106 protein-coding genes (2 of these 106 cut by a window edge) are annotated in these 114470 nt (G+C 70.8%); 40 read left to right on the plus strand and 66 right to left on the minus strand.

The window, feature by feature from the left end; all coding sequences use genetic code 11:
- The 8 genes from IF22_RS0109775 to IF22_RS0109810 all read right to left on the minus strand — a co-directional run.
- Positions 1-912 carry the 5' end (the start) of an ABC transporter ATP-binding protein gene (locus IF22_RS0109775; protein ID WP_051708287.1) on the minus strand. It extends 915 nt beyond the left edge of the window, so 912 of the gene's 1827 nt are visible here — the first part of the coding sequence; the start codon lies at positions 910-912; its stop codon lies beyond the left edge, outside the window.
- Positions 909-2615 carry an ABC transporter ATP-binding protein gene (locus tag IF22_RS0109780; protein WP_030330495.1) on the minus strand — a complete coding sequence of 569 codons (1707 nt, stop codon included), beginning with the start codon at positions 2613-2615 and terminating at the stop codon, positions 909-911. Before IF22_RS0109780 ends, IF22_RS0109775 begins: the two co-directional genes overlap by 4 nt.
- A 97-nt stretch (positions 2616-2712) precedes the next feature.
- On the minus strand, positions 2713-3261 hold the full coding sequence (locus IF22_RS0109785; RefSeq protein WP_051708288.1) for a gluconokinase: 549 nt from the start codon (positions 3259-3261) through the stop codon (positions 2713-2715).
- Entirely contained in the window at positions 3251-4480 is a 1230-nt protein-coding gene (manD, locus tag IF22_RS0109790) for a D-mannonate dehydratase ManD (RefSeq protein ID WP_030330497.1), read from the minus strand. Before manD ends, IF22_RS0109785 begins: the two co-directional genes overlap by 11 nt.
- 32 nt (positions 4481-4512) lie before the next feature.
- A complete protein-coding gene (dgoD, locus tag IF22_RS0109795) occupies positions 4513-5661 on the minus strand; it encodes a galactonate dehydratase (protein ID WP_030330498.1) in 1149 nt (382 codons plus the stop codon).
- A gap of 7 nt (positions 5662-5668) precedes the next feature.
- Positions 5669-6484, minus strand: a complete 816-nt coding sequence (locus IF22_RS0109800; RefSeq protein WP_030330500.1) for a carbohydrate ABC transporter permease — start codon at positions 6482-6484, stop codon at positions 5669-5671.
- The gene (locus tag IF22_RS0109805) at positions 6481-7431 is read right to left on the minus strand and encodes a carbohydrate ABC transporter permease (RefSeq protein ID WP_209444522.1); all 951 of its coding nucleotides are present in this window, start codon (positions 7429-7431) and stop codon (positions 6481-6483) included. The genes IF22_RS0109800 and IF22_RS0109805 overlap by 4 nt, the downstream gene beginning before the upstream one ends.
- A 75-nt stretch (positions 7432-7506) precedes the next feature.
- Positions 7507-8793, minus strand: a complete 1287-nt coding sequence (locus tag IF22_RS0109810; protein WP_030330502.1) for an ABC transporter substrate-binding protein — start codon at positions 8791-8793, stop codon at positions 7507-7509.
- 134 nt (positions 8794-8927) lie between these two features.
- Between IF22_RS0109810 and IF22_RS0109815 the strand changes: the two genes are divergently transcribed.
- A complete protein-coding gene (locus IF22_RS0109815; protein WP_030330504.1) occupies positions 8928-9695 on the plus strand; it encodes a FadR/GntR family transcriptional regulator in 768 nt (255 codons plus the stop codon).
- A gap of 15 nt (positions 9696-9710) precedes the next feature.
- Here the strand turns inward: IF22_RS0109815 and IF22_RS35855 are convergent, their stop codons facing one another.
- The 12 genes from IF22_RS35855 to IF22_RS0109875 all read right to left on the minus strand — a co-directional run bounded on the left by IF22_RS35855 (position 9711) and on the right by IF22_RS0109875 (position 22486).
- Complete coding sequence (locus tag IF22_RS35855; protein ID WP_030330506.1) at positions 9711-10448, minus strand: DUF6069 family protein; 738 nt, start codon at positions 10446-10448, stop codon at positions 9711-9713.
- Between the two features lie 5 nt (positions 10449-10453).
- Entirely contained in the window at positions 10454-11452 is a 999-nt protein-coding gene (locus IF22_RS0109825; RefSeq protein WP_030330508.1) for an RNA polymerase subunit sigma-70, read from the minus strand.
- Positions 11453-11841: 389 nt separating this feature from the next.
- Complete coding sequence (locus IF22_RS0109830; protein WP_156057422.1) at positions 11842-12624, minus strand: hypothetical protein; 783 nt, start codon at positions 12622-12624, stop codon at positions 11842-11844.
- 138 nt (positions 12625-12762) lie between these two features.
- Positions 12763-13551, minus strand: a complete 789-nt coding sequence (locus IF22_RS0109835; RefSeq protein WP_030330511.1) for an SDR family NAD(P)-dependent oxidoreductase — start codon at positions 13549-13551, stop codon at positions 12763-12765.
- Positions 13552-13620: 69 nt separating this feature from the next.
- A complete protein-coding gene (locus tag IF22_RS0109840) occupies positions 13621-14925 on the minus strand; it encodes an enolase C-terminal domain-like protein (protein ID WP_030330513.1) in 1305 nt (434 codons plus the stop codon).
- Positions 14925-15764, minus strand: a complete 840-nt coding sequence (locus IF22_RS0109845; protein WP_030330514.1) for a fumarylacetoacetate hydrolase family protein — start codon at positions 15762-15764, stop codon at positions 14925-14927. Before IF22_RS0109845 ends, IF22_RS0109840 begins: the two co-directional genes overlap by 1 nt.
- 64 nt (positions 15765-15828) lie before the next feature.
- A complete protein-coding gene (locus IF22_RS0109850) occupies positions 15829-16806 on the minus strand; it encodes an aldo/keto reductase (RefSeq protein WP_030330515.1) in 978 nt (325 codons plus the stop codon).
- Positions 16803-18335, minus strand: a complete 1533-nt coding sequence (locus IF22_RS0109855; RefSeq protein WP_030330517.1) for a sugar ABC transporter ATP-binding protein — start codon at positions 18333-18335, stop codon at positions 16803-16805. The genes IF22_RS0109850 and IF22_RS0109855 overlap by 4 nt, the downstream gene beginning before the upstream one ends.
- A complete protein-coding gene (locus tag IF22_RS0109860; RefSeq protein ID WP_036411135.1) occupies positions 18332-19282 on the minus strand; it encodes an ABC transporter permease in 951 nt (316 codons plus the stop codon). The genes IF22_RS0109855 and IF22_RS0109860 overlap by 4 nt, the downstream gene beginning before the upstream one ends.
- A complete protein-coding gene (locus IF22_RS0109865) occupies positions 19279-20352 on the minus strand; it encodes an ABC transporter permease (RefSeq protein ID WP_030330521.1) in 1074 nt (357 codons plus the stop codon). The genes IF22_RS0109860 and IF22_RS0109865 overlap by 4 nt, the downstream gene beginning before the upstream one ends.
- On the minus strand, positions 20349-21437 hold the full coding sequence (locus IF22_RS0109870) for a mandelate racemase/muconate lactonizing enzyme family protein (RefSeq protein WP_030330523.1): 1089 nt from the start codon (positions 21435-21437) through the stop codon (positions 20349-20351). The genes IF22_RS0109865 and IF22_RS0109870 overlap by 4 nt, the downstream gene beginning before the upstream one ends.
- On the minus strand, positions 21437-22486 hold the full coding sequence (locus IF22_RS0109875) for a sugar ABC transporter substrate-binding protein (protein ID WP_030330524.1): 1050 nt from the start codon (positions 22484-22486) through the stop codon (positions 21437-21439). Before IF22_RS0109875 ends, IF22_RS0109870 begins: the two co-directional genes overlap by 1 nt.
- A 122-nt stretch (positions 22487-22608) precedes the next feature.
- On the opposite strand from IF22_RS0109875, the gene IF22_RS0109880 reads away from it, so the two are divergent.
- The 4 genes from IF22_RS0109880 to IF22_RS0109895 are packed head-to-tail and all read left to right on the plus strand — an operon-like array spanning position 22609 to position 26102.
- A complete protein-coding gene (locus IF22_RS0109880; RefSeq protein WP_051708289.1) occupies positions 22609-23328 on the plus strand; it encodes a GntR family transcriptional regulator in 720 nt (239 codons plus the stop codon).
- 28 nt (positions 23329-23356) lie between these two features.
- On the plus strand, positions 23357-24061 hold the full coding sequence (locus IF22_RS0109885) for a (Fe-S)-binding protein (protein ID WP_030330527.1): 705 nt from the start codon (positions 23357-23359) through the stop codon (positions 24059-24061).
- Positions 24058-25503, plus strand: a complete 1446-nt coding sequence (locus tag IF22_RS0109890; RefSeq protein ID WP_030330529.1) for a LutB/LldF family L-lactate oxidation iron-sulfur protein — start codon at positions 24058-24060, stop codon at positions 25501-25503. The genes IF22_RS0109885 and IF22_RS0109890 overlap by 4 nt, the downstream gene beginning before the upstream one ends.
- A complete protein-coding gene (locus tag IF22_RS0109895) occupies positions 25500-26102 on the plus strand; it encodes a LutC/YkgG family protein (protein ID WP_245233581.1) in 603 nt (200 codons plus the stop codon). Before IF22_RS0109890 ends, IF22_RS0109895 begins: the two co-directional genes overlap by 4 nt.
- Here IF22_RS0109895 and IF22_RS0109900 read toward each other — a convergent pair.
- Complete coding sequence (locus IF22_RS0109900) at positions 26091-26591, minus strand: signal peptidase II (RefSeq protein ID WP_030330531.1); 501 nt, start codon at positions 26589-26591, stop codon at positions 26091-26093. The genes IF22_RS0109895 and IF22_RS0109900 overlap by 12 nt on opposite strands.
- Positions 26592-26799: 208 nt before the next feature.
- Between IF22_RS0109900 and IF22_RS35860 the strand changes: the two genes are divergently transcribed.
- From IF22_RS35860 to IF22_RS0109925, 5 genes are read left to right on the plus strand one after another with little or no spacing between them, the layout of a single operon-like run.
- The gene (locus IF22_RS35860; protein ID WP_030330533.1) at positions 26800-28389 is read left to right on the plus strand and encodes an ABC transporter substrate-binding protein; all 1590 of its coding nucleotides are present in this window, start codon (positions 26800-26802) and stop codon (positions 28387-28389) included.
- Positions 28359-29378, plus strand: coding sequence for an ABC transporter permease (locus IF22_RS0109910; protein WP_245233582.1), 1020 nt, complete (start codon positions 28359-28361; stop codon positions 29376-29378). The genes IF22_RS35860 and IF22_RS0109910 overlap by 31 nt, the downstream gene beginning before the upstream one ends.
- A complete protein-coding gene (locus tag IF22_RS0109915; protein ID WP_030330536.1) occupies positions 29371-30255 on the plus strand; it encodes an ABC transporter permease in 885 nt (294 codons plus the stop codon). Before IF22_RS0109910 ends, IF22_RS0109915 begins: the two co-directional genes overlap by 8 nt.
- Entirely contained in the window at positions 30252-31256 is a 1005-nt protein-coding gene (locus IF22_RS0109920) for an ABC transporter ATP-binding protein (protein WP_051708290.1), read from the plus strand. The genes IF22_RS0109915 and IF22_RS0109920 overlap by 4 nt, the downstream gene beginning before the upstream one ends.
- The gene (locus IF22_RS0109925) at positions 31253-31933 is read left to right on the plus strand and encodes an ABC transporter ATP-binding protein (RefSeq protein ID WP_051708291.1); all 681 of its coding nucleotides are present in this window, start codon (positions 31253-31255) and stop codon (positions 31931-31933) included. The genes IF22_RS0109920 and IF22_RS0109925 overlap by 4 nt, the downstream gene beginning before the upstream one ends.
- A gap of 23 nt (positions 31934-31956) precedes the next feature.
- Here the strand turns inward: IF22_RS0109925 and IF22_RS0109930 are convergent, their stop codons facing one another.
- On the minus strand, positions 31957-32943 hold the full coding sequence (locus IF22_RS0109930; protein ID WP_030330540.1) for a zinc-dependent alcohol dehydrogenase family protein: 987 nt from the start codon (positions 32941-32943) through the stop codon (positions 31957-31959).
- A 221-nt stretch (positions 32944-33164) separates the two neighbouring features.
- Here IF22_RS0109930 and IF22_RS0109935 point away from each other — a divergent pair, with 221 nt between their 5' ends.
- The 5 genes from IF22_RS0109935 (at position 33165) to IF22_RS0109955 (ending at position 39257) form a co-directional block, all read left to right on the plus strand.
- Positions 33165-35117: a copper resistance CopC family protein gene (locus IF22_RS0109935; protein ID WP_030330542.1), complete on the plus strand. Its 1953-nt coding sequence runs from the start codon at positions 33165-33167 to the stop codon at positions 35115-35117.
- A gap of 65 nt (positions 35118-35182) precedes the next feature.
- Positions 35183-35785: a copper chaperone PCu(A)C gene (locus IF22_RS0109940; RefSeq protein WP_030330544.1), complete on the plus strand. Its 603-nt coding sequence runs from the start codon at positions 35183-35185 to the stop codon at positions 35783-35785.
- 14 nt (positions 35786-35799) lie between these two features.
- A complete protein-coding gene (locus IF22_RS0109945) occupies positions 35800-37017 on the plus strand; it encodes a Dyp-type peroxidase (RefSeq protein ID WP_425339844.1) in 1218 nt (405 codons plus the stop codon).
- The gene (locus IF22_RS0109950; protein ID WP_030330547.1) at positions 37014-37577 is read left to right on the plus strand and encodes a copper resistance CopC family protein; all 564 of its coding nucleotides are present in this window, start codon (positions 37014-37016) and stop codon (positions 37575-37577) included. The genes IF22_RS0109945 and IF22_RS0109950 overlap by 4 nt, the downstream gene beginning before the upstream one ends.
- Positions 37578-37784: 207 nt before the next feature.
- A complete protein-coding gene (locus tag IF22_RS0109955; protein ID WP_030330549.1) occupies positions 37785-39257 on the plus strand; it encodes a PepSY-associated TM helix domain-containing protein in 1473 nt (490 codons plus the stop codon).
- A 51-nt stretch (positions 39258-39308) separates the two neighbouring features.
- Here the strand turns inward: IF22_RS0109955 and IF22_RS0109960 are convergent, their stop codons facing one another.
- Positions 39309-40442, minus strand: a complete 1134-nt coding sequence (locus IF22_RS0109960) for an oxalate decarboxylase family bicupin (protein ID WP_030330550.1) — start codon at positions 40440-40442, stop codon at positions 39309-39311.
- 13 nt (positions 40443-40455) lie between these two features.
- Entirely contained in the window at positions 40456-40716 is a 261-nt protein-coding gene (locus IF22_RS0109965) for a hypothetical protein (RefSeq protein ID WP_156057424.1), read from the minus strand.
- 198 nt (positions 40717-40914) lie between these two features.
- On the opposite strand from IF22_RS0109965, the gene IF22_RS0109970 reads away from it, so the two are divergent.
- Together IF22_RS0109970 and IF22_RS0109975 are read left to right on the plus strand one after the other, a co-directional pair.
- A complete protein-coding gene (locus IF22_RS0109970) occupies positions 40915-42489 on the plus strand; it encodes a helix-turn-helix transcriptional regulator (protein WP_051708292.1) in 1575 nt (524 codons plus the stop codon).
- A gap of 7 nt (positions 42490-42496) precedes the next feature.
- On the plus strand, positions 42497-43318 hold the full coding sequence (locus tag IF22_RS0109975) for a GNAT family N-acetyltransferase (RefSeq protein WP_156057426.1): 822 nt from the start codon (positions 42497-42499) through the stop codon (positions 43316-43318).
- Positions 43319-43385: 67 nt separating this feature from the next.
- Here the strand turns inward: IF22_RS0109975 and IF22_RS0109980 are convergent, their stop codons facing one another.
- From IF22_RS0109980 to IF22_RS0109990, 3 genes are all read right to left on the minus strand, one after another.
- Positions 43386-44015: a VOC family protein gene (locus IF22_RS0109980; RefSeq protein WP_030330557.1), complete on the minus strand. Its 630-nt coding sequence runs from the start codon at positions 44013-44015 to the stop codon at positions 43386-43388.
- A 64-nt stretch (positions 44016-44079) separates the two neighbouring features.
- Entirely contained in the window at positions 44080-45270 is a 1191-nt protein-coding gene (locus IF22_RS0109985; RefSeq protein WP_030330559.1) for an MFS transporter, read from the minus strand.
- Positions 45271-45446: 176 nt separating this feature from the next.
- On the minus strand, positions 45447-45926 hold the full coding sequence (locus IF22_RS0109990; protein WP_245233583.1) for a MarR family winged helix-turn-helix transcriptional regulator: 480 nt from the start codon (positions 45924-45926) through the stop codon (positions 45447-45449).
- An 86-nt stretch (positions 45927-46012) separates the two neighbouring features.
- On the opposite strand from IF22_RS0109990, the gene IF22_RS0109995 reads away from it, so the two are divergent.
- Positions 46013-46858: an NAD(P)H-binding protein gene (locus IF22_RS0109995; RefSeq protein ID WP_209444524.1), complete on the plus strand. Its 846-nt coding sequence runs from the start codon at positions 46013-46015 to the stop codon at positions 46856-46858.
- Between the two features lie 86 nt (positions 46859-46944).
- Here IF22_RS0109995 and IF22_RS0110000 read toward each other — a convergent pair whose 3' ends face one another.
- Positions 46945-48000, minus strand: coding sequence for a GlxA family transcriptional regulator (locus IF22_RS0110000; protein WP_081883773.1), 1056 nt, complete (start codon positions 47998-48000; stop codon positions 46945-46947).
- Positions 48001-48087: 87 nt separating this feature from the next.
- Between IF22_RS0110000 and IF22_RS0110005 the strand changes: the two genes are divergently transcribed.
- On the plus strand, positions 48088-48729 hold the full coding sequence (locus tag IF22_RS0110005) for an HD domain-containing protein (protein WP_030330566.1): 642 nt from the start codon (positions 48088-48090) through the stop codon (positions 48727-48729).
- Positions 48730-48732: 3 nt separating this feature from the next.
- On the opposite strand, the gene IF22_RS0110010 is transcribed toward IF22_RS0110005, so the two are convergent.
- Positions 48733-49617, minus strand: a complete 885-nt coding sequence (locus IF22_RS0110010) for a pyridoxal-phosphate dependent enzyme (protein WP_030330567.1) — start codon at positions 49615-49617, stop codon at positions 48733-48735.
- 69 nt (positions 49618-49686) lie between these two features.
- Positions 49687-50214, minus strand: a complete 528-nt coding sequence (locus IF22_RS0110015) for a hypothetical protein (protein ID WP_030330569.1) — start codon at positions 50212-50214, stop codon at positions 49687-49689.
- Between the two features lie 119 nt (positions 50215-50333).
- Between IF22_RS0110015 and IF22_RS33670 the strand changes: the two genes are divergently transcribed.
- The 3 genes from IF22_RS33670 to IF22_RS0110030 are packed head-to-tail and all read left to right on the plus strand — an operon-like array spanning position 50334 to position 52727.
- Complete coding sequence (locus IF22_RS33670; protein WP_081883774.1) at positions 50334-50903, plus strand: STAS domain-containing protein; 570 nt, start codon at positions 50334-50336, stop codon at positions 50901-50903.
- A gap of 35 nt (positions 50904-50938) precedes the next feature.
- Positions 50939-52153: a hypothetical protein gene (locus IF22_RS0110025; protein WP_030330572.1), complete on the plus strand. Its 1215-nt coding sequence runs from the start codon at positions 50939-50941 to the stop codon at positions 52151-52153.
- Positions 52146-52727 (plus strand): hemerythrin domain-containing protein, encoded by a 582-nt coding sequence (locus IF22_RS0110030; RefSeq protein ID WP_030330573.1) that lies wholly within the window; start codon positions 52146-52148, stop codon positions 52725-52727. Before IF22_RS0110025 ends, IF22_RS0110030 begins: the two co-directional genes overlap by 8 nt.
- Positions 52728-52788: 61 nt before the next feature.
- Here the strand turns inward: IF22_RS0110030 and IF22_RS0110035 are convergent, their stop codons facing one another.
- The gene (locus IF22_RS0110035) at positions 52789-53502 is read right to left on the minus strand and encodes a GAF and ANTAR domain-containing protein (protein WP_030330574.1); all 714 of its coding nucleotides are present in this window, start codon (positions 53500-53502) and stop codon (positions 52789-52791) included.
- 233 nt (positions 53503-53735) lie between these two features.
- Positions 53736-54863 carry a glycoside hydrolase family 183 protein gene (locus IF22_RS0110040; protein ID WP_030330575.1) on the minus strand — a complete coding sequence of 376 codons (1128 nt, stop codon included), beginning with the start codon at positions 54861-54863 and terminating at the stop codon, positions 53736-53738.
- A 245-nt stretch (positions 54864-55108) separates the two neighbouring features.
- Between IF22_RS0110040 and IF22_RS0110045 the strand changes: the two genes are divergently transcribed.
- Entirely contained in the window at positions 55109-56086 is a 978-nt protein-coding gene (locus IF22_RS0110045; RefSeq protein ID WP_030330577.1) for an FG-GAP repeat domain-containing protein, read from the plus strand.
- A 114-nt stretch (positions 56087-56200) separates the two neighbouring features.
- Here the strand turns inward: IF22_RS0110045 and IF22_RS0110050 are convergent, their stop codons facing one another.
- The gene (locus IF22_RS0110050) at positions 56201-56404 is read right to left on the minus strand and encodes a hypothetical protein (protein WP_030330579.1); all 204 of its coding nucleotides are present in this window, start codon (positions 56402-56404) and stop codon (positions 56201-56203) included.
- Between the two features lie 264 nt (positions 56405-56668).
- Between IF22_RS0110050 and IF22_RS0110055 the strand changes: the two genes are divergently transcribed.
- Positions 56669-57379: a DNA alkylation repair protein gene (locus IF22_RS0110055; RefSeq protein WP_030330581.1), complete on the plus strand. Its 711-nt coding sequence runs from the start codon at positions 56669-56671 to the stop codon at positions 57377-57379.
- 6 nt (positions 57380-57385) lie between these two features.
- Here the strand turns inward: IF22_RS0110055 and IF22_RS0110060 are convergent, their stop codons facing one another.
- Positions 57386-58213, minus strand: coding sequence for an SAM-dependent methyltransferase (locus IF22_RS0110060; protein ID WP_030330583.1), 828 nt, complete (start codon positions 58211-58213; stop codon positions 57386-57388).
- A gap of 270 nt (positions 58214-58483) precedes the next feature.
- On the opposite strand from IF22_RS0110060, the gene IF22_RS0110065 reads away from it, so the two are divergent.
- Both IF22_RS0110065 and IF22_RS0110070 read left to right on the plus strand, forming a co-directional pair.
- Complete coding sequence (locus IF22_RS0110065) at positions 58484-59419, plus strand: hypothetical protein (protein WP_156057428.1); 936 nt, start codon at positions 58484-58486, stop codon at positions 59417-59419.
- A gap of 174 nt (positions 59420-59593) precedes the next feature.
- A complete protein-coding gene (locus tag IF22_RS0110070; protein ID WP_030330586.1) occupies positions 59594-61297 on the plus strand; it encodes a cellulose binding domain-containing protein in 1704 nt (567 codons plus the stop codon).
- Between the two features lie 75 nt (positions 61298-61372).
- Here the strand turns inward: IF22_RS0110070 and IF22_RS0110075 are convergent, their stop codons facing one another.
- From IF22_RS0110075 to IF22_RS0110110, 8 genes are all read right to left on the minus strand, one after another.
- The gene (locus tag IF22_RS0110075; RefSeq protein WP_030330588.1) at positions 61373-62365 is read right to left on the minus strand and encodes a LacI family DNA-binding transcriptional regulator; all 993 of its coding nucleotides are present in this window, start codon (positions 62363-62365) and stop codon (positions 61373-61375) included.
- 112 nt (positions 62366-62477) lie between these two features.
- Entirely contained in the window at positions 62478-64205 is a 1728-nt protein-coding gene (locus IF22_RS0110080) for an IlvD/Edd family dehydratase (RefSeq protein WP_030330589.1), read from the minus strand.
- 81 nt (positions 64206-64286) lie between these two features.
- Complete coding sequence (locus tag IF22_RS0110085) at positions 64287-65171, minus strand: carbohydrate ABC transporter permease (RefSeq protein WP_030330592.1); 885 nt, start codon at positions 65169-65171, stop codon at positions 64287-64289.
- Positions 65171-66025: a carbohydrate ABC transporter permease gene (locus IF22_RS0110090; protein WP_245233584.1), complete on the minus strand. Its 855-nt coding sequence runs from the start codon at positions 66023-66025 to the stop codon at positions 65171-65173. The genes IF22_RS0110085 and IF22_RS0110090 overlap by 1 nt, the downstream gene beginning before the upstream one ends.
- 163 nt (positions 66026-66188) lie before the next feature.
- Positions 66189-67529: an ABC transporter substrate-binding protein gene (locus IF22_RS0110095; RefSeq protein WP_030330595.1), complete on the minus strand. Its 1341-nt coding sequence runs from the start codon at positions 67527-67529 to the stop codon at positions 66189-66191.
- 102 nt (positions 67530-67631) lie between these two features.
- Entirely contained in the window at positions 67632-69773 is a 2142-nt protein-coding gene (locus IF22_RS0110100; protein WP_245233585.1) for an alpha/beta hydrolase, read from the minus strand.
- A 213-nt stretch (positions 69774-69986) separates the two neighbouring features.
- A complete protein-coding gene (locus tag IF22_RS0110105) occupies positions 69987-70982 on the minus strand; it encodes a LacI family DNA-binding transcriptional regulator (protein ID WP_245233586.1) in 996 nt (331 codons plus the stop codon).
- A 234-nt stretch (positions 70983-71216) separates the two neighbouring features.
- Positions 71217-73589: a glycoside hydrolase family 3 N-terminal domain-containing protein gene (locus IF22_RS0110110; RefSeq protein WP_209444525.1), complete on the minus strand. Its 2373-nt coding sequence runs from the start codon at positions 73587-73589 to the stop codon at positions 71217-71219.
- Positions 73590-73968: 379 nt separating this feature from the next.
- On the opposite strand from IF22_RS0110110, the gene arfA reads away from it, so the two are divergent.
- Positions 73969-75492: an arabinosylfuranosidase ArfA gene (arfA, locus tag IF22_RS0110115; protein WP_030330602.1), complete on the plus strand. Its 1524-nt coding sequence runs from the start codon at positions 73969-73971 to the stop codon at positions 75490-75492.
- 98 nt (positions 75493-75590) lie between these two features.
- On the opposite strand, the gene IF22_RS0110120 is transcribed toward arfA, so the two are convergent.
- From IF22_RS0110120 to IF22_RS0110150, 7 genes are all read right to left on the minus strand, one after another.
- Positions 75591-77174 (minus strand): alpha/beta hydrolase-fold protein, encoded by a 1584-nt coding sequence (locus IF22_RS0110120; RefSeq protein WP_081883775.1) that lies wholly within the window; start codon positions 77172-77174, stop codon positions 75591-75593.
- 331 nt (positions 77175-77505) lie between these two features.
- Positions 77506-79023, minus strand: coding sequence for an aldehyde dehydrogenase (NADP(+)) (locus tag IF22_RS0110125; protein WP_030330605.1), 1518 nt, complete (start codon positions 79021-79023; stop codon positions 77506-77508).
- Positions 79020-80228 carry a fumarylacetoacetate hydrolase family protein gene (locus tag IF22_RS0110130; protein WP_156057430.1) on the minus strand — a complete coding sequence of 403 codons (1209 nt, stop codon included), beginning with the start codon at positions 80226-80228 and terminating at the stop codon, positions 79020-79022. Before IF22_RS0110130 ends, IF22_RS0110125 begins: the two co-directional genes overlap by 4 nt.
- Positions 80225-81406, minus strand: coding sequence for a mandelate racemase/muconate lactonizing enzyme family protein (locus IF22_RS0110135; protein ID WP_030330608.1), 1182 nt, complete (start codon positions 81404-81406; stop codon positions 80225-80227). The genes IF22_RS0110130 and IF22_RS0110135 overlap by 4 nt, the downstream gene beginning before the upstream one ends.
- Before the next feature lie 8 nt (positions 81407-81414).
- Positions 81415-82245 carry a carbohydrate ABC transporter permease gene (locus IF22_RS0110140; protein WP_030330610.1) on the minus strand — a complete coding sequence of 277 codons (831 nt, stop codon included), beginning with the start codon at positions 82243-82245 and terminating at the stop codon, positions 81415-81417.
- Complete coding sequence (locus tag IF22_RS0110145) at positions 82242-83195, minus strand: carbohydrate ABC transporter permease (RefSeq protein ID WP_030330611.1); 954 nt, start codon at positions 83193-83195, stop codon at positions 82242-82244. Before IF22_RS0110145 ends, IF22_RS0110140 begins: the two co-directional genes overlap by 4 nt.
- Positions 83196-83270: 75 nt before the next feature.
- A complete protein-coding gene (locus IF22_RS0110150; protein WP_167337288.1) occupies positions 83271-84464 on the minus strand; it encodes an ABC transporter substrate-binding protein in 1194 nt (397 codons plus the stop codon).
- 123 nt (positions 84465-84587) lie between these two features.
- Here IF22_RS0110150 and IF22_RS35350 point away from each other — a divergent pair, with 123 nt between their 5' ends.
- Positions 84588-85472 (plus strand): IclR family transcriptional regulator, encoded by an 885-nt coding sequence (locus tag IF22_RS35350; RefSeq protein WP_167337289.1) that lies wholly within the window; start codon positions 84588-84590, stop codon positions 85470-85472.
- Between the two features lie 19 nt (positions 85473-85491).
- On the opposite strand, the gene IF22_RS0110160 is transcribed toward IF22_RS35350, so the two are convergent.
- Positions 85492-85806, minus strand: coding sequence for a chorismate mutase (locus IF22_RS0110160; RefSeq protein ID WP_030330617.1), 315 nt, complete (start codon positions 85804-85806; stop codon positions 85492-85494).
- A 237-nt stretch (positions 85807-86043) separates the two neighbouring features.
- Here IF22_RS0110160 and IF22_RS32960 point away from each other — a divergent pair, with 237 nt between their 5' ends.
- On the plus strand, positions 86044-86604 hold the full coding sequence (locus IF22_RS32960) for a CDP-diacylglycerol diphosphatase (RefSeq protein ID WP_425339845.1): 561 nt from the start codon (positions 86044-86046) through the stop codon (positions 86602-86604).
- A gap of 15 nt (positions 86605-86619) precedes the next feature.
- Here IF22_RS32960 and IF22_RS0110170 read toward each other — a convergent pair whose 3' ends face one another.
- From IF22_RS0110170 to IF22_RS0110180, 3 genes are all read right to left on the minus strand, one after another.
- Entirely contained in the window at positions 86620-87201 is a 582-nt protein-coding gene (locus tag IF22_RS0110170; protein ID WP_030330618.1) for a TetR/AcrR family transcriptional regulator, read from the minus strand.
- Positions 87194-88030: an alpha/beta fold hydrolase gene (locus IF22_RS0110175; protein WP_030330620.1), complete on the minus strand. Its 837-nt coding sequence runs from the start codon at positions 88028-88030 to the stop codon at positions 87194-87196. The genes IF22_RS0110170 and IF22_RS0110175 overlap by 8 nt, the downstream gene beginning before the upstream one ends.
- A 76-nt stretch (positions 88031-88106) precedes the next feature.
- A complete protein-coding gene (locus IF22_RS0110180) occupies positions 88107-88895 on the minus strand; it encodes a hypothetical protein (protein ID WP_030330622.1) in 789 nt (262 codons plus the stop codon).
- 53 nt (positions 88896-88948) lie between these two features.
- On the opposite strand from IF22_RS0110180, the gene IF22_RS0110185 reads away from it, so the two are divergent.
- The gene (locus tag IF22_RS0110185; RefSeq protein WP_030330623.1) at positions 88949-89551 is read left to right on the plus strand and encodes a class I SAM-dependent DNA methyltransferase; all 603 of its coding nucleotides are present in this window, start codon (positions 88949-88951) and stop codon (positions 89549-89551) included.
- A gap of 93 nt (positions 89552-89644) precedes the next feature.
- On the opposite strand, the gene wrbA is transcribed toward IF22_RS0110185, so the two are convergent.
- Complete coding sequence (wrbA, locus tag IF22_RS0110190) at positions 89645-90253, minus strand: NAD(P)H:quinone oxidoreductase (RefSeq protein ID WP_030330625.1); 609 nt, start codon at positions 90251-90253, stop codon at positions 89645-89647.
- A gap of 141 nt (positions 90254-90394) precedes the next feature.
- Complete coding sequence (locus IF22_RS0110195) at positions 90395-90787, minus strand: YybH family protein (protein WP_030330627.1); 393 nt, start codon at positions 90785-90787, stop codon at positions 90395-90397.
- A 237-nt stretch (positions 90788-91024) separates the two neighbouring features.
- On the opposite strand from IF22_RS0110195, the gene IF22_RS34940 reads away from it, so the two are divergent.
- Positions 91025-92908 (plus strand): alpha/beta hydrolase-fold protein, encoded by a 1884-nt coding sequence (locus IF22_RS34940; RefSeq protein WP_030330628.1) that lies wholly within the window; start codon positions 91025-91027, stop codon positions 92906-92908.
- Between the two features lie 70 nt (positions 92909-92978).
- Here IF22_RS34940 and IF22_RS0110205 read toward each other — a convergent pair whose 3' ends face one another.
- Entirely contained in the window at positions 92979-93692 is a 714-nt protein-coding gene (locus tag IF22_RS0110205; protein WP_030330630.1) for an alpha/beta fold hydrolase, read from the minus strand.
- A gap of 216 nt (positions 93693-93908) precedes the next feature.
- Here IF22_RS0110205 and IF22_RS0110210 point away from each other — a divergent pair, with 216 nt between their 5' ends.
- The 4 genes from IF22_RS0110210 (at position 93909) to IF22_RS0110225 (ending at position 97134) form a co-directional block, all read left to right on the plus strand.
- Positions 93909-94547, plus strand: a complete 639-nt coding sequence (locus IF22_RS0110210; protein WP_051708369.1) for a DNA alkylation repair protein — start codon at positions 93909-93911, stop codon at positions 94545-94547.
- Between the two features lie 75 nt (positions 94548-94622).
- Positions 94623-95861 carry an MFS transporter gene (locus tag IF22_RS0110215; RefSeq protein ID WP_036411144.1) on the plus strand — a complete coding sequence of 413 codons (1239 nt, stop codon included), beginning with the start codon at positions 94623-94625 and terminating at the stop codon, positions 95859-95861.
- A gap of 219 nt (positions 95862-96080) precedes the next feature.
- Complete coding sequence (locus tag IF22_RS0110220) at positions 96081-96803, plus strand: hypothetical protein (protein WP_030330636.1); 723 nt, start codon at positions 96081-96083, stop codon at positions 96801-96803.
- 46 nt (positions 96804-96849) lie between these two features.
- On the plus strand, positions 96850-97134 hold the full coding sequence (locus IF22_RS0110225; protein ID WP_030330638.1) for a hypothetical protein: 285 nt from the start codon (positions 96850-96852) through the stop codon (positions 97132-97134).
- Positions 97135-97237: 103 nt separating this feature from the next.
- Here the strand turns inward: IF22_RS0110225 and murQ are convergent, their stop codons facing one another.
- Positions 97238-98131 carry an N-acetylmuramic acid 6-phosphate etherase gene (murQ, locus tag IF22_RS0110230; RefSeq protein ID WP_030330640.1) on the minus strand — a complete coding sequence of 298 codons (894 nt, stop codon included), beginning with the start codon at positions 98129-98131 and terminating at the stop codon, positions 97238-97240.
- A 261-nt stretch (positions 98132-98392) separates the two neighbouring features.
- Here murQ and IF22_RS0110235 point away from each other — a divergent pair, with 261 nt between their 5' ends.
- Genes IF22_RS0110235 through IF22_RS0110245 form a run of 3 tightly spaced genes read left to right on the plus strand, consistent with a single transcriptional unit; the run spans position 98393 to position 104031 of the window.
- On the plus strand, positions 98393-99952 hold the full coding sequence (locus IF22_RS0110235; protein ID WP_030330642.1) for a sodium:solute symporter: 1560 nt from the start codon (positions 98393-98395) through the stop codon (positions 99950-99952).
- An 11-nt stretch (positions 99953-99963) separates the two neighbouring features.
- A complete protein-coding gene (locus IF22_RS0110240; protein WP_030330644.1) occupies positions 99964-101136 on the plus strand; it encodes an anhydro-N-acetylmuramic acid kinase in 1173 nt (390 codons plus the stop codon).
- 27 nt (positions 101137-101163) lie between these two features.
- Complete coding sequence (locus IF22_RS0110245; protein WP_030330646.1) at positions 101164-104031, plus strand: FAD-binding and (Fe-S)-binding domain-containing protein; 2868 nt, start codon at positions 101164-101166, stop codon at positions 104029-104031.
- 59 nt (positions 104032-104090) lie between these two features.
- Here the strand turns inward: IF22_RS0110245 and IF22_RS34285 are convergent, their stop codons facing one another.
- The 4 genes from IF22_RS34285 to IF22_RS33675 form a co-directional block, all read right to left on the minus strand.
- On the minus strand, positions 104091-105014 hold the full coding sequence (locus IF22_RS34285) for a peptidase inhibitor family I36 protein (RefSeq protein WP_156057432.1): 924 nt from the start codon (positions 105012-105014) through the stop codon (positions 104091-104093).
- A 6-nt stretch (positions 105015-105020) separates the two neighbouring features.
- Positions 105021-105905, minus strand: coding sequence for a peptidase inhibitor family I36 protein (locus IF22_RS0110255; protein WP_030330650.1), 885 nt, complete (start codon positions 105903-105905; stop codon positions 105021-105023).
- Positions 105906-105937: 32 nt separating this feature from the next.
- On the minus strand, positions 105938-106801 hold the full coding sequence (locus IF22_RS0110260; RefSeq protein WP_030330652.1) for a peptidoglycan-binding domain-containing protein: 864 nt from the start codon (positions 106799-106801) through the stop codon (positions 105938-105940).
- A 198-nt stretch (positions 106802-106999) separates the two neighbouring features.
- A complete protein-coding gene (locus IF22_RS33675; RefSeq protein WP_051708297.1) occupies positions 107000-108025 on the minus strand; it encodes an NBR1-Ig-like domain-containing protein in 1026 nt (341 codons plus the stop codon).
- Between the two features lie 138 nt (positions 108026-108163).
- Between IF22_RS33675 and IF22_RS33680 the strand changes: the two genes are divergently transcribed.
- Positions 108164-108580 carry a hypothetical protein gene (locus tag IF22_RS33680; protein WP_051708298.1) on the plus strand — a complete coding sequence of 139 codons (417 nt, stop codon included), beginning with the start codon at positions 108164-108166 and terminating at the stop codon, positions 108578-108580.
- A 70-nt stretch (positions 108581-108650) separates the two neighbouring features.
- Here the strand turns inward: IF22_RS33680 and IF22_RS0110275 are convergent, their stop codons facing one another.
- Positions 108651-110684, minus strand: a complete 2034-nt coding sequence (locus IF22_RS0110275; RefSeq protein ID WP_036411147.1) for a hypothetical protein — start codon at positions 110682-110684, stop codon at positions 108651-108653.
- A gap of 80 nt (positions 110685-110764) precedes the next feature.
- The gene (locus tag IF22_RS34945; RefSeq protein WP_156057434.1) at positions 110765-112006 is read right to left on the minus strand and encodes an MFS transporter; all 1242 of its coding nucleotides are present in this window, start codon (positions 112004-112006) and stop codon (positions 110765-110767) included.
- 45 nt (positions 112007-112051) lie between these two features.
- Between IF22_RS34945 and IF22_RS0110285 the strand changes: the two genes are divergently transcribed.
- The gene (locus IF22_RS0110285) at positions 112052-112597 is read left to right on the plus strand and encodes a CGNR zinc finger domain-containing protein (RefSeq protein WP_030330660.1); all 546 of its coding nucleotides are present in this window, start codon (positions 112052-112054) and stop codon (positions 112595-112597) included.
- A gap of 86 nt (positions 112598-112683) precedes the next feature.
- Here the strand turns inward: IF22_RS0110285 and IF22_RS35355 are convergent, their stop codons facing one another.
- From IF22_RS35355 to IF22_RS0110300, 3 genes are all read right to left on the minus strand, one after another.
- Positions 112684-112830: a hypothetical protein gene (locus IF22_RS35355; RefSeq protein ID WP_167337290.1), complete on the minus strand. Its 147-nt coding sequence runs from the start codon at positions 112828-112830 to the stop codon at positions 112684-112686.
- A gap of 131 nt (positions 112831-112961) precedes the next feature.
- Positions 112962-113603 carry a GNAT family protein gene (locus IF22_RS0110295; protein ID WP_030330662.1) on the minus strand — a complete coding sequence of 214 codons (642 nt, stop codon included), beginning with the start codon at positions 113601-113603 and terminating at the stop codon, positions 112962-112964.
- 139 nt (positions 113604-113742) lie between these two features.
- Positions 113743-114470: the 3' portion of a cellulose-binding domain-containing protein gene (locus IF22_RS0110300; protein WP_030330663.1), read on the minus strand. The gene runs 487 nt beyond the window's last position; only the last 728 of its 1215 coding nucleotides appear in the window; its start codon lies off the right edge, out of view; the stop codon is at positions 113743-113745.

The following is a 114470-nucleotide window of genomic DNA, read 5'->3' on the forward strand; positions in this document are numbered from 1 at the left end:
GGGGTTGAAGAGGCGGTGGAAGTAGAGCGCGGCGGTGGTGGCGGCACCGACGGTGGCCAGGTCGCCGCGGACCAGCAGGAAGCCGGCGAGCAGCACGGCGGCGAGCCCCACGAACTCCGAGCGGTTGATGCGCAACCCGAAGCGGGTGTAGAGGCCGAAGATCTCCAGGGACAGGTCGCGGGCGACGCCGGAGCGATCCGCGATCCGGGCGACGTGGGCGTCCTCCATCCGGTAGGCGCGCACTGTCGCCGCGCCCCGCAGCGCCTCGGCGGTCGCCTGCGCCCGCTCGCCCGTCGCCACCCGCTCCCGGGCGTAGTACGGCACGGATCGCCGGAGGTACCAGCGCAGCGCCAGCGCGTACGCCGGGGCCGCGACCAATCCGGCGATGCCGAGCCGCCAGTCGAGGGCGAAGAGCCCGGCCGCGGTCAGCACCACGGACAGCAGCGCGCCGAGGAAGGCGGGGCCGCTGGTGGCGATCACGTTCGTCACCACTGCCACGTCGTCGCCGGCGCGGGCCACCAGGTCCCCGGTGCCGGCCCGCTCCAGGGTGGCCGACGGCAGGTGCAGGGCGCGGTCGAGGACCCGTTCCCGGAGTCGGGCCAGCACGGTCTCGCCGAGGCGCGCGGCGACCGCGGCGCCGGCCGCGGTGAGGAGCCCCGCGAGCACGGCGGCGCCCGCGATCACACCGGCCCAGCCCAGCACCGTCGGTGTGTCGGTGCCGGCGATGACGTCGTCGACGAGGCGGCCGAGCACCCAGGGAGCGACCAGCCCGGTCGCGGCCGCGGCGACCAGCAACGTGCCGGCGACGGCGCTGAGCCCCGGCAGGAGGGCCAGCTCGGTGCGCAGGGCGGCCCAGGTCTCCCGGCCGGTGGCCGTCGGCAGCAGGTGCCGGCTGATCGGCTCGGCCGTCATCGCAGGGTCTCCTCGCGGTAGCGGGCGTCGCTGGCGAGCAACAGCTCGTGCGGGCCCTCGGCGACGACCCGTCCCCGGTCGATCACCGCGACCCGGTCGGTGATCCGCAACAGCGCCGGACTGGTGGTGATCAGCACCGTGCCCCGGGTTCCCGTCCCCCGAGCCGTGGCCAATCGCGCGGCGAGCAGCCCTTCGGTCACCGAGTCGACCGCCGTGGTGGGGTTGTGCAGCACCAGCACCGGCGGGTCGGCGACGAGCGCCCGGGCCAGCCCGATCCGCTGCCGCTGCCCGCCGGAGAGGTTCGCGCCGCGTTCGGTGAGCAGGCGGTCCAGTCCGTGCGGGTGCGCGGCGAGCACGTCCTCGGCGGCGGCGGCGCGGACGGCGGCACGCAGGACCTCGTCGTCGACGGAGGTCCCGGCGCACAGATTGTTGCGCAGCGTCCCCTCGAACAGCGCCACGTCGTGCTGCTCGACGAGGATCGTGGCGCGCGCGGCATCGATGTGCAGCTCGTCGGCGGGTACGCCGTCGACGCGGAGCGTCCCCCGGTGCTCCGCGCGGGGCACCCGGCCGGCCAGCAACGCGACCAGCGCCTCGGCGTCGCTCGGGTCGTAGGCGAGAAGGCCCAGGATCTCACCGGCCCCGACGCGCAGGTTGACGTCGTCGAGGCCCGCGTAGCTGACCCCGTCGAGGGCGAGCCGTGACGGGCCCGGGGCGGGCGGCCCGGCGTCACCCGGCTGGACGACCGGCGCGGCACCGAGGACCCGGGCGACCCGCCCCGCGGAGGCGCGGGCCATGGCGAACAGCTGGACGCAGTACCCGAGCGTCTGGACCGGCTCGGCGATGAACTGGGCCAGCCCGACCACCGCCACCAGCTCGCCGATGGTGAGTCGGCCCTGCAACGCGAGCCAACCGGCGAATCCGGCGACCGTCGCGAGGAAGAGGCCGTTGACGGTGGTGGTGAGCCCGAGGTGCAGGCCCTTGGTGGTGGCGGCGCGCAGGGTGACGTCGAGCGCGTGGCGGCTGGCCCCCGCGTACCGACGGGCGGCGTGGTCCTGTGCGCCGATGCCGCGCAGCACGCGCAGGCCGGTGACGAGGTCGACGGCGAGGGCGGTGGTGGCGGCGAGCGCCTCCTGCTGCGACGTGCTGCGCCGGGTGAGCAGCGGCGCCATCCGCTGCAGGGCGACGACAAGCAGGGGTACGCCGATGAGCACCCCGAGCCCGAGGGGAATGTCGACGACGAGCAGGGCGACGGCGGCGACCACGATGGCGGTGAGCGCGGCGGCGGTGAGTCCGGCGACGCGCACGACGAGCGCGGAGAGCTCGGCGTCGGAGGCCGTCACGGACAGCAGTTCGCCGTCGCGCAGGCCCGAGCGGCGTCCCCGCGGGTCGAGGGCGCTGCGGACGATCTCGACCCGGGTGGTGTGCGCCTCGTGTTCCACGGCGGCGAACGCCAGTCGCGCGCCGGCCCGGTAGGCGAAGGCGAGCACCGTGAACAGGGCGGCCAGCCCGGCCAGCGAGAGCAGCAGGGCGCGGACGTCCCCGGTGGCCACCGCGCGGTCGATGACCACGCCGACGGCCACCGGGACGAGAGCTTCGGTGGCCTGGTGGGTGCAGAGCAGCGCGATGCCGGCGGCCACCCGGGCGCGCTGTCGACGCAGCGCGCGACGCAGCACCGCACCGCCGGTGGTCTCGGCGACTGTCATGTGCGAATCGATGAGGACACGGCAGCGGACTCCACTGATGATTAGGGAAGGCTAACCTAACATCTCAGTGGTGGGGTCGGAGGTGCGGGCCCGGTGCTCACCCACCCGACACCGAACAGGGCAGGCCGAGACCCTTGACGGCCGCCGCGACCAGGACCTCCGGGGCCGACGAGAGATCGAGGACGAGCACCGACTCGTCCGGCCCGGCCGGCTCCAACGTGGCCAGCTGCGACTCCAGCAGACTGGCCGGCATGTAGTGCCCCTCGCGCTTTGCCAGTCGCGCCCGGATGACCTCCGCCGGCCCGTCCAGGTGCACGAAGTCCACAGGGAGCGGGCCCCGACGGAGCACGTCGCGGTACGACCGCTTCAACGCCGAGCAGGCGAGCACCGTCGAACGGCCCTCCGCGCCACGGTCGGCGATCCACGCGGCGATGTCCCGCAGCCAGGGCGCCCGGGTGGCATCGTCCAGCGGTACGCCGGACCGCATCCGCGCCACGTTCTCCGGGGAGTGGAACTCGTCCGCCTCGGCGAACGTCAACCCGGTCGCCGCGCTGATCCCGCGTGCCACGGTGGTCTTGCCGGCCCCGGAGACGCCCATCACCACGACGTGCCGGGTGGGCCGGGCGCCGCGCCGCTCACCAGTCATGGACCGTGCCGTCCTTGAGCCGGTTGAACGGCAGGTACGCCGGCTCGTACGGGAACCGGGCCGCCGCCTCCTCGTCGAGCTCCACCCCGAGCCCCGGTTGGTCGCCCGGGTGCAGGTAGCCGTCGGTGAAGGTGAACGACTGCCGGAACACCTCGTTGGCCAGCGGGGTGTGCTTCATGTACTCCTGGATCCCGAAGTTGTGGATGGCCAGGTCCAGGTGCAGCGCCGCCGCCATACCCACCGGGGAGATGTCGGTGGGGCCATGGATGCCGGACTTGATCTGGTACTGGGCGGCGAAGTCGAGCAGCTTGCGCATGGCGGTGATGCCACCGGTGTGGGTGACGGCGGACCGGACGTAGTCGATCAACTGCTCACGGATCAGGGTCTGGTAGTCCCACACGGTGTTGAAGACCTCGCCGATGGCCAGCGGGGTGGTGGTGTGCTGGCGGACCAACCGCAGCGCCTCCTGGTTCTCGGCCGGGGTGCAGTCCTCCAGCCAGAACAGGTCGTACGGTTCGAGGGCCTTGCCGAGCTTGGCGGCCTGGATCGGCGTCATCCGGTGGTGCCCGTCGTGCAGCAGCGGCAGCTCCGGGCCGAACTCGTTGCGTACCGCCTCGAAGACCGACGGCAGGTGGCGCAGGTACGCGCGGGTGTCCCAGTCCTCCTCGGCGGGCAGCGGGGTGCGCTGGGCGGGTTCGTAGTCGTAGCGCTGGCCGGTGGCGCTGGGCTGCGCGGCCACGCCGTAGACCGCGTTGATGCCCGGCACCGAGGTCTGCACCCGAATCGACCGGAAGCCCTCGTCGAGGTGGCGGCGGATCGAGTCGAACAGCTCGGGAAGGTCGCGACCCGAGGCGTGCCCGTACGCCATGATGCCGGTGCGGGACGCGCCGCCCAGCAGTTGGTACAGCGGCATGCCGGCAGCCTTGGCCTTGACGTCCCAGAGTGCGACGTCCACCGCGGCGATGGCCGCCATGGTGACCGGGCCTCGCCGCCAGTACGCCGACCGGTACAGGAACTGCCAGGTGTCCTCGATCCGGTGCGCGTCGCGCCCCATCAGCAGCGGGGCGACGTGGTCGCGCAGGTACGAGGCGACGGAGAGTTCACGGCCGTTGAGCGTGGCGTCGCCCAGACCGGTGATCCCCTCGTCGGTGGTGATCTTCAGGGTGACGAAGTTCCGGTCGGGGCTGGACACGATGACGTCTGCTGCGACGATCTTCACTGGGGGCCTTTCCGTTAGTGCCGGTCGGGGTCTCACCACTCCGCATAGGAGCCGTCGGGGTGCCGCCAGGTGGGGCTGCGCCAGGCGTGCCCGCGCTTGTCAGCGGTCCGCACCGCGTGTTCGTCGATCTCGATGCCGAGGCCGGGGGCGGTCAGCCGGGCCACGTACCCGTCGACGAAGGTCAGCGGGGTCTGGTCGAGGCAGTAGTCGAGCACCTCGGCGCCCTGGTTGTAGTGGATGCCGATGCTCTGTTCCTGGATGAGGAAGTTGGGGGTGGCGAAGCCGACCTGCAGGCAGGCGGCGAGGGCGATCGGCCCGAGCGGACAGTGCGGGGCGAGCTGCACGTCGTACACCTCGGCCAACGTGGCGATCTTGCGAACCTCGGTGATGCCGCCGGCGTGCGCGAGGTCCGGCTGGGCCACGGCGATGCCGGCCTGCAGCACGGGCAGGAACTCCTGCCGGCTGTAGAGCCGCTCCCCGGTGGAGATGGGGGTGGTGGTGCAGCGGACGACCTCACCGATCAGGTGCGAGTTCTCCGGAACCACCGGTTCTTCCAGGAAGAACGGCCGGTACGGCTCCAGCAGCGGGGCGACCCGCCGGACGTTGGCGAGAGTGAACCGGCCGTGGAAGTCGACGGCGACGTCGCGGTCGTCGCCGAGGACCTCGCGGGCGACGGCCACCCGCCGCACCACCGCGTCGAGGTCGGCGACCGAGGCGAGCGCGCCCATCGGCCCGGACGCGTTCATCTTCACCGCGGTCAGGCCCGCCTCGACCCGGGCGCTGATCTGGTCGCGGATCTCGGCGGGCTCGTCACCACCGATCCAGCCGTAGACCCGGATCCGGTCCCGGACCGGCCCACCGAGGAGCTGGTGCACGGGGGCGCCGTAGTGCTTACCGGCGATGTCCCAGAGCGCCTGGTCCAGACCGGACACCGCGCTGGCCAGGATCGGGCCGCCCCGGTAGAAGGACCCCTTGGTCAACACCTGCCAGTGGTCCTCGATACGCAGCGCGTCGCGACCCGTGAGCAGTTCGCTGAGCTGGTCGACGGCCGTGCGTACGGTCTCGGACCGGCCCTCGCAGGTCGCCTCACCCCAGCCGACGATGCCGGACTCCGTCTCGATCCGGACGAACAGCCAGCGCGGCGCGACCAGGAAGGTCTCCACCTTCGCGATCCTCGTCATGACCCGGTCAGCCCTTCGTGGCACCGGCGGTCAGGCCGGAGACGACGTACTTCTGCACGAACAGGGCGATCAGCATGATCGGCAGGGTGACCACCGTCGCGGCGGCCATCAGGCCGCCCCAGTCGATGCTGGCGTAGCCGACGAAGTCGAAGATCGCGACGGGGAGCGTCTTCGTGTCGGAGCCGGAGAGCACCAGGGCGAACATGAAGTTGTTCCAGGAGAAGATGAACGAGAGGATGCCGGCGGTCGCGACGCCCGGCACCGACAGCGGCAGGGTGATCCGCCGGAACGCGCCGATGTGGGTCAGCCCGTCGACCAGCGCCGCCTCTTCCAACTCGGTCGGCAGGCCGTCGAAGTAGCCCATCATGATGTAGACGATCAGCGGGAGCGACACGAACATGTGGCTCAGGATCAGCACGCTGAACCCGCCGACCAGCTTCAGGTTCGAGAAGACGTAGTACCAGGGCACCAGCAGCGAGACGCCGGGGATCACCCGGGCCATCAGCACGACGAGCGCGGACTTCTTCATGCTGAACCGGCTCATCGAGTACGCGGCGGGCACGCCGAGCAGGAGCGAGAGCGCGGTGGCCGCGAACGCCACCCAGAGACTGTTGCCGATGAACTGGAGATAGTTGGCCTGCTGGAGAACTGTCTCGTAGTTCTTCAGGCTGGGCGAGAAGACGAACGCCTTGGCGGTGTCGTAGATGTCCACGTTGGTCTTGAACGACGCGGCGATCATCCAGAGCAGCGGCGCCATCAGCGCGAAGACCACGACCACCAGCGCCGAGGTGCGGAAGACGCGGTACGGCTTGCTCGGCTTCATCGGCCCAGCCCCTTCTTGCGATAGGTGAGGGCCCACATCACCCCGATGATGATCAGGAAGAAGATGATGAGGACTGTCGACGAGACGCCGTAGTCGTTGTAGTCGAAGCTGAGGCCGTAGGCGTACACGTTGAGGGTCTCGACCTCGTGGAACGACCCGCCGCCGCGACCCTTGGTGGCGTAGAGGATGTCGAACGTCTTGAGCGCGTCGATGCCGCGCAGCAGGATGGCGACGATCACCGTGGGCATCAACAGCGGGAGGGTGACGTGCCGGAACCGCTGCCAGCTGCTGGCGCCGTCGATCCGCGCCGCTTCCTGCGGCTCGTCGGAGAGCGAGGTGAGCCCGGCGAGCAGGATCAGCACGACCATCGGGGTCCACTGCCAGATGTCGATGAACATCGTGGTCGGCAGGGCCGAGTGCTGCCCGGCCAGCCAGGGCTGCGGGCCGATCCCGATCCAGCCGAGCAGTTGGTTCGCCATCCCGATGTTGGGATCGAAGATCAGCCGCCACATCATGCCGACCGCCACCGGGGTGGCCACCAGTGGCAGGAGGATCGCGACGCGGACCCACTTCTCACCGCGGAAGGGTCGCCACAGCAGCAGGGCGATCGCCATGCCGAGGATGACCTCGAAGAACAACACGACGCCGGTGAACAGGACGGTACGCCAGACCGCCGGCCAGAACCGATCGGTGTCGGTGAGCACGTCGAGGTAGTTCTGGATTCCGATGAACTCCGACTCGGCGCGCACCGAGCCCTCGGCGTCGGTCAGGCTCAGATAGCCGGTCCACGCCACCGGAAAGATGATCAGCACGGCGACGAAGAGCATGGCGGGTGCCGCGAAGAGCCACTTGCGGTGCTCGTTCGTCCACCGTGACCAGGCGGAGTCTTCCTGGACCGCCGCAGGGGCCTCGGGCGTGTCGGTGCGGGGGGTGATGACGGCTGACATGAGGGGTCTCCGGGTTCGGGGGTCAGGTCCCGGCGGGGCGGCGGAGCCGGTCGGCTCCGCCGCCCGGCGGTCGGGCTACTTCGCCTCGTCGTCGAGGAACTTCTGGAACGCCGCGTTGGCCGTCTCCGCCGAGGCGGCGGCGTCCTTGCCGGTGATCGCGTCCACGATCGGCTGGCCGACGATCTCCCGCGCCTCGGCCACCTTGACCACCAGCGGACGGTCGTGGCCGACACCGTTGGCGGTGCTTACCGTGTTCGCCTCGGCCAGGTCCTTCGGGTAGGAGGCGGTACCCGCCGGGTTCGCCCAGACCGAGGTGCGGGCACCGGGTACGCCGGCCGTCTGCTGCGCCAGCGCCTGTTCCTTGCCGGCCGCCCACTGGATGAACTTCCAGGCGTTGTCCTTGTTCTCCGAGCTGTCGTTCACCCCGAGCGCCCAGGACGGGATGTTGTACGGCTTCGAGCCGGCCGGGCCGGCTGGGAAGGCCGCGAAGCCGACCGTGTCGACGACCTTGGACTTGGTCGGGTCGGTGGCGTTCTTGTAGAGCGAGTTGGCCTCGGTGTAGAAGGCGGCCTTGCCCTGCGTGAAGATCGCCATCGCCTCGGACCAGCTCATGTCGGTGCTGATGTTCTCCGGGCCGTGGTCGCGCAGCAGCCCGCCGTAGTAGGCGTACGCCTGCTTGGCCTGCTCGGTGTTGACAGTCGCCTTCCCGCTGGAGTCCACGAAGTCGCCGCCGAAGCTGAAGAGGAAGCTGGAGAACTGGGTGACGGCGGCGGCCTTGCCGGTACGCGCGACGAAGCCGGCGACGCCCGGGTTGTCCGCCTCGATCTTCGCGGCCTGCGCCTTGAGCTCGTCGAGCGTCTTCGGTGGCGCGGTGAAGCCGGACTTCGTCAGCAGGTCCTTGCGGTAGTAGAGGACCTCCTGCTCGGTGATGATCGGCAGCCCGACCACCTTGTCCTCATAGGTCGTCGCCTGCATCGGGCCAGCCTGGAAGTCGCCGATCTCGAAGGCGCTGTCGGACTTGGCCCTCTCGCTCAGGTCGGCGAGGTACTTGTTCTTGGCGAACAGCTTTCCCTCCTGCAGCGGCCGGTACATCATCACGTCGATGTCGTCGGAGCCGGCGTTCAGCTTGACGTTGTACTGGTCGGAGAGCTGGTCCTCACCGAGCTGGGTGACGTCGACGGTGAGGCCGGACTGCTTCTCGAACTCCGGCAGGGCCTTTCTGATGTTCTCCGTCCACACATGGTTGACGAGTGTCACGCGAACGGTCTTGGAGTCTTCGCCGCCGCCGTCGCCACCGCAGGCGGTCAGGCTCATGGCGGCGACCACGGCCAGAGATGTGCCGATTACCAGTCGACGTCGCACGCTGTCTCTCTTTCTGTCGTGGCCGCCGCCCCCGAGAGAGCCGCTACCTCGGCGTTACATCCGCTTAACATCGGGATGCTAGGCCGAAAAAGCTGATTACCTCAAGAGGTAGATGCAAATGATATGATCTTTGAGTGGAACCGTCCTCACCAGAGGTTGCAGCCGCTTCGCCCCTCCCCGCCGAGTCCGGGCTGCACGCGCGCGTCCTCGACCACCTCGGCACCGCCATCTGCGGCGGTGAGCTGCCCCCCGGGTCGGTCCTCAACATCGACGAGCTGGTCGAGCGGTACGCCGTGTCCCGCTCGGTCGTCCGCGAGGTGCTGCGGGTGCTGGCCTCGATCGGCTTCATCGAGGCGCGTCGACGGGTGGGCGTGCTGATCCGGCCGGCGAGCGCGTGGAACGTCTTCGACCCGCAGGTGATCCGCTGGCGTCTCGCCTCGGCGGGTCGGATGGCCCAGCTCCGGTCGATCACCGAACTGCGCACCGCGGTCGAGCCGCACGCGGCCTTCCTGGCCGCCAGCCGGATCGGCCGTGACGAGGCCAGCGACCTGGTCGGGTTGGCGGCGAAGATGTGGGCGGCCGGCGAGGCCGGCGACGAGGAACGCTTCCTGCACCTCGACATCGAGTTTCACCGGCGGGTCCTGCTCGCCTCCGGCAACGAGATGTTCGTCCGGCTCCAGGAGCTGGTCGCGGAGGTGCTCACCGGCCGGCACAAGCACCACCTCATGCCGCACCACCCGCACGAGCAGGCCCTCCAGATGCACGCCGATGTCGCCCAGGCGATCCAGCGGCGCGACGGTGAGCGCGCCCGGCAGGCGATGGTGCAGCTGATGGAGCAGGCCTTCGACGAGATGAAGTCGCTGTGGGAGCAGACCGGCGGGCCCGAGCACGGCACCGGGTAGCGACCAGCGCGTGCGTCAGTCGGTACGGAGGCTGCGCGTCAGGACCGGGATCATCACCGTCGCGGCGACGAGGTGCAGCCCCAGCAGCGCGGCGATGGTGGCCGCGTTCGCCCCCGAGACGAACGGTGGGATCAGCGAGAGCGCGGTCAGCGCCACCGCCGTCCACACGAACCGGTGGGCGGGGCGCGCACTCCACCACAGGAGAGCGCCGGCGATGACGACGCCCACCACCGAGAAGAAGCCCGTCACCACGGCGAACCCGGACAACGGGATCGTCTCGCCGCCGCCGTCGGGGATCGCGAAATCGACGCCGACGGCCCGAGCCAGCGCGGCGGCGAGGGTGGTGGCCACCATCGCCGCGAGCGTGGCGACCAGGCCGGTGCCGGCAAGCCTCCGCAGCCGGTGACCCCGGCGGGGCTGGCCCGGTGTCGGGCCGGCGGCGATCTGGGTGTCCTCAGTGCTGGTCATGGCGTCTCCATCGACGGTGAGCTGGCGTACCGGACTGGTTGACTGGCGTGGGACGTCCCGTGGCGTACAGACGCGCACCGTCGCCGTGCGGCGGCCGGGGTTGCGCAGAGCGCGGACGCCGGTGCCGCGCAGCCAGAACCCGGCGTCGCGTCCGAGGACCGGCCCTGGTTCGCCGTCGCGCAGCTCCAGCTGGATCCGTCCGCTGGTGACGACGGCGAACGCGTCGGACCACTGCGCCCCGACCACCGCCGCGCGGGCGCCCCCGGGCAGGGTCAGCGTCCGCATCGGGACTACTCCCTGCCGTCGGCCGGCAGCCGCGGCGGCAGACCGAGCCGCGGGAACTGGTCGGCGTGGAAGATGAAGACCTCGGTGATCGCGCCGCCGGTGACGCGCAGGACGTCGATCGTCAGCGGCAGGTACGCGCCCTCCTGCTCGCGCCAGTGGTAGAAGGCGACAGCGGGTTGCCGGTTCACCGAGGTGGGCACCGCGCGCAGGCCCGTCATGGCGTCGAAGCCGTCCTCGACCCAGTTGCTCAGCACCGCGTCGCGGCCGACGGACAGGCCCGGCGTGGGCGGCATCGAGGAGCGGACGTCGTCGCGCAGCATGGTGGCGAGCGCGTCGACGTCGGTGGCCACGCTGGCGTCGGTGAAGCGGCGCACCAGCTCGCGCGTCCCGGCGTCCTCGTCGCCGCCGACCCAGTCCTGCCGCTCGGCGGGCAGGTGCTCCCGCATGCCGGCGCGAGCCCGCTGCAGTGCGCTGTTCACCGAGTTGACCGAATCCCCGAGCAGCTCCGCGACGTCCTTCGCCGGCCAGCCGAGCACGTCGCGCAGTATCAGCACGGCCCGTGGACGCGGCGCCAGGTGCTGGACCGCGACCAGGTACGCCAGCTCGATCGTCTCCCGCGCGACGGCAACGCTCTCCGGCTCGTCCCCGTCGCCCGCGGGCAGCTCGTCGAGCAATCGGTCCGGGTAGGGCTGCAACCACAGCACCTCACCGCCGGTCGCCGGCTCCGGGCGGCGCTTGGCGAGCAGGTCCAGGCAGGCGTTGGTGGCGATCCGGTACAGCCATGCCCGGAACGTCGACCGCCCCTCGAACGTCTCCCGCCGCCGCCAGGCCCGCAGGAACGTCTCCTGCACCGTGTCCTCGGCGTCCTCGAACGAGCCGAGCATCCGGTAGCAGTGCACGTGCAGCTCCCGCCGGTGCCGCTGTGCCAGCCCCGAGAACGCCGGCTCGTCGACCTCGCCGAGACCGCTCACAACCATCTCCTGCAGCCGTGTGTCCGCACTCATCACGTCATCCTTCCGCCTCGTCATGTCCTGTCGGAGGTATGACGGGCGCGGACGCGACAACTCATCACTCGGGATGGGCGCTCGTCGGCGGCGGGCGATGGCGGGGTGGTGCTGGGATCATGTCCAGATGAGCGAGGAGCAGGCGCGGGTGCTGTCGCATCGAGGTATCCGGCGGCCGTACTGATCCGACAGCGACCGACGGCAGCTGGTCGCACCAACCCGCACGGTCGTCGTGGGGCAGACGCCCCGACCAGCCTGATGACTCACAGGCATCATGATGCCTGTGAGTCATCACGCTCGCGGGCGCATCCGCCGCTCGGCGGAGCACCCGGGTCCCCGATGGCTCCGATCAGCACCCGCCCGCACGGCCTGGGGGACGCGGCGCGGTGCTACCGGGCGGTGCCGCCGCCCGATCGGCCCGCACCGGCGGAGGGCCGGTGCGCGATGCGAGGTGCCCGCACGGCGGAGGCGTTGCCGGCTCCGGGGCGGTGGTCGCGCGCCGCGCTGGCCACCATCTCGTCGGGGTCACGGGTGAGGGCCTGCCGGATGTGCGGCGGAACGACGTCGGACGTGGCCATCGCCAGTCGGACCTGCACCGCGCGGTCGTCGACCAGCCGGGCCAGATCCGCGTCGCTCAGCTCGACGGCCCGCACCAGCGCGGCACGGACGTCGACCACCGGGTCCGCGGCGAGCGCGCTGCGCTGCTCGGCGGTGGTCCGTGGATTGCGGGCGACCCCCTTGCGTACGCGTGCGGTGCGGTCGGCCAACAGGGCGGTGATCACGTCGGGGTCGTGGGTGTGCGTGGCGAGTCGTTCCCGTACCTCGGGTGACACGTCGTCGATCAGCTTGGCGGCCAGCTCCGGCTCCAGCTCCCGACTCTCCGCGAGCAGGCCGCGAAGCTCCTTGTCCGAGGTCTGCGCCATGACCTGGCGGATCGACTCGTCGCACGCCGGGTTGCCGGCGACCGCCCAGCGGACCCACCGGTCGGCGTCCTTGACCAGGCGCATGAGGTTGGCGATCGAGGTGGAGGGGTTCCTCGCCACCGCCTCCCGGACCTGACGATCATGGTCGCGGGTGAGCGGTCGCAGGGCTTGCGCGGGTGCGTCGGCCCGAGCGGCGACCGCCTTGCGGACCAGTACCGACGGGTCGGAAGCCAGGTCGATAAGGGTCATTTGTGGCGTTGTGGGGTCCTGGGCGAGCGCGAGTCGAGCGTCAGCGCTCCCACCGATCGGACGGTGGGCGGTGGTGCCGGACCCGCTGTGACGGTCGGGCTCGCCGACGTCCTGCTGTTTCCCCATCGCGCAATCATGTCACGCGCCCGATTCGGCAGGATCGGCCGCGGGCCGCGCCGGGGCAGGTAGGCGCAGGCCGGACATGCCTCCGTCGACAGGCAGCGACGAACCGGTCACCGACCCGGTCGCGGGCGACGCGAGGTAGACGACGGCGGCGGCCACCTCGTCGGCGGTCACCAGGCGGCCGATCGGCTGCCGCGAGGCCAGGTGCCGCTTCTCCGCCGTCGGGTCGGCGGCGCCGGCGAGCAGGCGGGCCACCCAGGGCGTGTCGACGGTGCCGGGGGCGACGCAGTTGACCCGGACGCCATCCGTCACCAGGTCGGCGGCCATGGCGAGGGTGAGGGCGTGCACGGCACCCTTCGACGCCGAGTACAGGGCGCGTTTGGGCAGACCCGTGGTCGCCGCGATCGAGGAGATGTTGACGATCGCCGCGGACGACGACCGGCGCAGGTACGGCAGGGCGACGGCGCTGGTGCGGGCCACACCGGAGACATTGACGTCGAGTACCCGGCTCCACTGCTCGTCGTCGTTCTCCTCCACCGTGCCCACGGCCGAGATCCCGGCGTTGTTAACCAGGATGTCGATGCCGCCGAACGCCTCGGCGACCGCTGCGACGGCCGTGCTCAGCGAGGCGCGGTCGGCCACGTCCGCCCGGACGCCGAGGACGCCGTGATCCTCCGGCAGACCCGACAGCTCCAGGTCCAGGACACCCACCCGGGCGCCGGTGGCGGCGAACGCCCGCACACACGCGAGCCCGATCCCCGATCCGCCTCCGGTCACCACTGCCACCAGACCGTCACACCGCATGCTGCTCTCTCCTTCCGAGTAGTTGACGCACCGCCGTCAGGTTGGCCGCGCGGTGAAGCGCGCCCCGAGTCAGACCCAGGCCGGCCCGTCGGGGTACGCGTACGTGGCGAGGCTCGCCGGACGCATCGCGGCGGAGAACCCCGGCGCGCTGGGCGCCACGTAGTGCCCGTCCTTGATCACCACCGGGTCGAGGAAGTGCTCGTGCAGGTGGTCGACGTACTCGACGACCCGGTCACGCATCGAGCCGGACACCGCCACGAAGTCGAACATCGACAGGTGCTGCACCAGCTCGCACAGGCCCACTCCCCCGGCGTGCGGGCAGACCGGCACCTCGTACTTCATGGCGAGCAGCAGGATGGCGACGTTCTCGTTCACGCCGCCCACCCGGCAGGCGTCGATCTGAACGACGTCGACGGCACCGGCCTGGAGCAGCTGTTTGAACACCACCCGGTTCGCCACGTGCTCGCCGGTGGCGACCCGGATCGGCCCGCCGTCGGGTGCGCTGGTGGCGAGGGCGGACCGGATCGCCGCGTGGGCGAGCACATCGTCGGGGCTGGTCGGTTCCTCGATCCACCACGGGTCGTACGGCGCCAACTCGCGCATCCGGTCGACCGCCTCGGCGACGTCCCAGCGCTGGTTGGCGTCGAGCGCGATCCGGATCCGCGGGCCGACCGCCTCGCGGGCGATCTTCAGGCGGCGTACGTCGTCGGCGGCGTCCGCGCCCACCTTCAGCTTGATCTGGGTGAACCCGTCGGCCACGGCCTGCCGGGCCAGCCCGACCACCTTGTCGTCGGAGTAGCCGAGCCAGCCGGGCGACGTGGTGTACGCGGGGTAGCCCCGCTCGGTCAGCCGGGCGATCCGGTCGGCCCGACCCGGCTCGGCGGCACGCAGGATCTCCAGTGCCTCGTCGGGGGTGAGGGCGTCGGTGAGGTAGCGCCAGTCGACCAGGTCGACGATCTGCTCGGGGCTGAGGTCGGCCAGGTAGCGCCAGACCGGCTTGCCCGCCCGCTTGGCGACCAGGTCCCACATCGCGTTGATCACCGCTGCGGCGGCGAGGTGCATCACGCCCTTCTCCGGGCCGAGCCAGCGCAGCTGCGAGTCCTGGGTGAGCGAGCGGGCGAACGCACCGAGGTCCACGGTGTCCGGGTCCAGGCCGACCACGTACGGCACCAGCGCGTCGATCGCCGCCCGGCAGACGTCGTTGCCCCGCCCGATGGTGAAGGTGAAGCCGTGCCCGTCCGGGCCGTCGTCGGTGCTCAGCACCAGGTACGCGGCCGAGTAGTCGGGGTCGGGGTTCATCGCGTCGGAACCGTCGAGGTCCCGCGAGGTGGGGAACCGGACGTCGTACGTGTCGACGGAGGTGATCACCGCCATCAGGCGTCCCGGAGCGTGTTGCGCTGCCGACCGAGGCCGTCGATCTCGACCTCCATCACGTCGCCGGCGGTCAGGTACGGGAAGCGGCCGGAGAGCGCCACTCCCTGCGGAGTGCCGGTGTTGATGACGTCGCCCGGCTCCAGCACTGTGTACTGGGACAGGTGCCAGACCAGGTACGCCACGTCGAAGATCATGTCTTTGGTGCTGGAGTCCTGTCGGGGCTCGCCGTTGACCCAGGAGCGCAGCCGCAGCGCCTGCGGGTCGCCGACCTCGTCGGCGGTGACCAGCCACGGGCCGAGCGGTTGGAACGTCTCGCAGGACTTGCCCTTCGACCACTGACCGCCGGAGACGGCGAGTTGGAAGTCCCGCTCGGAGACGTCGTTGGAGAGGACGTACCCGGCGATGTGCCCGAGGGCGTCGGCGGGCGAGGCGAGGTAGCGGGCCGGTCGGCCGATCACCACCGCCAACTCCACCTCCCAGTCCGTCTTCGTCGAGCCACGCGGGATCAGGACCTCGTCGTGCGGGCCGACGACGGTGTTGGGCGCCTTGTAGAAGATGATCGGGTCGGTCGGTGGCGCGGCGCCCGATTCGGCGGCGTGCGCGGCGTAGTTCTGCCCCACGCAGAGCACCACCCCGGGCCGGGCGACCGGTGCGCCGACCCGCTGACCGGTGACGTCGATCTCGGGCAGGTCGGTGGCCTCGCGGACCCTCCGCACGCCGTCGCCGGCGAGGAACTCGCCGTCGATGTCGGCGGTGAGCGACGAGAGGTCGAAGTGCCTTCCGTCGGCGAACAGCACGGGGCGTTCCCGCCCCACGGGCCCGACGCGCATGAACTTCACGAACCAACCTCCAGTGCATAGGTACGAGTCGCGACACAAGCCGGACGGCTGCTCGCGTCGATGATCACGGCGTCGGCACCTGGCTCGGCAGCAGACCCTCGGCCTTGAGATCGGCCCACAGCGCATCGGGCACGTCCCACTCGAACATCGCCACGTTGTCGGCGATCTGCTCCGGGTCCCGGGCGCCGACCACCACGCTGGTGACCGCCGGGTGCCCGAGCGGAAACTGGATCGCCGCGGCCCGCAGCGGTACGCCGTGCCGCTCGCACACCGACCGGATCGCGGTGGCCCGGTCGAGCAGCCTGCGGCCGGCCGGGGCGTAGTCGTAGGGGGCGCCCGGGCTCGGGTCGGCCAGCAGGCCCGAGTTGTAGACCCCGGCGGCGATGATCGCGATCCCCTTCGCCTGGCACAGCGGCAACAGCTCGTCGAGGCCGGACTGGTCGAGCAGCGTGTACCGGCCAGCGAGCATGAAGCAGTCGAAGTCGCCGGCGTGGGCCAGCTCGACCAGCGCCGGGGCCTGGTTCATGCCGGCGCTGACCGCGCCGATCTCGCCGGCCGCCCGCAGCTGCGCCAACGCCGGGTACGCCCCGGCGACCGCCTCGGCGAGGTGGTCGTCCGGGTCGTGGATGTGCGCGATGTCGATCCGGTCCAGCCCCATTCGGGCCAGGCTCTCCGCGTGGGAGCGGCGTACTCCGGCGGCGGAGAAGTCGAACCGGGGCACGAGGTCGGTCGGCTCGGCCCAGAACTCCTGCCGGTCACCACCGTCGGGGACGAGCAGCCGACCCACCTTGGTGGAGACGGTGAACGCGTCGCGCGGCTTGCCGGCGAGGACCGCCCCGGCGCGTCGCTCGGAGAGGCCGCAACCGTAGAGCGGGGCGGTGTCGAAGTAGCGCAGCCCGAGATCCCAGGCCGCCGCGACGGTGGCGTGCGCGACCTCGTCACCGACGGCGTCGAACATCCCGCCGATCGGGGCGAGCCCGAGCCCGAGCCGGGTCACCACCACGTCGGTACGCCCCACTGTCACTCGTTCGACGGCCTTCACGCGACAACCCCCTGCCCGTCGTGGATGAACCGGATCACCGACTGACTCATCCGCTCGTAGTCGTGGTCGTTGTCCAGTTCACCAACGATGGCGAACTCGCGCATCACCGCGATCCGGTCGGCGAGGGTGACCATCTCCGGCAGGTCCGACGAGATCAGCAGGATGGCCATTCCGCGCGCGGCCAGGCCGGCGATCAATTCGTGGAAGGCCCCCTTGGTGCGCACGTCGATGCCGACGGTGGGCTCGTCGATGATGAGCACGTCGCAGTCGGCCGCCAGCCACTTGGCCAGGCTGACCTTCTGCTGGTTGCCGCCGGAGAGCTGACCGGCGTGCTGGTCGGGCGAGGCGAGTCGGATGCCCAGCCGGTCGGCGTACTCGTCGACGAGCGTCCGCTCGGAGCGGTCGCGGACGAGTCCCAGCCGGGCCAGCCGGCGCCACACGGTCACCGCTGTGTTGCGGGCCACGGTCTGGTCGAGGAAGAGGCCCTCCTCCTTGCGGTTCTCGGTGACGTAGCCGATCCGGTACCGGTGCAGGGCGTCACCCACGTCCCGGATCCGGGCCGGCCGCCCGTGCACCCGCACCTCACCGGTGGTGATCCGGTCGAGGCCGAGCAACGCCTTGGCCAGTTCGCTGCGGCCCGCACCGACGAGCCCGTACAGGCCGACGATCTCGCCGGGGCGAACGGTGAGGCTGACGTCGTGGTGGCCGGCGGCGGTGGCGACGTGGTCGAGCGCCAGCGCCGGTTCGACGTCCGCCGCGACGGCCCGGGCGGCGAGGTGCACCTGCTGGTACGCCCGGCCGACCATCAGGTCGACGATCTCCTCGCGGCTGTGCTCGGCGAGGGGTTCCGCCTCGGCGACGCTGCGCCCGTCGCGCAGCACCGTCACCGTGTCGGCGATCGCGAAGACCTCCTCCAGTTTGTGGCTGACCAGCACTGTGGCGTGACCCCGCTCGGACAGTCGACGCACGATGCCGTAGAGCCGGTCGGCCTCGTCGTTGGTCAGTGACGCGGTCGGTTCGTCGAGCAGCAGCACTGTCGAGTCGGCCGACAACGCCTTGGCGATCTCCACCAGCTGGAGTTGGGCCACCGACAGCCGCGACACCGGCAGGTCGGGGTCCAGGTCGAGGTCGAGCAGTTCGAGGCAACGGCGAGCCTCGGTCCGTAACGCCGCCCGGTCGACCAGGCCGGCGCGGCGGGGCAGATGTTGCAGGCAGATGTTCTCGGCGACGCTGAACGCCGGGATCAGGTTCCGCTCCTGGTGCACCACGCCGATGCCGGCCCGCTGGGCGTCCTGCGGGTTGCCGAGCTGCACCGTACGCGGTTGCCCGTCCGGTCCGGGCAGCCGCAGCTGCCCACCGTCCGGCCGGTACACCCCGGTCAGGATCTTGATCAGGGTGCTCTTGCCGGCGCCGTTCTCGCCGAGCAGCGCGTGCACGCTGCCGGCGGTCACTGTCAGCGTCGCCTCGTCCAGGGCGCGCACCCCGGGGAACGTCTTGACCAGTTTCTCCGCGGCCAGCACGACGCTCATCGGGTACCTCCGGAGAGCTTGTCGCGGAACTGCCCGAGCAGCACCGCGCCGAGGACCACCGCGCCGATGATGAGGTCCACCCACCGCCGGTTGATGTCGAACTGCGACTGGCTCACGTCGACGAGCCGTACCAGGAAGGCCGCGAGCACCGTGCCGGTCACGCTGATCATGCCGCCGGCCAGGGCCACACCGCCGATGATCGGTGCGGCGAAGCTGGGCAGCAGCAGGTCGTCGCCGATCGAGGCGTTCACCGAGCCGAAGGCGGCCACCACGATCACCGCGGCGAAGCCGGCCAGCAGCCCCGACAGGGTGTGGGCCAGCACCAGCGCCCGGTCGTTCGAGATGCCCGACAGTCGGGCGGCGAACGGGTTGCCGCCGGAGGCGAGCAGGTGCCGGCCGGGCACCGTACGCCGGAAGAAGAGGGCGACAGCGACGGCGCTCGCCACCGCCAGCAGGAAGACCACTGGCACGCCGGCCAGCGACGCCTGCCCGAACTCCCGCAGGCCGGGCGAGTAGCCCTGGTAGGTGCCGGTGCCGTTCACCCCGTACCGCAGTCCTTCGAGGATCGTCATGGTGGCCAGGGTGACGATGAACCCGTTGATCCGGGTGAAGATCACCAGCAGGCCGTTGACCAGTCCGACGACGGCGCCGAGGGCCAGCGCGGCGAGCACCGCGACCGGGGCGGGCAGCCCGGCGTCGATCATGAGCCAACCCGAGGCCATCGCGCAGAACCCGGTGAGCACGCCCACCGAGAGGTTCATCTGACCGACGGCGAGCACCACCATCTGGGCCAGGCCGATGACGATCGGCAGGGCGAGGAAACGCAGGAAGGCGTCCAGGGTGCCGGCGGTGAGCAGGTTGAAGTCGGTGGCGACCGCGAGCGCCGCGAACCCGAGCGCCGCGATCACCGCGAGGGTGAACTCGTTGGTCCGGATCAGGCTCCTCATGACGGTGACACCGCCCTTCGCTCGGCGAGCACGGCCCGCAGCCGGTCCAGCGACAGCGCCGCGAGCAGCACCAGTCCGATGTAGAGCTTCAGTTCCTCCAGGGAGAACTGGAGCAGGTTGAGTCCCTTGTAGATGACCTGGGTGAGGGTCGCCCCGAGCGCGGTGCCGAGGACGCTGACCGCACCACCGGCGAGCAGCGTCCCACCGAGCACCGGGGCCAGGAACGACGGCAGCAGGAACGACTCCCCGATGGTGGCGGAGAAGGCACCGTTGTTGGCGGCGAGCAGGAACCCGGCCAGCGCGGCGAGCAGCCCGCTCAGCGCGTGCGCGGCGACCACCCGCCGGTGCGTGGGAATACCGGACAGCTCGGCGGCGACCGGGTTGGAGCCGGTCATCAGGATCTCCCGGCCCAGCCGGGCACGCCGGAACAGCAGCCCGACACCGAGCGCCGCGGCCACCGCGATCGGCACGACCAGCGGGATCCGGGGCCCGCAGACCTCGCCCATGCAGTAGTCGGCGAAGGTGTCGAAGCGCAGCGCGGAGAGCCCACTCGGCTGCACCGCGAACGACACCCCGCCGGTCGCCCAGGTGTAGAGGATGGTGACCAGGCCGAGCAGCCCGAAGTCGAGCGCGAGGGTCACCACGAACGAGTTCACTCCGGTCTTGGCGATGAGCAGGCCGGCGAGCGCGCCGATGCCCGCCCCGACGGCGAGTCCCACGAGCAGCCCGACCAGCAGCGGTACGCCGAGCCGGTCGTAGGCCAGGCCCATCGCGAAGGTGGAGAGCGCGGCCATCCGGCCCACGGCCATGTTCATGTGCCCGAGCGACAGCACGGCGAGTTGGGCGAGACCGACCACGGCGTACACGCTGATGTCGGCCTGCAGCGGTGCCAGGGTGAGGCGGGGGTCGAGGAACGCGGGGGTGAGCGACGAGAAGAGCGCGACCAGCACGGCGATGACGATGAGCAGGCCGAGCCGGGGGTTCGCCCAGACCGGCAGGGCCCTGGTCGGCGGCCGGGGCTCCGCGGCCGGGGGTGCCGCCGACGCCTCCGGCGCTGTTTCCGTCTTCACGCCACCCTCCTGTCCTCGATCGCGTCGCGGTCCCAGTCGATGCCGAGGCCCGGCTCGTCGGGGGCGAGCGCGTGGCCGTCGACGATCGCGATCTCGGTCCGGGTGATCGCGCGCAGTTGTGGGATGTGCTCGACGTAGCGGCTGTTCGGCACGGCCGCGCAGAGGCTCACGTGCAGTTCCATCAGGAAGTGCGGGCAGACCACCACGTTGCAGGCCTCGGCCAGGTGCGCCACCTTGAGCCACGGGGTGATGCCGCCGATGCGCGCCACGTCGACCTGGACGACGCCGGCGGCCTGCCGACGCAGGTACTCGGCGAACTGGCCGATCGAGTACATCGACTCCCCCACCGCGACCGGGATGCTGGTCGCGCGGGCCAGCAGTTCGTGTCCCGCGATGTCGTCGGCCGGCAGCGGCTCCTCGAACCAGGCGAGCTGGTGCGGTTCGAGCAGCCGGGCCCGGCGGATCGCCTCGGCGGCGGTCAGCGACTGGTTGGCGTCGACCATCACGTCGACGTGGTCGCCGAGGGCAGCCCGGACCGCGCCGATCCGGGCGGCGTCCTCGGCCGGGTTCGGCTTGCCGACCTTCAGCTTGACGCCGGGCCAGCCGGCCGCCTGGGACGCCTTCGCGCCGGCGACCAGCTCGTCCTCGGTGAGGTGCAGCCAGCCGCCCTCCGTGTCGTACAGCGGGACGCGGTCCTTGGCGCCACCGGCGAGCACCCACAGCGGCAGACCGGCGGCGCGGGCGCGCAGATCCCACAGCGCGGTGTCGATCGCGGCGAGCGCCAGCGAGGTGATGGCCCCGACGGCGGTGGCGCGGGTGGCGGCGTGCAGGTCACGCCAGATCGCCTCCACCCGCGCGGCGTCGCGGCCGACCAGGTGCGGCAGCAGGTAGTCGCGCAGCAGCGCGAGCACCGCGGTGCCGCCGGTCCCGATCGTGTACGCGTACCCCGTGCCGTGCCCGTCGTCGGCCGTGCGCACCTCGACGAAGATCGTCTCCTGCTTGAGGAACGCCTGTACCGCGTCGGTGCGGACGGTCTCCACGGGAATGTCGACGAGGTACGCCTCGGCCGTGGTGATGCTCGACATCAGCTGCACTTGAGCAGGTCGCCGTCGAACTTCTTCCGCAGTGCCTCGGTGGTGGCGGTGCGGTCGGCCTCGTAGCCGTCCAGGTTGTCCTTCGTCACCACGAACGAGCCCGAGTCGATGGTTACCCCGGGTTCGGCCATGGTGCAGCCGCCGCTGAGCTTCATCAGGGCGTACGAGCCGACCTGGGCCTGACCGACGGGGTTCTGCAGGACGGTGGCGGCCACCGAGCCGCCGCGCAGCCCGTCGAGGACCGTCGGGTCGTCGTCGATGGCGATGACCTTGATGGGCAGCTTCGACTGGCGGACACCCTCGGCCGAGGCGACCGCCGGGTTGTAGGCGGTGTTCACGATCCCCTGGATCTGCCGGCCCTTCGCGGCGAGGAGGTCGGCCACGGCCTTCTGCGCGCTCTGCAGGTCCTTGTCGATGTCGGTGACGCTCTGGATCAGGGTCACCTTGCCGCCGGTCTCGGCGACCGCCTTCTCCACGCCCGCGATCCGGCGTTGGGTGTTGGAGTCGACCTTGTTTCCGGTCAGGTGGACCAGGTTGCCCTGACCGCCCATCGCGTCGATGGCGGCCTTGGCGCCCTTGTACGCGGCGACCTCCACGTCGGTGGAGAGGCAGAAGTCGGCCTTGTTGGCGCCGGCTGGGCAGGAGGCCAGCGAGCCGACGGGGAAGCCCTGCCGCTTGAGGTCCTCGAAGGTGGAGTTGATGTTGTCGGGTGAGACGCCGAAGACCCCGAAGGCGTTGTAGCCCTGCGCGGCGAGGGACTTGAGCACGTCGTTCTGCTTGGTCTGGTCCCAGCCCGCGGTCTCGTTGAAGGTGACGTCGCCGAGCGCGAGCTCCGACTTGGCGGTTGCCCCGGCGTCCTTCCAGGGCTGGAAGTACGGGTGCGAGCCGCCGGGGACGAGTGCGACCTTGACCTGCCCTGGCTCCCGACCCCCGGCTTCGGCGTCGGTGGTGTCGCTCTTCTTCGTGCAGGCCGCGGTGGTGCTGGCGAGGGCCAAGACGGCGAGGCCGGAGCCGATCCGGGACAACATTCTGCGCGACATGTTCGTCTCCTCAGGGTGGTGGGGTGAGACGGCGGCGGGCGAGCCTATTTCCTATAGGATGTTGCTTTGCTAGTGTGTACTCGCTCACACCGGCACAGTCAAGGGGTTGTTGAGGAGACGAGATGGCCCAGCAGGAAGCTCGCGAGGGCCGACTCCGTCCCGCCCGTCGACTCACCCTCGCCGACGACGTCTACGAGTCGATAAAGACCCTGGTCATGGACCACATCCTGCCGCCGGGCGAGCGGGTCAACATCGACGCTCTCTCCCGAGAGCTGGACGTCTCCCCCACCCCTGTGCGCGAGGCGCTCGCCCGGTTGGAAGCCGACGGCCTGGTCCGTAAACGCCCGCTGTCCGGCTACACCACCACGCCGCTGCTGACCCGTGCCGAGTTCGACGACCTGTTCGAGGTCCGGCTGCTGTTGGAGGGTGCCACCGCCGGCCGGGCCGCCGCCCACGCCTCCACCGAGGAGCGGCAGCGGATCAGCACCGAGGCGGCGGCGACGATCGATGTGGAGGCCGGCGACGGCTACCGCCGACATGCCGCGTTCACCGCGCTGGACGCCACCTTCCACGACCTGATCGCCGAGGTGGCCGGCAGCCCACTGCTGCGGGACAGCATCACCCGGCTGCACTCCCACCTGCACCTGCACCGGCTGTACTTCCCGGTCACCGGCGCTCCGGACACCAACACCGAGCACCAACGCATCGCCGCCGCCATCGCCGCCGGTGACTCCGACGCCGACGCCGAGGCGATGCGGGCGCACCTGACCGCCGCCCGGGAGCGCCACCTGCCCGCCTTCGACCAGCTTCCCGCGCCCGGAGCACCGCGCGACCCGGCGTGACCACCCCCGACCCGTCCGAGGAGCAGCCGTGCGCATAGCCCTCTTCATCACCTGCGTGAACGACCTCGCGTACCCGGGCACCGGCATCGCTGTCACCCGCATCCTGCGGCGGCTCGGCCACACCGTCGAGTTCCCCGACCGGCAGACCTGTTGCGGGCAGATGCACGCCAACACCGGTTACCGGGCCGAGGCGATGCCGATGGTGCGCAACTACGTCGACGTGTTCGACGGCTACGACGCCGTCGTCGCACCGTCCGGGTCGTGCACCGCGATGATCCGCGACCAGTACCCGCGCCTGCACCCGCCCGCCACCTCGGTGGCCGCGCGCACCTACGAGCTGTCCGAGCTGCTCGTCGACGTTCTCGGCGTCACCGACGTCGGCGCCGAGTTCCCGGAGACGGTCACCTACCACCCCACCTGTCACGGCCTGCGGATGCTGCGCCTCGGCGACCGGCCGCTGACCCTGCTGCGCCAGGTGCGCGGGATCACACTGGTCGAGCTGGGCGACGCCGAGGAGTGCTGTGGTTTCGGCGGCACCTTCGCCCTGAAGAACCCGGACGTCTCCACAGCGATGCTCACCGACAAGTGCGCCCGGGTTCGTGACACCGGCGCACGGGTGCTGGCCGCCGCCGACAACTCCTGCCTGGCGCACATCGGCGGCGGCCTCGACCGCCACCGCTCGGGCGTACGGGCCATGCACTACGCCGAGATTCTCGCCGGGGCCAGCTCATGAGCCAGCCGGTCGCACCCGCCACCGGGAGCGGACGGATCCGCACGCCGCTGCCCTTTCCCACCGCCGCCAAACCGGCAGTCGCCGACCCGCAGCTGCGGGCCAACCTGCACCGGGCCACCCGCACCATCCGCGCCAAGCGCGCCCGGGTCGTCGACGAGGTACCCGACTGGGAGGCGCTGCGCGACGCCGGCTCGGCGATCAAGGCGGACGTCCAACGTCGGTTGCCGGAGCTGCTGGAGCAGTTCGAGGCATCCGTCACCGCCGCCGGCGCCACAGTGCACTGGGCCCGCGACGCGGCCGAGGCGTGCCGGATCGTGGTCGCGTTGACCCGGGCCGCCGGGGCCGACGAGGTCGTGAAGGTCAAGTCGATGGCGACCCAGGAGATCGAGCTCAACGAGGCGTTGGAGGCCGCCGGGATCGCCGCGTACGAGACCGACCTCGCCGAGTTGATCGTGCAGCTCGGCGAGGACACCCCCTCGCACATCCTGGTGCCGGCGATCCACTACAACCGGGCGCAGATCCGGGAGATCTTCCAGCGTCGCATGCCCGACGTGCCGGCCGACCTGAGCGACGAACCGGCCGCGCTGGCCGAGGCGGCCCGCGCCCACCTGCGACGACGGTTCCTCTCGGCCCGGGTCGCCGTCTCCGGCGCCAACTTCGCCGTGGCGGACACCGGCACCCTCGTGGTGGTGGAGTCCGAGGGCAACGGGCGGATGTGCCTCACCCTCCCCGAGACGTTGATCAGCGTCGTCGGCGTCGAGAAGCTGCTGCCGACCTTCACCGACCTGGAGGTCTTCCTGCAACTGCTGCCCCGGTCCTCGACCGGCGAGCGGATGAACCCGTACACCTCGATGTGGACCGGTGTCACCCCCGGCGACGGTCCGCAGGACGTGCACGTCGTCCTTGTCGACAATGGCCGCTCCGCCGTGCTCGCCGACCCGGTGGGGCGGCCGGCGCTGTCCTGCATCCGTTGCTCCGCCTGCCTCAACGTCTGCCCGGTGTACGAGCGGGCCGGCGGGCACGCGTACGGCTCGGTGTATCCGGGGCCGATCGGGGCGATCCTGTCGCCGCAGCTGACCGGGGTGGCCGACAACGCCTCGCTGCCGTACGCGTCGACCCTCTGCGGCGCCTGCTACGACGTCTGCCCGGTGAAGATCAACATTCCGGAGATCCTGGTCCACCTCCGCCAGCAGGCGCCGCATCCGCCGGCCGAACGGGCCGCCATGGGTGTCCTGTCCTGGGTGATGCGCAGCCCTCGGCGCTGGGCCGCCGCCCTGCGCCTGGCCCGGGCGGGTGCGGGGCCGCTCGGGGCGTACCGGATGCGCCGCACCGGCGCGCGTACGCTGCGCCGACTGCCCTGGCCCGGGTCGGCGTGGACCCGGTCGCGCGACCTGCCGCTGCCCGGGCCGCAGACCTTCCGGGAATGGTGGGGGAAGCAGTGAGCGCACGTGACGAGATCCTGGCGCGGCTGCGGACGGCCCTGGCCGACAGCCCGCCGCCGGTGCAGGTGCCCCGCCGCTACCGCCGGGTCGACGACCGCCCCGACCTGATCGCCACCCTGGTCGACCGCCTGGAGGACTACCGGGCGGTGGTCCACCATGGCATCGACGCCCTACCCCGGCTGCTCAGCGAGGTCGACCGGCTCGCCGTCCCCGCCGACCTGCCGGCCGACTGGCTGACCGGTTACGCCGGGCAGGTGCACCGCGACGCGCCCGCGCTGTCACCGGCCGTACTCGACGACCTGGACGCGGTGCTGACCGGCTGCGCGGTCGCGATCGCCGACACGGGCACCATCATCCTCGACGCCGGCCCGACGCAGGGGCGGCGGGCGCTCACCCTGGTGCCCGACCGGCACATCTGCGTCGTTCGCGCCGACCAGGTGGTCGGTCTGCTGCCCGAGGCGCTCACCCGACTGAACCCGCGCGCGCCGCAGACCTGGATCTCCGGCCCGTCCGCCACCAGCGACATCGAGCTGAACCGGGTCGAGGGAGTGCACGGCCCGCGCCGGCTGGAGGTCGTCCTGGTCGGCTCAGGAGCCTGACGACACCTGCTCGCGGGCCTCGCTCGCCGGCGCCCGCAGCGGAATGCCGCGCACGTTGAGCAGCATGACGATGCCCACGCCGACCACCAGGGCGATGTCGGCGACGTTGCCGACGAAGAACCCGGCGTAGTCGATGAAGTCCACGACGTGCCCGCGAGCGAACCCCGGCTCGCGCAAGAGGCGGTCCAGCAGGTGCGTCGTCGCGCCGCCGAGCACCAGGCCCAGCGCCACCGCCCAGGCCCGCGAGGTGACCCGCAGCGCCACGACCGTCACCGCGACCACCGCCGCCGCCGCGAACACCGCGAAGATCCAGGTGTACGCGGAGCCGATCGAGAAGGCGGCACCCGGGTTGTAGACGAGTCGCAGCTGCAGCAGGTCACCGAGAACGGTGATGGTCTGCCCGCCGGACAGCGCGGACTCGGCCCAGTACTTGGTGAGTTGATCCGCGGCGAGCACCACGGCAGCGATCAACACGACGACGCGGAACACCCCGGAACCCTAGCCGGTCGGTGGCAACAGTCACCACCGGCGGTGAACGCGAGCCCGCACGCCGGCGGCCCCGTTGATCAACAGCATGACGCACAAGCTTGGTAATTGCCAAAGACTGGCAACTGTGCCACCGTGATGATCAACGGTTGCGGCGTTGCGCCCACCCGACCAACGACTCCCCACACCACAGGAGCCCTCCGTGACCCGGATGCGTCCGACCGTCCGACGCTTCGCGGCGTCGACCGCGGCGGCGGGAATGCTCGTCCTCGCCGGCTGTTCGGCCCCGGCCACGCCCGACGGCTCAGCGGGCGGGACCACGCTGGTCGTGGCCACCTCCGACGAACCGGACGCGTTGAACCCGGTGCTCAACTACGGCGTCGACGGCGCCTCGCTGATCTTCGACGGCCTCGTCAGCCGGGACGCTGACAACCGCCTCGTGGCCTCTCTGGCCACGGCGTTGCCGGAGCTGTCGCCCGACGGGCGCACCGTGACCGCGAAGCTCCGCGACGGCGTGCAATTCCACGACGGCACCACGCTGACCGCCCCGGACGTCGTCTTCACGTACCAGGCGGTGCTGGACCCGAGGGTGGACTCCACGCTCCGCTCCGACCTGGACATGGTGGAGTCGGTGACCGCGCCCGACGCGGCCACCGTCGTGTTCCGGCTGCGCTACCCGTACGCGCCGTTCCTGCAACGGCTCACTCTCGGCATCGTGCCGGCCAGGCTGCTCAGCGGGCAGGACATCAACACCGCCGGGTTCAATCGCAAACCGGTCGGGACCGGGCCGTACAAGGTTGAGTCGTGGACGCCGGGCGACCGCCTGGTGCTCACCGCGAACGAGAGCTACTTCGCGGGCCGACCGAAGAACAACCGGGTGGTGGTGGCGTTCGTCGCCGACGACAACGTCCGCGCCCAGCGGATGCGCGCCGGCGAGTTCGACGCCGCCGAGCTGCCACCCAAGCTGGCCTCCGGCTTCGACGCCGACGCGGCGTACCGGGTGCAGCGGGTGCCGACCGCCGACTACCGGGGTGTGATGCTGCCGACGGGCAACCCGGTCCTCGCCGACCCGGCGGTCCGCCGGGCGCTCAACCTGGCCGTCGACCGGGCCGCGATGGTCTCCGGAATCCTCGGTGGCGCCGGCGAACCGGCGTTCGGCCCGATCCCGCCGACCTCCGAGTTCACCGACGCCTCGATCATCGGCAAGCCGACCGCCGACCCGACGGCGGCGGGCGCGCTGCTCGACGCGGCCGGCTGGACCCCCGGCCCCGGCGGGATCCGCGTCAAGGACGGCCGGCCGGCCCGGTTCACGCTGATGTACCCGGCCAGCGACACGCTGCGCAAGGACCTGGCGCTCGCCGTCACCGCCGACGCGAAGAAGATCGGCATCGGGGTCACCCCGGCCGGGCTCACCTGGGACGCCATCGACCCACGGATGAGATCCGACGCGCTGCTGATGGGCTACGGCACGCCGTACGACCCGGATTTCGTCTCGTACAAGCTGTTCAGCTCCCAGTTCGCCGGGCAGGGCTACTTCAACCCGGGCTCGTACCGCTCCGAGGTGACCGACCGGGCCCTCCAGCAGGGCCGCGACCAGATCGACCCGAATCTTCGCAGGGCCGCGTACGCGCGGTTCCAGAAGCAGTTGGCCGCCGACGTGCCGTGGCTGTTCCTCACCTACCTGCGGCACACCTACGTGCTGAAGTCCTCGGTGCGCGGTGTCGCTCCCCGCGTCGAGGCGCACGAGCACGGGGTGGCGAACAGCCTGTGGTGGAACATCGACACCTGGACCCGGTCGTGACCCGCTCCGGTCGACTGGCCGGGGCGAGGGCGGTGCTCCGGCGTCGGCTGCTCGTCGCCGTGCCGGTGCTCGCCGCGACCAGCGTCGGGATGTTCGCCCTCGGCGCCGCCTCGCCGGTCGACCCCGCGAAGCAGTACGCGGGCGCGGCGGCCTTCACCGCCAGCGAGGAGAACCTGGCCCAGCTGCGCGCGAACTGGGGCGTCGACGACCCGGTGCCGGTGCAGTACCTGCGCTGGATCGGCAACCTCGTGCGGGGCGACCTGGGCTGGTCGACCAGCCGGCACGAGCCGGTCGCCTCGGTGCTCGCCGCCCGGGCCGGCTGGACGCTGCTGCTGATCGGCGTGGCCCTGGCCCTGGCCCTGGTCGGGAGCCTGCTGCTGGGCTCGTTGGCCGCGTACCGCCGGGGTGGGCTGTTCGACCGCGCGCTGCGCGCCGGTGCGTACGCGGTGCAGTCGATGCCGGTCTTCTGGCTGGGCCTGGCCGCGATCGCCGTGTTCGCGCTGGCCCTGGGCTGGTTGCCGGCCGGCGGGCTCACCGATGTCACAGCGACCGGCACGTCCTGGGGCGACGTGGCGCACCACCTGATCCTGCCGGTCGGGGTGTTGGCCGTGTCCCAGGCGCCGTGGTTCGTGCTGTTCGTCCGGGACGCGGTCGCGGAGAGCATGCGCGACGACCACGTGCTCGCGGCGCGGGCGCGCGGGTTGCCCGGCCGGACGGTGCTGTTCGGGCACGCGCTGCGAACCGCGCTGCTGCCGTTCCTCACCCTGGTCGGCACCCACCTGCCCGAACTGGTCGGCGGGGCGGTGCTGGTCGAGACGGTCTTCTCCCTGCCGGGCCTCGGCGCGGTCACCGTCGCCGCCGCGCTGGGCAGCGACTTCCCGCTGCTGGCGGCGATCACGCTGGCCACCACCGCGGTGGTGCTGGCCGCGAACCTCGCGACCGACCTGGCCTACGCCGCCGCCGACCCGAGGGTACGACTCGATGGCTGACCTTGCTACCCGACCGCCACTGCTCCACGTGGCCCGGTCCCGGCTGCGGCTGCGCCCCGGCCAGACCGGTGTCGTCATCGCCGGTCTGGTCCTGCTGACGACCGTCGCCGGCTCGCTGCTCGCACCGCTCGTCTGGCCCCTCGACCAGAGCGCCGTCGCGCTGGACCAGACCCGGTTGGCGCCGTCCTGGACCCACCTCGCCGGCACCGACGATCTGGGCCGCGACGTGGCGCACCGCGCCGTCTACGGGCTGCGGGTCTCGTTGCTCGTCGGGGCTGTCGCCGCGCTCGTCGCCACCGTCCTGGGCGGCGTGGTCGGCGGGATCGCCGGCACGCTCGGCGGCCGGGTGGACCGGATCCTGATGCGGATCGTGGACACCATCGCCGCGATGCCGCACCTGCTGCTGGGCATCTTCATCGTGGCCATGCTGCGGCCCAGCCTCGGTGCCGTGATCGCCTCCGTCGGGCTCACCCACTGGCTGTCCACCGCCCGCATCGTCCGATCCGAGGTGCTCAGTCTGCGGAACCGACCGTTCATCGACGCCGCCATCAGCGGAGGAGCCGGCCGACTCCGGGTCCTCACCCGGCACCTGCTGCCGCACGTCCTGCCCCGACTGGCGCTGGCCACCACCCTGATGATCCCGCACGCGGTGTGGCACGAGACCGCCCTGTCGTTCCTCGGCCTGGGCCTGCCGCCGCACCTCGCCTCACTGGGCAACATGATCAATGACGGTCAGGGGTCGCTGCTGACCGGTGCGTGGTGGGCGAGCCTGGCGCCGGGCGCGGTCATCGTCGTCGTCACTTTCGCCATCGCGGTCCTCGCCGCCCGTTGGCGTGACCGCTTCGATCCCCGGGTTCGAGCGGAGCTGCACCTGTGACCACCACCGAATCCGTTCCCGCCCCGGCGTCGGCCCGCGCCGCCACGAGTCGGCCGCTGCTGGCCGTGGATGGCCTCGGCGTCGAGTTCCGGCTGCGCGACGCGCGGGTGCGCGCCGTCACCGATCTCCACCTCACCGTCCGGGCCGGCGAACTGCTGGCCGTCGTCGGCGAGTCCGGCTGCGGCAAGTCCGTCCTGGCCCACGCCCTGCTCGGCCTGCTGCCGGGCAACGCCACGACCACCGGCCACGCCGTCCTGCACGAGTCGGACGGCGAACCGGTCGACCTGATCACCTGCGGTCAACGCCAGCTGGCCCGGCGGGTACGCGGGCGCCTGGTGGGCCTGGTTCCACAGAGCCCGGCCACCGCCCTGAACCCGGTCCGCACCGGACGGCGGCTACTCGCCGAGACGCTGCGGGCGCACGGCCGCGACCGCGCCGACGCCGACCAGCTCGCCGTCGACGTCGGGCTCGACCCGGCGGACCTGGACCGCTACCCCCACGAGCTGTCCGGCGGGATGGCACAGCGGCTGGTCACCGCGCTCGCGCTGGCACCAGACCCGGCGCTGCTCATCGCCGACGAGCCCACCACCGGGCTGGACCGGCCGCTGGTCGACCACACCCTCGACCTGCTGCGCCGCCGCTGCGACAACGGCGCCGCCGTCGTGCTCATCACGCACGACCTGGCCGCCGCGCGCCGGGTCGCCGACACCGTCGCCGTGATGTACGCCAGCCGCGTCGTGGAGCACCGCGACACCGACGAACTCTTCACCGCGCCGACCCACCCGTACGCCTCGGCGCTGCTCGACGCCCTGCCGGACCGGGCCTTCCGGCCGGTGCCCGGCGACCCGCCGATGCTCACCGCGCTGCCCCCCGGTTGCGCGTTCGCGCCCCGCTGCCCGCACCGCACCGACACCTGCGCTCACCCACCAGAGCCGACACCGGTCGCCGGTGGCGGCACCGTGGCCTGCCACCACCCGATCCGCACCGGAGCCAACCCGTGACCAGCACGCCACACCTGCTCGCCGACGAGGTGACCGTCGGGTACGGCCGCCAGGTCGTCCTCGACCGCGTCACGGTGCGGATCGACCGGGGCGAGACGGTCGGACTGCGCGGGCCGTCCGGCTGCGGAAAGTCGACACTGGTACGGGTCCTGGCCCTGCTGCACCAGCCCGATCAGGGCCGGGTCAGCATCGACGGCACCGCAGTGAGCGCCGTCCGGTACGCCGTGCCGGTGGCCCTACGGACCCGCGTCGCCGCCCTCTTCCAGAGCCCGCGCGCCGCCGCCGATCCCCGGCTGAGCCTCACCGACCTGATCGCCGAACCGCTGCGCGCCACCCGGACACCCGAGGCGGCGGTCCGGGAACGGGTCACCGAACTCGCCGACCTGGTCGGCCTCACCGCGGATCTGCGCAGCCGACGTCCGCACGCGGTCTCCGACGGGCAACTGCAACGCGCCTGCCTGGCCCGGGCCCTCGTGCACCGTCCCGACTACCTGCTCTGCGACGAGGCCACCGCGATGCTCGACGCCTCCACGCAGGCGCACGTCGCCGCCGTCATCCGCGACTACCAGCTGGCCCAGCAGGCCGGGGTCCTGGTCATCAGCCACGACCAGACTCTGCTGGAGCGCTGGAGCGACCGGATCGTCGACCTGGCCGGCACGGCACCCGCACGGACCTGACCTCCCGGCCGACGGGTTCCCACTCAGTCGGCGACGTCCACGATGACCTTGCCGTTGGCGGTGCCGTCGGCAACCAGGCGGTGGGCGTCCATCACCGTGTCGAGCGTGAACCGGCGCGCGTCCAGTCGGGGACGCAGCGCACCGGCTTCGGCCAGCGCCGCGATCTCGCGCAGGATGGAACCGTGGTGGTCACGGCCCCGCCCGGTGAGCATCGGCAGCAGGGTGAACACGCCGGAGTAGGTGGCGCCACGGAACGACAGCGGGGCGAGCGAGTGTGCGCCCCAGCCCAACGCGCTGACGACGTGCCCGTGGTAGGTGCGGACCGCCGCGAACGAGGCGTCGAGGGTCGTGCCACCGACGTTGTCGACGATGATGTCGAAACCCTCACCGCCGGTGTGTCTCTCGACGTACTCGTCGACGGTGCTCGTGGTGTAGTCGATCGGCACGGCGCCCAGGCTCTCGATCACCGGCAGGTTCGCCGGCCGGCCCGTGGCGTACACCTCGGCGCCTCGCGCCCGGGCGAGTTGCACGCCCACGTACCCGACCCCGCCGGCGCCGCCGTGCACCAGCACCTTCTGCCCGGCGTGGACCCCGGCCCGGTCGACCAGACCTTCCCAGGAGGTGACTGCCGCCAACGGCAACGCGGCGGCCTCCCGCATCGAGAGGTTGTTCGGCTTGTGAGCCAGCAACCGGGCGTCCACGGCGGTGTACTCGGCCAGCGAGCCCGGCAGGTCACCGACTCCCCCGCACAGCCCGTACACCTCGTCTCCCGGGGCGAAGCCGGTCACCTCCGCGTCGACCGCCGCGACCACACCGGCGAGGTCCATGCCGAGCACCGCGGGTAGCTGGACACGCGCGTGTGCGGCCTTCCCCGCCTGGATCTTCGTGTCGAGCGGGTTGACCCCGCTGGCGACGACCCGCACCAGCACCTGCCCGGGCCCGGGGGCGGGGTCGCCGATCTCCTCGACCGTCAGCGGAACGTCGAACTCCCGCAGCACCGCAGCCCGCATAGCCCCCACACTCTCCGTGATCGAGACGTCAGGTGGACGCTAACCGACCGGATTGCCGACCGGGCGGCTTCTTCGGTGACCGCCGCTGGCACCCGCCGGAAACTTTCGCCCGACGCCGGCCGACCATCCCGGTGCCACCGTTCCACCCGCCCCGCTTTTGCCATCTGAGGAAAAAGATCGCCACCTCTTGTAAAAAGTCTCCGCGCCGTCAGGATATTCAGATGCGTCGTCACCCTCAGATCGCAGGGCGGGTGGTCTCGGGCCTCCTCGCGTTCCTCCTCGTCTCGGCTGTCGCCCTCCTCGCGTCCGCTCAGCCCGCCGCAGCTCACGGGACCCTCGCGATGTCCACGCCGGCGGCAGGCGCCACGGTGCGCGAGGCGTTGACGTCGGTGCGGCTGTTCTTCACCGAGAAGGCCGCGGCCAACGCGTACTTCACGGTCACCGCGCCCGGTGGCATCCGGGTCGACAACGGCTGGTCGTACGGGGAGCCGAAGCCACTGGACAAGCCGGTACGCGAGTACTTCCTGGTGAACGGCCAGTTCGAGCCGCGCGAGTACACGACCGGGTTCCCCGCGACGGTGGCGGTCGCACACCTGCCGGCCAAGGGCGAGTACTCGGTGAGCTACCTGTCGGTCGCCTCGGACGGCGACCCCGTACGCGGCACCGTGACCTTCCGCTACAACGGGCCGGTGACTGCGGCACCGAAGGGGTGGAGCCCGCCGTCGACCCAGCCAGACCCGGCGCTGCTGGCCGCTGCCGAGCAACACGGGTCGTCCGGGCAGGCGTCGGCAGTGCCGACGGTCGCGGCCGAGACCCCGATTCCGCCGTCCGCGGCAGCGGCTGCTCCGATCGAGTCGACTGACGAGAGCGGCCCCGGAGCGGTCGCGTGGGTCGGCCTGGCGGTGGTCGCGGTGGCGGTCGCGGCGGCCGGATCCGTCGTCTGGCGTCGGCGGACGGCCTCCACTGGCAGACCCGCCGGCCGGGGCCGTACCGCGCCGGCGACATCCGGTCGACGCGGCGCCGGCACCCGTCCCGGAACCAGGACCCCCGGCACCAAGGGCGCCGGTAGCAGGACCGCCGCTGCCAAGACTGGCGGCGGCAGGGCGGTCGGTGGCAGAACCGACGCAGACCGGGCCGCCGCGACGACCGGCAACGGTACGCAGACCTCGGACACTCGACCGCCCGCCGACCCCGGAGCGTCGCCGGACCCGGACCTCGCCAGCGCGACGCCCCGGTCCCGGCTGAGCAACACCGGGCTGGCACTGTTCGTCGGTGCCCTGGTGCTGGCCCTGCTCGGCGGGTTCGGCTTGGCGCGCATCAGCGGCAACGAGGGCCCGGCCGCCAACACCGCCCGGCAGCCGGCGGGCGGTCCGCCCGCCTCCGGCCCGGCGGTGTCCGCGACCGACGGACACCAACACCCGGCGGGCACCGGGCCGCACACGCACCGGGGCGACAGCGGAACAGGCGAGACGCTTACCACCGGGACGACCGTCAGCGCCGCCGGCTTCACGCTGCAACCGCTGGAACGAACCCAACCCGCCGGGGTACGCGCCGACTACCGCTTCCGCATCGTCGGCACCGACCGGCAGCCGGCGACCCGCTTCGCGGTCGTGCACGACAAGCCGTTGCACCTGATCGTGGTGGGCCGGGACCTGACCGGCTACCAGCACCTGCACCCGACGATGGCACCCGACGGCACCTGGAGCGTCCCGCTGACGCTGGCCCGACCCGGCGGCTACCGCGTCTACGCCGATTTCTCCGTCACCAGTGCCAACGGCAGCCAGCAGCCCCTGGTGCTGGGCGTCGACCACACGGTGCCCGGCGCGCACACCCCGGCCGCGCTGCCGCCGCCGCAGGCACAGGCGGCGGCTGGTCCGTTCACCGTGTCGATGACCGGCACCCCGACGGTGGGGGTGACGGCGCCGATCCACTTCCAGGTCACCAGCGCCGGCACACCCGCGCAGTTGCAGCGGTACCTGGGCGCGTACGGGCACCTGGTCGTCGTGCGGGAGGGCGACCTCGGCTACGTGCACGTCCACCCCGAGCAGGAGCTGGTCGACGGGACCGTCAAGTTCTGGTTGACCGTGCCAAGTGCCGGCCGGTACCGGGCCTTCTTCGACTTCCAGGTCGCCGGCACGGTGCACACCGGGGAGTTCACGATCGACGTGCCCTGAGCCTGGAACTTTCTCCGTGCTGCTGCCGACCTACCAGCCAGCAGCAACCATCGGAGGAAGAACACATGCGCAGCGCCAGCCCGCTCCGTCCACGCCGCCGCTCGGCCGCGATCCTCGCCGCCACGATCCTGACGGTGGGCACCGCCGGTTGCGGCTCGTCCGACTCTCCGGCGACCGCGCAGGCGGGACCGTCGGTGTCGGCGTCGGCCAACCCGGACGCTGGTGTGCTCGGCATTCGTGACCCGTGGGTGAAGGCCGCCGACAAGGGCATGACGGCGGCCTTCGGCACCCTGGTCAACGACGGCGACGTCGACGTCACGGTGACAGGTGCCACCACCGCCCTGTCCTCGATGGAACTGCACGAGATGGCCATGAAGGACGGCACTATGGTCATGCGGCAGAAGCAGGGTGGCATCGTGATCAAGGCCGGGAGCACCCACGCGTTGGAGCCCGGCGGCGACCACCTCATGCTGATGAACCTCAGCAGGCCCGTTCGGGCCGGCGACGAGGTGACCTTCACCTTGACGTTCGCCGACGGCAGGACCCAGCAGTTCCGCGCCGTGGCCAAGCCGTTCACCGGCGCGCAGGAGAGCTACGCCCCGGGGCACGGTCAGCCCATGCACGGCACGAGCGCCACGCCGGAGATGAGCACGAGCCCGGCATCGTGACGCGGACGCCACGTGTGCGGCCGGTAAGCAGGCGTGGTCTGCTCACCGGCGGAGCCCTGGCCGCCGGAGGGGCTCTGGCCGGCGGTGCCGCCATCGCCGCGACTCGTACCGGCAGCGGGCAACCACCGGCCGCCGCCGACCCCACGGCGGTGGCAAGCGTCGGCGGCCTGGTCGAGCCGTTCCACGGCGCCCGGCAGGCCGGGGTGGCCACCGAACCGCAGGCGCACGCGTCGTTCGTGGCGCTCACGCTGCGGGCCGGCGTCGACCGGGCCGCGCTGGGCCGGATGTTGCGGTTGCTCACCGACGACGCCGCCCGACTCACCCAGGGCCGGCCCGCGCTGGCCGACACCGAGGCCGAACTGGGGCTGCTGCCGGCACGGCTGACAGTGACCATCGGCTTCGGGCCCGGCCTCTACCGGGCGGCCGGCGTCGACGACCGCCGGCCGGCATCGGTCACCGACCTGCCGTCGTTCCGCATCGACCGGCTCCAGCCGGCCTGGTCCGGCGGGGACCTGCTGCTCCAGATCTGCGCTGACGACGCGATCACCGTGGCCCACGCCCAACGGGTGCTGATCAAGGACAGCCGACCGTTCGCCACAGTGCGGTGGGTCCAGCAGGGCTTCCGGCGCAGCCCCGGTGTCGAGCCGGGTGGCCACACCCAACGCAACCTGTTCGGTCAGCTCGACGGCACCGCCAACCCGCGACCCGGCGCGCCCATGGACACCGCGCTCTGGGTGCCGGACGGCCCGGCGTGGCTGCGCGACAGCACCACCGTGGTGGTGCGGCGGATCAGCATGAACATGGAAACCTGGGACCTGCTCGGCCGGGCCGACCGCGAACTCGCCGTCGGGCGGCGGCTCGACACCGGTGCCCCGCTCACCGGCACCGCCGAGCACGACGAACCCGACTTCGCCGCCACCGATCCGGACGGGCTCACCGTCATCCCCGACTTCTCCCACCTCACCCGGGCGCACGTCACCGACGACCGGCTGAAGATCCTCCGCCGGCCGTACAACTACGACGGGGTGCCGACGGCGGACGGTCACGCGGACAGCGGCCTGATCTTCACGTCGTACCAGGCCGACATCGCCCGGCAGTTCCTGCCCATCCAGCGCCGGCTGGCAGACCGGGACCTGCTCAACGAGTGGACCACGCCGATCGGCTCCGCGGTCTTCGCCATCCCGCCCGGATGTCCACCGGGCGGTTGGATCGGCGAGCAGGTGCTCGGATGACCAGGTCGCCGTCGCGCCCCACCGCCGTCCGGCTCGGCGCGGCGGTGCTCGCCGTCCTCGTGGCGGTGCTCATCCCGGCCGGCCCGGCCTGGGCGCACAACTCGCTCCGGGCGGCCACGCCCGCCCGGGACGCGACACTGTCGAGCGCACCGACCGAGGTCACGCTGGAATTCATGCGGCGGCTCGACCCCACCTTCACCACGATCGTGCTCACCGACGCCGCCAAGCGGAAGCTTCCCACCGGCGAACCGGTGGTCACCGGGGCGACGAGCACGGTTCAGGTGACAGACACCCTGCCGAACGGGACCTACACGGTCGCCTACCGGGTCGTCTCCGTCGACGGGCACCCGGTGCAGGGGTCGTACCCGTTCACGGTGGCCGATCCCTCGTCCAGCGCCGCGCCGGTTGCCAACCTCAGCGCCTCAGCGCCCGCCCCAGCCGCCGCCGGCGCGGAGTCCGACGACGGCCCGAGCGGTGTGCTCGTGGCGGGGGCCGCGCTGGCCCTCCTCGTCCTGGTGACGGCCGTTGGGCTGCGGTGGCGACGGACGGTGCGGCGCTGATCAGACGGTGATCCGCTCCACAGTGGGGCGGACCGGCGACGCGCACCGCACGGCCCGGACCGACCGGCCCGGTCTTGCACGTCTCCGGAACCAGCGGCGTCTCTCCCCCGACTACCGGTCAGGGGCCGACGCGACACCTCACCGGGCGACCAGACCAGCACGGGAGACACCTACCGGGTGACTCCCGACTCTTCCGATCGGATCACCATGTCTCTCACCGAACTGTCCGGCACGCCGCAGCCGGAACCCGCCATCACCGCCGAGAAACCGGCCCGAGCCGCCCGGCGCACGTCGCCGTTCGGCGCGCTGCTGCTGCGGCTGCACTTCTACGCCGGCATCCTCGTCGCCCCGTTCCTGGTGGTCGCCGCACTGACCGGTCTGGCCTACACCACAGCACCGCAACTCGACACGATCCTCTACGGCAACCAGCTCACCGTCGCCGAGGTGGGTGAGCGTCAGCTGCCATTGGCCGAACAGATCGGGGCGGCCCGCAACGCGCACCCCGACGGCAGCATCACCACCGTGCAACCCGGCGACGGCGACCGGACCACGAAGGTGGTGTTCTCCCTGCCCGAGCTTGGCGAGAAGCAGCACACCGTCTACATCGACCCGTACACCGCCGAGTCCCAGGGCCAGCTCACCACCTGGTTCGGGTCCACGCCGGCCGTCACCTGGCTGGACGACCTGCACCGCCACCTGCACCTGGGCACGGTCGGCGAGCACTACTCCGAGCTGGCCGCGAGCTGGCTGTGGGTGATGGCGCTCGGCGGGGGCATCCTCTGGTGGCGTCGACGCGGCGCCGCCCGAGCCGCAGCCCGGCATCTGCTCGTGCCGGACCTGTCCACGGGTAAGGGTGTTCGTCGTACCCGAGGGTGGCACGCCACCACCGGCATCTGGCTCACCGTCGGTCTCCTCTTCCTCTCGGTCACCGGTCTGACGTGGTCCCGCTACGCCGGTGCGAACTTCGCCGACGGCCTCGACGCGGTGAACGCCCGCACCCCGGAGATCTCCACCAGCCTCACGGCCGGCCCCACCGCCCCTGCCGAGACCGGCGGGGGCCACGAGCACGGTGCCGCCGGGGTTGGCGGGGTCGTCGAGTCGGCGGCGTTCGACCGGGTCCTGGGCGTCGCTCGCGACGCGGGCCTCTCCGGTCCCGTCGAGATCACCCCCGCGCCGGAGCCGGGTTCCGCCTGGACTGTCACCCAGGTCGACAACACCTGGCCGGTCAACAAGGACCGCATCGCCGTCGACCCGGCCACCGGCGCGGTGACCGCCCGCAGCGACTTCGCCGACTGGCCCCTGCTGGCCAAACTGAGCGGCCTCGGCATCCAGGCCCACATGGGGATCCTCTTCGGCCTGGTCAACCAGATCCTGCTCGCCGCGCTCGCCCTCGGGCTGCTCTGCGTCATCTTCTGGGGTTACCGCATGTGGTGGCAGCGTCGACCCACCCGCGCCGACCGACGCGCCCTCGCCGGCACCCCGCCGGCGCGCGGCGGTGTACGCGGTCTGCCGCTCTGGGCGTTGCTGATCGGCGTACCGGTGACCGTGGCGATCGGCTGGGCGCTCCCGCTGTTCGGGATCACAGTGCTCGCCTTCCTCGTCATCGACGTGGTGGTGGGGGCGGTGTCCCGACGCCGACGACTCGCGGCTCCTACCTCCCCGGCACCCGCGGGGCGCTGATCCACCGGTCCGGCCGTCCGTGACGCGACGGACGGCCGGACGCGAAGACGCTCAGATCACCACCTGTTTGGTGTTCGGCAGACTGTCCACGATCGACGTCGACACGTTGATCGTGTCGGCGATGATCTCGTGGGGCGTGTTGGCCATCCACTGCATCACCGAGATGTCCTCGAACCGGGGATGGCGGAACATCTCCAGGAACACCAGCGGCTCGTCACCGGTGTTCTCGATGTAGTGGCCGTAGGCGAAGGGCACGTACCCCACGTCGCCGGCCTGGAAGTCGAACGTCCGGGCGGCGGCCTGCGCGGCGAACACGCCCATCCGTGCGGTGCCGGAGATGTAGTACTGCCACTCGTCGGTGGTGGGATGCCAGTGCAGTTCGCGCATCCCACCCGGCTCGACCTCCACCAGTGCCGCGGCGGTGGTCACGGAGGCGGCGAAGTTGGTCGAGTCGGTGATCCGGACGGTTCCGCCGCGGAAACGCTGCGGGGTCTGGGCGAGCATCCGGTGCTTGAAGCTTCGGGGGATGTCGCCGGTCGGGCTGACCACCCGGTCCTGTTGCAGTGGTGGTGGGACGTCGCCCTGGAAGATGTACTTCTCCCGCTCGGGCAGGTTCTCCATCTGTTCCGGCGTCCAGCCGAAGTTCTTGGCCAGCACGTGCCGAGGGGTGTGCGCGAAGAAGTCGCTGAGCAGGAACGTGTTGTTCTCCGAGAACGCGCCGTCGTCGAAGACCAGCAGGAACTGCGCGCCGTCCTGCAACGCCTGGATGTTGTGCGGCACACCCTGCGGAAAGAACCACAGGTCGCCCGCCTTCACGTCCTCGATGAAGTTGCGTCCCTCGTGGTCGACGGCGCTGATCCGGCAGCTTCCGCTGAGCATGTACGCCCACTCCGACTGCTGGTGCCAGTGGATCTCCCGGTACGCGCCCGGTTCGAGACCGAACTGGACGCCGGCCAACTGGGTGGCGATCGGGAGGTCGCGGCTGGTGACCTCCCGGGTCCAGCCGCCCTTCTCCACCCGGGTGTGCGCCTGCGAGAACGAGAACTTGAGGTTGGGCACCAACCGGCTGTCGGTGGTGGGTGGAACCACAAGGTCCGGGTTCTGCCGCTCAAGCGCGACGTTGCGGCCCGCGAAGGGCGGTGCGCCCTGGTCGCCGCGCCTCGGTTCGGGATCACTGTCAGCCATGATCGCTGTCTCCTCACTCGGGTCGGACCGGCTCGGGCGCGGGAACGGATCCGCCACGCAGCCGCAGCCGCGACGAGATTCCCAGCAGGGCACGCACTCCGGGCCGGCCGTGCTGGATCGCGATCGCGACCGGGATCGCCACCGCGATCGCCGTCAGCACCAGACGGGTCCACGCCGGAGCGTGACCACCCACCCCGGTGCCGGCATAGACGACGAACATCAGCAGCACGACCCGGAGCCGAGGCAGACCGGGAGGGTCGGTGAGCGGGGCCATGGTTCGATGATCGGCGCGGAACACCGACCGTCGCATCACGTGATCGCGCCATTACCGCACACCAGTTCCCGGACGGCACGGGCCATTCGACGCAATCCCGCCGGTTCGGCGATCCGGTCTCCCGTACGTGCCGGCGTGGCTAGGCTCGGTCGCAGGACGGCATTTCGACGCGCCGGGTAACAACCGGGGAGAACGCCATTGTCCGAATCATCCTTCAGCTCCGGAACGCTCTCGGCCGACGACATCACCACCGAGCAACGACGGCACCGGCTCTTCGAGGCCGCGGACCAGCTCCGGCTCGCCGGGCGCGGGACGGAGGCGCTCCACATCCTGGCGGCCGAGGTCGCGACGAGCCGCGGCGGCGAGCCGCACCGCACCCTGGTGCTCGGTCGGGTGGCGCGGACCGTCGCACTGGAACAGCCGACCATCGCCCTCACCGGCCTGCGGGAGGCACTGAACCTCCGGCTGGACGCCCGCAGTCGCGCCACGGTGCTCGCCCTGGTCGCCACGGTCGCGGCCCGCACGGGTCATCCGGACACCGACGCCCTGCTGCGCGACGCGGGCACCGCGCACGCCGCGTCGGGTGACCAGTCGTCCGCTCGCCATCTCGCCCTCGGCCGGGCCGCCCGCTCGCTCGCGCACGGTGACCTGCCGGGCGCCCAGGCCGTGCTGGCGGCCCTGGATCCGAACTCCTGGTCGGCCCGCGCCGACGCCCCGTCCATCCGGGCCGAACGGATCCTCGTCGCGCTCGGCCTGGGCCGGCACCCGGACGCCCGGGCCGCCGCCCGCCAGGCGCCGGATGACGGCGACGGGCCGCTCACCGGGCTGACCGCGCTGGACTGCCTGCGCATGGTGGCGGTGGGCGAGTTGCCCGAGGCGGCCGCGCTGGCCGTCACGACGCTCAGCTCCGGCTCGGCGGACCTCAGCAGAGAGGTGCGCGCCCTGCTGGTTGCGGTGATCGGTGAGGTGCGCTACCGCCGTGGTGAGCACGACGACGCCCGCGCCATCCTGCGCACCTGCCTCGCCGAGGACCGCTGGCCCGACCGGACGATGTGGAGCCCGGCGTTCTGCGTGGCAGCCCGCGACCCGGCCGTGAGCACGCCGGCGGGCCTGCTCACCAGGGTCGTCGCCGACCTGCACCGCTCGGTCCGGCCGCTGCTGCCGGTGCCGCACTTCGGTCCCCGGCTGGTACGCGCGGCGGTGGCCACCGGCGACACCCGAGCCGCCCGCCGGGTCACCGAACTGGTCGAGCTGGTGTCCACCCGTACGCCGGTGCCGCTGTGGCGCGCGCTGGCCGACCAGAGCCGGGGGTTGCGCGACGGCGACCCGGACGCGCTCCGGTCGGCGGTCGACCAGCTGCGCACCACCGCCGCCCGGCCGGCGCTGGCCGACGCGCTGCTCGACCTGGCGAACAACCCTCGGCTGCGCCCCGGGGAGGCGCGCGACGCCGCGCACGAGGCTGCTGCCCTCTACGCCCGGATCGGCGCCCCCGGCGACCAGGCGATTGCCGACCGGCGCTGCGCCGACCTCAGCGGCACCCCGCGGCACCGGCCGTCGATCGACGAGCCGCCCGGTGGGGGCCTCGACGCGCTCACCCCCGCCGAGGAGCGGGTCGCCGAGATGCTCGCCGCCGGCGCCACGAAAAAGGAGGCGGCCAGGAGCCTCTTCGTCTCCTTCCACACCGTGGACACCCAGCTCCGGTCCATATATCACAAGCTGGGCATCAACAACCGGATGCAGCTGGTGCGGGCCTGGGAGAGGACCAGACGATAATCGGCTGGTGACAGCGCCAGCCGACCTGACCCCACTCGCCGAGGCCGTGGAGTGCGAATTCATGCACTCGTACGAGTCACAGGCACCCACGTACACCGATCTCGGGATCGCCACCACCCGCGTCGGCGGCGGTGTCGCCCTCGGCATGCGCAACGATCCGTCCGGCGGGTACTGGAGTAAGGCCCTGGGCTTCGGCACCACCGAGCCGTTCACCGTGCAGGTCCTGGATGACGTCCTCGACTTCTACCGGGAGCACGGCATCGGTCAGGCCGTCATCCAGCTCATTCCGTCGGTAGTGCCCGCCGGCTTCGAGGAGGTGGCCGCCGCGCGCGGGCTCACGCCGGGCAGCACCTGGATCAAGCTCGCCGCCCGGCCCGAGGACGTCACCGCCGGACGGACCCGCCTGCGGGTCGGCCCGGTGCCCACCACCGAGGCGCGGCGCTGGGCCGATGTGCTGCTCACCGGGTTCGGCATGCCGACCGGTGGGCTCACCGACATGGTGGCCGCGACGGTCGGCCGGCCGGCGTGGCGACCCTGCGCGGCGTGGGACGGCGGTGAGCTGGTGGCGGGCGCCAACCTGTTCCTGCACGGCGAGGCCGCGGCGCTCAACGCCGCCGCGACGGCCTCCGGTCACCGCGGCCTCGGGGCGCAGTCGGCGCTGATCACCGCCCGCGCCCGGGCCGCCGTCGAGGCGGGATGCCGGTGGCTGTTCGCCGAGACCGGCAAGCCCGCTCCCGGTCAGCAGAACCCGTCGCTGAACAACCTGCGCCGGGCCGGGCTGGTGCCCCTCTACGAACGCCGCAACTGGGTGTGGCGAGCGGCGTCCTGAGCCCGCCCGGGGCCGTGGTGGGCAGCCGTGCGCCGGCCTCGGCCCCGAATCCGTCGTCGGTCAGGGCTCACTCGGGCGGTGTGGCCCCCGACTGTTCGCTGACCATGTACGCCGCGTACCAGTCGGGCCAGTTGTCGTCCCGCTCCCCGGTACGTTTCTCGTGCTCGTCGTGTGCGGCGGCCGCGCGCCGCATCGCGTCCGCCAGGTCGCTCAGCGAGCCGAACGACGTCAGCCCGCCCTCGATGCGCCCGGGAAGCCTGGTCGTGATCTCCTGAATCAGCCAGGTGTTGCCGTCCGGGTCGCGCAGTGTGGCGCGCGAGAAGTAGCTGCGTCGCTGCGGGTCCGGCCCGTCGACCGGGCCGTCCGGGGTGACGTGGAAGACGTCGCCGACCTCGATGCCGGCGGCGACGAGGTCGGCGCGGGCCGCCTCGACGTCGGAAACGACCAAATACGCCACTGCCGAGCCGGGTGCCGCCGGGGTGAGCCCGGGGCCGAACTGCACGGAGCACGCGGAGCCGTGCGGCGTCAACTGCACGATGCCGGGCGGGGTCTGGTCGAGCCGCCACCCCAGCCGTTGGTAGAACGCCTTTGCCCGGTCCACGTCCGAGACCGGGATGACGAGCACCTCAAGCTTGATGTCGAGGCTCTCGATCCGCGCCGCCGTGCTCGCGTCGGCCTGGGCAACCTTCCGGCTCATCGCTGTCCCCTTCCTGATCAACACGCTACTGTCCGCGTTCCCGCCCGATGCGGGCTTTCCGGCATCAGCCCGGCGCCATCCGGGTGGCCCTGCGTACCCCCACCAGGGCGACCAGGGCGAGGAGGATGACGGCGACGGAGTACTCGTCGGCGGTCCGCGGCAGGCCGCCGGCGTAGACCACGAGGAAGCCGGCGATGACCGTGGGGAGACCGAAGCCGACGTAGCAGATGACGTAGAGCACGGACAGCACGCTGGCGCGTTGGTGCGCCTCCACCAGCGGCATGACGGTCTTGAGGCTGCCCTGGAAGCCGCTGCCGAAGCCGACTCCCCCGAGCGCGAGACCGACGAAGAAGCCCGGGACGGACTCCGCCATGATCGCTGCCAACGTGACGACCATGCCGAGGATGAGCGTGCTGATCCCGGTCAGGATCACCGTCCGGGCGGCGGCGTTGCGCTGGACCAGGACGGCGATCGACCCGAAGACGGCGAAGACGAAGAGGACCAGACCGCCGATCACGATCGACGTGTTCATCAGACTGCGGACGAGCGCCGGGCCGAGCGCGCCGAAGAACCCGGCGAGCGCCCAGACCGCGAAGAGCACCGGGACGACGGCCAGGACCGGCTGGCGTACCGCGTGGGGCAGCGTGATGTCCGGCCGGAGGCTGCGCCGGGCCCCGGCCAGCGGCGTGACAGTCTCCGGCATCAGCGCGACCCCGACGGCCTGGATCAGCAGGATCACGAGCAGGACGAGGTAGACCAGTCGCGTCGGCGCGGGCAGGAACTGGATGAGCAGCGCGGAGAGCAGCGCCCCGCTTCCGGTTCCGATGCCCGGGGCGAGCGAGTTCGCGAGGGTGCCCCGGGCCCGGTCGATGTCGAGCATGGCGGCGCCCACGGCCCCGGTGGCGGCACCGGCGGCCAGCCCCTGCACGAGGCGGGCGATCAGCAGGGCGGCGACGCCGTTGGCGAAGACGAAGACGACGAGCGCGAGGATCTGCACCGCGATCGCGACGGCCAGCACCGGCCGCCGGCCGAGGTGGTCGGAGAGCTTGCCGAAGACGAGCAGGGACGCCAGCACGGCGAGCGCGTAGACGGCGAACACCACTGTGGTCGTGACCGGCGAGAAGTGCCAGCGTTCCTGGTACACGCCGTAGAGCGGCGTCGGGGCCGCCGACGCGGCCAGGAACGACACCAGGATCGACGCGAGCAGCACCAGGGAGGCCGTCGGCGAGAGTCGGGCCCGCCCTGAGATCGACATGTCGGTGCTCCTCGGCTGCACGAAGACGGTCCGGCCTGGGCGTCGCGCCGGCCGCGCGGCCACGGCGGCGTACCCGGCCGGCACCGTCGTATGCCAGTTCGACCGGTTCGGCGCGGTCCGCCGCCGGGTGCGCCCGCCCCGAAAAGCGCCGGGGTACGACGTCGCGTGCCGCCGGTTCAGCCCTCGGGGTCCTGACCGCCGGAGGGGAGGCTGGCCACGCCACGGCCCAGTGCGTCCCGGAAGTCGCGGTACCGGTCGGGGCCGAGCGTTTCGGCGAGGTTCTGCTCGATCACGTGCACGACGGCGTCGGAGGCCGCCATGAAGCTGAGGCCCCGGTCCGTCGGCACGATCAGCTTCGCGCGGCGGTCGGCCGGGTCGGGCGTACGCCGGACGTAGCCCAGTCGCTCCAACTCGTCGAGGATCGCGCCCATCGTCTGCTTGTTGCGCCCGGCCAGCCGGGCCAGCTCGCCGGGGCGGGTGCCCTCGGCGTCGAGGTAGGCCAGCACCGCGCCGTGGCGGGGCCGGACGTCGTCGAAGCCCTGCTCGGCCGAACGTCGGAAGATCTCCCGCTGGACGCGGGCGGAGAGCTGCACGGCCAGGATCCCGAGGTCAGGGTCCTGCTCCTTCAGTGTGCTGCGCTTCATACTTTGGTCCAATCATTGGACTGTACAAGTTTTGTACTATATCGTCGCTGGCGGCGACCGATGATCCGACCTCGGTCCGCCTGACCGAGAGGATGACCATGACCATTCTGATAACCGGGGCAAACGGCACCGTGTCGCGGGAGGTGCTGCGGGAGTTGGCCGGCAAGCAGCCGGTCCGCGCGCTCGTACGGGACGCGGCACGTACGCCAGGTCTCGACGGAGTCGACTACGTCGTCGGCGACCTGGACCGCCCCACCACGCTGACCTCGGCGTTCGAGGGCGTGACGACGCTGTGGCTGCTGATGCCGATGGGTCCGCTCGCGCCGAGCCAGAGCATGAACGCGGTGTGGGCGGCCCGGCAGGCCGGCGTGCGGCACATCGTCCGGCTCTCCGCGATCGGCGCCGCGCACGACGCGCCGACCCGCAACGGCCGACTGCACGCGCTCTCCGACGCGGAGCTGCAGGAGTCGGGCATCGGGTGGACGATCCTGCGGCCGAGCCACTTCATGCAGAACCTGCTCGCCGCCAAGGCCGGTGAGCACCTCTTCGGGCTCTTCGGTGACGCCCGGGTCGGCCTGATCGACGCCCGGGACATCGCCGCCGCGGGAGCGGCGATCCTCGCCGCACCCGAGCAGCACCAGGGCATGATCTACACGCCCACCGGCCCGGAGAGCATCACGCTGGACCAGGCGGCGGACGAGATGGCCCGTACGCTCGGCCAGCCGGTGCGCTACGTGCCGCAGAGCCCGGAACAGACGCGCGACGGCCTGCTCCAGGCCGGCCTCGACCACTGGTCGGCCGAGGTCCTCGCCGAGTACCGGGTCGCCTACGGTTCGGGGTGGGGTGACTTCACCAACGACCATGTCGAGCGGATCGTTGGGCGGCAGCCACGGACCTTCGCCGAGTTCGTCAGCGATCACCGCGAGCAGTTCGCGAGCCTCTGACCCGTCGACAGCCCGGCGCGGGTGCCCTCCGGCGCGATCGCACCGGAGGGCACCGGGCTCGGGCGCACCGGACGGTGGTGCGCGGGTCAGTGCTCCGGCCGGCCCCCGTCGTCCGGCACCGTCGTCGAGTCCCGCTCGGTCGTTCGGAAGCGCTGCTGGTAGGCGCGGGGCGACACCCCCACCCGGGCGAGGAACATCCGGCGCAACGTCTCCGGGCTGCCGATGCCGACCTGTCGGGCGGAGGCGGTGACCGACTTCCCCGCATGCAGCAACCGGATGGCCGCGTCGACCCGCACGCCCTCCACGTACTTGCTGGGGCTGCTGCCCAGCTCCTGCCGGAACATCCGGGAGAGGTGACGGGGGCTCACGTGCGCCCGGGCGGCGAGGGCCGGCACCGAATGGTCGTCGGCCGGGTCGGCTGCCACCGCGTCGATCACCTGCCGCAGCACCGGAGTGCGGGGTCGGGGCAGGGCGAGCGACGGCGAGAACTGCGACTGGCCGCCCGGCCGTTGCAGGAAGACGACGAGCGACTGGGCCACCGACCGGGCGATCTCCGCACCATGGTCACGCTCCACCAGGGCGAGCGCGAGGTCGATGCCGGCGGACACGCCGGCGGAGGTGAAGATCGTCCCGTCCCGTACGAAGATCGCGTCGCTCTCGACGTGGACCTGTGGGAAGGCGGCGGACAGCAACCGGGCGTGCTGCCAGTGCGTCGTCGCCCGCCGACCGTCCAGCAGGCCGGCGGCGGCCAGGACGAAGGCGCCGGTGCAGACCGCGGCGGTGCGTCCGGCGGTGCGGGACAGCGTGGCGGCGGCGGCGGTGAGGTCGGCACTGATCGGGCGCACCGCCAACGCGTCGCCGCCGACCACGAGGGCGGTTCCGACGTCGGTCGCCGCGTCGACCGCGCCGTCGACCTGAACGAGTAGACCCGTCGAGGCACGGACGGCGGCGCCGTCACCGGAGCGCACCTCCAGCTCGTAGCGCGCGCCGAACTTGGCGGCCTCGGCGAAGACCTCGAACGGTCCGGCGAGGTCCAGCATCGTCATTCCGTCGAAGACCAGGGCGGTGACCCGGTGCACCCCTGCCGTCGCGCTACCCACCCGCCGACCCCCTCCGGTGATGTCCTGATCTGAGGGAAGCATGGCAGACAGGACAGGGCGGCTGACCGGTCCAGCGGGTGACGCTTGACGCACCGGAGCCCGGCCGGGCTCCCGACCGACAGGACAGTGATGAGCCACACAACGATCGCCGGCGTCCGGATCCCCGACTCGCGGCTCGCCACCGACGCCACCGAACTCGTCCGCGAGGCCACCGACGACCTGCTGTTCCATCACTCGCGGCGGGTCTTCCTCTTCGGCACATTGCAGGGTCGGCGGCTCGGCCTGACGGCCGACCCCGAACTGCTCTACGTGGGAGCGATGTTCCACGACCTGGGACTGACCGAACGCTACCGCCGCGACGATCAGCGCTTCGAACTCGACGGCGCCGACGAGGCACGCCGCTTCCTGCTGTCGAACGGCATCGGCGAACACGAGGCCCGGCTCGTCTGGGAGGGGATCGCCCTGCACACCACGCCCGAGGTTCCGTACCGGCTGGAGCCCGAGGTCGCCCTGGTCACCGCGGGCGTCGAGACCGACGTGCTCGGAATCGGCTACCACGAGTTGACCCCGGCCGACATCGCGGCGGTCACCGCCGCACACCCGCGGCCGAACTTCAAGCGGGCCATCGTCGACGCCTTCGCCGCTGGTTTCCGGCACCGGCCGGACACCACCTTCGGGACCGTCAACGGCGACGTGCTGGAGCACCGGGTGCCGGGCTACCGCCACATCGACTTCGTCCGGGTCATCGAGGACTCCGCCTGGCCCGAATGACCCCTACAGCTCGGGGTGGCCGAAGAGTCCGGGTAGCCCGCCGGTGTGCACGAAGACGAGCCGGTCGCCGCGCGGGAAGCTGCCGGCCAGCAGCGCCGCCATCGCCCGACCGGTGTACGTCGGGTCCAGGAAGATCCCCTCCGTACCGGCGGTGATCTCCAGCGCCGCCCGCACGGCGTCGGTCAACGTGCGATACCCGGCACCCACCTGCGAGCCGTCGATCCGCAGCGCGTTTGGCTCGACCTCGCCGACGAGCAGCCCGGCGACTGTCGCCCGGGGGTCCGGCACGGCACCGACGTCAACGCCGATCACCCGCTGCGCGCCCAACTCCCGCACCAGGCCGGCCATCGACCCGCCGGAGCCGAGCGCCACCACGACCTCGGCCCCGTCGATGGCCGGCAGTTGGGTACGCAGCTCCCGAGCACAGTCCACGTATGCCTGGACCGACTCCGTGGAGGTGCCGCCGAACGGGATGACGTACGCCGAGCGTCGCTCCGCCTCGACCGCCACCACCTCGGCGAGCGGCCGGTCCCCGGCCCAGACGATCTGCGCCCCGGCGAGCGCGTCGAGCAGCAGATTTCCTCGTGGGGTCGGCGGGGGCGGGCCGGCGAGCACCAGCACGCAGGAGAGGCCGAGCCGCGCGGCCGCGGCCGCGGTGAGCCGGGCGTGGTTGCTCTGCGGCGCACCCGAGGTGATCACCGTGCCGGCGCCGACGGCGATCGCCTGCGCGCAGGTGTGCTGGAGCTTACGGATCTTGTTGCCGCCGCCACCGAGGCCGGTGAGATCGTCACGTTTGAACCAGAGCTCGGCCAGCCCCAGCCGGGCGGCGAGCCGGGGCGCGGCCTCCACCGGCGTGGGCCACGTGCCGAGAGGAACGGGTGGGATCATCCGTGCAGCTAAGCACCCCACGGCCCGACTCGCAGCTTCCTGGCTGCGCGCGGCTCCTGCGTGGCGCGGCTAGGCCCGACGTGCCGCCACCCGATCCAGCGGACCGACGTCCGCGTGGCGACCGGGGCGCAGCGCCGCGTGTCGTTGCCCGGGGCCTGCCCCGTCGCGAGCGGCGAGCGCGTCGGCCACCACACCGGTGGCGAACGCGTAGATGGACTTGTGCACGATGTCGATGGCGAGTTCGGGCCGGGGCCAGGTCAGCGGCGGCGCCCCGACGCCGGTGGCGTTCTCCAGGATCTGGTCGTTGCTCAGGCGCAGCGCGGTGAACATCGTTGAGGCCCAGACACCGCGCAGCCCCGCCTGCGCCATGACGCTGCGCAGCACCCCGACCAGTACGCCCTGTCCGTAGTGCATGGTCAGGTTCTGCCAGCGGGGCTGGCGCCCTTCCGGCAGGCCGGTGAGCCTGGCCAGCACCTGGGCCGGCACGTAGGAGTCGGGGCGGCCGGTCACCCGCTGTTCGAGCTTCTCCGCGGCCGTCATCACCAGCGCTCCGGCCAGGCCCGCCACCAGTCCCTGCCACACCGCTCGCTTCAGCATGAGTCAGCCCTACCCGCCGGGCCGACGTCCACACCCGCGAGTCGTCGGCGGACGTCTCGGCTGGAGGCCAGTTGGTTTACCGCCGTTCGGGGCGGGTACGGTGGCGGTTGGGTCAAGACATGCGCCCTCCAGTGGTCAGTCCTGTTCGTGCACGCGCACGACAGGTCGGCCACCCTCGTCGAGGGCGGAGAAAGCATGTGATCGACCAAACCCCCCTTTCCCGGCCGGTGTCACCTGACGTCCTGAATGATCAGGGCACCGTCCTGGTCGAGCCGATCCTGTCGCTGACGATGAGCCACGACGGCCCGGTCAGTGTGATCAGCGTCGTCGGCGAGATGGACATGAGCAACGCCCACCTCCTCATCGAGTTGGTGGAGCAGCTGTGCCGCGCCCCCACACCACGGATCGCCCTGAACCTGTCGGCAGTTCGCTTCCTCGGGGCCCACGGCATCAGCGCGCTGCTCCGGTCCGGTCAACTGGCCGCCCAGGCCGGGGGCCGGCTGACGCTGCGCGATCCCTCGCCGTTCGTTCTCCGTGTCCTCGGCGTGACCCGATTGCTGCGGCATCTCGAACGTGATGACACGTCGACCCCGACCGGTGCTCGCATCAGTGGCGTCGTCGCGCCGCCGCCCCGCCGTGCCGCACCGCCGCATCAGCCCCTCAGCCCGTCCGTCGCCGACCAGCCCTAGACGCGCGGCGACAGTTCCCCCGATCAAGGAGACGCATGTTCAATCCACTGGACCACAAGGGAATTCCGCTCGAGAGCCAACTCCGCAACTGGCGTGAGTTGAACGTCGAGCCGATCGATCCGGAGGCGGTCGACCCGTACACCCGGTGCCGGATCATCACCATGAACGGCATCGAGGTGGAGGCGATCAACTTCCAGCACCAGTTCGCCCGCAACTGTCCGGACCAGGAGGTCCGTCGGCAACTTGCCTATGTCCGGTACGTGGAGAGCCAGCAGCAGCGGGTGGTGAACTGGCTGCTGCCCGGTGTCGCCAGCGTGCTGGAGACGACGCTCGGCTACGAGCAGGTCGCCGTCGACCTCACCGCCTGGGTGGCCCGCCACGAGCCCGATCCCTACCTGAAGCAGGCGTACGAGTTCGGTGTGCTGGAGGACTTCGACCATCTGTACCGCTACGCCAATCTCTACGAGATGGTCGAGCGTCGTAAGGCGGAGAAGATCGTCGACGGGCTCACCGAGGTCATGCCGGGCCGGCCGACGGTGTTGGAGCACCGGCACCCGTTCGACGAGATCCGCACCCCCTACGACCGCAACTCGGTCGACCCGCGCTCGAAGCTGCACGCGCTGACGATCCTCTCGGCCGAGCAGCAGGTGATGTTCTACTACATGAACGTCGGCCCGCAGTACATGGAGCCGATCGCGCGCCAGCTCTACCAGGAGATCAGCCTGATCGAGCAGGAGCACGTCACCCACTACGAGTCGCTGTTGGACCCGGGCGAGAACTGGTGGGAGCGGCTGCTCACCCACGAGTACAACGAGTGCTGGCTGTACTACTCCTTCCTGCAACAGGAGAGTGACCCACGGATCAAGGCGATCTGGGAGCTGCACCTGCAGATGGAGCTGGCCCACCTGCAGCAGGCCGCCGACCTGCTGCGTCGCCACGACGGGCGGGAGCCCGAGGAGATCGTCGGCAGCGCCGGCCTCCCCGAACCGCTGACCTTCGAGCCCAACAAGGACTACCTGCGTCACCTGCTGGCCACCCAGATGGACCTGACGAAGCTCGGCGAAGGCTACGTCCGCGAGGCCCACGAGCGTTTCGAGTGGATGCAGCAGCAACTGCACGACGGCCAGCAGCCGCCGAGCGAGCAGGTCATCGACCTGCACCGGGAACGCTTCGGCGACGAGTACCGCATCGAGACCGAGGGGCCGCACCCGGTCGAGGCGCTGCGTTCCGAGGGTGGCAGCCATGCCTGAGACCGGCACCCCGGCCACGCCGGGCCCCGAGGAGGACGTGGTCGACCTGCTGCTCGCCCAGCACGCCCAGATCGAGCAGCTCTTCCTGCTGGTCATCGGCGGCACCGGCGACACCCGGCGGGACGCCTTCGACGACCTGGTGAAGCTCCTCGCCGCGCACGAGACCGCCGAGGAGGAGGTCGTGCACCCGCTCGCCCGGACGCTGCCCGGCGGGGGCGGTGACGCGATGGTCGACGACCGGCTCGACGAGGAGCGGCAGGCGAAGGAGACCCTGCCAACCCTGATCGAGGGTGGCGTCGACGCCGACGGCTTCGAGACCGGCATCGTCCTGCTGCGCGAGGCGGTGCTCCTGCACGCCCGACACGAGGAGCGCTACGAGTTCCCCCAGCTTCGCCAGCACGTACCGGTCGACCGGCTCCGCAGCCTCGCCACGGCCGTTCGGGCGGCGGAGGCGTCCGCGCCGACCCGGCCACATCCCAGCGCCCAGTCCGCGAAGGGCAACCTGGCCGCCGGCCCGGTGCTGGCGGTCATCGACCGGGTACGCGACGCGGTGCGCAAGCCTTCGGAGAGCTGACCGGGATGACAGGGTCGCCCACCCCGTGTGGGCGGCCCTGCCCGCCGGCAACGGCCGATACTCACCCGCGGGTGTTACCCACTGTCTGGGCGACCAGCGCCTCCGCGACCTCGCGCACCTTCCGGTTGGTGTCCTGGGAGATCTTGGACAGCAGCGCGAACGCCTCCTCCGCCGAGCACCGCCGTCCCCCCATGATGATCCCTTTGGCCTGCTCGATCACCGCCCGATTCCGCATCGCCTCCTGCATCTGCGCCGCCAACGTGGCGGCGTTCTCGTACAGGTGGGCGTTGGCCAGCGCCACCGCCGCGTACGCGGCGAAGCCCTCGGCGCTGGCGATCGAGGATGGGTCGAACGCGTCCACCGAATCGCTGTAGACGTTGAGCGCACCGACGACCGACCCCTGGATCGGAAGCCCGATCGAGAGGGAGCTCTGCACGCCGGCGGCGCGAGCCCTCTCCGCCCAGGCCGGCCAGCGCTCCTCGGCGGCCATGTCCGGCACCGAGATGGTGTCACCGCTGGCGGAGGCGTCCAGGCACGGGCCCCGGTGCTGCTCGTACTGCCACTCGTCCAACTGACGGGCCAACTCGCCGGTGAACGCCCCGGTCCAACGGACCCGACCCCGTACCAGGGTGACCGTCACCTCCCTCGTCCCGGGAATGCTCCCTTTGGCGAGCTCGGCGATCCGAAGCAGCACGTCATCGAGGCTGACCTCGTCGAGTCTGACCCGGCCCAGTTCGGCCAACGCGTCGGCGGGGTCCATCGTCGGCTGCGTCATCGCAGTGCCCTCCTCGGTCGGCATCCGTCGGAACGGGGGTTCCGGCATGGCCGGCACCTCGTCAGATGCCCAACGCAGCTCCGCTCCGGGCGGTCCTCAGCAATCTTGGTGCTACCCGTTGAATCACCCGCTCACACCCCGGTCAGTCCCGGGCGGCCCACGGCTGCGCCGGTCAGCTCAGGGGGCCGGAGCAGCCCATCCCTGAGCCTCGACGGCGGTCGGTAAACGGCCCGTCACACAGTGCCGGTGAACTGGCTGACGTGGTAGGCGGTGCTGCGGCCGTCCGGGGTGCGGGTCCATTTCGAGACCATCAGATGCAGGTCGTTGGCGTTCCGGCTCGACCAGGGATGGATGAACCCACCGTAGAGCGCGGGCTCCTGCCAGCTCGTCACCTGAATCTTCTCCGTCGACCAGGCCCGGTCGGGTCCGGCGGCGGTGCGGGTGACCAGGCACCCGTTCTGGCAGTTCAGGTACGACATCACCCAGGTCCCGTCAGCCAGCCGGCGCACCGACGGTTCGCCGAAGCGGCCGGTGAGGATGGGTGTGCAGGGTCTCCCCCAGCCCCAGTTGGTGCCGTTCCAGCCCCAGCCCTCGTACGACTCGGGGTAGAACAGCCGGTCCCACCGGACGCGTCGCAGCATCATCGGGCCGTCCTGCCGCCCGGACCGGACCGAGAAGACGTAGACGTACTCGCCGTCGCGTTGCATGGTCCACATCTGGTACGGGTCCTTGTTGTCCGGGCTGTTCCACCACTTCAGCGGCGTACGGATGAAGTCGTTGCCGTTGTCGGAGTAGGCCAGCCCCGCGTAGCGCGACTTCCAGTGCGGCCCGGCCGGGCCGGCGGAGTTCCAGTTCTCGATGCTCAGGTAGGAGATGAGCTGCCGACCGGTCTCCGGAAAGCTGATGCCGTCGTTGGGGATGACGGTCACCTCGGGAAGACCGTCGATGCCGATGCCGTGGTGGCCGTTGTGCATCAGCTCCGGTGCCCGTCCGTTGCCGGCGACGCGTGCGGCGCTGTCGAAGACGATTCCGCCCGGCGCGCCGGGGTGGACGGCGGAGCGCAACATGACCGGCGAACGCCAGTCGTTCGGCAGGGGCGGGCCCTCGGGCCACGGCGTGTCGAAGGTGTCGCCGAAGAGGTAGCCGATCGACCCGTTCTCCAACACGTACGGGATGCCCAGATCGGTGCCGGCCACCCGCCAGCGGCTGTTGGTGTCCAGGTCCGCGCCGGTCAGCCGCTTCTTCCAGACCGCCGCCTGGGCCGGAGCGGCGGTGGCCAGGATCGCGCCGACGGAACCGACCGCGCTGGCGGCCCCGATCGCGGCGGCGTGGCCGAGCACCGAGCGACGACGTACCCCCATGGCTGCCCCTTCCTGTCACACTCGTCACGGCCGTGCCGTGTGGATGGACAGCGGTTGCGGGCGAGTAAACCCGCCGACAATCGCCACTGTCAATACCTGCCCGCCCTGAACGATGCATTGAAGGAATTCTTCATAGGAGATTGACAGTCATCATCGCCCTGAAGAAACTCTCAGCATTCGGTTCCCGGTCAGTGGCGGTCTGGTGACGCCACCAGCTGACCATCCCCGACCCGACGAGGAGCAGCGTGAGACGTACTCTCCTGGCCCTGCTGACGGCCCTCGGCGTCGCTGGCACGACGGTCCCGGCCACGCTGGCGCACGCGGACCCGGTCGGCACCCTGGCCTGCCCCTCCATCCCCGCCAACCGCGACCCGGCGGTGACAGTGGTCGCCTATCGGGTCGCCCGGGCCCACAACGCCAACGACAAGGTGATGCTGTCCGCGTTCGAGGCGGGCTGGGTCGAGTCGCACATGAACAACCTGCCGTGTGGCGACAAGTCGTCGCTCGGGGTGTTCCAGCAACGCTGGGACTACGGGTGGGGCACGCCGGAACAGATCATGGACCCGGTCTACGCCAGCACCCAGTACGTCACCCGGGCCATCGTCTGCGACCGGGACAACCCCGGTTACAGTGCCGGCCAGGTCGCCCAGTGCGTCCAACGCTCCGGTTTCCCCGACCGGTACGACCAGGCGGCCACCACCGCCCGCGCCCAGCTCAACGAGGCGGCCCGCACCCACGCCATCGCCGGCGGATCCGCCACCGACGTCACCGGCGACGGCCGGAACGACATCGTCGCCTTCACCCAGAACGCTCTCGCCGACGTCTACGTGGGCACGTCCACCGGCAGTTCCTACACCGGCACCTCGGCGAAGTGGAACGACTTCTTCTCCCTCGGTGGCGAGACCGCCACCACCGGGGACATCAACGGCGACGGTCGCGACGACATCGTCACGTTCACCTGCAACGCCGATGCCGACGTCTACGCCGCCGTCTCCACCGGCACCTCGTTCGTCGGCACCACGGTCAAGTGGAACGACCTCTTCTGCCTGCCCGGGGAGTTCCCCTACCTGGGTGACTACAACGGCGACGGCAAGGACGACATCGTCGCCTTCACCAAGGGCAGCTTCAACGACGTCCACGTCGGCCTGTCCACCGGCACCAGCTTTCTCGGCGCCACCAGATGGCACGACTTCTTCGGCCTGCCCAACGAGACCACCCTCTGACCCCAGGGAGACCGCACATGTTCGACGTTCCCCCGTCCGCGTCGATCAGCCAGCGCCGGCTGATCGGTGGTCACCTCCAGGACAAGAACCCCCACCGCGCCCGCTTCCACGTCGCTACCGGTCGACGCGTCTCATGCTGCGATACACCACGGTGATGATCAGGAAGAGCGTGCCGACGAGCACGAGGGTGATCACGGCGTTGACCGCCACGGGCAGGTCCTGAACGAGGTACTGCTTGACGTAGTTGCTGCCAAGGATGACGAGGACATAGATCCACCAGGGCGCCCACTTGCCGTTCTGCTGCTCTTCCCCACTCACGGATGACCTCTTTCGACCTTGGTGCCAGGACCCCCGCCGACCGCGCGACGACGCTGCATTCACTCTGGCCCCGAATGTCGGCCGTGCCATCGACACGGGGAACGAGAACGGCCTCATCAGTTGGTGCTACGACCCAAACCGGACGCCGTAGTGGCGCGAGGTGCCGGTGGGCACTTCTTCCGCCACGACCTGTTCGTCCAGGACCTCAACGGAATGCTCCGACGCCTACGCCGCGCGGGGTGACCCCCGGTAGCGTTGACGGTCATGGTCACCAGCGTCGACGTACGCCGGGCACTCGCCAGCCTCGCCGACCCACGTCGAGCCGAGGCGTCGAGCCGGTTCCTGCAGATGGCCGCCGGTGGGTACGGCGAGGGTGACCGGGCCATCGGGGTCTCCGTGCCGGAGCAGCGCAAGGTCGCCGCGCGCTACTGGCGCGACCTCGCGCTGGCCGAGACGACACGGCTGCTCAGCGGTGACGTGCACGAGGAGCGGCTGACCGCGCTCTTCATCCTGGTCCGCAAGTTCAGCACTGGCGACGAGCGGGAACGCGGCCAGATCTTCGACACCGTTCTGGCCAACACCCGCCACATCAACAACTGGGATCTGGTGGACTCGTCAGCGCCGTACATCGTCGGGCCCTGGTTGATCGACAGGGACCGGAGCGTTCTGGACCGGTTGGCCGGGTCGAGCCTGGTGTGGGACCGCCGCATCGCCATCATGGCGACGTTCGCCTTCATCAAGGTCGGTGACTTCGAGTGGACCTTCCGACTCGGGGACCGGCTCCTGCACGACCCGCACGACCTCGTCCGCAAGGCGGTGGGCTGGATGCTGCGCGAGGTGGGCAACCGGGACAGAGCGGCGGAGGAGGAGTTCCTCGCCCGCCGCTACCAGGTGATGCCACGGGTCATGCTGCGGTACGCGATCGAGAAGTTCGAACCGCGGCGTCGTCGCGAGTACCTGTCCGGCGCCGTCTAGACAGCGTCAGCGCTTGCGGCCCACCCCGCCGAAGGCGTCGATGTCGACAGGCGTGTCGACCGCGTCGTCGGGTCGCCACTGCGGGCACGGCACGACGCCGGGCTCGACCAGCTCCAGCCCGTCGAAGAAGCCGGCGATCTGGTCCGGCGAGCGCAGCGTGTACGGAGTCGCCCCGCTGTCGTTGTAGTCGTCCTGCGCCTGCTGCATCTCGGCGCTGATCAGGCTCGTGCCGTCGTTGAGAGAGAGGTAGCTGCCGCTCGGCAGCGCCGCCACCAGCTGCCGGGTGATCGACCGGGCCGTCTCGTAGTCGGGCACGTGGCCCATCACCCCACTGAGGATGAGGCCGATCGGCTGTGCGAAGTCGAGCGTCTTGCCGGCCTCGGCGATCACCGCGGCCGGGTCGTGCAGGTCGCCGTCGATGTAGGCGGTCCGGCCCTCGGCGGTGCCCACCAGGAGAGCACGGGCGTGCACCAGCACCAGCGGGTCGCTGTCGACGTAGACGATCCGCGCGTCCGGTGCGATCCGTTGGGCCACCTCGTGGGTGTTGTTGGCGGTCGGCAGGCCGGTGCCGACGTCAAGGAACTGGCGGATGCCCGCATCGGCGGCGAGGAACATGATCGAGCGGACCAGGAACTGGCGGGAGGCCCGGGCCACGTCGACGACGCCGGGGAAGACCTGCCGGTACTGGTCCCCGGCCTCGCGGTCGACAGCGAAATTGTCCTTGCCACCGAGCCAGTAGTTCCAGATCCGCGCCGAATGCGGCACCGACGTGTCGATCTTCTGCGGACTGCCAGCCGCACCGGCTTCGGGCCGGCCGCTCGTCGACGATTCCATGGTCACGACGAAACCCCCATATGTATGCGTACGCGACGATGTCCCCGGGACGGCCCACGTGGAGGAAGTGACCGCCCGTGACCGTGCCACGGTATAGAAGGTCGGGCATCCGCACCACACCGGTCGATCCACAGCAGACCCTGCGGCGCGACCCGCTCACGCTGAGCGGACGGCGCGCACCGTCCATCTGAGCACCGTCCCTCCCGGGAGGGAGGGCTGTCCCCTGCCAGCGGGGTTCGCCCGCCACCGGACGCCGCAAGGATCAGGTGCATGGCGGCATCGACACCAATCAGCGGTCGGGGCGTCCACGGTCTGACGTACGCAGTGCTCGGCTGGGCCGTGGCATACGGGGGCGTACGTCTGGCCTGGACGGTCGGCGAGGCTCCGGAGTTCGGACGGCTGGGGCTGGACCTGCTCGGTTTCACCGGCTGGTGGTCGGTGCTGTTGTGCGCGGCGGCGGGCGGGCTGGCGGTTGCCCTGGAGTGGGTGCCGACCTGGCGGCCCGCGCTCGCGGGGCTCGCCTGGACGGTCGCCGGGTCGCTCGTCGCGGCGGCCGCGATCCTCCTGCCGGAGCTGGTGGGCTTCCTGCTGTTCACCGTCGGCCCGTACTTCGATCCGACGGCGTTCGCCAGCCGGCTCGGCTGTGTCACCGGAGCGGTCCTGCTCGCTCTGTCCACCGCGCGCTACCAGCAGCGCACCCGGGGCGACTGCCCGGACTGCTGCCGGACCGTCCGGCCGGGTGCGCGGCGCTCGACGTCCGCGCGGTGGGCGCGCTGGGCCGCGTACGCCGCGGTGGGTGGTCTCGTGACCCGGTTCGCGGCCCAGTTCGTGGTGGGATTCGACAGCGTCGACCAGGACGCCTCACTGCTCGGGCTGGAGATCGGGCTGGTGCTGGCGGGAGTGCTGCTGCCGCTGGCGCTGGTGCACCACTGGGGTGAGGTCTGGCCCGGTTGGGTACCGCTGGTGGCGGGCCGCGTGATTCCTCGACCGCTGCTGCTGGTGCCCGGCTTCGGGCTCGGCGCGGGCATCGTGGCCTATTTCGGGATGGGGATGGCGCAGGTGATCTCGGGCTCGCCCAGCGAGTTCTCGGACGCGTTCCTGTGGGTGGCGATCTCGGCGTACCTCGTCATGGGGTTGGGTCTGGTCGTCGCGTCCACCGACTACCACCTGCGCACACGCGGGCAGTGCAGGACCTGCGGCCGGTGACGGCACCCGCCGGCCCCGGCTCAGATGCATTGACAGGAATCGTTATACGAATTAGCTTTCTGAGATCAGCACCTGGGAGCGCTCCCAACCCTCCACCGTCCGACCATCGCTGAATCTCACCGCAGACGAGCCCTCCCGAGGCGTGGATACCACCACCGTTTCCGGAGGAGACTCATGAGAAGAAGACGAGTGACACACACCGCCCTGGTGTCGGCGGGCGCCGTCCTGCTGGCGTCGGCAGCGGTCGCCGTGGCGGTGCCGGCGGGTGCCGCGGCCGCCGGCTGTTCGGTGAACTACAGCGTGTCGTCCCAGTGGCAGGGCGGATTCGGCGCGAACGTCACCATCACCAATCTCGGTGACGCGCTGACGAGTTGGACACTGACCTGGCGCTACGACGCCGGACAGACGGTCACGCAGGCGTGGAACGCGACGGTGACCCAGAGCGGCGCCGCCGTCACTGCCAAGAATGTCGACTACAACGGTGCCCTGCCGACCAACGGGACGGTCTCGTTCGGTTTCAACGGCTCATGGACCGGCAGCAACCCCGATCCGAGCACCTTCGCGGTGAGCGGGGTGGCCTGCACCGGCGCCACGACGCCGACCACGCCCCCGCCGACGGACCCGCCGCCCACCACTCCACCCCCGAACGGGCCGGCCGACATCACGGTGAACAGCGCGACCCGGTACCAGACCGTCGACGGCTTCGGGGCCGCGCAGTCCATCTGGGGCAGCGCCTGGTCGACAACCGACACCCAGACACTGGTCGGGATGGGCGCCAACCAGTTGGGGTTGTCCATCGTGCGCACCGGCCTGTCACCGGTGTCCAGCGAGTGGGCCACGCACGTGAACTCGTTGAAGACGGCGAAGTCGTACGGGTCCAACGTGAAGATCCTCGCCTCGCCGTGGACCGCCCCGGCGGCGTGGAAGACGAACAACAGTCGGGTCAACGGCGGCAAGCTGAAGACCGACTACTACGACGACTACGCCAACCACCTGAACAGCTACGTGCAGTACATGCGCGGCCAGGGCGTGACCGTCGACGTCACGTCGGTGCAGAACGAGCCCGACTGGCACCCGGACTACGACTCGATGGACTGGAGCGGCACCGAGCTACGCACCTTCGTCCGCGACCAGGGCGCGAGGGTGCAGAACACCAGGCTGATGGTCGCCGAAGCGGTGAACATGAACTACACCTTCACCGACCCGACCCTCAACGACGCGACAGCCCGCAACAACGTCGGCTACATCGGCGGGCACCTGTACGGCACCGAGGAGTCGGGCCGACTGCGGCCGTACTCCCTGGCGGAGCAGCACAACAAGCCGGTGTGGATGACCGAGTGGAACCTGCACGCCGCCGACGGGGGCGGCTCCAACATCTGGGGCAACCCCTCCAACACGGCGGTCTGGAACGAGACGCTCGACGACATCATGCGCACCGTGCACAAGTCGATGGAGGCCAACTGGAACGCCTACATCTGGTGGTACGGCAAGCGCTACTACTCCTTCATCGGTGACGGCGAGTCGGCGTTCGGCACCGTCGCGGGCGCTCCCCTCAAGCGCGGGTACGCCTTCTCCCAGTACGCCAAGTACGTGCGCCCCGGCTACCAGCGGGTCGCCCTGACCAAGAGCACGAAGGCCTCGCCGCTGGAGGTGACCGCCTACCAGGGCGACGGGAAGATCACCCTGGTGATCCTGAACCGCTCGAACAGCGCGGTCAACAACGCGGTGATCCAGGCACCGCAGAACGTCACCCGGGCCGAGCACTACCTCACGTCGCAGAACGCCAACGCGGCCAGCCAACCGACCACCGTCAACGGCGGTCAGGCCACCATCAACGTCGGCGCGCGCAGCATCTCCACAGTGGTGTTCACCCTCTGAGCACCTGGACCATCGTCGTCGCGGGAGCCCCGGTCATCCGCCGGGGCTCCCGCCCGATCGCGTAGCCAGCCCAGGTCAGCCGCCGGCCCCGGCCGGCGGCGCCGTGCTCTGCCGCACCACAAGCTTGGGGACGACCAGCGGCAGGCGCTGCGGCACCGTGTCGTCGATGGCCTGGGTGACAGCGGTGATGGCCCGACGACCGACAGCGTCGAAATCCTGCTGGACCGTCGTCAACGGCGGGATGAGGTAGGGCGCCTCGGGGACGTCGTCGAATCCGACGACGGAGATGTCGTGTGGCACCCGCCGGCCGCGCTCGTGCAACGCTCGCAGCACGCCGATGGCCATCTGGTCGTTGGCGGCGAACACCGCGGTGGTCGCGCGCATCGCACCGATCCGCAGCCCGGCGACGTAGCCGCTGTGCGCCCGCCAGTCGCCCTCGACCGGCTCCGGCGGGCGCAGGCCCGCCGCGCTCATCGCCTGACGCCAACCCGTGAGGCGGGCGCGGGCCTCGGCCCAGTTGAGCGGGCCACTCACGTGCACGATCTCCCGGTGCCCGAGGTCGAGGAGGTGCTCGGTGGCCATCCGGGCACCGAGCACCTGGTCGACACCGACCGTCACGCTGGCCCGGGACAGGTCGCCCTCCACCACGACGAAGGGGACACTCGAGCGCGTCATCCGCACCACCTCGAGAGCCTCGTCGTTGCCGGCGATCATCACGACGCCCTCCACGCCGACGCGCATGAGGTGTTCGGTGGCGTCGCTGAGCGCCCGTACCGTCACCTCGGAAAGGCTCACCGAGGTGGCGAAGTAGCCGGCCGCGCGGGCGGCGTCCTCGACGCTGCGATGGATGCTCGTCGGGCCGAACAGCGTCCGGGCCGTGCCGATGATGCCGATCATCCCGGACCGCCCGCGCACCAACGCACGGGCGGCCGTGTTGGGGCGGTAGTCGAGCCGACGGATGGCCTCGAGGACCCGTTCCCGCGTCTCGCGCCTGATGCTGGGTGCCCCGTTGATGACCCGGGACACCGTCTGGTGTGACACGCCCGCCAGGCGAGCGACGTCGGCCATGACCGGTGGCCGGTCGGCCCCTGTCACAGCGGCCTTTGCGTGAACTCGCACTGGCGGGCCGTCCGTTCTTCCATGGGATCAGTTCCTCGTGGACCTCGTCCGTCCGTGGTCGTCAGTGTGAGTGACGGGGCACCGCGCTGCCGCTGCCACCGACGAGAAAGTCGAGGTCGGCACCGCTGTCGGCCTGCAGGACGTGCTCGCTGTACAGCCGTACCCAACCCCGGTCGGCCACCGGCTGCGGAGGCTGCCAGGCGGCGCGGCGCTGGGCCAGTTCCCCGTCGTCGACCAGGAGATCCAGCCGGCGCGTCGGGACATCGACGGAGATCAGGTCACCGGTACGGACCAGCGCGAGCGGGCCACCCACTGACGCCTCCGGTGCCACGTGCAGGATGCAGGTGCCGTAGCCGGTGCCGCTCATCCGGGCGTCGGAGATCCGCACCATGTCCGTGATGCCGTCGGCGAGCAGTCGTCGTGGCATGGGCACGTTGCCCACCTCCGGGAAGCCGGGGTAACCCCGTGGGCCGGCGTTGCGGACGACGATCACCGTGTCGGGGGTGACGTCGAGGTCCGGGTCGTCGGCGGCGGCGACGTACTCCTCGATCCGGTCGAAGACCAGCGCCGGGCCGGTGTGCGTGAGGAGGTTCGCGGAGGCGGCGGAGACCTTCAACACCGCACCGGACGGCGCGAGCGACCCGCGCAGCACCACGGTGCCCGAGCCGGCGGGCTGGAACGGCTCCTCCAGGGTGCCGATGACGTCCCGGTTCCAGCACTGGGCGCCGTCGACGTTCTCCGCCACGCTCCTGCCGCTGACGGTGACGTGATCCATGTGCAGCAGCGGGGCCAACTCCTTCATCACCACCGGCAGGCCGCCCGCGTAGGCGAAGTCCTCCATCAGGTACGCCCCCGACGGCATCAGGTTGACGAGCATCGGCACGTCGGCGGTGAGCGTGTCGAAGTCCGCCAACGACAGCGGGACGCCGAGGCGTCCGGCGATCGCGAGCAGGTGGACGACCGCGTTGGTGGAGCCGCCGATCGCGGCGTTGACCCGTACCGCGTTCTCGAATGCCTGCCTGGTGAGCACGGAGGACAGCCGTTGGTCCTGTTCGACCATGGCGACGATCCGGCGTCCGGCGGCGTGCGCGAGCGCGTACCGCCGCGAGTCGACCGCCGGCACGGCGGCCGCCCCCGGCAGTTGCACGCCCAGCGCCTCGGTCACGCAGGCCATCGTGGAGGCGGTACCCATGGTCATGCAGTGCCCCCGGCTGCGGGACATGCCGACCTCCGCCTCGGAGCAGTCGGCAGCGGTCATCCGGCCGGCCCGCATCTCCTCGGTGAAGCGCCACACGACGGTGCCCGAGCCGATGTCCTGACCCCGGAACTTGCCGTTGAGCATCGGGCCGCCGGTCAGCATCAGGGTCGGCAGGTCGACGCTCGCCGCTCCCATCAGCAGACCGGGGGTGGTCTTGTCACAGCCGGAGAGCAGGACCACCCCGTCGAGCGGGTTGGCGCGGACCGACTCCTCCAACTCCATCGCCAGCAGGTTGCGGTAGAGCATGGTCGTGGGTCGCATGAGCGGCTCGCCCAGGCTCATCGCCGGAAACTCCAGCGGCAGGCCGCCGCTCTCCCACACCCCCCGCTTCACCGATTCGGCCAGGTCGCGCAGGTGGGCGTTGCAGGGCGTCAGCTCCGACCAGGTGGTGGCGATGCCGATCACCGGGCGACCGTCGAACACGTCGTCCGCGAAACCCTGATTGCGCATCCAGGACCGGTGGATGAACCCGTTGCGGCCCTCCGCACCGAACCACTCCCCGCTGCGCAGCGGTCGATTCGTCGTCGACATCAGCACACCTCTCTGTCATCCGTCCGGCCGCGTCCAGTGCGGCGATCCATGCGCGTGTGGTGCGTTGGCTGGTGGCGTGGCCTACCGGAGGCCTCCGACGGACAGGCCGCCGCGCCAGTGTCGTTGGAGGCTGAAGAACGCGATGATCAGTGGGATCACCGACACCAGGGAGCCCAGGATGATGAGGCTCCACAGCGAGGTGGTTCCCGCGTTGTTCGCCGACGCGATTCCCTGCCAGAGGCCGAGGCCCACGGTGACCGGGAAGAGCCGGTTGTCGGAGAGCATGGCCAGGGGCAGGAAGTAGTTGTTCCAGGACGCCACCGCCGACAGCAGCAGCACGGTGACCACCGCGGGACGCATCAGTGGAAGGGCGATCTGGAAGAACGTCCGCAGCTCCCCCGCACCGTCGACCCGCGCCGCGTCCAGGAGCTCGTCGGGCACCGCGTCGCGCGCGTACACGTGCATCAGGTAGACACCGAACGGGTTGAGCAGCGACGGGAGGATCACCGCCCAGACCGTGTTCGTCAGGCCGAGCCGGGAGAACATGATGAAGGTCGGGATGACCAGGGCGGTGGCGGGCACCATCAGCGCGCCGAGCACGACGGCGAAGCTGAAGCGTCGGGCCGCGAACCGGTACTTGGCGAACCCGTAGCCGGCCATGACCGCGAGGACCGTGGCGCCGACTCCGCCGGCGATGGCGTACAGGGTGGAGTTGAGGATCCACCGCAGGTAGATGCCGCCGTCGTAGGTGAAGAGCTGCCTGAGGTTGCCGAGGTAGTCGATCTGGTCGGTGAACCAGAGGGTGTTGCCGCCGCCGAACAGGCCGGGCGCGTCCTTGGAGCTGTTGACGATGACCCACCAGAACGGTACGAGGAAGTAGATCACCAGGAAGCCGAGCAGGATCTGCATCGGGAGGTAGCGCTGCGGTCGGCGGGCGCCGGCGCGGAGGCTGCTGTGGTCGGTCATCAGAGGAAGCTCCTCCGCTTGCGGGTGAAGAACAGGAAGGCGTACACGCAGATGAACACGATCCCGCCGAGGGCGAAGGAGATCGCGGACCCGTAGTTGAAGTTGGCGAGCGAGAACGCCTGCTGGTACGCGTACATGTTCGGGGTGAAGTCCGAGCCGATCGTGCCCGCGGCGAGGTAACGCAGGATCTGTGGTTCGTTGAAGAACTGCAGGGTGCCGATGAGCGAGAAGACCAGGATCAGGATCAGCGCTGGCGCGATCAGCGGGATCTTGATCCGTGTCGCGATCTGCCACCGCCCGGCGCCGTCCATCCGGGCCGCCTCGTAGAGCGTCGGATCGACGCCCTGCAGGGCCGCGTACAGGATGATCATGTAGTAGCCGGCCCACTGCCAGGTGACGACGTTGAGCAGCCCGTAGAAGATCAGGTCGCTGCCGAGGAAGTCGGGAGCGGTGGCGCCGAAGAGCCCGAAGATGTCGGTGAGCGGGCCGAAGCCCCGGCTGTAGAGGAAGCCCCACATCACCGCGCCAATGACCGTCGGGATGGCGTACGGAAGAAAGATCATGAGGCGGGAGAAGCGGGCGAACAGAGTGGTCACCGAGTCCAGGATGAGCGCCATCGCGAGCGCGATGATGATCTGCACCGGGATCGAGACGAGCGAGAAGCGGATGACGAACCACGCCCCGGACAGGAAGCTCGGGTCGGTGAACGCCTTCACGTAGTTGTCGAAGAGGACGAAGCTGGTGCCGCCGATCAGCTTCTTCTGAAAGAGGCTGAGATACAGCGCGTACGCCAGCGGCGCGATGAGGAACGCCAGGAACACGACCCCGAACGGCCCGACGAAGAGCCATCCCATCAGGTGCTCGCGAAGGTGTACCTTGCCACGGATCGTGCGCGTCTCAGGCTGTGTACGCGCTGCGCGCTTCTCGGTCAGGGATGTCATTGCGGTCTCCGGGACGTGGACGCTGAGGGGGGAGGGTGGGCCGGCCGCCCAGTGCCGGCGCGGCCCACCCAGCTGGTCACTGAACGGTGAAGCCTTGTTCCTTGGCGTACTTCGCCACGTCCTCCTGGAGCCGGTCGGCTGCCTGCGATCCGGTGATGGACCCCTTGATGACCTCGCTGACCTGCTTTTCCATCGCGTCGAGGTAGTACTGGCCGAAGGGGGCGTACTGGACGCCCTGGTAGGCGTCGGCGGCCGGGACGTAGACCTCCTTGTTCGCCTGCTGGCCGCCGAAGAACGCCACCTTCAGGTCGACGAAGGCGGGATCCTTGAGCGCCGTGAGGTTCAGCGGGAAGATGATCTGGTTGGTCCAGCCGTCGGTGAGCGACTCCTTGTCGGCGTAGAGCCCGTAGGCGACCTTCGCGGCCAGCTCCGGCTTCTTCGCCTGCTTGGTCACCGAGAACGCCGACCCGCCCCAGTTCACCTGCACCGGGTTGGCCGGGTCCCACTGCGGCAGCGGCGCCACCGCGAACTTGCCGGTGTCCTGGCCCTTGCCGACGCCCGCGCCGGTGAGATAGCCGGGTGCCCACGCCGCCGAGATGTACGTCGCGTAGTTGCCGTTGATCACGCCGGTGATGTACTCCGGGGTGAACTGGTTCTGCGTGCCGACCAGGCCCTTCTTGGCCAGGCCACCCCAGTAGTCCAGCACGTCCTTGGACGCCTGGTCGTTGAGCTTCACACCGATCGCCTTCGGCTGCGCCGGATCGAAGGTGAAGGGCGTGGCGCCCTTCTGGATCTGGAGCGCCATCAGGACCGCCGGCACGTTGGCGCCGAAGTCCCCGAAGAGCGGACCACCGGCGTCCTTGACCTTCTGCGCGGCCTGCTCGTACTCGGCCCAGGTCTTCGGCGGCGTGATCTTGTACTTGTCGAAGATGTCCTTGCGGTAGATCATGCCCATCGGGCCGCCGTCGACCGGGACGCCGTAGACCGCGTCACCGACCGACACGTCCTTCCAGGCACCCTCGCTGTAGTTGGCCTTGACCGCGTCGTAGCCGTACTTCTTGATGTCGACGAGCGCGCCCTGGATCTGGAAGGTCGGGATGCGGTCCGCCTCGACCATGATCACGTCGGGCGCCCCGGTGCCCGCCGAGATGGCCGTCTGGAACTTGTCGTACTCGTCCCCGCCCTGCCCGACGTTGGTCCAGCAGACCTGCACCTCGTTGTTCAGCTTGTTGAAGTTGTCGACGACGAGTTGGGTGTTGGGGTACCAACCCCACATCGTCACGACCGGCAGGTCCTTCTTGGTGATGGTGTTGGTGCAATTGCTCGCGTCGCTGCCGCCCTCGTCGGAGGAGCAGGCCGCGAGGCCGGTCCCGACCGCGAGCATGGCAACCGTGGCGAGTATCCGTCTTCTCTTCATTGAGGTGGTTCCCTTCGGGTGGCGGTGCGGGGGGCGGCCGTGCCGTGGCGGGCGCCACCGGGGCAGGAAACCTGCTCCCGGTGGCGTCGCCTGGAACGGCTCCTAGCGCTTGAACAGACGCGGCGCCAGGTCGATGAGGTTCTTCTGCCACACGTCCCAGCCGTGCGGCCCGGGGGTGACCCCGTCGAACTCGTAGCGGATACCGAGGTTGTCCATCGTGGTCAGCGAGGCCATGAAGCTCGGGTAGACGAAGTCGGTCTGGTCACCGACGTACAGGCGCAGCATCTTGGTGCCGTTGTTGATCGCCGCCGCGTCGACGCCGGTGCTGCTGCCGAACCCGGCCGAGAAGGCCGCCACGTAGGCGAACTCGCCCGGATAGGCCTTCAGCACCCCGAACGCCTGCCCGCCGCCCATCGACAGGCCGGCGAGGGCCTGCTGGGACGGGTCGCTGGAGATGTGGTAGCGGGCACGGGCCGTCGGAACGATGTTCTCCCGCAACTCCCTGTTGAAGTTCGACGAGTTGCCGTTGCCCATCACGACCACCATCGGCGTGAGATCACCGTCGAGGAACTGGTGGTCGAGGATCTGCTTGGCCCGGCCCATCTCGACCCAGTCGGTGTAGTTCTGGCCGCCACCGTGCTGCAGGTAGAGGACGGGGTACGGCTGCTCCCGGCCGGGGTCGTACCCGGGTGGGGTCCACACCAGCGCGGTGCGGTCCTGACCGGCCACGGTGCTGGAGTAGGTCATGCTCTCGACAGTTCCGCCCTGACCGGCGGGCACGTCCGACAGCAGTCGAGCGCCGGGCCCGGGGATGAAGAAGGTGCTCCACATCGGTTCGGTGGTCACCTTCGTCGGGTTGGAGGTGTCCTTGACCGCGACCCGGTCCACGATCAGCCGGTAGTAGTAGAACCAGGGCTTCAGTGGGCCGACTGTCGCCCGCCACCGGTCACCGTCGCGGTGCAGCGGCAGTCGCAGCCAGCTGCCGCCCGGCGCGACGTTCGCCCAGACCGTGACGTGCTGGGCGGCGGTGAACTCGGTGGTCGTCTCGAAGGTGACGAACCCGTCCTCGGTGACGAAGGGCGTCGGGGTGGTGCCGGCCGGAGGTGGCGTGAACTCCCGCTTGAGCGGCTGGTGACCGGGGCTCGGCCCGTGGTCGCGCACGTCGCGGAACAGTCGCGGCAGGAAGTCGACGAGGTTCTCCTGCCAGGTGGTCCAGTTCGCGCCGCCGTCCGGGTTGACCCCGTCGAACTCGAACCGGACGTCGGCGCGGTCCAGCGCCTTCGTCAGGCGGTAGGTGGCGTTGTACGCGGGATCGGTGACGTTGCCCGTGTACAGGCGCAGCAACCTGGTGCCGCGGTTGATCGCCCTGGCGTCCTTCCGGTCGATCTCCGGAGCCGACCTGCCCGAGAACCAGCCGACGTGACCGAACTGGCCCGGCTTGGTGAGGGCGGCCCGCAACGCCTGCGTGCCGCCGTCGGACACACCCGCGATCGCCTGGTGCGCCGGGTCGCGAAGGACCCGGTAGGTGTCGGTGACCGCCTTGCGGAGGTCCTTCAACTCCTTGTGGTCCGAAACGTCGGCGTTGTTCATCACCACGACCATCGGGCTCATCGCGCCCGAGGCCGAGAGGTTGTCGAGGATCTGCTTGGACCGACCGAGATCGAGCCAGTCGGTGGCGGCGACACCGTCACCCGACTGCAGGAAAAGAGCCGGGTAACCCTTCGGACCCTTGGCCGCGTAACCCGGTGGTGTCCAGACCACCGCGGAGCGCTGCGCGTTCCCGGTGCGGTAGGTCAGCGTCTCGATCTTTCCGCCGCTGCCAGCCGGCGCGTCGACGAGCCACCGCGCCGAGTCACCAGCGACGAGGAAGGTGCTCAGCAGCGGGTCGGACGCGACACCGGCGCTGTTCGTCGGGTCCTTGATGGTCAACGTGTCGTCGGCGGTGAGCTGGTAGTTGTACAGCCCCGGCTCCAGCGCGCCGAGGACGCCCGACCAGACGTCACCCCGGCGGGTCAGACCGAACTCCGCCCAGCTGGCGGACGGCCCGAAGTTTCCCTCGACGACGACCTGCGAGACGGTGCCCAGCTTCTCCTGGACGTACGCCGCCGGGACGGTGAACGAGGCGTAGCGGTCCTCGGAGACGTCCAGCCAGGGCGTGTCCGCCGCTGCTGGCTGCGGCGCGAGGAGAACCGCCGCGGTGGCGATGACTCCGGCGGTGAACGCCGCCGAGAGCCGTCGACGCACGCCCGGACGGCGTAAGCGCCCATGATACTGTTCGGTAGTCACGCTCCACTCCTTTCATGTGCCGGCAGCGGATGCGACCCGACTGACCGGCTCAACTCAACGGTGGATCTGGCCGTGTGTGCTGCGTGCACCTCCTTCAGGCTGCTGCCACGGGCACAGCCGACCTGATCGCTCTGTCGGGAGCGATCAGGCGTGCGCGCCCATGGGCGGATGTCATGGTCGTGCCGCGCTCGTCGGTGGTGCGGTCGAGCTGCGCACGACGAGGTTGGTCGGGAGCACGATCTGGCGTGGCTCGTCCCACTCGCCGGTCACCAGTGACTTCAGCATCCGGGCGGCTTCGTACCCGAGCTGGTACATCGACTGGTCCACAGTGGTCAGACCCGGCTCGGTCAACGCCGACTCGGGAATGTTGTCGAACCCGACGACGGACAGGTCCCCCGGAACGGAGAACCCCAACTCGCGGGCGACCTCGAGGACCTTGAGGGCCATCCCGTCGCTCGCCGCGAAGATCGCCGATGGCGGGTCCGGTCGTTGCAGCAGAACCCGCGCCAGGGGGGTCGCCGACTCCGGGTTGAAATCCCCTCGACCGATCAGCGACGGATCGACCGGCACGCCGGCGGCGGTCAGCGCGGCCCGGTATCCCTCCTCCCGCGACCAGGCCGAGGCCAGACTGTCGCGCCCGGCGATGAACCCGATGCGCCGGTGGCCCAGCCCGAGCAGGTGCTCGACAGCTGTGGTGGCGCCCGCAAGGTTGTCGGCCATCACCGACGGCGCCGTCGAGCCCCGCACCGGGTCGATGGCAACGACCGGCGTGCGGCTGCGGACCTCACCCCAGGGCGTGACGACGATGCACCCGTCGGTGAGGGTGCCGGACAGCCGGGTGAGGTGCCGCTGCTCCCAGCCCTCCGAGTAGGAGCCGTAGAGGTCGCTGTTGGCGTAGATGATCAGATCGAAGCCGGAGCGGCTCAGCGCCTTCATGACGCCCTTGAGCACCTCTGCCGTGTACGACTGGAAGCTGTGCGCGACGAGACCCAGAACGTTGGTGCGGCTGCGCCGAAGGCTGGTGGCCACCAGACTCGACTCGTAGCCGAGTTGGTCGATGGCGGAGCGGACCTGAGCGACGGTGCGAGCGCTGACGCCGTAATGCCCGTTGACGACGCGCGAGACGGTGGCGGTGGAAACGCCGGCGACTCGGGCGACATCACTCATTGTTACCGGCGTATTGGCTTCAATCATGCCCGCTCTCTCTGGACTGCAATCGTTATCGGTTACGTTTCCAGGATGTTGCCAACGTAACGGAGAACGATTACGAACACAAGACCTCTTCGCCCATAGTCGACAGTGCAGAAGAGGCCACTAAGCCCCGTTTTCCGCGCTGCTTCTACTCGTTGACAACGGGACGGCACGCTGCGTCAAGAACCATTCCCGGGACCGGGTGAGCGATCACAGCTGCCGAACTTCTGCCGTCCCGGTAAAGACCTTCGGCGTCGGCTGGCCCGGGTCCGTGGTGATGACAAAGGTGCCGGCGTGAGTGTGGTCGGCAGCCGAGAAACCGACGTACACCTCGATCTGCCCGGCCTCCACCGCGTAGGCCATGCGCCGGTCGTAGAAACCGAGCTGGCCGGTGGGCAGCGCGAACCGCACCGCCACCCGCCCACCGGCAGGCAGCGCGACACGGGCGAAGGCCTTCAGCTCCAGCACCGGCCGGGTGATCGTCGCCTGCGGGTCCCGGACGTAGAGCTGCACGACCTGCTCCCCAGCCCGCTGCCCGGTGTTGGTGACCGTGACCTCGACCTCGACGCTGTCCCCGGCGCGGACCTGCGCGCTCTCCACCACGGCGTCGTCGATCGCGAACGAGGTGTACCCGAGGCCGTGGCCGAAGACGTAGCGCGGGGCGACCGGCGAATCCACGTAGTCGCCGTGCCAGTGCGACCGTCCGCCGGAGACCTTGTGGCCGTAGAAGACGGGGATCTGGCCCACACTACGGGGGTACGAGATGGGCAGCTTCCCGCTCGGGTTCACCTCGCCGAGGAGCACCTCGGCGATCGCCCGCGCCCCGGTCTCCCCCGGCAGCCAGGCCATCAGCACCGCGGCGCACTCCTCGTGCAGGACGTCAGTGCCGACGGGTCGACCCGCGACGAGCACCGCCACGACTGGCGTGCCGGTGGCGACGACGGCCCGGACCAGCTCTTCCTGCACGCCCGGCAGGTCCAGACTGGAGCGGTCGCGCGACTCCCCCGTGGTGGTCCCGAGCGTCACCCCCGAGCGGTCCCCCAGGACCAGCACCGCGACGTCGGCTGCCGCGGCCACCGCGACCGCCTCGGCGAACCCCTCCGTCGACGGATCGAGCACGTCGCAGCCCGGGGCGAAGCGCAGCCGCTCGCCGAACCGCGCCGCGAGTTCGTCGCGCACCGTCGGCACCCCGCCGATGCTCTCGTCGATCTCCAGGTCGTCCGGGATCGTCATCATCTCGCCGAGCAGCCCGCGCCGCTTGCGCGCGGCGATCAACGCCTCGATGTGGGCCACGAACGAGTAGTCACCGAGCAGGTGCCGGGCGTTGTCCGCGTTCGGGCCGATGAGCGCGACGGTTCCGGCCTCGGCGAGCAGCGGCAGGACGCCGTCGTTCTTGAGCAGGACGAGGCTGCGGCGGGCGATCTCCAGCGCCACGTCCCGGTGCCGTTCGGCGTTCACCGTCGTCGTGGCCGCGTCCTCGTCGACGTACGGGTTCTCGAAGAGCCCGAGTTCGACCTTGTGCCGAAGGACCCGCGAGACCGCCTCGTCGAGGTGAGCCTCGCTGACCTCGCCGGCGTCCAGGGCGCGACTGAGGGCGTCCGCGTACGCGTCCGTCGCCGGCAGTTCGACGTCCACGCCCGCGCCGAGACCCACCGCCGCGGCCTGCTGCTTGTCCGGGGCGAAGTGGTGGTACGTGTGCAGGTCGTTGACGGCGAAGTAGTCGGAGACCACGCTGCCCGTGAAGCCCCACTGGCCACGGAGCACGTCGGCGAGGAGTTCCTGGTTGGCGTGGCAGGGGACGCCGTCGAGCTCGTGGTAGCCGGCCATCACCGACTGGAGGCCGCCCTCGCGGACCGCCGCCTCGAACGGGTACAGGTACACCTCGCGCAGCAGCCGCGGCGGCAGGTGCGCCGGCGCCCAGTTCAACCCACCCTCGGACGCCCCGTACCCGACGAAGTGCTTGGCGGTGGCGAGCACACCGTCGGTCAGGTCGGCGCCCTGCAGGCCCCGGACGAACGCCACTCCCATCCGGGACACCAGGTACGGGTCCTCGCCGTAGGTCTCTTCCGTCCGGCCCCACCGTGGGTCGCGCGCCACGTCCAGCACCGGCGAGAGGCCCTGGTGGCTGCCCATGGCGCGCATCTGGGCGCGGACGGCGTCGGCCATCTGCCGGTTGAGCTCGGGCTCCCAGGTGCTCGCGACGCCGATCGCCTGCGGAAAGATGGTCGCCTCGCGGGCCATCACCCCCGAGCAGACCTCCTCGTGCACGATCGCCGGGATCCCCAGCCGGGTCTCGGTCACCAGGAACCGCTGGATGGCGTTGGCGGCCCGGGCCACCTCCGCCGCCTTCAGGCTGGTCGCACCCGCGACGCGGGTCACGTGCCCCAGGCCGTGCGCCAGCACCGACCGGGCCCGCTGCGGTGCGAACCGCCCGCTCTCCAACAGGGTGAACGCCCACGTGCTGCCCAGTTGCGCGAGTTTCTCCTCGCGGGTCATCCGGGCCAACAGATCCGCCACCCGTTCGTCGACGGGCGCGTTCGCGTCGGCGTAGGTCGCCTCGATCGCCGGCTCAACACTGGTCACCCGGTCACCCCAATCACCGCGACAAGCTGGTCTTCCGGCCTCGTCGGTCACCACGCCACCGGCGCCGGGCCGCGCGCTGCGGGCGGCGGGCCGGGTGGCGGCGAGGCGCGGGAGCCGGACGCCCGGCCAGCTGCGCGGCGCAGCCCTCCGTCGGGTGGGCCGTCCACACTTTGATCCAGGCGCCGTGTTCCCTTACGTAAACGTAATCGGTAACGTTTACATCGATCGACAACGTAATCGAGCGCGATCACGTTGTCCAGAGCTCACACCGCCTCCACCACCCCTCGGTCTCGGCGCTCGGGTAGAGATCTCCGCGTCGTACCGCGCACGAAGGGAGCCAGCCCTGAACACCCACCCCGACAGCGCGCCGGAGCACGTCGTGAACACGGCCCGCCTGACCCTCGACCCCCGCCGACGCGTCGCGCCCGTGCCACGCCGGCTCTTCGGCTCGTTCGTCGAGCACCTGGGTCGCTGCGTCTACACCGGAATCTACGAGCCGGGCCACCCGAGGGCCGACGCCGACGGCTTCCGGGGCGACGTCCTCGAACTGGTGCGCGAGTTGGGCGTCACCACGGTGCGCTATCCGGGCGGCAACTTCGTCTCCTCCTACCGCTGGGAGGACGGCGTGGGCCCGGTCGACAAACGACCGACGAGGCTCGACCTCGCCTGGCACAGCCTGGAGACCAACGCGTTCGGGCTGGACGAGTTCATGCGCTGGGTCAGCAAGGCCGACCTGGACCCGATCATGGCGGTCAACCTCGGCACCCGGGGCACCGCCGAGGCCGTCGACCTGCTCGAGTACGCCAATCACCGCGGCGGGAGTCACCTCGCCGACCAGCGCCGCGCCAACGGCGCGACCGACCCGTACGGGATCAAGCTGTGGTGCCTGGGCAACGAGATGGACGGCCCGTGGCAGGTGGGCCAGCGAAGCGCGACCGAGTACGGGCGTCTCGCGTCGCAGACCGCGAAGGCCATGCGCCGCTTCGACCCCGATCTCGAACTCGTCGCCTGCGGCTCCTCACACCTCGGTATGCCGACCTTCGGCAGCTGGGAGCGCGACGTGCTGACCGAGGCGTACGACGACGTCGACCTGATCTCGCTGCACGCCTATTACCAGCCGGTCGACGACGACCTGGCCAGCTTCCTCGCCTCGGCCGAGGAGATGGACAGGTACATCGACGCCGTCACCGCCATCGCCGACTCGGTGGGCGCGATCCGCCGGTCGACCAAGAAGATCATGATCGCGTTCGACGAGTGGAACGTGTGGTACCAGTCCGCCGCCCCGTCCACGCCCCCGAGCGGCGAGGACTGGCCGGTCGCGCCACCGCTGCTGGAGGATCACTACAGCGTGGCCGACGCGGTCGTCGTCGGCGGCCTGCTGATCAGCCTGCTCCGGCACAGTGACCGGGTGACAGCGGCCTGCCAGGCCCAACTTGTCAACGTCATCGCACCGATCATGACCGAGCCGGGCGGCTCGGCCTGGCGGCAGACCATCTTCCACCCCTTCGCCCGCACCGCCCGGCACGCCCAGGGCGCCGTGCTGGACGTGCTGCGCGACGGCAGCACGACGACCACCGGCCGCTACGGCGAGGTCGACGCGGTCGACGCGGTCTCCACCTGGGACGACAGCACCGGGGAGATGAGCGTCTTCCTCGTCAACCGGGCCCTCGACACCCCGGCCGAGGTGACCATCGACGTCGCCGGCGCCCAGGTCACCGACATCATCGAGTGCGTCACCGTCGGCGGCACCGACCTGCACGCCAAGAACACCGCCGACGGTCCGGACCACGCCGCGCCGCGCCCCAACGGCACCGCACGCGGCGCCGACGCCAGCGTCGGGCTGACTCTTCCGCAGGCGTCCTGGACCATGCTGCGGCTGCGCGCCACCGACACCAGCGCGTGATCGGCTGACGAACCACCCCGGCCGCGCACATCCTGGCTTCACCAGGGGTGCGCGGCCGGGGCTTCCCCACCACAGGGAGTACGGGGTCGAGCCGGGGACTACCGGGCGTCGACCGGATCGCTGTGCGAATCGTTGAAGAGCTTGTCGCCCTGGTAGCGGGCGACCACCGGCGCGTTCAGCTCACCGCGGACGGTCGTCGTCAACCGGGCGACGCCGTGGCGCACCGGGGCCGACCCGAGGCGCGTGTCACCAGCGAAGAAGTCGACCCGGCCGGCCGGTGCCGACGCGCTGGTGCTGACCGCGTCGACGGTCGCGGTGGCGGTGACCTTCGTCTGCCGCGACCCGCCCGCCGACGACGTGGTGACGTCGAGACCGGTGGTGGTGGCCCGGAAGGCCAGGGTACGCAGGTAGTGGTCCAGCAGCGGGCGCCAGACGTGCCAGGTGTGCACGCCCGGCACGTTGTACTCGTCCAACTCGACGCCGGCCGCCCGCAGCGCGGCGGCGTTGCGCTGGGAGTTCTCGGCGATGTTGCCCAGCCGGTCCTGGAGCCCGGTGCCGATCATGATGCCACCGGTCACCGCCTTCATGCTGTCGACCTGCGCCGGGGTGGCTGCCGGACCGCCCGCACTCCACGCCGCGTGGTAGCCGAACAGGTCGGTGTGGTTGTACATGATGGTGTACGCCCGGCTGCCACCGGCGGAGAAGCCGGCGAAGGCGCGGTCCTGCGCCCGGGTCGAGACGTGGTAGTTCTGCTCGACGAACGGGAAGATGTTGTCGCGCAGCTCGTTGACGTAGCCCTCGTTGCCACCGGGGAGGCCGTTGAAGTCGGTGGAGACGATCACCATCGGCTGCGCCGCCCGGTCCTTGACCGCGTTCTCCAGGATCAGGTGGGCCACGCCCTGCATCGTCCAGGCGGTCGAGTGGTCACCGCTGCCGTGGCTCAGGTAGAGCGTCGGGTACGGCGTGGCCCGGTTCGGGTCGTAGCCGTGCGGCAGGTAGACGACGATGTCGTGCACTCCCGCCGGGTTGGTCGACAGTGGTGAGGGGTACCGCCGGGACTCCAGCCGGCCGACCTTGGCCACCGGCGCCTGGTAACCGGTGTCGTACGTGGGGAACTTCCGGCTGGCCGGGACGTAGATCGTGCTGCGTACCGCGCCGGGCGCTCCCGGGTACTGCGGCTGGATCTGCCAGCGGTTGGCGGGGTCGTCGTGCAGGGCACAGCCGGTGGCGAGCTCGTTGGCGCAGTCGTGGGTGAACGCGTAGCGGAAGGTGCCCGCCGGCAGTGGCGTGGTGAAGGTCCACACCCCGTCGGGACCCTTGCGCATGGCCTGGGTGTGCCACGGGGTGGCCGCGACGTCGCCCGGCTGCCACTCGGCGGGCGGGCGCGCGTCGCCGCAGTCCTGGCAGCCGATGTTCTCCGGTCGGGAGTAGAACCAGTCGCCGTAGATGTGGACCTGCTGGACATCGGCTGGCGCCTGGTACCGGAAGGTGACTGTGTAGCCGGTGGGGGCCTGGTCGGTGCGGGTGACGGTCGGGCCCAGCGGCGCGGGCGGCGCCGGCGGTGCGGCCGAGGCCGCCGGTGCGGCGACCGTGCCGGCCGTGACGGTGATGGCGGCGAGCAGCGCGAGCATCAGCCGGCGCGTCGGTGCCGGCGTCACGGGACGGGGAGGTGCAACGGGCATGTCCTGCTCCCTCTTCGGCGTGTGGTCAGACCGCAACCGAGCGGCCGACCGACCATTCGATGGTGAGGCGAAGGGATACCAGTAACGAGCGATGCAGCGATGCGAGCGCTAACATCGTTCCCTGTCGAAAACAAAACCATGAATTGCATTGATGGTCAAGAAGGGTCCGTGAACCCGGACCAAAGAAATTGCGCCACCAACAATTTGGGCACGCTTCGGCGGCGCCAGAACGACCGGCGCGCGAATTCCCTGTCTGGTCGATTTCGGCAAGGAATTCGCGCGCCAGCCACAGGTGGCGCGAAAACGCACCCGCAACGACCGGCGGAGGCGGTTACCCGGCCGCTGGCACCAACCTCCCATCGATTCGCCGGGAAATGGCGGTGTACTCGTCGCGCAACTCCTCGGGCAGGACCCAGGCCGGGGCGTCCTGCCACGCCAGCGGGCGCAGGAACCGTCGGATCGACGTGGCGCCGACCGACGTGTGCACGGCGTTCGTCGACGGCCAGGGCCCACCGTGGTGCTGGGCCCACGACACCCGGACACCGGTGGGGTAGCCGTCGAAGACGACGCGACCGGCGCGGGCGGCGAACACGTCGGCCAGGCGGCGTACCACGTCGGGGTCGTCGCCCGGTCCACTGTGCAGCGAGCCGGTCAGCGACGGCGGAACGGCGTTCAGCGCGGCGTCGAGGTCGGCGTCGTCCTCGTAGCGGACCACGACCAGAAGCGGTCCGAAGCACTCGTCGGCGATCTCGGCGGTCAGGCCGGGGAGGCCGACCTCCAGGAGGGTCGGCGCCACGGTGAAGCCCGCGCCCCGGTCGACCTGCGGCCGCGCCGCCACCCGCGCGCCGGCCCGCTCGAACTCCGTGGCCCGACTCTCATACGCGTCCCGGATGCGCTCGTTGAGCAGGACCGCGCCGCCCGACGAGTCGACCCTCGACCGCAGCGCGTCGACCAGACGGTCACCACCCGGATCCGACGGGACGAACGCCAGGCCGGGCTTGGTGCACAGCTGACCGCCCGAGTTCGTGAAGGACCCGAACAGCCCCTCGGCGATCTGGTCCGCCCGGGCGCCGGCCGCGTCGGGCAGCACCACGATCGGGTTCACGCTGCTCAGTTCGGCGTACAGCGGGATGGGGTCGGGTCGTTCGTCGATGGCCGCCTGGATGGCGCGGGCGGCGTTGACCGAGCCGGTCAGGGCTGCCGCGCGGATCGCCGGGTGGCGCACCAGCGAGCGGCCGGCCTGCTCCCCGTACACGATCGAGATGACGCCCTCGGGCCCGCCGAGGTCGCGGACGGCCAACTCGATCGCGGCGGCGGAGGCCTGCGAGGTCAGCGGGTGCGACGGGTGGGCCTTCAGGATCGTCGGGCACCCGGCGGCCAGCGCGGCGGCAGTGTCACCGCCGGCAACCGAGAAGGCGAACGGGAAGTTGCTGGCCCCGAAAACGGCGACCGGCCCGAGCGGCACGAGCATCCGCCGCAGGTCCGGGCCGCGCCCGAGTGGTGTGTCGGCGGCGTGATCGATGGCCGCCTCGACGTACGCTCCGTCGCGCAGCACCTCGCCGAACATCCGGAACTGGACCGCCGCCCGGGTGAGTTCCCCGTCGAGTCGCGCGTGGCTCAGCCCGGTCTCCACCTCGGCGGCGGCGACCAGGTCCGCCCGCCGGGACTCCAGCGACGCGGCGATCGCGTCCAGCAGCTCCGCGCGGCCGACCCGCCCGCGGGCGGCCAACCACTGCGCCGCCCCCGACGCCTGACCGGCGATCACCTCCAGCCGAGACTCGTCGGTCTCGCTGAGATCCGTCGCGCGACGCTGACCGTCGCGCGGATCGACAGTGCTGACCACGTTCACAGCAGTCCTCTCCTCACCAGATTGCCCATCAGATCGCGGACTCCGAAGTGCCAGGGCTCGCACTCCTCCGCGTGCCGCACCCGGTTGACCAGGGTGCCGAGCGCCGGGCAGCTGATCCGTACCACGTCGTCGACCTTGTGGGTGAAGCCCTCGCCGGGGCGGTCCCGGTCCTGGATGGGCGCGAACATGGTGCCGAGCATCAGGGCGGCGCCGTCGGGATAGTGGTGGTGCGGCCCGATCAGCTGCCGGACCAGCTCCTGCGGATCACGCGACATCCGGGTCATCTCCGAGACCGCCTCCAGGTGGAAGCCGTCCACACCGCGAACCTCCAGGCGCACTTCGAGTTCGCGGACCCGATCCATACCGAATCGGTCGTCGAAGAGCCGGATCAGCGGCCCGAGGGCGCAGGAGGCGTTGTTGTCCTTCGCCAGCGGGAGCAGGAGCGCCGAGCGGCCCTCGATGTCGCGCAGGTTCACGTCGTTGCCGAGGGTGGCGCCGACGACCCGGCCGCTGGACGCGACGATGAGCGTGACCTCGGGCTCCGGGTTGTTCCAGGTCGACGCGGCGAGCACGCCGACCGGGACGGCGGTGCCGACGGCGGAGAGGATCTGTCCCTTGGTGAAGATCTCGGCGTCCGGGCCGATCCCCACCTCCAGGTACTGGCTCCACATGCCCTCGGCCACCAGCAGGCTCTTGAGCCGGTCCGCCTCCGGTGAGCCGGCCGCCAGGTTGTGCAGGTCGACGCCGACGTCGTCGAGCATGCGCTGACGGATGTCCGCCGCCAGCGCGAGGTCTCCCCGCGCCCGTTCCTCGATCACCCGTTCGATCATGGAGATGGGGAAGGTCACGCCGGCGGCCTTGAGCGCCTGGAGGTCGACCGGGGCGAGCAGCCAGGGGTGGTCGCGGTCCCGGGTCGCGGGCGCCGTGTTGGCCAGCATCTCCCCGAAGTCACCCACCCTCGGCCCGTCGATCCCGGCGATCGTCGCGGCCGGGTCGGGCAGCTCGCAGATGTCGCGGACGGTCGGGAACCGGTGGCTGAGGTCGATGACCTCGCCGTCGCGGACGGTCACCGGTGAGGGGCCGTCGCCGGTCGGATCCCAGATCCGGCCGATGAGGACGCTGTCGGGGTCGTCCGGCAACGCCTCGGCGGCGGTGCCGACCCAGTCCGCACCCGCGGCCTGCCCTCGCGGCCGTGGCACCGTCATGAGTCGCTCTCCAGGTTGAAGAAGGACCGCTCGTCGCGGGGACGGATGTCGTAGACGGCGTCCTGGAACATCCGCAGCGGATGGGGTGTGAACGGGTGCTGCTCGATCGCGGCGAGATCCACCTCGATGCCCAGGCCGACCCCGTTCGGGATGAGGATGTCGCCGTCCTCGGTCAGCACCAGCCGCTCGTTGGTGATCTCCGGACGCCACGGCACGTCGGTCGCCATGATCTCCAGGTACCGGAAGTTGGGCAGCGTCGCCCCGAGTTGCAGCGTCGCGGCGGTGCTGAGGGGGCCGCTCGGGTTGTGCGGCGCGAACCCCACGTAGCTGGTCGCGGCGAGCGTGGAGATGAAGGCCAGCTCGGCGATCCCACCGGCGTGCGTCACGTCGGGCTGGACGAAGTCGACGGCCTGGCGGGCCAGCGCCGGGGCGAAACCCTGCCGGCCGTACCACCGCTCCCCCGCCGCGATCGGCACCGGCGACGCGCGACGGATGTCGACGAGCGCGTCAAGATTGTCCGGTGGGCACGGCTCCTCGAACCACACCGGGTCGAACTGGGCGATCTCGTTGGCGACCTTGATGGCGTGGCGGACGTCGAAGCGGCCGTGCCCCTCGACGAACAGTTCGACATCGCGGCCCACCGCCTGACGGACGGCGTCGATCTGGGCCAGCACCCGGTCCAACTGTGCGGTGGTGATGGTGAGGTCGTAGTTTTCGAACGGGTCCCACTTGAGGCCCCGGAAGCCGGACTCCACCGTCCGGCGCGCGGCGGCCGCGTAGTCCTCCGGTGTGACGGCGCCGGAGAACCAACCGTTCGCGTACGCGCGGACCCGGTCCCGGGTCGCGCCGCCGAGCAGCCGGGAGACCGGGACGCCCAGCTCACGCGCCGAGATGTCCCACAGGGCCATCTCCAGCGAGCTCAACGCGGTCATGATGACCGGGCCGCCGCGCCAGTACCAGTCCCGCGCGGTCTCGTAGAGGATCTTCGAGATGCTGGTGGGATCCAGGCCCACCACCGCCTCGGCCAGCTCGGCGATCGCACCCTGGACGGCGCGTTCCTTGCCCTCCAGGGTGGCCTCACCGAGCCCGGTGATCCCCTCGTCGGTGCGCACGCGCACGATGACGAGGTTCGTGCGGTAGAAGTCGACGACCAGCGTGTCGACAGAGATGATCTTCATCTTTCGGCTCAACCCTTCACCGCACCGGCGGTCATGCCGGACACCACGTACTTCTGGACCAACAGGTAGAAGGCGACGGCGGGCAGTGTGAACAGGAAGGCGACAGCCATCACCGTCTGGATCGGTGTTCCCAGCTCGCCGATGAAGTTCGCGATGCCGACGGAGGCGGGTTGCAGGTCGGGGTTGAAGATGAAGGTCACCGCGAACACGTACTCGTTCCAGGCGTGGAAGAAGGCGATGACCGCGGTGGCCGCGATCGACGGGGCGATGAGCGGCACGTTGATGCGGGTGAGGGTGGTGAACGGCCGGGCGCCGTCGGCGCGGGCGGCTTCCTCCAACTCCTTCGGGATGCCGTCGATGGCGCCCTTGAGGATCAAGGCGACGATCGGCAGCACGAAGGCGGAGTTGACGAGGACGAGGCCGGTCAGCGAGTCGAGCAGTTCGAAGCGGCGGAACAGCGCGAACAGCGGGACGACCATGAGCGCCTCGGGAAGCATCTGCGTGAACAGCAGCACGACGGTCAGCACGGCCTTGCCCCAGAACGAGAACCGGGACAGCGCGTAGCCGAGCGGGATGCCCAGACCGACGGAGACGACCATGGTGCCGACGGCGATGATCAGGCTGTTGAGCAGCCAACCCGCGGCCTTGCCCTCGGCCAGCGCGTCCACGAAGACCCCGAACTGGCCGAGGTCCGGCGTGAGCCGGGGCTGGTCGGCGAAGAGGTCGCTGTTGCTGGACAGCGCCGTGACGAACATCCAGTACAGCGGGAACACCGCGACACCCAGCACGACGAGCACGGCGACGATCCGTGCGGTGACACCGAAACGGAAGCGCCTCATCGGACGTCCCCCTTCTCCACGGCACGGGCGACCAGGCGGCTGCCGATGATGACGATGAGCGAGATGACGACGCCGACCATGCCGATGGCCGCCGCCGATCCGAGTTCCTTGGAGTCGAACGCCTGCGAGTAGAGGTCGATGACGAGCGTCTCGGTGGCCCCGACCGGCCCGCCCTTGGTCATCAGCCAGATCAGCTCGAACCGCCGCAGCGACCAGATCGTCATCAGCAGGGCCAGCAGACCGACTGTCGGCTTGATGACCTGCCAGGTGACGGCGCGGAAGGTGGCCCACCGTCCCGCGCCGTCGACGGTCGCGGCCTCGTTGAGGTCCTGCGGAACGGACTGCAGCGCGGAGAGCAGCACCACGGAGGTGAACGGGAACAGCTGCCAGATGGTCGTGGCGAGCACCGCCGGGAGCGCGTAGCGCGGGCTGTCCAGGATGGCGCCGCCGGGCACCCCGAGCCCCACGGCGTCGAGGAAGCGGTTCACGATGCCGTACTGCGCGTTGAGCATCCAGGTGGCGATGAGCGCGACCGCGATACCGGGGGCGGCCCAGGGCACCGTCACCAGCGCCCGCGCCACGCCACGACCCCGGAACTTCTTGTTGAGCAGCAGCGCGACGACCAGCCCGGCGCCGATCGCGACGACGACGCAGGTGATCACGTAGACGATGGTGATCAGCAGGGTGCGGTGGAACTCGGGGTCGCCGAAGATCCGGTTGTAGTTGTCGAGCCCGACCCACTCGCTGCGGGTGGGGTTGAGCAGCCTCGTCCTGGTGAAGCTGAGGTACACCTCCTGGAGCAGGGGTACCGCCTGGAAGACGAGGATGAACAGCGCGGCGGGGGCCAGGAAGAGGTACGGCGTCCACTTGCTACCCAGGGGGCTGGGCCGACGCCGGGCCCGGCCTGGGGATGTTGTCTTCGGTGCTCCGGTCTGCTCGACCACAGTCATCGGGTTCGATCCTTCTGGGGAAGGACGCTGCCGGCGCACGGATCGTCGCGCCGGCAGCGTCGCCGTGTCGAGCGGTCAGCGGACCAGTTCGGTCGCCTGCTGCTGGGCGCGGTCCAGTGCCGACTTCAGGTCGGTCTTGCCCTGCAGGGCAGCGACGACGTTCTGCACGACCACCTTGCGGATGTCCGGCGTCTTGGCCTCGAAGCCCAACACGATCTGCGGCAGGCTGGTCTCGGTGAGCCCGTCGAAGACGGTGAGGAACGGGGTCTCCTTGAGCGTCTCCGCGCTGCGCTGCGTGGTGGTGGCGACGCTGCTCGCGCCGAGGATCTCCTGCAGCTTGACCTGGTTCTGCGGCTCCAGCGCCCACTTGATGAAGGTGCCCGCCTCCTCCTGGTGCTCGCTCGCCTCGTTGATGACGACCGGGGCGAGGATCGCGCCCTGCTTGCGGACCGGGAACGGGATGGGGGCGACGCTGAAGTTCAGCTTGGCGTTCTGGCCGCGGGTGGCGGTCACGTAGCCGCCGTTGTTGAGCTCCATCCCGACCTTGCCCTCGGCGAACATTCGCCGGAACGTCGCCGCGTCGGCTCCGCGCGGGATCACGTTCGCGTCGTAGAGGTCCTTGAACGCCTGCAGGCCCTTGAGGTTCTCGGGCGAGTTGATGGTCAGGTTCTTCCCGTCGGACCAGGCGCCGCCGAAGCCGTAGACGTAGTTGAAGATGTCCTGCCAGACACCGGCCTCCTCGGCTTCGGTCTGGCGGAACGCCAGACCGAAGACGTCGCCCTTGGTCAGCGACTTCGCCGTCGAGGTGAACTGCTCGAAGGTGGTCGGCGGCGTCGGGATCAGGTCCGCGTTGTAGAACATCGCGTAGTTCGACGCTTCGAAGATGACGCCGTGCCGGACACCGTCGTGGACCATGAACTGGTCCGGCTGCTTGAGCAGGTCGTACTTGCTGGCGTCGATCACCTTGTCCAGCGGCGCGACGAGGCCGGCGTCCGAGGCCGCCTCGAACTCGGGCATGTCGAAGCGGACCAGGTCGGGGCCCTTGCCGCTGCCCATCTGGGTGAGCACGGTCTGGCCGAAGGTCGGGTACGGCACCGCGGCGGCGGAGACCTGGACCTTGGTCTGGCTCTGGTTGAACTCTTCGAGCCACTTCGTCAACAGGGGCCCACGGCCGGGGTCGCCGAAGGTCGAGGCGGCGAAGGTCAGTTTGGTGACGCCGTCACCGGAGTCGCCGTCCGAGCCGCAACCGGTCAAGAGAGCGGCAACCAAGCCCAGGGCACATGTCGCCCTGACGATGCCGAAGCGAGAGCGCTGATTACCCATCGTTACTCCACTGTTACGAGTTGGCGTCAAGGGGGTGAAATTGCAACGATCGTAGCGCCATGTGCAACGGTGTCAAGTGGCGATTGCGCATCGCGTCATCTATATTGCACAATATGCAATGACAGCGACGGCGCTATCCGTCGCGCGAGGGGAGAAACAGCCTTGGCGCAATCGATTCGTCGCGCGATCGACCTCATCCGGCGATCCGCGGAGCACCCGCTGTCCCTTACCGAGGCTGCGGACGTGCTCGGCGTCCACAAGTCCACAGCCCTGCGCATCCTGCAAACACTGGAGTCCGCGCGCTTCGTCCGTCGGACCGGCGCGGGCACCTACGTGCTCGGCAGCGGCCTGATCGAGTTGTCCGAGCTCGCGCTCGGCTCGATGGACCTCCGCCAGCCCGCGGCCGCGCACCTTCGTGCGCTGCAACGCGAGACCGGCCACACCGTACACCTGGCGCAGCTGACCGGCGACGAGATCATCTATATCGACAAGGTGGACAGCCCGGCGTTCGACGCCGTCAAGCTGCCGTCACGGGTGGGACGCGCGGTGTCGATCTACGCCAGCGCCGTCGGCAAGACGATCCTGGCGTACCTGCCCCGGCAGGAGCGCGACCGCCTGCTCTCCCACGTCGTCTTCGAGAAATTCACCGACACCACCTTCACCGACCACGACGCCCTGGAAGCCGAACTCGCCCGCATCCAGCAGTGCGGCTGGGCCATGGACAACGGCGAGCACGACGCCTACGTGATGTGCGTGGCCGCGCCGATCAGGGATTCACGGGGCCAGGTCATCGCCGCCGCCTCGATCACGGCGATCGAGGTCATCGCGAGCCTCGATCAGCTGAAGAGCAACCTTCCGCTGTTGCTGGAGACCGCCAACAAGATCTCGTACGAGCTCGGCTACGCACCGCCAGCGACGGCGAGCCCGGAAGGTGCCGGCCACGGCGCGACCTGAGGGCGCCCGGCCCGGACGATCACCGCGTCGGCGGCGCCGACCCGCCGGTGATCCGGTGGTGCTCGTCGGTCTCCATGTCGATGAAGGCCTGGATCATGCCCCGGTAGATCCGTTCGATCAGATCCGGGTCGGCGCCGGCCTCGCCCGCCAGCGCGCGGACCCGGGCCACCACCTGCGCCACGCGCTCCGGTGCGCGGACCGCCTGACCGTCGCTCTTGAGCGGGGCGGCCTGCCGGACCAGCGCCTCGCGCCGGGCGAGCAGGCCGACCAGGTCACCGTCGAGTTCGTCGATCCGAGCGCGGATCTCGGTCAGTGTCACAGCGGTCTCTGTCACGCCGGAAATCGTCGCACGACGACGACACGATCAGGCGGCCCGTTCACCGGCCGGCGCGCCAATTGCCCGCTTTCGCCCTAATTTCGACAACGTTCACGTTCGCCCCAGCACGGCAACCACGGGACCGGGTCCAGGTCTGCGAGGGTACGAAGACCGGCCCACCGTTTCCCCAGTGCCTGCGCACGACTCCCACGTACGTGGGTCCTCAATGGAGGGTCGGGGTCGCACCACGACTACCTGCTCGTCCCCAGCTGCCGGATCAGCGGCATCGAGTGTCCGTTCATCATCACCGCCAGTGCCCCGAACTACTGGCTGGAGGCGTGGAACAACGCCCAGCCGGGGCAGCCCGGGCACGTCGTCTACCCGCACATCGGGCTGGGCGTCAACTCCGCCGACCCGACGATCCGGATGCAGGACCAGTTGCACATCCACCTGGCCGGCATCCACTCGGGAATCCAGACGCAACTGAACAACCACGACAGTGCGATCAGCAACGATCCGACGCGGTGGCGCAACCAGATCGTGCCGGTCTGGGGCCTGACCAGCACCGGCCTGCCCGCCCCCCGCTCGTACCGGGTGCTGCACGTCGCGAACCTGAACGGGAACCTCTTCCGGCTCCTCCTGGACAGCGTGGTGCGGCCGACCGGGACGACCATGGCGGCGCAGATGCTGGCCGTGACGCCCCGACTGACCGGAAGCGGCGGGTTCTACGTGCTGAACAGTGAGCCCGGCCTGCCGGTTCCGGCCGGGCAACCCGGTGGCACGGGCACCGTCGACTTCCTGCTCGCGTACGGCTGAGGGGTCGACCCGGTGTCAGCGGGCGCCGGTGCTGGCGCCGGCACGCAGGCCCTGATCGATAAAGTTGATCAGCCAGGTGAAACTCTCGTCGACCGACGTGTCGATCTGGAACCCGCCGGCCGCCTCCAGGGTCGCGAACCCGTGCAGGACGCTGCGCAGCGTCCGCATGGCGTGGATCTCCTGGCCCGGGTCCAGCCCGTACCCGCTGAGCATGGCCGCCCAGGAGGCGAGCACCCGCTCGCTGGCCGGAATAAACGGGTCGTCGGGGCCGGTCGGGCGGACCGCGTTGGCCGCCGTGTACCGGCCGGGGTGTTCCCGCACGTACGTGCGCATCGCCTGCGCCCCCGCGGCGAGCGCGTCGCTACCGGACCGACCCTGGATGGCGTCACGGATGACGTCGCCGGCCTCGGTCATGGCCAGGATCGCGATCCGGTGTGCCAGGTCGGCCTGGCTGCTGACGTGCTTGTAGAGCGAGGGGGTCTTGATCCCGAGCCGTTCGGCGAGCAGGCCCATGCTGAGGTTGTCGAAGCCGACCTCGTCGACAAGCGCGGCGGCGGCTTCGGTGACCGACGCCGGGGTGAGCCGAGCCTTAGGCATTGGTCAGCGTCCGGGCGAGGAAGGGCACGGCCAGGGCGACGACCTCGTCGGGCGTCTGCGTGTGCGGGTAGTGTCCCGCGCCCTCGATGACGGCCAGCTCGCCGAGCCCCTGCGGCAGGTCGGCGATGATGCGTTCGCCCTCGGCCCGCGGGTCGGCCCAGTCGGGGTCGACGCTGCCCTGGATCACCAGGACCGGGCAGGTGACGTTGGGCAGCTGCCGACCAGCGTCGGCGGCGCTGGTCTTGGCCATGGCCTGGAGGGCCTTCATCCGGCCGGGCTCACTCATCTTGGCCTCGATGCGCGCCAGCTCGCTGTCCCAGTCGGCGGGCTTGGTCGGGATCGCCAGGTTGAGGTAGTTGCGCCAGCTCGCCACGCTGCCCCGCAGCAGCACCTGCGCCAGGTGCAGGTAGCCGGCCCGGTAGCGCTTGACCCTCACCAGCCCGGCGAGGTCGATGGACTGCGCGCGGGTGAACGGCGCCAGCTCGATGACGCCGGAGATCACGTCGGGCGCGGTCGCCGCCGCGACGGTCGCGGCACCGCCGCTGATCGACTGGCCGATGAGCACCGCCGGGCCGCCGAGGTGGCGTACCACGGCGACGAGATCGTCAGCGATGTCGGTGCGGCTGTAGCCGTCCCAGCCGAGGCTGGAGTCACCGCAGCCGCGGATGTCGACGGCGGCGACCCGGTATCCGGCGGCGGCCAGGGCCGGAGCGACGAACCGGTACGAGTGCCGGCTGTCGCCCATGCCGTGCGCCAGAACGACCAGTGGCCCCTGCCCGGTGAGGTCGTAGGCGATGGTGTTGCCGGCAATGTCCAGGTATTCGGTCATGACGCCTCCACAGCGAGCTAATGCGATTAGCTTAAGGCTAACCGCATTAGCCGCAGAGGGCAAACGGCTGGCCCGGTTACCCGCCGCCACCCATGCCGAGCTGGGGATAGAGGGCATCGGGGGCGACGACCGCCCCGGCCGGCCGGACGACGCTGACCGTCGACCCGAAGTCGCTGTAGCGCAGGGACGCGCTCGGCAGACCACTGGCCTCCGGCATCAGGAAGCTGACCAGCCGACCCTCGGTGTCCAGCATCGCCCGGAACGCGTGTCGCCGTGCGCTGTCCGGAAAGACACCACCGGGATCGAGCCGGAAGCTGATCCCGTTACCGACGCCGATCCGGGTCGCGTCGATCGTCCCGGTGATCTGACGGCCGTCGGCACGTGCGGTGACGATCGCGTCGATGAGGCGGCCCGAGCCGCCGGAGTCGTTCCTGCCCGGCGCGAAGCTCAGGGCGAAGCCCGCCGGCACTCGGGCCGGGTCGAGGACCATCCACTGGTCGCCCACGCCCCGCAGGAGCTGACCGGCCTTCAGGTAGACGTCGTCGTCGATCATCCGGATCTCGATCGTCCCGCCCGGCGCCGTGATCGTGGCGTTCACACGCTTGTTGACGTTGTCGGTGTGCGACAGCGAGGTGATCTGGCTGGCGATGTCGACGTCGCTGCGAAAGCTCGTCTGATTGACGAACGCCGTGCCCGCCCGCAGCAGACCGACCGCCTCGGCGGTGGCGGCGGCGTCGGCGCTGGCGCTGGCGGTCGACTCCGGAGCGGTTCGAGGTTCCGGGTCGCGCTCCGCCCGCGTGCCGACCGAGCAACCCAGCAGAAGCAGGCCCACAGAGATGCCGGCCAGCGTGGCTCGACGTGTCATGGCCATCACGGTAGGCGCGACCCGCAAGGTGTGGTGACCCGTATAGTGCCGCGATGGAAACGGACCCGGTACGGCAGGCTTACACGTCCGTCGCAGAGCTGTACATCGAGATGTTCGGCACCAAGGAGCAGGTACACCCCGACGACCTCGCCCTCATCGAGCGACACCTGGGGGATCGACAGGGCCCGGTGCTCGATCTGGGCTGCGGGCCCGGCCACCTCACCGGTTACCTCCGGGCACTCGGTGTCGACGCGGCGGGGATCGACCTGGTCCCCGAGTTCATCGCGCACGCGCGGGCCGCCCACCCGGACGTCCAGTTCCGGCTCGGGTCGCTGGCCCACCTCGACGTCGCCGACGGGTCCGTCGACGGCATCCTGGCCTGGTACTCGTTGATCCATCTTCCGCCGCAGGAACTCGACGGCGTACTCACCGAGTTTCGCCGGGCGCTGGTCCCGGCCGGGCGGTTGGTGCTGGGCACCTTCTCCGCCGACGAGGTCGGCGCCTTCGACCACAAGGTCGTGACCGCCTATCGGTGGCCGCTCGACGTGCTCTCCGAGCGACTCACCCAGGCCGGCTTCCGGGAGGTCGAACGCCTACCCCGAGCCGGCGACGACCAGCACCGACCGCACGCCGCCATGGCCGCGGTGGTGGTGTGAGGCCGCCGAGGGCCGGCCTCCCCTCCCGGGAGGCCGGCCCTCGCGCAACTGCGCACCCGCGTCGAACCGGCGTCCGGTTCGGCGGCAGTACCCTCAGGCGTTGAGCTTCCCGGCGATCTTGACCACCCGCGAGGCCATGTGGTCCAGGGCGGCGAACTGGGCGTCGCCCAGCGGGGCGTCGTTGTTGCCGCCGGTGACGTGCGAGACGCCGTACGGGTTGCCGTCGGCGAACTTCAGCGGGTCGGTGTAACCCGGGGGCACGATCAGACCGCCGAAGTGGTGGATGGTGTTGTAGAGCGCCAGCAGGGTCGACTCCTGGCCGCCGTGCGCGGTCATGGACGCGGTGAACCCGGCGTACACCTTGTCGGCGAGCAGCCCCTGCGCCCACTGCGGGCCGAGGGTGTCGATGAACTGCTTGAGCTGGCTGGCGACGTTGCCGTACCGGGTGGGGGTGCCGAACAGCACCGCGTCCGCCCAGACGACGTCGTCGGCGGTCGCCTTCGGCTCGTTCTTCGTGGCGTCGAAGTGCTGGCTCCAGGCGGCGTTGGAGGCGATGGCCTCGCCCGGGGCGAGTTCCGGAACCTGGCGCAGTCGCACCTCGGCGCCGGCCTTCTCGCCAGCCTCGGCGAGGCGCTTGGCCATGGCGTGCAGGGTCCCGGTGGACGAGTAGTAGATGACGGCGAGCTTGGTCATCGGAGGCATCCCTTCCCAAAGTAGTTGCTGTCGATAAATTTGCGGCCGCAACAATCTCGACTGTAGCAGTCGCCTCGCGGCACCCCAACGTCCTGCCCATGCCCGCCGCCGTGACGGAGCACACCACCCGACGGGTGCCGCGTTCCCACGTCACGACCCGTCCGGAGAGCTGGCCGGCTGCTGCCCCGGCCAGAACGGCCACTCCTCGAACGACCGGCACCGGCCGTCGTCGGCGAACCGGATGACCCACAGGTCGCGGTACTCCTGCTCGACCGGGTCGCCGTAGCGGACCTCCTGGCGCGACACGGCGGTGTCGCCCTCGACCGCGACGATCTCCGCGGTCATCTGGAACACCTCGTCGGGACCCTTGCGCTGCTTCTCCCACATCCGGGCGATGGCCGGCAGCCCGACGACCGGCGTCCAGTACGGGCCCTGCTGGTAGCTCGCGTCCTCGGTGAAGATCCCGGCCAGGCCATCCGTGCCCGGCGTACGCCAGAGTCGCTCGTAGGCGGCGAGCCAGTCCTCGACGTGCGTGCGGTCCATGGAATTCACCTTGCCACCCCGGCGGCGGCCAGCCGGGCGAACCCGCAGGCTGCCGGGGGTGCGGGCACGCTCGGGTGAGCGGGGCGCGAGCCCGGCGTCGGCGCCGCAAACCTTGACACCGGACGGCATACCCCGCCAGACTTCCCGATGCTAATTCGATTTAGCGTCCATTGAAACCCCTCGACTGCCAGTGCCCGGACCAGACCGCGACGTGCGACCACAGAGGAGTCTTCGCGCATGAGGGAAACGACCGGAAGACGCAGGCTCCGGCTAGCGATCTCGATTCTCGCGTTCACGGCACTCGGAGCGGGGGCCGTCGTCCCCGCGCCAGCTGCCGCCGCCGGCAGGCCCACCCCCGCGCCGGGCGCGACCGTCAAGGCGGACCGCACCTCACCCACCGGCTACACCGTCACGTTCGTCTACCGCAATCCGCACGCCAGCCAGGTCCGCCTCGCCGGCGACCTGACCCTGCTCGACGTCAACACCGGCACCACGCGCTACCAGCCGGAACAGTGGCAACCGGGGCGCTACCACTCCGGCGGCACCGAGTTCCTCCGCGACATGACCAGAGGCCCGAAGGGGAACTGGTCGGTCTCGGTCCCGCTGCACGCCGGAGGCCTCAGCTACTGGTACCGGGTCTGGGACCCGACCCAGGGCTGGGAGAACAAGCGCATCTGGGATCCCGCCTCGACGAACCCGCGGCCCCCGGGCGAGTCCTCGTTCCGGGTCAGGAACAACGACGTTCTCGACGCCGTGTCCGTGCCGTACGCCGAGAAGCAGAACGACCCGGTGCTCAAGGAACGCGCGGGCTACGAGTTGCCGGTGGCCGACCGCGCGAAGCGGGGCACGGTCACCTACATCCCGTACACCACGATCCTGGGCGACAGCGGTCACTACCTCGGCGTGTACCTGCCGGCCGGCTATGACGCCAACCGCGCGCAACCGTACAAGGTCGCGTACCTCGCGCACGGCATCTTCGGCGACGAGACCGACTTCATGGTCCCCGCGAACGTCCCGAACATCCTGGACAACATGATCGCCAAGGGCGAGATCGAGCCCACAGTGGTCGTCACCATGGGCAACCACTTCACGGGCACCAGCCTCGGCTTCGCCTCCTACAACCAGACCAACGCGGCCAACAACCTGGTCCAGACGATCCTGCCCCTCATCGAGGGCCGCTACCACGTCTCGACCGAACGCTCCGGGCGCGCCTACGCCGGGTTCTCGTACGGCGGGATGACGGGCGGCGTCGTGATCAGGAACTACCCGACCACCTTCGGGTTCTACGGACACTTCTCCGGCAACCCGTCGCTCACCACCGGGGACTACGACACCATCGCCAACGCGGTGGGAGACGACGACCTCTCCGTCTTCCTCGGCAACGGCGTCTTCGAGGGCAACCTCAACGCCCAGAACGCCATCGCTGACAACTTCCGGGCCCGGGGGTACGCCGCCGCGACGGCCCAGGTTCCCGGCGCGCACGACGGGATGACGGCGGGCCAACTGTTCACGATCTTCGCCCGGGACCATCTGTGGTCCGGGGTGGACTCGGTGTCGGTGACGCCCGCGTCGGTGAACCTGACGACAGGGTGGAACTGGACCAGGCAGTTCCGCGCCCGGGTGACGACCAACGAGGGCGTGAGCCCGGCGGTGACGTGGTCGGTGCGGGGGGCGACCTCCCCGGACACCACCATCTCCACGGCGGGCCTGCTCTCGGTCGCCGCCGGGGAAACCGCGTCGTCGCTCACGGTGGTGGCGACGTCGGTGATCGATCCGACCAAGTCCGCTTCGGCCCAGGTCACAGTGGTGCCGGCGGGCACGGCACGGGTCACGGTGAAGGCGAAGGCCGCGCCTGCCTCGGTCGTTCGCGGTGACACGTTCACACTGCGCGTCGACGTACGGGCACAGTCGCCGCACCCGAAGGCTCCGACGGTGACCGGCGAGGTCGCGGTCACCTTCGGCGGCGCGACCCACGTGGTGGCGCTGCGCGGTGGTGCGGCCGTCGTCGACCTGCCGACCGACGGACTGTCCGCGGGGGTGTACCCGGTGCACGTCGCCTACTCCGGTGACCCGGTGCACGCCCCCACCGCGGCCGTCCACCAGCGGCTGCGGGTTCGCTAGACAAGCAGGCCGGGTGGGCCGGCGACCTTCCGTCGTCGGCCCACCCACCGTCAGCCGACCGTCCGGACCGTCAGCTCACCCCCCGAACCGCCTCGATGACCGACTCGGCGACCTCACTCGGGTCGGCCACCGCCATCGCGTGCGACCCGCCGACGACCTCGCGCTGCCCCCGAGGGTTGGCCCGCTCGGCCATGAAGCGGTGCGCCTCGACCGGGATGTTCTTGTCCAGGTCCCCGAACACGAACCAGCTGGGCAGCGACCGCCAGGCAGGGTCGCCGGTGAGCTGGTCCCCCAGGGCCTGCTCGGTGATCGGCCGCTGGGTCCGGGCCATCAGCGCGGCCATGTCGCCCGACGCGTCCGCGCAGAACTGCGCGTGGTACCGGTCCTGGGCGATCGCCACCTCGTTGCCACCCGTCGACACCGGGTACTGCACCAGCGTGTCGGCCAGGGTGCTGCCGGGGAACTTGCCCGACAGCGACAGTGCCGACTCCCCGGTGTCCGGGGCGAAGGCGTTGACGTACACGAGGGCCCGCACCGAGGTGTCGCCGGCCGCGGCCTGCGTGATCACCATGCCGCCGTACGAGTGGCCGACGAGGATGACCGGTCCACCGATCCCGCGTACGACATCCCGCACGTACGCGGCGTCGCCCGCGACGCTGCGCAGCGGATTCGCGACGGCCACCGAGTCGTACGCGGCGCCCATGCGCTCGAGCACTCCGTTCCAACTCGCCGACTCGGCGAACGCCCCGTGCACGAGCACGATGGTGGGCTGTGGATCAGGCATGACTGGTGCCCCCTCACTCCGTGAAGCTGTTCACCGCCGGTCGCACTGGTACGCCTGGATACCCGTCACGCGAATGTGAAACGTCCGGTCCCGGTCGCCTGCACCGGTCCTGCCGAACGCGTCGGTCGGCGGGCCAGCGCCGTAAGCTGCATCAACCCCGATGGGCAGGAGGCTGCGGTGGCGGCGACGACGAACACTGCGACGGTGGCCGAGGTGATGGCCGAGCTGGCCGAGTTGGCGGACCCGAGGGCCCGCGAGGTGAACGCCAGACACGGTGACGATCATGGTGTAAACCTCGGCGCGCTTCGGGCGCTCGCGAAGCGGCTGAAGACGCAGCACGATCTCGCGCGCCAACTCTGGGCGACGGGTGAGTCCGCGGCGAGACTGCTGGCGATCCTGATCTGTCGTCCCCGGGCGTTCACGCGTGACGAGTTGGACGTCATGGTGCGCGAGGCGCGCACCCCGAAGGTGCACGACTGGCTGGTCAACTACGTGGTGAAGAAGAACCGGCACGCCGACGAGCTGCGGCTGGCCTGGTTCGCCGACGCGGATCCCGTGGTCGCGAGCGCCGGCTGGGCGCTGACCACCGAACGCGTGACGAAGAGTCCCGAGAGTCTCGACCTCCCGGGACTGCTCGATGTGATCGAGACCGAGATGGCGGACGCGCCGGATCGCCTCCAGTGGGCGATGAACCACTGCCTGGCGCAGATCGGGATCGAGCACGCCGAGCACCGCGCTCGGGCGATCGACATCGGCGAACGCCTGGGGGTGCTCAGGGACTATCCGACCTCCCCCGGCTGCACGTCTCCGTTCGCGCCGATCTGGATCACCGAGATGGTCCGCCGCGCGGGATAGACAGCACCTTCCCGGTCGAGCCCTCTGGAACGGGGTCGACGCCGTCCGCCACCCGTCCCTATAGTGAGTTCCATTATGGGACTTACTACGTTCTGGCGGTGGTGGGTCGCCGGCACGACCAGCCACCTCGGCTCGGCGGTCGGCGCGCTGGCCCTACCGCTGACCGCGCTGAACGTGCTCCACGCGTCGGCCTTCGAGATGGGTCTGATCACCGCGGCGGGCTATCTGGCGTACCTGCTGATCAGCCTGCCGGCCGGGGTGATCGTGCAGCGCGTGCCGCTGCGCGGCATGCAGGTCGGCCTGGACCTGGTCCGGGCCCTCGCCATCGCGTCGGTCCCGCTGGCCTGGTGGCTCGGCATGCTGACCGTGGCCCAGCTGATCGCTGTCGCCCTGGTGGTGAGCTTCGCCAACGTGCTGTTCGACGTGGCGAACCAGACGTTCCTGCCGGAGATCGTGCCGGCCGCGCAGTTGCAGGCCCGCAACAGCCTCACCTCCGGCACCCATGCCGCCACCACGCTGGGCGGTCCGTCCCTGGGCGGCTTCGCGGTGGCGGTGCTGGGCGCGGTGCCGACGCTCTTCGTGGACGCCGTCAGCTATCTGGTCTCCGCGGTGTTGCTGCGCACCCTGCCGGCTCGCCGGGTGCAGCGATCGGCCGAGCGACCACCGATGGTCACGATGATCCGCGAGGGCTGGCACTTCGTGCTGCGACACCCGATCATCGGACCGGCCATGTGGGACGCCACCGCGACGAACTTCGTCAGCGGCGCGATGCTGGCCCTCTTCCCGTTCTACCTGGTGCGCGAGCTGCACGCATCGCCGGTCCTGGTCGGGCTGCTGATCGCCACCGACGGTCTCGGCACACTCATCGGCGCCGCGCTGACGACCCGCTTCACCAACCGGTTCGGCACCGCCCGCGGCCTGATCATCGCGGCCTTCGTCGGCGTGGCCGGCGCGCTCATCATCCCGCTGGGTACCGGCACCGTCGCATTCCTGGCCTTCGCGGCCGGCAATCTCATCCTCGCCAGCTCCACAGTGGTGCTCAGCGTGACCACCCGCACGTACCGGATGCTCGCCAGCCCACCGGAGCTGTTGTCCCGGGTGATCGCCACTGTCAAGTTCGTCTCCTGGGGCGCCATCCCGGTCGGTGGCCTGCTCGCCGGCCTCCTGGCCGGGCCGCTCGGTGCCCGCACGACATTGCTGATCTTCGGGGCGCTCACCGTGCTGTCCCCGATCATCTACCTGTCGACGCCGATCCGCGGCCTGCGCGACCTGCCACTCGACAGCGCGCCGGCCCCCACCGAGGCCCGGGTGTGAAGCCCACCCCCGCTCCGTCCACAGTGCTCGGCCAGGACATCGACAGAAGGTGTAGCCAACGGTTCACCGGGGCAAGAACCCGCACATGAGGCAAGCGACACTGCGGCACGGGTACCTGCCCGACCAGCGGCACCGCACTGGCGAGCCCGGCCGGGCAGGGCCGGCGACGTCGCTGCCGACGGCCGCCGGCTGATGCGGTTGAGGCACAGCCTTCCCCCGGTGGCGCTCGGGGCGGCGGCGCTCGGGGCGGCCCTGGGCGCCAGCCCCGCCCACGCCGACAGCCCGTCACCGTCGCGTCTCCCGCCGCTGGAGGTCGCCACCTCGCCGCAGGCCCTCTCGGTTTCGGTGGACGACGTCGTCGAGGTGCAGCTGGATGTCCCACTGCCCGTGCCGACGACTGTCGTCCCGCTGCCCCTGCCGTCCACGGACCCGCTGCCCCTGCCGTCGATAGAACCGCCGCCCCTGCCGGTACCGACGCTGTCGGCCAGGCCGGTACCGACAGTGTCGGCCAGGCCGGCCACCACCGCGCCACGTCGTCCGGCCCGTGCCCCCTCGTCGCCGCGCACCACGCCGACGCCAGCCGCCCCGGTCCCGCCTGCCGTACGCCTTGACCAGTCGGTGCCGTCGACGGTGTCCCCGGGCGGTGCCCACGGCAGGTCCGATGGCCGGGCGTCGGATCGGGCGCGGGCGACGACGGCCACCGTCACCGTCACCGGTGAGCGGCCCGTCCCGCCGGCCCGTCCCGCACCGGGGCCGCCGGTGTTCGTCGTGGCGCTCGCCACCGGGCCGGCCACCACCAGCACCGGCGGTGCCGAGCCACCTCCGTCGACAGCCGAAGCTCCGCCATCCATCCCGCTGCTGCGGGCCGGGTTCACCGTCAGCGCCGTCGACCTGCGCGCTACCGGTCTACCGGTGGAGCGGGGTCCTCCCCCACCCCGGTAGCTCCTGATCGCCCACTCACGTCCACGACGTTGATCAGGAGAGACTCATGGAAATCGCCGTCATCTGGATCCCCGCCGACATCGAGCCGTCGGAGCCCGCCGTCGCGAAGTGTCTCCGCCACCTTCGCCGACACTCGTACCGATTCGCGGGAACCGTGCGGGCACCGTGGGAGACCGTCGAACAGAGCATGATCGACGGGGAGGTGGATGTCGTCGTCATCGCCGATTTCGCCCACCTCCCGCCGGACCGGTCCCCCCGGATCGAGCTGGCCAGCGCCACCGGAGACGATGCGGACGGGGACCAGCCGGCTCCCGACACCCAGCAGCACTGACACCACGAAGCGCCCCGTCCGCAACGAACGGGGCGCTTCGTCGATCTGGTAGCGGGTCAGCCGCGGGACAGCTCGCCCCGCCGAAGGCCGGCCTCCCGACGGGTCAGGCGGCGACGGCCGCCCGGACGTCGTCGTCGGCGTCGCGCAGCCGGGCCGCGGCCTCCTCGGCGGTGCAGTTCGCCAGCAGCAGCACGATGGCCGTCTTGGCGTGCCCGCGCGCCGCCGCGAGCGCCCGCGCGGCGGTGTCCAGGTCGGTGTCGGCGGCCTCGGCGACGATCCGACGGGCCCGGTCGACGAGCTTCTCGTTGGTGGCGTTCATGTCCACCATCAGATTGCCGTAGACCTTGCCCAGCCGGGCCATCGCGGCGGTCGACAGCATGTTGCAGACCAGCTTCTCGGCGGTGCCGGCCTTGAGCCGGGTGGAGCCGGTGAGCACCTCGGGCCCGGTGGGCACCTCGATGGCGACGTCGGCGTGCCGGCTGGTCACCGCGTCGGTGTTGCAGGCCACCGAGACGGTCGCCGCGCCGCGCGCGCGGGCGTGGTCCAACCCGCCGACCACGTACGGGGTACGGCCGCTGGCGGCGAGCCCGACCACCGTGTCGCGGGCGGTCAGGCCGACCGCGTCGAGGTCGGCGACGGCGCGGGTCGGGTCGTCCTCGGCGCCCTCGACGGCGACACCGAAGGCGCGTGCCCCGCCGGCGAGCAGCCCGACGACCCGATCGGGCGTGGTGCCGAAGGTGGGTGGGATCTCGACGGCGTCGAGCATGCCGATCCGGCCGCTGGTGCCCGCGCCGAGGTAGATCAGCCGTCCGCCCTGGCGTAGCGACGCCACGATGACGTCGACGGCGGCGGCGATGTCCGGCACGGCCCGGCGGACGGCCTCGGCGACCGTCTGGTCCTCGTCGTTCATCGCGAGAAGCAACTCGGTGGGAGACATCCGGTCGAGGTCGCTGGTCTTGTCGTTGCGGGTCTCGGTGCCGAGGGTGCTGAGGTCCACGGGGTGCTCGTTCCTCTCGCTGGTGTGCAGTCGCCGGCCGGCGGGGCGCGGATCTCCGGTCGCCCGGCGGCCCGGGACGGCTCGTCGTCGAGCGCGTCCTCGCGACCCGCCGCCACGGCCAGGCCGCGGCGCAGCTGCGAACAGTCCCCGTATCAGCAGGCTGAAACCACAGCGTAACCAGCCCGGCCGGGCGGTGGCAAAAAGTTTCGCGTTACCCTGGTCCAACGTCACTTCTTGACAATCGCTGGTTGGGAGCGAGCCGTGCGTCAACTCGACCTCGTCGTGATCGTGCTGTACCTCGTGGTGATCGCCTTCGTCGGACTACGCCTGTCCGGCAAACAGAAGTCCGCCAAGGACTACTTCGTCGGCGAGGGCCGACTGCCCTGGTGGACCGTCTCGTTCTCCGTGGTCGCCACCGAGACCAGCGTCCTGACCGTGATCAGTGTTCCCGGCGGCGCCTACAGCGGTCAGGGCTTCGGCAACGTCGAGCTGGCCCTGGGTTACGTCATCGGTCGGGTCGTCGTGGCCGCGGTGCTCATCCCGCTGTACAAGCGGGGTGGGTTCGTCAGCGCCTACCAGTACCTCGGTGAGCGGTTTGGCCTGAAACTCCAGGGTCTGGCGTCGGTGACGTTCGTCTTCACCCGCCTGCTCGCCGAGGGCGTACGGCTGTTCGCCTCGGCCATCCCCATCAAGCTGCTCCTCGACGAGTTCGGGCTGAACGTCAGCTACCAGGCCATCATCATCGTGCTCACGCTCATCACGGTGGTCTACACCTACCTCGGTGGCATCAAAGCGGTCATCTGGACCGACGCCATCCAGATGGGGCTGTACCTGGGTGGGGCGATCCTGGCCATCGCGGTGCTCAGCCACGCCGTCGGCTTCGACGGCTACTCGCAGGCATTCGACGCCGGCAAGTTCCAGCTCTTCGACACCAACTTCGACCTCGCGCACGTGCTCACCAGCCCGTTCGCCCTGCCGACCGCGATCATCGGTGGCGCGATCTTCGCGATGGCCAGCCACGGGTCGGACCAGCTGATCGTCCAGCGCATCCTGTCCACCCGGACGCTGCGCGAGGGGCAGCAGGCGATGATCTCCTCGGGCATCTTCGTGGTGATCCAGTTCGCGGCGTTCTCCCTGGTCGGGGCGCTGCTGTGGTCGTACAACAAGGGTCAGAGCTTCAAGGAGCTCGGCCTGGCCAGTAGCGACAACCTCTACCCGAGCTTCATCCTGCACGCTCTGCCGGTGGGCATCTCGGGTCTGCTGGTGGCCGGCATCCTCGGCGCCGCGATGGGTTCGCTGTCGTCGGCGCTGAACTCGATGTCGAACTCCACCGTCGCCGACTTCATCCACAGCTTCTTCCGCACGGTCCCGTCGGACGACGTGATGCTCCGGCTCGCCCGGGTGATGACCCTGGTCTGGGCGGTGCTGATGGCGGTCTTCGCCTGCGCGTTCAGCTCCAGCACCGGAAACGTCTACCTGACCGGTCTGACCATCGCCGGCTACACCTACGGCGCACTGCTCGGGGCCTTCCTGCTCGGCCGCCTGGTCAAGCGGGCCAACCAGGTCGACGCGGTGATCGCCTTCCTGGTCACCGTGGCGGTGATGACCTACATCGTCCGCTACGTCAAGATCGATGTGACGACGGCCGGGACCACCACCGCCACCGCCATCGCCGCGCAGTGGCTGGTCCCGATCGGCGTCCTGATCACCCTGGTCGTCGGCGCGGTGTCGAGCCGGTTCCACCCGGCCCCGGAGACGCCGTACGACCATGGACGCACCGACGAGGTCGACGAGACGGCAGCGCCCGCCGGCCGGGCATGAAGGAGGACGTGATGCGCGTGATCGGCCTGATGTCCGGAACCTCCTACGACGGCATCGAAGCCGCCGCCGCCGACCTCGACCTCAGCGGTGACACGCTGCGGATGCGAACGCTGGGTCGGCTCAGTCACCCGTACCCCGAGCAGCTGCGCACCCGGATCGCCGCCGCCCTGCCGCCCGCCCCGACCACCACCGAGGCGATCTGCGTGTTGGACACCGGCATCGGCCAGGCGTTCGCCGAGGCTGGCGTGCGGGCCCTCGCGGAACTCTGCGATGGCCACGCCGACCTGCTCGTCTCGCACGGGCAGACCATGCACCACTGGGTCGAGGACGGCACGGTGCGTGGCACCCTCCAGCTGGGTCAGCCGGCCTGGATCGCGGAGGCCACCGGTCTTGCGGTGGTGGCCGACCTGCGCAGCCGCGACGTCGCCGCCGGCGGCCAGGGTGCCCCCCTGGTCGCCCTCTTCGACGCGCTGCTGCTGGGCGGCCTGCCCGGCGTCCCGGCCGCCCTGAACCTGGGCGGCATCGCCAACATCACCGTCGTCGCGCCGGACGCCGACCCGCTCGCCTTCGACACCGGCCCGGCCAACGCGCTCCTCGACGCCGCCGCCCGCCACTTCAGCGGAGGCACCGAGCACTACGACCGGGACGGACGCGGGGCGGCCGCCGGGCAGGTGAACCTGGCCCTGCTGCGGCGACTGCTCGACGAGCCGTACTACCGGCTGCCCAGCCCGAAGAGCACCGGCAAGGAGCTGTTCCACACGCCCTACCTGCTGGCCGCCCTCGCCGACGCGCCCACCCCGGACCCGCAGGACGTGCTGGCCACGCTCACCCGACTGACGGCGGCCACGGTGGCCGACGCCTGCCGCGATCACGGCGTCACCCGGCTCGTCGTCTCCGGCGGCGGGGCGCGCAATCCGACGCTGATGCGCATGATCGCCGACGAGCTGCCGGACGTCGACCTGTCGTCGAGCGACGACCTGGGCATCGCCTCGGACGCCAAGGAGGCGTTGGCCTTCGCGCTGCTGGGCTACCTGACCGTGCACGGGCTGCCGGGCACCCTGCGCTCGGGCACCGGCGCGCGGCACCCGTCCGTACTCGGCAGCATCACGCCCGGCCGGCAGCCGCTACGGCTGCCCGCGCCGGTCAGCACCGCTCCCAACCGGCTACAGATCGTCGCCGACTGACCGCCCCCTCGCCCGGGAGGATCGCCCATGAGCACCGCCGTACCCGCGCCAACCTCGGCCGGCGTCCGCGCCCGTGCGGTCGCCGAACTGCTGCGCGCGCGCCTCGATGATCCCAGCCGGGCCAGCGCCGAGCTGCCCCGGAGGCTGGCGGCGGCACACGACGCCTCGCCGTACCTGTTCGAACCGCAGGCTGTGGTCCGCGCCGCCTCGGCGGCCGAGGTCGGGGCGTTGATGGCCGGCGCCCGGGAGGCCGGCGTGTCGTTGACCCTGCGCGGCGGTGGCACCAGCCTCGCCGGGCAGGCCGGCGGCGCCGGCGTGCTGGTCGACGTCCGCACCGACTGGCGGCACGCCGAGGTCCTCGACGACGGCTGGCGCATCCGGCTGCAACCCGGCCTGACGATCCGGCAGGCCAACGCCCGGCTGGCCCGCTACCGACGCCGGCTCGGCCCGGACCCGGCCAGCGAGGCCGCCTGCACCGTCGGTGGCATGGTGGCCAACAACTCCAGCGGGATGACCTGCGGCACCACCGACAACGCGTACCGGACGATGGAATCGCTGCGCTTCGTGCTCCCGTCCGGCACCGTCGTCGACTCCGGCGCCCGCGACGCCGACGACCGGCTGCGGACCGACGAGCCCGAGCTGCACGCCGGGCTGCTGCGGCTGCGCGACCGGGTGCGCTCGACGCCGCAGTCGCGCGCCACCGTCGAGCGGCTGTTCGCCATGAAGAACACCATGGGGTACGGGCTGAACTCGCTGCTCGACCACGACAGCCCGGTCGAGATGCTCGCCCACCTGATGATCGGCAGCGAGGGCACGCTCGGTTTCGTGGCCGAGGCCGTCTTCCGGACCGTCGAGATCCACGACCACGCCGCCACCGGCCTGCTGATCCTGCCCGGTCTCACCGCCGCCACCGACGCGCTGCCCGCCCTGCTCGCCGCCGGCGCCCGTACCGCCGAACTGCTCGACGCGGCAGCGCTGCGGGTCAGCCAGCGCGACCCGGGTGCGAGCCCGGCCCTGCGCGGGCTGACGGTCACCGGCCACGCCGCGCTGCTGGTCGAGTTCACCGAGGAGAGCGCGGAGCGGCTGGCCGCGACGCTGGCCGACGCCCGGGTAGTCCTCGACCGGCTGCCGGCCGTCGCGGGCACCGAGCTGACCCGCGACCCGCGCGAACGGGCCCAGCTCTGGCACCTGCGCAAGGGCCTCTACACCGCCGTCGCCGGTGCCCGCCCGCCCGGCACCACCGCCCTGCTGGAGGACATCGCGGTGCCGATGCCACGGCTGACCGGCACCTGCGACGGGCTGATCCGTCTGTTCGACAGGCACGGCTACCCGGACGCGGTGATCTTCGGGCACGCCCGCGACGGCAACCTGCACTTCATGCTCACCCAGTCCTTCGACACCGCTGCCGAGATCGAGCGCTACGCCCGGTTCACCGACGACATGGTCGACCTGGTGCTGGCCGAAGGGGGCACCCTCAAGGCCGAGCACGGCACCGGCCGGGCCATGGCACCCTTCGTCCGGCGGCAGTACGGCGACGAGCTGTACGACGTGATGCGCGAGCTGAAGCGGTTGTGCGACCCGACCGACCTGCTCAACCCCGGCGTCCTGCTCAACGACGACCCGACAGTGCACCTGCGGCAGCTCAAGGCCGTGCCGACCGTCGACCCCGAGCTGGACGCCTGCGTCGAGTGTGGCTACTGCGAGCCGGTCTGCCCCACCGCCGACGTCACCACCACCCCCCGGCAGCGCATCGTCCTGCAACGACAGATCGCCCTCGCCACCGCCGCCGGCGACGAGGAACGCCGCCGGGAACTCACCGCCGACTACGCGTACGCAGCTGTGGACAGCTGCGCCGCCGACAGCCTCTGCGTCACCGCCTGCCCGGTCGGCATCGACACCGGGGCGGCGATGAAGCGGCTGCGCGCCGAGCGGCACAGCCCACGCGCCCAGCGCACCGCCCGCACCGCCGCACGGCACTGGCAGGCCGCCGTGACGGGCGTCCGGGTGGGACTGACCGCCGCGCACGCCGTACCGGCGCCGCTGACCCGCGCCGCCACCGGGGTGATCCGAGGGCTCGGCGGGACCGAACTCATGCCGCTGTGGAGCGACGACATGCCGCGCGCCGGTGCGCCCCGCCCCGCGCCCCGCAGCGAGCCGGACGCCCGGGCGGTGTTCTTCGCGGCCTGCGTCGGCAGCCTCTTCGCTCCCGAGGACGGCCGGTCCGGCGGAGCGGCTACGGCGTTCCTGCGCCTCTGCGAACTGGCCGGAGTCCCGCTGGTCGTACCGACCGGAACAGCGGGCCTGTGCTGCGGAACCCCGTGGCAGTCCAAGGGCTACCCCGCCGGGCACCGGGAGATGGCCGAACGGACCCTGGCCGCGCTCTGGGCGGCCAGCGACGAGGGCCGGTTGCCCGTCGTCTGCGACGCGTCGTCCTGCACGCACGGGCTCACACAGCTGACCGCCGCGCTGGCCGAGGAGGATCGGGCCCGCTACGCCGGCCTGCGCGTCGTCGACAGCGTGAGCTTCACCGCCGAGCACCTCCTGCCGGCGCTGCCGCAGCCCCGGCGACTGCGCTCGCTGGCCCTGCACCCCACCTGCTCCACTGTGCACCTGGACGGCATCGACGACCTGCGCACCGTGGCCCGGGCGGTCGCCGACACCGTCACCGTGCCGGACAGCTGGGGGTGCTGCGCCTTCGCCGGTGACCGGGGGCTGCTGCACCCCGAGGTCACTGCCGGTGCCACGGCGGCGCAGGCCACCGAGATCAACCAGCGCGGCCACGACGCGTACGCCTCCAGCAACCGCACCTGCGAGCTGGGCATGAGCCGGGCCACCGGGCAGTCGTACCGGCACGTGCTGGAGGTGCTCGTCGAGGCCGTCGAGCCGCCGGCGTAACCGGCACGCGCACGCCGCCCGCCGCGAACTGCGGCGGGCGGCGCGGTTGGTACGTGATCTCAGGACAGGGCGATGTCGCTGTAGTAGTAGCGCAGGATCGCCTGGTAGGTCTTGCCCTGGTTGGCGAGGTCACGCGAGCCGTACTGCGACAGCCAGTCCCCGTCCACCCAGCCACCGCACGCGGTCGTCGTCGCGCAGTAGTGCGCCCGCAGGATGTTGCCGTTGCGGGTCATCCGGGCCGACCAGGTCCGGTCCACCGCGGCGGACGTGGACGAGACTGCCGTCGACGGCCGGTAGACCTGGTCGCCGGTGTCGTCCCGGACGTCGTAGCACTGTCCACCGGACGTCTTCCGGGTCGAGTGCAACGCCCAGTACCAGCCGTAGCTCTTGACGGCCATCGCACCGGCGTCCAGCGAGGCGGCCGGCCAGCTCGTGATCCACTCGTTCGGGAGGACGTTCTTGACGTACGTCTTGAAGTCGACCCGATCGACGCGCCCGAGGCTGACCCGGTACACGAGGATCGTGCTCGGCAGCTTGGTGTTGGTGCCGTCGGTGCTACAGCCCGTCGCCCCGCTCACCAACTCGTGCGAGGCGTTGTTGTTCTTCAGCGTGGCGTTGAGGTTTGCCATAGCGCCGGCTGCGAAGTCCTGGTAGGAACCGGCGAAGTTGCTGTTGAAGTAGACCCGCACCGTCTTGCCGGTCCGGTTCCACACCGACGCGGCGTTGTTCTTCACGCACAGGCCCTTGCCGCTGCCCGCGCCCTTGAAGTCGTAGCAGGTCGGCTGGGTCGTGCCGTAATCATCGAGCGAGTCGGTGAAGTCGGAGACCGAGCCGGCCTGGTCGCTGTTGTAGTAGTAGCAGAACTCGCCGCTGTCGCAGGTTCCGTCCCGTCCCGCCGCCGCTGCCGGCGAGGCGACACTCAGGATGGAGGTGGACATGGCGAGGACGGCGCCGACGACGGCGAGGCCCTTGCGAAAATTCACGGCGTCCTACCTCTCGTTGTAGCCCTGGGAGTTCCAGAACGCGGTCGGGTCGGCGTTGTCCAGGGTGGGGTCGCCGACGCTGACGGCCGCGTGGGTCTGCCGGCCGGCCCGGACCTCGACGTGGGTGTGCGCGCCCGAGCTGGAGGACACCCCGTGCCACGACTCGTCGGCGATGATCTGGCCCTTGCTGATGGCGTCGCCCACGCTCACCCCGGACCTCGGCGCGGTGTGCAGGTAGATCACCGTCTTGTTGAGCGAGGAGTTGTAGACGGAGATCGTGGACAGACCGCCGCTGCCGGTGGCGCCCCGCGCCACGTAGGTGACAGTTCCGGAGACCAGGGCACGCACGTCCGAGCCGACGCTGCGGGCGATGTCGATGCCCTCGTGCCGGCCCGGCGTGGTGGTGTAACCGTCGAAGGCGCAGGTGACCGAGCCGCCGCTGGCCTGGTACAGCGCGTACGACAGGTTCGTGCGCGTCGACGGCGAGAACTCGTGCGAGGCGTTGTTGTTCTTCAGCGTGGCGTTGAGGTTGCCCTTCGCGCCGGCCGCGAAGTCCTGGTAGGAACCGGCGTAGCCGCTGTTGTAGTAGACGCGCACGGTCTTGGTGCTGCGGTTCCAGACCGAGGCGGCCTCGTTCTTGATACACAGGCCCTTGCCAGCGCCGGCGCCCTTGAAGTCGTAGCACGAGGGCTGCTCGGTGCCGTAGTCGTCGAGCGAGCCGGTGAAGTCCGAGACCGACCCCGCGTTGTCGCTGTTGTAGTAGTAGCAGAACTCGCCGCTCTCGCAGACCCCGTCTCGGGCCGCCGCCGACGCGGGCGATCCGACGCTGAGGATCGAGGTGGTCGCGGCCAGCGCGACGCCGACGGCCGCAAGGCTCTTCCGGATGTTCATGGTGTCCTTTCAGAATTGGTGAGGGGTGCGGGTCACTGCCCGCGCTGGTACTGCTCCCAGGTCCTGATCGGGACCTGGGGGCCGTCGTCCGGACCCTGGTTGGCCAGACCGTTCAGGCCCAGGTAGTAGTCGCCGACCTGGTGCTGCGCCTGACTGGACAGGTCCGTGTCGTTGATCGCGGCGGCGTGGATGTGCCACGGCCAGTCGCCCTGATCCGGGTTGCGGACCCAGGCGGCGAAGCCGACCTGGCGCAGGGCCCGGGCAACTGCGGTGCGCCTGGCCGCGGTCATGCCGGTGACCGCGATGTCCACCACACCCCCGCCGTCGTGCGTACCGGCCGAGGTGGGGTCGCCGCCGGGGTTGTACGAGCCCTGGTCGAGCACCAGGGGGTAGCCGAGCAGCCGCTGCGCCTGCGCCAGCATCGCCTGGGTACGGGCGTTGACGACGTACCCGTCGCGCGGGACCTTCGCGCCCGGGCCGATCGTGTTGACGACGGTGTAGCGGTTCTGCCCGAGCTTTGTCAGCGACGTCGTGCCGGGCAGCCCGTTCGCGGCCAGCCCGGTGTAGCCGAGCGTGCGTTGGTACGCGGCGTACGCCGAGATGGTCACGGTGCCGAAGTAGCCGTCGACCCACTGCGCGTTCAGCAGGCCCTGCGCCTGCAACGCCTGCTCGACGGCGAGCACGGAGCTCTTCGCGCCCGGGGTGAGGGTGTTGTCGGGCCGACGGGGGTCGATCTGGGCGGCCAGGACGGTGGCTTCCATGTCCACGACTGGCCGCACGGCCGTGGTGACGGTTCGCTGCGCGGTGGTGCCGGATGTGGCGGCCCACGCGTGGGCCGGGACCCCGACGGCCACGCAGAGCGCGGCGAGCCCGACGGATAACCACTGACGACGCACTGTCGATTCTCCTCGCGGTTGGTGAGTCGTTCGGAACGGACATCACCTTGCGAGAATCGACCTGCTGTTCGGTACCCCCGCCGTCCTGTCAGATCCGTCAGATGGTCATCGACCTCGACGGATGTGGTGTTGTCAGCTTCGGCAGCACCGGGGCTGACACCGGCTCATCGTGCGCTGACACCGGCGACCGGGGCGCGCTCAGGCGATGACGGTGACCATGAAGTACACCGGCCGGCGGGTGGGGAAGAACTCCTGCCCGTTCTCGTCGACCATCTTCCAACTGACCCAGCACTTCCCGGGGCGGCTCGGTGCGGTGACCTGAACACTGATCATCACCTGCTCGTCGGGAGGCGTGTCACCGATCGCCACCCGGTCCGGCACCTGGCAACCGTCGGCGTCGGCGGTCGGGTTGGTCCGGGCGAGGAAACGGTTGTGCCAGGCGACCTTCCCCACGTTCTTGAGGGCCCACACCTTGACGAACTGGGAGTTCACCCGCACCCGGGTGCCGTCGGGGATGGTCACGTCGGAGATGAACTTGCTGGAGTCGCCGGGGATCAGCGAGTCCGAGAACGCTGACTCGGAGGGCGACGCCGGCGGTGCGGGCGACGCGGCCACGGCACCGGGGTCGTCCCGGGACTTGTCGCGGACGATGACACCCACGACGGCAACCATCGCCACCACCAGCACGACCGAGGCGGCGGCGAGCCACGGCAGCCGGTGCCGCCGCGCACCCACCACCTCCTCGTCGGTCCGCGGGTAGCCCGTGATAACCAGCGCGCCCCGATCCCCGGGCGGCGTCACGGGGACGCCGGAGACGACGGGCCGGTGGGTCTGCGGGGCGTCGACCCTGGTGTCGGGCTGCTTGTCAGCGGTGGCGGGCGGGGTGTCGACGCCGGCCGGGGAAGCGGTGCCGATCGGTGCCACCTCGGCGTCCGCGATGCCGGGGACCGTCCCGGGGAGCTGTGCGTCCTCCCATCGACGCCGCCACTGGACCTCGTCCGCCTCGCAGGCTCGCACGAACTCCCGGACGGTCTCCCAGGAGGGGAACCTGGTTCCGGAGGCCGCCTCGTGCAGCGTGGTGTGCGAGATCCGGCCCGAGCGCCCCGCCATCTTCCGGAACGACGGGTCGCCCGCCTCGGCCCGCAGGGCCCGTAGCTGTTCGGCGAACCGCTCGGCGGCCCGTCTGTCCTGAGTCGACTCCGTGGCAGCACGTTGGTCCTTCATCACTCCCCCATGTCAGACGACGTTGTCAGGCGTTGTCAGAGCGTGTCAGAGGGTACCGAACGGGCGGTGGCCGCCATCAATGTGGTGCATCGACGACACCGGCGGGCGACGCCCCGGTGCATTGAAGGAGGTCACCCGATGAAAAGCCATATCCGACGTGGCGTACGCATCCTCGCGGCCGCCGGTCTGGCTCTGCCCGCGACGCTGGCGTTCGCCGGACCCGCGCACGCCGAAACCAACCCGCGCTGTGCGGGCTCGGTGCAGATCGGTGCGACGGCGTACGTCACCGTCGGCGGTCAGACCGCGGCATCGGTCAAGCAGTACAAGGGCTGCGGTAAGAACTACGCCTACACGTACGTGTGGCAGCAGTACCGGGCCAGCCACGGCGCGTACCAGGTGTGCACCTCCATCGTGACCGGAAGCACGCTGCGCGACCTGCAGTGCTCCAGCGGCCCGGAGGTCTGGTCGCTGGGCGCGAACACGCTGTCGGTGTGCACCCGCGCCCTCGGCGGCATCTCGGACGTGGCGCAGAAGGAGACCGAGGTGCGCTGCTGACCTGACGAGTCCGACGTACCCCGGTGGGGTGCTGGCCGGTCCAGCGCCCCACCGGGTCACGATGTCCGGGTCAGGGGCAGGGGGTCCGCGCGCAGACGTCGATGACCCTGCCGGTGAGCAGGAAGACCGCCTTCTGTTTCTGGGCCCCGACCTGGGCGCGGGGGAACTCGTGCGGATCGTCGCCGAACTCGGGCCCGGCCGGGGCGAGGTTGGTCGGCGGTGGCGCCTGGGCCGCGCCGCTGTTCCAGATCACCATTGCCGATCCGGTGTACGGGTAGCGGCGGATCGGCGCGATACCCCAGTACGGGTGCACGTCCAGTGACCAGCCGTCGGCGAGCGCGGGGGTGTGCAGCCGAGCGCCGATGGTGCGCGCCTGCACCTCCGCAGCGGCGGGTGACACCTGCTGGTCGCCGAAGGCCACGTGCATCAGCACCTGGTGGGCGGGGGTGCGCGGTAGGGGCTGGTCGGTCAGGTGCTGGGCGTACCCGTTGGCCTCGGACCGGTCCCACAGCATCTGCAGCAGCGCGAGAATGAGCTGCTGGTCGACAGTGTCCGGGTAGTAGCCGTCCAGCACGCTCTGGAACGGCGCGAAGTCCACACTGCGTTGCAGCAGCGTGGAGTAGTTCATCGCCGGCACGCCGAGCACCGACCGGGTCCAGTCCTGGGCGATGGCGGTGAGCGCGCCGCCGTTGATGCCGCCCTGGCTGTTGCCGTCGTAGTGCAGCCCGCCACCGCGATCGATCAGCGGTCGGGCGGCGGCGTCCCGGAACGCCGGGTGGGCGGCGAAGCCGCTGGGGTGGATCATCGCGCGGCCCAGGAAGAGGAAGTTCAGGAAGCTCTGCTGCAACCGGTCGGCCACCGCGGGAAAGGCGCTGAGGTCGGTGAAGGCGCCGGCCACATAGGGAACGTCGGCGGCGGCCATGCCGATCCAACTGGTCGCGCAGAAGGTGAAGTTGTGGGTGTTCGACATCGTCTTGACGTTGCCGGCGTTGATCTCGGTCGGCCGGCCGAGCAGCCCGTGGCCGTACAGCGAGAGGTGCGCCGGCTTCGCGGCCGAGGCGCTGCGCGGGATGTTGCAGACGAAGTCCGCCGCCAGTGTCGTGCCCGACGGCGTGGGCAGGGCGTTGGGCGTGGGCGGTGTCCCGGCGCCGCCGGCCGGGCCGTAGTGCAACCGGGAGCCGGGGCCGCCGTCGCCGGTCAGATAGGACGGCACGCCGATGGTGCCGCTGACCTGCCGGGCGATCAGCGGGTCCTGCTCCGGCCGGTAGTCGGTCACCTGGGTGACGGTGACCGACGGGACAGCCCGGCCGAGGTCGGCGAACGCGTCGTCGCGGACCGCCAGCATCCGGCCGGTCAGCCCGTGCCGGCTGGCCACCGTGAAGTCCCAGGCCAGGTAGAGGCTGTGCCGGTTGACGCCGCTCCGGGTCAGATCGGTGAGGATCCTGCGCATCTGCGGCGCCCGGGGGTCGCGGTGTGTGACGCCGGCACCCGTCACGTACGCCGTGAACGCCTTCGGCGCTCGGATCGGGGCCCCGTTTCCGTCGTGCAGGCCCCGCAGCCCGACCACGTAGCGGGTGCCCTCGGCCAGCGCCACCGCCGGCCGGATGATCAGCAGCTGCCGGTCGGGCTGGCCGACGGCGTGCGCGTCCAGCTCTGCCCAGTACGGCGTGCGTGTGCCGGTCCGGGCGTTGAGCAGCACGATCGGGGCGTCCGGTGCCAGCGAACGGCCGATGTCGGTGACCGGGGCGATACCGCTCGCGGTGGCGTCGAGACCGGGTACGCGCACCAGGATCGGCGAGCCCGGGCTGAATCCGTCCTGCCGGTTCCACTCCGTCGGGTCGATGGGGGTTCCCTGCACGTTGGCGGGCATCGCGGCGGCGGCGAACCGTACCCGTTTGCCGGTGGGGCTGCTCCGGTCCGGAACGGTGAAGTAGTCGTTCGGGAACGGCAGCAGGCAGGCGGTCGGGTCGATCGGGTCGCAGGACGGGTGCCCGGCCGGTGCGGGTGCCGTCGGCGGTGCCGCGGGGGCCGCCGTGCCGAGCAGGACCGCGCCCGCGGTCACCAGCACGGACACGGCGAGACGGAGCCCTCTGGGGGTGGTCACAGGCATCTCCTTCGACGCTGGACGGCGGACCGATGCGGGGCTGACGGTGGTGGTGTTCTTCCTACGCTTGTGAAAGAAACTCAGCAAGGGTCGATGAGTCCGCTCGCACACAATTGCGGGCGGCGCCGCACCAGCAGGCCGCCCGCGATCCCCGCGACGATCGGGAAGGCGGCGACCAGCAGCAGTTGGGCGCTCGCCGAGAGGGGGGCGGCGAGGCCCAGGAGCCCGGCCCCGATCGCCGAGGCCGCCACCTTCAACCCGGCGCCGATGGTGAAGACCTGAGTGCGGATCGTCTCGTCGGCCAACTGATTCCGGGCCAGGAACAGCGCTGCGCCGAGCGGTCCAGTGCAGAGACCCGACAGCGCGAACAGCGCTGCGGCCAGTGGTAGGGAGTGCACAGCGGCGGCCAACGCGAGCGGTACGCCGACCGCGGCCATCGCCCAGACTGTCACCCGGGGTGCGTGGCGGGCGGGCAGCGGCCGCCATGCCCAGAGCAGCGATCCCACCAATGCGCCACCGGCGGTCACGCTGAGGAGCAGCCCGGCTTGGGTCGGTTGCTGTGCAGCGGCAGCAAGGGTGGTGGCCACGACAGCCAGACCACCGAGGCCCAGTTGACCGAAGCTGGTGGTGAGGGTGATCGTTCGCAGGTCCGGGATCCGGGCGATCGCGCGGGCACCGTCGAACAGGCCGGCGGCTCGTGTCCGCTCCGTCGTGGTGGAGGCGACCAGGCGCAGGGATGTGACGCCGAGGGCGCCGAGCCCGGCGGCCACCGTGAGCGCGAGAACGCCGGCGCCGGGATCGGCCGCCGCCAGCAGCCCCACCGTGGCCGGCCCGAGCATGCCGGCGACGCTGTAGGACAACGAGTCCAGCGCGAAGGCGCGAGCCTCCTGTCCGGGTCCGGCCAGTGCCGCCAGTCGGCTGGTCAGTCCGCCGGTCAGCGCGGGTCCGCAGCACCCCGCGATCGCGAGGACGAGGCAGGTCTGCCACAGCGGCGCATGGCCGAGCATCGCGACCGGGGCGGCGAGGCCGGCGGCGAAGACGGCGATCGCGCCGGCGAGCACGACCGCCGGCCGTCGCGCGCGGTCGACCAGCGCACCGACCAGGGGCGCAGCCACGACGTGTGGGAGGAGCAGGGTGGCGACCAACGTTCCGCCGACGGCCGCGCTGCCGGTTCGGTCCAGGGCGAGGATCACCAGCGCCACACGTGCGCCTTCGTCGGCGGTACGCGCCAGCAGCGCCGCGGTCAGGTACCGGACCAGTCGAGCGTTGTCCCGACGGCTACCGGAACCCGCTCTCGTCACCCGTTCAACCGGTGATGCCATCGCATCACTCTTGCATCGCATCACGTCACCGGTCAATATGGTGACGTGAGGTTCGAGTTCATCGCCGATCGGCCGGTACTGGACTTCCTCCCCACGCTCGCCGAGCGTGGGCACACCGATGTCGAGCAGTTGGCCGCTCCGCGAGACGTAGCGGATTGGGCCGTCCAGGCCGGCATCGTCGAACGACCGCCCGCTGTGGACGACGCCGGGCTGAGCCACGCCAAGGCGCTGCGAGAGGCGATGTTCCGCCTGGTCCAAACCCTGATCAACGGCACCGGGCCGATCCCGACAGACCGCGAGCTGGTCAATGCAGCCGCCGCGAAGCCGCTACCCGCGCTGCGCCTTGAGGCCGACGGGGTGCACCGCGACGGCGACCTGGCCGCCGTCCTGGCGGTCCTGGCGCGCGACTGCCTGGAGTTGCACGCCAGTCGCGACCGCCTGACCCTCCGCTGGTGCGCCGACGAGCACTGCACCCGAGCGTTCGTCGACCGGTCGCGCGGCGCGCGGCGGCGCTGGTGCGGCATGCGCGGCTGTGGAGACCGCGCCAAGGCGGCCGCGTACCGCCAGCGACGGCGCACCCCGGCACCATGAGGACAACAGACTCACGGTCGTGGCCGGCACCCCGATCGCGCTAGGGCTGCCGGCCAGGACCGACCCCACGATGACTCACGGCAGGATCAGTCGGTGATCACCGGCCAGGCGTAGGCGAGCAGGGCGCAGGCGGCACCCAGAAGCGCGAGCGAGACACCCCTCGTGGGCAACGGCAGGGCCGCGAGCACGATCAGGATGACGGCGACGACGTAGAGAAATGCCTGGACCGACATGGTGTTCTCCTCGATCAGGGGGTAGAGGCGGCTGCCTTCATCCGCCGGGATGCCCCCGGACGTGATCGTGGAAACGTCCCCCGGATCACGGTATGCGCACAGTGGACGCGGGGTCCGTCAATGTGGTGTGCCTAGGCTTGGAGGAGAAGTGCTTCGGCGCCCACCGGTCGAAATCCCGCCGCCTGGAAGGCGCGCACGCTGCGGGCGTTCCCGGTGGCCTGCTGGGCCCAGACCGGCTGGCCGTCGGGCACCAGATGCCGGGCCGCCGTCGCCAGCGCCCGCCCCAGGCCCCGGTGGCGACGCTCGTCGTCGACCTCGATCGCCGCCTCCCAACGGCCGGCCACCCCTCGGCCGAGCACGACCACTCCACCCTCGGCGGCCCAGACCCGGACGTCGTCACGGCGGCGACGGGCCCTGACCTCGCGGGGATGCTCGCCGTCGGCAAGCTCGGTCAGCCGCAGTGGCGGCGGCCCGGCGAGGTTGCTCGCGACGGTCAGCAGGTCGATGGTGTCCATGGACCGTCGGGTGCGGTCGAGCAGCGCACCCAGGAAACGCGGGTTCATCGTGGCCGCCAACGGGTCGCAGTCGGTGCTGCTCAGCAGACGGCGTACCCACTGGGGGTCTTCGTCGGTGAACACCACCGAGTGCCCGGTGAAGGCGATGACTCCGGCGTCCCGGCGGCTGGGTTGCGGCACCACTGTGGTTCCGCCGTCCGGTGGTGGGAAGTGCCCGTGCGCCGCCGCGTCCAGGACGTCGGCCAGGTTGCGGTCCATTGTCGCTCTCTCCTGCGGGGCCCGGCCAGGTCGAGGCCGACGCGGTCCAGGGTGTGACCCACCCTCGGGGTCACACCCTAGACAGCACCGTCGGCGTGACGGCGCACCGCTGCCGGGCGCCGTCGACGACCCCGACGGGTCAGCAGCCGATCCGGCTGGACCCCACCGCGACGTCGTCGTACCAGAGGGTGTCGGCTCCGCCGCCGTAGCTCTCCCAGCCCAGCTTCAGGTCGGTGAGCTGCGGTCGCCAGGTGCGGTTGTACCACTGGCCGTCGATGTCGTGCGTCGGCGCGCCGTCGGCGGTCAACCCGACGATGGCGGTGCCGTCCAACCAGGTACGCAGCTGACCGGCCGCGCCGTCCACCATGAACTCCAGGCAGGTCCATCGGTTGGTGGGCAGCGGCACGCTCTGTGCCACCCCGGCCGGGCTCTGCTCGGGCAGCGTCGCGTCGTCGGAGGCGCGGTTCCACTGCAGGGCACCGTTCTGGCCACCCAACCGCAGGTCCTTGTTGCCGTCGGCGGCGTCGACCATCGCCATCATCGTGGTGTGTTCGGTGGGCTGGGCGCTGGTGTGCCGGACCCAGATCCGCCCGTAGCGGACGGTGCCCACACTGCCGAGGTTCTTGGTGGACCTGATGAAGACGTGGTTGCAGTACCCGGCTGCGCCGTTGATCCGGACCGACCGGCTGCCGCTGTGCGTGGTGGTGGTGTCGATGGTGGCGGTGCCGGCACCGGAACAGTCCGGGCTGACCACGGCCCAGTCACCGGACGGCGTCGAACCGGTCTGGCTCTCGAAGCCGTCGCAGAGCACCGCGCCGGCACACCCGGTCGGCGGCTCGGTGGTCGGCGGCGGGGTGGTGGGCGGCG

It is taken from the genome of Micromonospora parva (assembly GCF_000718515.1).
GTDB classification, from domain to species: Bacteria; Actinomycetota; Actinomycetes; order Mycobacteriales; family Micromonosporaceae; genus Micromonospora; species Micromonospora parva.

Excerpts from the sequence above, each read along its gene's own strand:
- IF22_RS0109780 (WP_030330495.1), bottom strand. The coding sequence starts at position 2,615 with ATGACAGTCGCCGAGACCACCGGCGGTGCGGTGCTGCGTCGCGCGCTG.
- IF22_RS0109785 (WP_051708288.1), bottom strand. The coding sequence starts at position 3,261 with ATGACTGGTGAGCGGCGCGGCGCCCGGCCCACCCGGCACGTCGTGGTG.
- dgoD (WP_030330498.1), bottom strand. The coding sequence starts at position 5,661 with ATGACGAGGATCGCGAAGGTGGAGACCTTCCTGGTCGCGCCGCGCTGG.
- IF22_RS0109800 (WP_030330500.1), bottom strand. The coding sequence starts at position 6,484 with ATGAAGCCGAGCAAGCCGTACCGCGTCTTCCGCACCTCGGCGCTGGTG.
- IF22_RS0109805 (WP_209444522.1), bottom strand. The coding sequence starts at position 7,431 with ATGTCAGCCGTCATCACCCCCCGCACCGACACGCCCGAGGCCCCTGCG.
- IF22_RS35855 (WP_030330506.1), bottom strand. The coding sequence starts at position 10,448 with ATGCGGACGCTGACCCTGCCCGGGGGCGCCCGCGCGGCGGTGGTCGGG.
- IF22_RS0109825 (WP_030330508.1), bottom strand. The coding sequence starts at position 11,452 with ATGAGTGCGGACACACGGCTGCAGGAGATGGTTGTGAGCGGTCTCGGC.
- IF22_RS0109830 (WP_156057422.1), bottom strand. The coding sequence starts at position 12,624 with ATGACCCTTATCGACCTGGCTTCCGACCCGTCGGTACTGGTCCGCAAG.
- IF22_RS0109835 (WP_030330511.1), bottom strand. The coding sequence starts at position 13,551 with ATGCGGTGTGACGGTCTGGTGGCAGTGGTGACCGGAGGCGGATCGGGG.
- IF22_RS0109840 (WP_030330513.1), bottom strand. The coding sequence starts at position 14,925 with ATGGCGGTGATCACCTCCGTCGACACGTACGACGTCCGGTTCCCCACC.
- IF22_RS0109855 (WP_030330517.1), bottom strand. The coding sequence starts at position 18,335 with ATGAGCGTCGTGCTGGCCGCGGAGAAACTGGTCAAGACGTTCCCCGGG.
- IF22_RS0109860 (WP_036411135.1), bottom strand. The coding sequence starts at position 19,282 with ATGAGGAGCCTGATCCGGACCAACGAGTTCACCCTCGCGGTGATCGCG.
- IF22_RS0109870 (WP_030330523.1), bottom strand. The coding sequence starts at position 21,437 with ATGTCGAGCATCACCACGGCCGAGGCGTACCTCGTCGACATTCCCGTG.
- IF22_RS0109875 (WP_030330524.1), bottom strand. The coding sequence starts at position 22,486 with ATGTCGCGCAGAATGTTGTCCCGGATCGGCTCCGGCCTCGCCGTCTTG.
- IF22_RS0109880 (WP_051708289.1), top strand. The coding sequence starts at position 22,609 with ATGGCCCAGCAGGAAGCTCGCGAGGGCCGACTCCGTCCCGCCCGTCGA.
- IF22_RS0109890 (WP_030330529.1), top strand. The coding sequence starts at position 24,058 with ATGAGCCAGCCGGTCGCACCCGCCACCGGGAGCGGACGGATCCGCACG.
- IF22_RS35860 (WP_030330533.1), top strand. The coding sequence starts at position 26,800 with ATGCGTCCGACCGTCCGACGCTTCGCGGCGTCGACCGCGGCGGCGGGA.
- IF22_RS0109915 (WP_030330536.1), top strand. The coding sequence starts at position 29,371 with ATGGCTGACCTTGCTACCCGACCGCCACTGCTCCACGTGGCCCGGTCC.
- IF22_RS0109930 (WP_030330540.1), bottom strand. The coding sequence starts at position 32,943 with ATGCGGGCTGCGGTGCTGCGGGAGTTCGACGTTCCGCTGACGGTCGAG.
- IF22_RS0109935 (WP_030330542.1), top strand. The coding sequence starts at position 33,165 with ATGCGTCGTCACCCTCAGATCGCAGGGCGGGTGGTCTCGGGCCTCCTC.
- IF22_RS0109940 (WP_030330544.1), top strand. The coding sequence starts at position 35,183 with ATGCGCAGCGCCAGCCCGCTCCGTCCACGCCGCCGCTCGGCCGCGATC.
- IF22_RS0109950 (WP_030330547.1), top strand. The coding sequence starts at position 37,014 with ATGACCAGGTCGCCGTCGCGCCCCACCGCCGTCCGGCTCGGCGCGGCG.
- IF22_RS0109955 (WP_030330549.1), top strand. The coding sequence starts at position 37,785 with ATGTCTCTCACCGAACTGTCCGGCACGCCGCAGCCGGAACCCGCCATC.
- IF22_RS0109960 (WP_030330550.1), bottom strand. The coding sequence starts at position 40,442 with ATGGCTGACAGTGATCCCGAACCGAGGCGCGGCGACCAGGGCGCACCG.
- IF22_RS0109965 (WP_156057424.1), bottom strand. The coding sequence starts at position 40,716 with ATGGCCCCGCTCACCGACCCTCCCGGTCTGCCTCGGCTCCGGGTCGTG.
- IF22_RS0109980 (WP_030330557.1), bottom strand. The coding sequence starts at position 44,015 with ATGAGCCGGAAGGTTGCCCAGGCCGACGCGAGCACGGCGGCGCGGATC.
- IF22_RS0109985 (WP_030330559.1), bottom strand. The coding sequence starts at position 45,270 with ATGTCGATCTCAGGGCGGGCCCGACTCTCGCCGACGGCCTCCCTGGTG.
- IF22_RS0109995 (WP_209444524.1), top strand. The coding sequence starts at position 46,013 with ATGACCATTCTGATAACCGGGGCAAACGGCACCGTGTCGCGGGAGGTG.
- IF22_RS0110000 (WP_081883773.1), bottom strand. The coding sequence starts at position 48,000 with ATGCTTCCCTCAGATCAGGACATCACCGGAGGGGGTCGGCGGGTGGGT.
- IF22_RS0110005 (WP_030330566.1), top strand. The coding sequence starts at position 48,088 with ATGAGCCACACAACGATCGCCGGCGTCCGGATCCCCGACTCGCGGCTC.
- IF22_RS0110010 (WP_030330567.1), bottom strand. The coding sequence starts at position 49,617 with ATGATCCCACCCGTTCCTCTCGGCACGTGGCCCACGCCGGTGGAGGCC.
- IF22_RS0110015 (WP_030330569.1), bottom strand. The coding sequence starts at position 50,214 with ATGCTGAAGCGAGCGGTGTGGCAGGGACTGGTGGCGGGCCTGGCCGGA.
- IF22_RS33670 (WP_081883774.1), top strand. The coding sequence starts at position 50,334 with ATGCGCCCTCCAGTGGTCAGTCCTGTTCGTGCACGCGCACGACAGGTC.
- IF22_RS0110025 (WP_030330572.1), top strand. The coding sequence starts at position 50,939 with ATGTTCAATCCACTGGACCACAAGGGAATTCCGCTCGAGAGCCAACTC.
- IF22_RS0110030 (WP_030330573.1), top strand. The coding sequence starts at position 52,146 with ATGCCTGAGACCGGCACCCCGGCCACGCCGGGCCCCGAGGAGGACGTG.
- IF22_RS0110035 (WP_030330574.1), bottom strand. The coding sequence starts at position 53,502 with ATGACGCAGCCGACGATGGACCCCGCCGACGCGTTGGCCGAACTGGGC.
- IF22_RS0110040 (WP_030330575.1), bottom strand. The coding sequence starts at position 54,863 with ATGGGGGTACGTCGTCGCTCGGTGCTCGGCCACGCCGCCGCGATCGGG.
- IF22_RS0110055 (WP_030330581.1), top strand. The coding sequence starts at position 56,669 with ATGGTCACCAGCGTCGACGTACGCCGGGCACTCGCCAGCCTCGCCGAC.
- IF22_RS0110060 (WP_030330583.1), bottom strand. The coding sequence starts at position 58,213 with ATGGAATCGTCGACGAGCGGCCGGCCCGAAGCCGGTGCGGCTGGCAGT.
- IF22_RS0110065 (WP_156057428.1), top strand. The coding sequence starts at position 58,484 with ATGGCGGCATCGACACCAATCAGCGGTCGGGGCGTCCACGGTCTGACG.
- IF22_RS0110070 (WP_030330586.1), top strand. The coding sequence starts at position 59,594 with ATGAGAAGAAGACGAGTGACACACACCGCCCTGGTGTCGGCGGGCGCC.
- IF22_RS0110075 (WP_030330588.1), bottom strand. The coding sequence starts at position 62,365 with ATGGCCGACGTCGCTCGCCTGGCGGGCGTGTCACACCAGACGGTGTCC.
- IF22_RS0110080 (WP_030330589.1), bottom strand. The coding sequence starts at position 64,205 with ATGTCGACGACGAATCGACCGCTGCGCAGCGGGGAGTGGTTCGGTGCG.
- IF22_RS0110085 (WP_030330592.1), bottom strand. The coding sequence starts at position 65,171 with ATGACCGACCACAGCAGCCTCCGCGCCGGCGCCCGCCGACCGCAGCGC.
- IF22_RS0110090 (WP_245233584.1), bottom strand. The coding sequence starts at position 66,025 with ATGGGATGGCTCTTCGTCGGGCCGTTCGGGGTCGTGTTCCTGGCGTTC.
- IF22_RS0110095 (WP_030330595.1), bottom strand. The coding sequence starts at position 67,529 with ATGAAGAGAAGACGGATACTCGCCACGGTTGCCATGCTCGCGGTCGGG.
- IF22_RS0110105 (WP_245233586.1), bottom strand. The coding sequence starts at position 70,982 with ATGAGTGATGTCGCCCGAGTCGCCGGCGTTTCCACCGCCACCGTCTCG.
- IF22_RS0110120 (WP_081883775.1), bottom strand. The coding sequence starts at position 77,174 with ATGCCCGTTGCACCTCCCCGTCCCGTGACGCCGGCACCGACGCGCCGG.
- IF22_RS0110130 (WP_156057430.1), bottom strand. The coding sequence starts at position 80,228 with ATGACGGTGCCACGGCCGCGAGGGCAGGCCGCGGGTGCGGACTGGGTC.
- IF22_RS0110135 (WP_030330608.1), bottom strand. The coding sequence starts at position 81,406 with ATGAAGATCATCTCTGTCGACACGCTGGTCGTCGACTTCTACCGCACG.
- IF22_RS0110140 (WP_030330610.1), bottom strand. The coding sequence starts at position 82,245 with ATGAGGCGCTTCCGTTTCGGTGTCACCGCACGGATCGTCGCCGTGCTC.
- IF22_RS0110145 (WP_030330611.1), bottom strand. The coding sequence starts at position 83,195 with ATGACTGTGGTCGAGCAGACCGGAGCACCGAAGACAACATCCCCAGGC.
- IF22_RS0110170 (WP_030330618.1), bottom strand. The coding sequence starts at position 87,201 with ATGCCTAAGGCTCGGCTCACCCCGGCGTCGGTCACCGAAGCCGCCGCC.
- IF22_RS0110175 (WP_030330620.1), bottom strand. The coding sequence starts at position 88,030 with ATGACCGAATACCTGGACATTGCCGGCAACACCATCGCCTACGACCTC.
- IF22_RS0110180 (WP_030330622.1), bottom strand. The coding sequence starts at position 88,895 with ATGACACGTCGAGCCACGCTGGCCGGCATCTCTGTGGGCCTGCTTCTG.
- IF22_RS0110185 (WP_030330623.1), top strand. The coding sequence starts at position 88,949 with ATGGAAACGGACCCGGTACGGCAGGCTTACACGTCCGTCGCAGAGCTG.
- wrbA (WP_030330625.1), bottom strand. The coding sequence starts at position 90,253 with ATGCCTCCGATGACCAAGCTCGCCGTCATCTACTACTCGTCCACCGGG.
- IF22_RS0110195 (WP_030330627.1), bottom strand. The coding sequence starts at position 90,787 with ATGGACCGCACGCACGTCGAGGACTGGCTCGCCGCCTACGAGCGACTC.
- IF22_RS34940 (WP_030330628.1), top strand. The coding sequence starts at position 91,025 with ATGAGGGAAACGACCGGAAGACGCAGGCTCCGGCTAGCGATCTCGATT.
- IF22_RS0110205 (WP_030330630.1), bottom strand. The coding sequence starts at position 93,692 with ATGCCTGATCCACAGCCCACCATCGTGCTCGTGCACGGGGCGTTCGCC.
- IF22_RS0110210 (WP_051708369.1), top strand. The coding sequence starts at position 93,909 with ATGGCCGAGCTGGCCGAGTTGGCGGACCCGAGGGCCCGCGAGGTGAAC.
- IF22_RS0110215 (WP_036411144.1), top strand. The coding sequence starts at position 94,623 with ATGGGACTTACTACGTTCTGGCGGTGGTGGGTCGCCGGCACGACCAGC.
- IF22_RS0110225 (WP_030330638.1), top strand. The coding sequence starts at position 96,850 with ATGGAAATCGCCGTCATCTGGATCCCCGCCGACATCGAGCCGTCGGAG.
- IF22_RS0110240 (WP_030330644.1), top strand. The coding sequence starts at position 99,964 with ATGCGCGTGATCGGCCTGATGTCCGGAACCTCCTACGACGGCATCGAA.
- IF22_RS0110245 (WP_030330646.1), top strand. The coding sequence starts at position 101,164 with ATGAGCACCGCCGTACCCGCGCCAACCTCGGCCGGCGTCCGCGCCCGT.
- IF22_RS0110255 (WP_030330650.1), bottom strand. The coding sequence starts at position 105,905 with ATGAACATCCGGAAGAGCCTTGCGGCCGTCGGCGTCGCGCTGGCCGCG.
- IF22_RS33675 (WP_051708297.1), bottom strand. The coding sequence starts at position 108,025 with ATGAAGGACCAACGTGCTGCCACGGAGTCGACTCAGGACAGACGGGCC.
- IF22_RS33680 (WP_051708298.1), top strand. The coding sequence starts at position 108,164 with ATGAAAAGCCATATCCGACGTGGCGTACGCATCCTCGCGGCCGCCGGT.
- IF22_RS34945 (WP_156057434.1), bottom strand. The coding sequence starts at position 112,006 with ATGGCATCACCGGTTGAACGGGTGACGAGAGCGGGTTCCGGTAGCCGT.
- IF22_RS35355 (WP_167337290.1), bottom strand. The coding sequence starts at position 112,830 with ATGTCGGTCCAGGCATTTCTCTACGTCGTCGCCGTCATCCTGATCGTG.
- IF22_RS0110295 (WP_030330662.1), bottom strand. The coding sequence starts at position 113,603 with ATGGACCGCAACCTGGCCGACGTCCTGGACGCGGCGGCGCACGGGCAC.